Origin of the sequence: Wenyingzhuangia aestuarii, assembly GCF_011927765.1 — a bacterium.
GTDB lineage: Bacteria > Bacteroidota > Bacteroidia > Flavobacteriales > Flavobacteriaceae > Wenyingzhuangia > Wenyingzhuangia aestuarii.
Genome location: NZ_JAATJG010000005.1, coordinates 115,343 through 230,685, shown reverse-complemented (window position 1 = coordinate 230,685; position 115,343 = coordinate 115,343). Strand labels below are relative to the sequence as shown.

The window sequence follows — 115,343 nt, the reverse complement described above, 5'->3', positions numbered from 1 at the left end:
AACCTCTGCAGGGTATATAGATCTTACAATAGCTCCTTGATAGTTAAATGTTTTATTGTTTTTATGTACTGGTTTTTTTAAGGCACTAACCGTAACATTCATGTTTCCTTTTTTTAAGGTTACATTTTCTGCTTTAAATAAACCAGGTGGTCTACCATCCCACATCCAACCATTGCCAATAGGATTGCTTTGCCATTTGTTTTTATTTAATTTTTTAGCATCAAAATCATCAGACATATTTTCTACAGCTACCCAACTCTTAGAGTTTGGCTTAGGATCTTGATCTTTTAAAAAGTAAGGTGATGTTGCTTGTGCATTTGTTGTTTGATTTAATGAGCATATAGCAATGAACATTAAAGAAGAGACTATTTTTACCATATATAAATTGTTAACATATTAGATGTCTAACTTATAGTAATTATAGATGTTTTAGGAATACGGTAGGTTTGTGTACTAATACAAATGTGCAAGAGATTATTTTAATTTTTGCTTTAACATTTTTGCTGCAGAAGTGTAGCCTCCTTCAGTCCCATCAATAAAGTGAGCGTGTTTTGTTTTACGATCTATAACATAACAAGACATAATAGATGAGTGGGTAATATGTATTCCATAAATAATTTTTTTCTCTTTTTCTAACTGATTTAAATACTCTATAAATAGGTTTATTTTAGATTCTGTAGCCGTAAAAATGGTATTAATACTACCATCTAACATAAAGGTATGCGATAGTTGACTAATTTGATTTAGGTATTGTTTTCCTTCTTTAGAAAAATTAAAATAATATTTTCCCAAAAGGGTAATTAACCAGTTTTTACAAATAAAAGAAATGTCCTTTTTTACCAAACGAACCTTCATTTCTTTCCAAATTTTATAGACACTGTAATCTAACTTCATTTTAGAAGGAGAAATAGGTTGTCTTTCTGTAAAGTCTCCAAAGAGGGTATTCATTTTGCTAAGAATACTAGCATAAACAGTTTGTTGTTCTTCTGTAACAATACAATCAATTAACAAACAAACTATTTTTTTAGATGTTTTGGGCGGAGTAATTTCTTTCCATCTACATTCCATTCCTTCTAAATTAATAAGCTCTTCTTTTAGTTTTTTAGGAGAGGGTTCTACAAATTTTTGTTTGATAATTTTTTCTGCAATTTTAAGTCCATCACCCAAAATAATTGGAATGGTTAGCTGAGGTGTTAATTTTTGTTTAGCAATATTTATTTTGTGTCCTTTATTGGCTAGTTCATCAATAGAAACACTGCCAACTCTTAATGTTAATGATGTACTTTCTTTAATATGGATTCTATAGTTATTAAGAATAGAAAGTAGTTTGTTTAAAAGGAGGTTTGGAATGATAAACGTAGCTCCGTCTCCTCCAAAAAAATAGGGAATTGTAATGTTTAACTTTTCTTTTCTAATGGTGTTTAATACAGAAATTATAGCTCCAGTAGCTGTTAAGTTTACCTGATGGTGATTTCCGTTAGATACAGCTCCTGTAGAGTTTTGCACATCTACCACTATTACATGCCAAGTATTAGGAGCTTTGCTAAATAGATTAGGGGATTTTAGCAAGCTGACTAAATCAGTATTATTATTAGTAAGGTTTGTGTAATAATTAAGATCCATTATTGTAAATATAACAGATAGACAGTTCAGTTAGTTATATTTTAGGATTAAATTTAGAATAAGAAGTAAATTCCCAGTTGATGTTAAAACTGTTTTCTGTTAAAATCCATTGTTCTACTGTAAATGTCCAGTAAGTTCCTGTGCCTTTTGTTTTTTCAAGATCACTGGCTGTATTTTGATTGAATAATATATTGGTGTTTCCGTTTAATTGTAAAGTTCTGTTATTGTTAAAATCTATAAATAACAAACCTGCATTGGGTTCTTGTACAAAGTTTCCTAATGTATTGTATAGATAGTTCCCGGAATAGTCGGGTATTTTAAGAGTTTTGTTATCTATAACTTCTATAAAACCAGGATTACCACCTCTATGATTTGCATCCATTTTAAGATTTGTACTTGTGCTACCAACAAAAAAAGTGTCTGCTGTTGTAAATATGTTTTTAAGCTCGTCTGTATAAGTTGTTCCTTTTACACTGTTTTTAGTGTAGGCTACATTTGTTAGTTCTTTTAATACTCTTTGCTGAATGTATTTAGGACAATTTGGGTAGGCTTCTATTATAGAAATTAAAATTTTACTAGCTGTGTTTTCTTGAACAATTGCATTTATTCTATACCTTCTTCTGCTTCCTAATTCAATAAATAAAGTACCTATATTTTTATTTAATTCTATGTTTTTAAAGAACACATCAGACCAATTGCCAATTATTTTATGTTTATGAATCTGTATGGTTTGACTATTAACAATGTTTATAAATCCTGGTTGCCCTATAAGGATAGAAGTCCATACTTTTTGATGATGATCGGTACTACTAACAATTAGCATTTGCTGATTTTCTATAAAAGGATAGGCTCCTTTTATAATCTGATTACTCATTATTTTACCAACAGCATTAGATTTATCAATAGAACCCATTAACTCTTGGACTTTTAGCTCACCCTTATGAAAAAATTCTGACATTGTAATAGAATTTAAATAACCTCCTCTTTTAAAAGAGAAGGTTATTTATTTAAAAAATTAAGATGCTATATCCGTCTTGTTGTAATTTTAAAAAACTAGAAGTTCCAACAGTTCCAGGTAAAGGATTGTTGGTAATTAAATCTATTCCTTTAGGATTGGCTCCCCAAACTTGTGAACAGGCTGCAGAAGCACCCTCAACTACATCTTCTAATTCTTTATAAAGTTTATAAGCAGGGTGTTTTTCGTTTTCTAATTCTTCTGGCCATCTTGTTCCTGTTCCCTGAAAAATTATTTTAACATCTTCCTTAGCTTGTTTGTGTTCCCATGCTGCACCTAGTGCATTAAATAATCGTCCTAAAGACTCTTCAGATTTTGCTTTAGGATCTGCTAAAATTATAATTGCTGTTTTACTCATTTTAAATTGATTTAATGTTTATAACCGAACATTCGGTAAAATTAATAGATAAATTTTTTAACTAGTATATAGTGTTCGTATTCTGTTTAAAGCGTTTTTAAAAGGTTGCGTAGTTTGTATTGATTTACACAATATTAAACTTCCTTGTATTTGTACAATTACTTCATAGGCAATATCATTTGCTTCTGCAGTATTTTTCCCAAATTCAATCGCTAATTTTATAAAGCAATTGATCCATATATTTGTTCCTTTATTTATGTTTTCTGAAAATAGATCGCCACTATTTTCCATAGAAAGTGTTTGAGTAATACAAGCACTTTTACCTGAATTGTATAACTCATCAATATTAGTTAAAAGGATTTCTAATTTTTGATGATGACTTATTGCTGTATTTTGAACTACTTGAATTAAATTGTTATGAGTCCATTCTCCCACATGGTTTAGTACAGCTAAAGCAATATCTTTTTTACCTCCTGGAAATCTATGATATAAACTTGCTTTTTGTAAGCCAGAAGCAGCAGCTAAATCGTTTAGACTAGCACCCTCATAACCTTTGGTTCTAAGCACTGTAAATAGTCTTTGGATTAGTTCTGTGTTTTCTACTTTTTGTGGTCTCATATGGCAAATATAGACTTTTATTTTAATTACGGAACAATCGTTCGGTAATTTTTAGAAAAATCAAAAACCCGCTATATACTTTATAGCGGGTTTTAAATTAGTATTTTTTCTTTATTATTTTAAAGAACCAATCATGTCTTCTGGTTTTACCCATTCATCATATTGTTCTGGAGTTACATAACCTAAACGAACAGCTTCTTCTTTTAAAGTAGTTCCGTTAGCATGTGCTGTATTTGCTATTTCAGCAGCTTTGTAGTATCCAATTTTTGTGTTTAATGCAGTTACCAACATTAAAGAGTTGTTTAATAATTTTTCAATTACAGGATAGTTAGGTTCAATTCCTACAGCACAGTTTACATCAAAAGATACACAAGCATCTCCAATTAAACGAGCTGATTCAATTAAGTTTTTAGCCATTACGGGTTTAAAAACATTTAATTCGTAGTGTCCTTGCATTCCTCCAACTGTAATAGCTACATCATTCCCCATAACTTGTGCAGCTACCATAGTAATAGCTTCTGCTTGAGTTGGGTTTACTTTTCCTGGCATAATAGAAGATCCGGGTTCGTTAGCAGGAATAATTAATTCTCCAATACCAGAACGTGGTCCAGAAGACATTAAACGAATATCGTTAGCAATCTTGTTTAAAGACACAGCAATTTGTTTTAAAGCTCCGTGAGTTTCTACAATTGCATCGTGAGCCGCTAAAGCTTCAAATTTATTTTCAGCAGTTACAAAAGGCAACCCTGTAAATTCAGCAATTTTTTTTGCTACCAATACATCGTAACCAGCAGGTGTATTTAATCCTGTACCTACAGCAGTTCCTCCTAAAGCCAATTCAGCTAAGTGAGGTAAGGTGTTTTTTAATGCTTTTAACCCGTGATCTAATTGAGATACATATCCAGAAAACTCTTGTCCAATGGTTAATGGAGTTGCATCCATTAAGTGTGTACGTCCAATTTTTACAACATCTTTAAAAGCCTCAGCTTTTGCTTTTAAGGTATTTCGTAATTGTTCTACTCCAGGAATGGTAATTTCTACCACTGCTTTGTAAGATGCAATGTGCATTCCTGTAGGAAACGTATCGTTAGAAGATTGAGATTTGTTTACATCATCGTTAGGTTGAATTACTTTTTCACCTTCTCCAATAACACCACCCGCTAATTCTTGAGCTCTGTTAGCAATAACTTCATTAGAGTTCATGTTAGACTGAGTACCCGATCCTGTTTGCCATACTACTAATGGAAATTGATCATCGTGCTTACCCGCTAAAATTTCATCACATACAGCAGAAATTAAGTCTCTTTTACTTTCTTCTAAAACACCTAAGTCACAGTTTGCATGTGCAGCTGCTTTTTTTAAATAAGCAAAACCATAAACTATTTCTAAAGGCATGCTTCCTGCAGGTCCAATTTTAAAATTGTTTCTAGATCTTTCAGTTTGTGCTCCCCAATACTTATCAGCAGGTACTTGTACCTCACCCATAGTATCTTTTTCTATACGATATTTCATTGGATATTATTTAAAATTCATTTTGATGACTCAAAGATAAGCGAAACCCAAAATTAGAAAAATGATTCATCTCATAAAATAAATTTAATTTGTGAGATTATACAGATTGAAGGTTTTTAACTAAGTATTTAACAAAAATCGATGTAGTTGACGATGATCAATTTTATTTAAGGTTCTAGTAGAAGAGTATCAATCACTTAAAGCCTTATAGGGAATACCTTTGAGTAACCAATCTAACGATACTATGTATTACTCTTTTAAAACTTTTTTTCCCCTTTTTCTGTTATTTATTACTGTTGATTCTTTTTCTCAAAAAGTAAAATCACCTTTTATTAAACAAGCTTCTTTTTATCATGAGAACGATGCTTTTTTTGCCCCTAAAAACACAGATGATAATTACACGGCAGGGTTAAGGTTAGATGTGGTAACTAAAGATTTAAAGTTTTGGCAACCTTTTATTATATTAAAATCTGAAGAGTCAAAAATGTACAATCATTTTAATTTTGGCTTTCAATCTTTTACCCCAAGAAAGTTGGCTACTAAAGAAATACAAAAAGATGATAGACCCTATGCTTCTTACACATTTATAAGTTTGGGTAGAACTCAGCTGTTTAAAAATACTGCTTTTTATTCCGAGATATCTATTGGGGCATTAGGATTGTCTTTGGCAGAAAAAGCACAAATATACATTCATAAAAAACACTTTTTAGGAACCGATAGACCTATTCCTTTAGGTTGGGAAAATCAAATTCAGGAAGGAGGAGATTTGGTTTTAAATTATAAGATGAATTACCTATATGCTTTTAATAATACCGTTTATGGAAATAGTATTATTCCCTCTATGCGTGTGGCGGTTAATTTAGGAAATTATACTTCTGATATTTATGTGGGAGGGCAACTTTCTTTTTTTAACATTAACTATTCTAGTTCATCGCTAAATTTTAACGAAATAGTTGCATTTAAAGACTTTAAGAGAAATAAAACAAGGTTTAATATGTTTATAGAACCAGGTATTCGTTGGAATTTATACAATGCAACTTTACAAGGAGCTATGTTTTCTGATCATTCTGTTTATACAGTAGATAGGTCTAAAATAAACAGTTTTATGCTAGATGTAAATTTAGGAATGAATTTAACGATTAAAGATCTAGTGGTATTAAAATATACTTTAACACGAAGAACACAAGAATTTTCTTTTGGAAAAAAATCTCATTGGTGGGGAGGATTCGGGTTAGGAATTAAATTCTAAAAAAAAACAGCCTTGATTCAAAATCAAGGCTGTTAAATTGGCTTATAAAAGTTCTTTTAAAATTTTTGTCAGATTAGGATCTGAAGGTCTTGGTGCATTTGCTGTAACAATGTTTCCTTCCGTATCTAATAAAATAAAACGTGGAATTCCAGTTACTTGATAAGCTTCCATAAAACTATTGTCTCCATTGGCAAACAATTGAATTCCTCCCATGTTTTGATCTTTAATCATGTCTTGCCATTTATTTTTGGCATTTGGATTGTCTACAGAAATACTTACAAACTTGATGTTTTTCTTATGAAATTTTTCTTCCACTTCTTTAAGGAAAGGAATTTCTGCTTTACAAGGAGGACACCATGTAGCCCAAATATCTATATAAACATAACTTCCTTTTAAGTCCGTTAAATTTGTTGTACCACCTTTATAGTTTTCGTAGTTAAATGTTGGAGAAGCATCTCCTTTTTGTAAACTAGCACCAACTCCATTAATGGTATTGTACTGGCTTTTAAGATTTTCTACAAAAACAGTTAAATTTTCTTTTTCAGTCTTAGATACAACAGGATCTATGTTTGGGTTGTCTTTTAATAAAGTTTCAATTTTACCAACCATTGTATCAATATAGCTTGTAAAAGCATCTTTGTCTAAACTGTTAAGACTGTCTATTTTTTCGAATACTTGTTGGGTAATTTGTTCTCTTTGGTGTAAATAGTTATTTACTTTTTTACCCTTACCCTCATAGCTAATACTGTTTTGAAAATCGTTTACATCTACGTTAACAACTAGGTTGGTGTTTTTGTTTAAAAATAAGGTTTTTCCTTGATTTCCAATTTGTAGGTAAGCAAATTCACCATCAATATTAATAGTGTCTTTAAATACACCATTTTCTATTTTAATATTTTTTACATTGTTTTGTGTTCTTAAAACAACCTCTGTAATATCGTTAGGTAAATTTTGTATTTCTCCTTCTATACTTGCATGTTTAGGTGTGTTGTTACATGCTATGGCTAACAAGGTTGTACTTGCTATAAAAATTTTTTTAAGATGATTCATTTTCTTTTATTTCTATTATAAATCTATTGATGTTATTGTATCATATATCGAGCCAAATCTGTTGGAAATTGCTTTTTGAATTTTACAGAATCTAAGATATAAAAAAAACACCTCTGTGTGAACAGAGGTGTTTTAAATATGTTTGTTAAAATTGCTTATGCAATCATAGTAACAGGATTCTCAATATATTGCTTTAATGTATTTAAGAAAGCAGCACCAACAGCACCATCAATAGTTCTGTGATCACAAGATAATGTTAAATTCATTACGTTACCAACAACAATCTCTCCGTTTTTAACAACAGGTTTTTGTTTAATTCCCCCTACTGATAAAATAGCAGAGTTAGGTTGGTTAATAATAGATGTAAAGTTATCTACTCCAAACATTCCTAAGTTAGAAACTGTAAAAGTACTTCCAGACATTTCTGCAGGGGTTAACTTTTTCTTTTTAGCTTTAATAGCTAAATCTTTTACTTCTGCACCAATTTGAGTTAGACTCTTAGTGTCTGTAAATGGAATTACAGGAACTACTAAACCGTCTTCAATAGCTACAGCTACACCAACAGCAATATGTTCGTTATAGATTGTTTTTTCAACAGTCCATTCTGTGTTAATTTGTGGATGCTTTTTTAAAGCCATAGCAGATGCCTTTACTACTAAATCATTAAAAGATACTTTTGTATCTGGTAATTGATTGATAATAGCTCTAGAAGCCATTGCATTGTCCATATCAACATCTAAACTGATTGTAAAGTTTACATTCTCAGTTTGAGATTTATCTAAAGCTCTAGCAATTGCTTTACGCATGTTAGAGTTCTTTTCTTCTCTTTGGCTAATTTCTCCAACAGGAGCAGCAACTACAGTTTTAGCAGCAGCAGGAGCTTCAGGAGCAGGAACGTAGTTCTCAATATCTACTTTCACAATTCTTCCACCTTCACCAGTTCCAACAACTTTAGCTAAGTTAATTCCTTTTTCTTCAGCCAATGCTTTTGCTAAAGGAGATGCAACGATACGTCCGTTCTCAGAATTAATAGCACTTACTTTTTTAGTTGCAGTAGGAGCAGCAGCTGTTTTAGGAGCTTCTGTTTTAGCCGGAGCCGGAGCAGCAGCTTTGGGTGCTTCTGCTTTTGGAGTTTCCGCTTTGGCAGGAGCAGCACTAGTACCAGGATTGGCAACAATTGCAGAAACATCAGTTCCAGCTTCACCAATAATAGCTAATAAACTATCTACAGGAGCAGTTTCTCCTTCTTGCAAACCTACATATAATAAAGTTCCTTCGTTAAAAGACTCAAACTCCATTGTAGCTTTATCTGTTTCAATTTCAGCTAAAATATCACCTTCTTCTACTTTATCACCAACTTTTTTTAACCAAGTTGCAACCGTACCATCTGTCATGGTATCGCTTAAACGAGGCATGTTTATTATTGTTACTCCTTCAGGAATTGCAGCAGCTTCAGCAGCCGGAGCTTCTTCTTGAGCTGGTGCAGCAGGAGTTTCTTCTTTAGTAGTTTCTGCAGGAGCAGCACCACCGTTTAATAAAGCAGAAACATCTTCACCCTCTTCACCAATAATAGCTAATAAGCTATCTACAGGAGCAGAATCACCTTCTTGTAATCCAATATGTAATAAAACACCTTCGTTAAAAGATTCAAATTCCATTGTAGCTTTATCTGTTTCAATTTCTGCTAAAATGTCTCCTTCTTCTATTTTATCACCAACTTTTTTAAGCCATTGAGCAACTGTCCCTTCGGTCATAGTATCACTCAATCGAGGCATATTAATTATAGTAGCCATGTTTTTTTCTTGGATTATTTATGTTTTACAAATGGGTAATTCTCTTGCTCGTACACCATGTCGTATAATTGTTGCTTGTCTGGGTATGGAGAATCTTCAGCATATTTTTCACATTCCAAAACTTTAGCCTTAACGTCTTTGTCAATCGCTTTGATTTCTTCTTCTGTTAAGTAGTTTTCTTTTTTGATGACATCTAATACTTGAGTAATAGGGTCAATCTTTTTATATTCTGCAACCTCGTCTTTTGTACGATAGTGTTGTGCATCCGACATAGAGTGACCTCTATAACGGTAAGTTTTCATTTCTAAGAAAGTTGGTCCGTCACCTCTACGAGCTCTTTCCATTGCTTCGTCCATTGCCTCAGCAACTTTTATAGGATCCATTCCGTCTACAGGTCCACAAGGCATTTCGTACCCTAAACCTAATTTCCAAATTTCTTGGTGGTTGGCAGTACGTTCTACAGAAGTTCCCATTGCGTATCCATTGTTTTCTACAATAAATACTACGGGTAATTTCCAAAGCATTGCCATGTTAAATGTTTCGTGAAGTGACCCTTGACGAGCAGCACCATCACCAAAACAACAAATAGTAACTCCACCTGTATTGTGGTATTTATCACCAAAAGCCATACCAGCACCTAATGGAATTTGACCTCCAACAATACCATGTCCTCCGTAAAAACCGTGTTCTTTAGAAAAAATATGCATAGAACCACCCATACCTTTAGAGGTACCAGTAACTTTTCCATACAATTCAGCCATCACTTTTTTAGGATCTACTCCCATACCAATAGGTTGTACGTGGTTACGGTAAGCTGTAATCATTTTGTCTTTACCTCCTAATTCCATAACGTGTAAACATCCAGCTAAAATAGCTTCTTGACCATTGTAAAGGTGTAAGAATCCTCTAACTTTTTGTTGGATATAAACTGCTGCCAATTTATCCTCAAACTTTCTCCAGAAAAGCATGTCCTTATACCAATTGATATAGGTTTCTTTGGTGATTTCTTTCATGATTTAATTTAAATTATTACAAAAAACATACTAGGTGTAACTACGTAGTTTTAGTTTTTATTTGTCGAATAGGAGCAAAAATAACACATTATGACTAAGTAATAAACATCTGTAAGGACTTTTTTAGTGCCTCTTTTTGAAGAATTTACAAGGTTTGTAAAATGTTGAGGTTGAATTTCGTGGGAAGCGTAATTCAGTTTTTTGTTAAAACCTTTTAAACTAGGTTGTTTGATGTTTTTTTAAGTGTAATTTTTATGTTTGAATATCGGTAAATGATTTTTTAAAAAAAAGAAAAAAATTATCAACAAAAATACATTCTAAATAAAAAATCTCCATCAAATTAATGATGGAGATTTTTAGCGTTTTATTTAAGAATTTTTATGCTTCCATATAACTTTCAATAGGCTCACAAGAACAAACTAAATTTCTATCTCCGTAAGCATCATCTACTCTACGAACTGTAGGCCAAAATTTATTATGAGATATTCCTTCCATAGGGTAGGCAGCTTTTGCTCTAGAATAGTTAAATTCCCACTCATCAGAAGTTAACATTTGCTGTGTATGTGGTGCATTTTTTAGTATAGAGTTTTCATCATGATGCTCTAATTCATCTATTTCTGCTTTAATACTAAGGATGGCATTAATAAAAGTATCTAGTTCTTCTTTGTTTTCACTTTCTGTAGGTTCTATCATTAAAGTTCCTGCTACAGGAAAAGATACTGTTGGTGCATGGAAACCATAATCCATTAGACGTTTAGCTACATCGGTTACTTCAATTCCTTTGGCTTTAAATTGTCTAAAGTCAACAATCATTTCGTGTGCACAGAATCCGTTTTCTCCAGAATATAAAATATTGTATTCTGCTTCTAATTTAGATTTGATGTAGTTGGCATTTAAAATAGCATTTTGTGTTGCTAATTTTAATCCTTTAGCTCCTAACATTTTTATGTACCCATAAGAAATTAAACAAACCAAAGCAGACCCCCAAGGAGCTGCAGAAATTGCTTTAATAGCATGGTTTCCACCTGTTTTTACTACAGGGTTAGAAGGTAAGAAAGGTGCTAGGTGTTCTACTACACAAATTGGTCCTACTCCCGGTCCACCTCCTCCATGAGGAATGGCAAAAGTTTTGTGTAGGTTTAAGTGACAAACATCTGCACCAATTGTAGCAGGATTTGTTAATCCTACTTGGGCATTCATGTTGGCACCGTCCATATATACTTGTCCTCCGTTGTCGTGAATTAATTGTGTAATTTCTTTAATTCCGCTTTCAAAAACTCCGTGAGTAGAAGGGTAAGTAACCATTAAACACGATAAATTATCTTTGTGTAAAATAGCTTTTTCTCTTAAATCTTCAATATCAATGTTTCCATCTTCAGTAGCTTTAGTAACCACTACTTTCATACCTGCCATAACAGCAGATGCAGGATTTGTTCCGTGAGCAGAAGAAGGAATTAAACAAATATTTCTATGGTGATCGTTTCTAGATTCGTGATATGCTTTAATGACTAAAAGTCCTGCATATTCACCTTGTGCACCAGAGTTGGGTTGAAGTGAGGTAGCGTGGAATCCTGTAATCTCATTTAAATCATTTTCTAAACCTCTTAAAACTTCTTGGTATCCTTGTGCTTGTTCTACAGGTACAAATGGGTGGATATTCCCCCAATTTGGCCAACTTAAAGGTAACATTTCAGAAGCTGCATTTAATTTCATAGTACAAGATCCTAAAGAAATCATTGAATGATTTAGCGATAAATCTTTACGTTCTAATTTTTTAATATAACGCATCATTGCAGTTTCAGAATGGTACGTATTAAATACAGGGTTTGTTAAATAGGTTGATGTTCTTTTAAATTCTGGTTTTACATCAACCTCTACAATTTTGTGAATTTCTGTAAAGTTCTTACCTGTTGCTTTTGCTAAAATTCTAGCAATTTCGTTAAGGTCTTTTAAATTGGTTGTTTCGTTAATAGCAATACTAACCGAAGTTTCTGAATTGTATAAAAAGTTAATATGTAACAATTCTGCAATTTCTTTTACTTTACTAGCAGAAGGAACGGTTACATTTAAGGTGTCAAAAAACACTGGGTTTACTTGTTCAAAACCTAATTCTTTTAACGCTAAGTTTAACGTATATGTATGGTTTAATATTTTATTTGCAATGTACTTTAGTCCTTTTGCTCCATGAAAAACACCATACATGCTTGCCATTACAGCTAGTAAAACCTGAGCAGTACAAATGTTAGAGGTTGCTTTTTCTCTTTTTATATGTTGCTCTCTAGTTTGTAATGCCATACGTAAAGCACGGTTTCCATCTAAATCTTTAGTTGCCCCAATAATTCTACCAGGTAAAGATCTTTTGTAGGCTTCTTTAGTTGCAAAATATGCAGCGTGTGGTCCTCCGTATCCCATTGGAATTCCAAAACGTTGAGTAGTTCCTACGACAATATCAGCTCCCCATTCTCCCGGAGGAGTTAACAAAGTAAGACTTAATAAATCTGCAGCTACAGCAATTCTAGCTTCTATATTATTTGCTTTTTTAACAAAATCAGAATAATCTACTACTTTTCCGTTTTTTCCAGGATATTGAACCAAACCACCAAATACATTTTGATCGAACTCAAAAGTTTCGTGATTTCCAATAATTATCTCAATATTTAAAGGAGTTGCTCTAGAGTATAAAATATCTATAGTTTGTGGCAACACGTTGTCTGATACAAAAAAATGTGAAGCGTTACTTTTCTTTTGTGCTCTACTACGAGTTGTAAATAACAAAATCATAGCTTCGGCAGCAGCAGTACCTTCATCTAGCAATGATGAATTGGCAATTTCCATTCCGGTTAAATCTGTAACCATGGTTTGGAAGTTTAACAAAGCTTCTAATCTACCTTGAGCAATTTCTGCCTGGTAAGGTGTATAAGCAGTATACCACCCCGGATTTTCTAATACATTACGCTGAATAACACCAGGAGTAATGGTTGGATGGTATCCTAAACCAATGTAGTTTTTAAATAATTTATTTTTTACAGATAGTTTCTGAATATGATCCATGTATTCATATTCACTCATAGCTGGAGCTAATTGTAAATCTTGTTGCAAACGAATATCGTTAGGAACAGTTAAATTCACTAACTCTTCCATAGAGCTTACATTTACTTGCGCAAGCATTTGTGCTTGTTCATCTAGATCAGAACCTATATGTCTGTTTGCAAAAACATCTGTTTTCATAAGAAATGGATAAATATTTAAAAGCGACAAAAATACGGATAATAAAAGTTTTATTTTTGTTATGGTCTCAAATGTTTTAAGCAATTTTGCTTCACTTTGTTGATAAGTCCATTTGTTAAATGAAAATCTTAAAAGTTTTATTTCAATTTTATGTGTTTAGTAATTTACACGTATCACTTGCTGTTTATTGTTTTGTACAAACAACAGGACTTTTGTTTCATATAAATGTATTGCACGAATCTCTTCTATTAGCTTGTGCCACTTTTGTAGCGTACCATTTAATTAGATATTTAAATAGATTTAAATATGGTAAAGTTCATTTACTTGATCATTTTAGCAATCAGTACAAATGGCTTATTTTGTTGATGAATTTAATCGCTTTTGTAGGTTCTTTTTTTCTTCTTTTAGAGTTTACTGTTTCTCAATTAATAAGATTGTTTCCTTTTGGAATGTTAACACTGTTTTACGCGTTTAGTTTTATGAAAGTTAAGGGAGAAAGATATTCTATTAGATACATTCCTGGACTAAAAATATTTATTATTGCTTTTGTGTGGGCTGGGGTAGTGGTCTTTTTTTCTTTAGATTTTTCTTTACAAACGATTCTTTATTTTTTGGAGTTGATGTTGTTTGTAGTTGTATTAACACTCCCTTTTGATCTTAGAGATTTTTCTTTTGATGTGGGAAAAGTAAAAACACTGCCTATTGTTTTGGGAGTAAAAAAAGCTAAATTTCTAGGAGTATTCTTAATAATAAGTGCTGTAGCTCTCCACGGTTTTAATTTTAAGAGTGTTGGGTTATGGCAGTTTACTTTTTCAAGTTTAATTTTGTTATTAATGTTAGGATTTGCAAGTACAAAACAAACTAAATATTATGCTTCTTTTTGGGTAGAAGGAATTCCAATATTGTATTATTTACTTTTAATTTATGCATAAAAAAAGGCTCTACATTGTAGAGCCTTTTTTTATATGATTGTTAGATGTTCTATTTGATAAAGTTTAAAACCGCATCAATATCTACAGTGTTCCATGTTTTACTAACTCCATCTTCTCCTGTGTGTAATAATTCACAAGCTTTGTGTAAAGAAGCTAAAGCATTTTCTGCATGCCATTCATTAATGTCAATAGTTGCTTTTAAATAAGCAGTGTTGTTTTGTACATTTAATGTAAATGGTAAATCGTGTGTCTCATTATTCATCGTTAAAGAAACTATACCATTAGTACCTGTTACGCTAGTTACTTTTCCAGATAGTAACTCTGTGTTATCCATAATTCCAAAGAATAAAGATTTTAGTTTGGCATCTCTAACTCCGTTATTACTAAAAATACTACTTACCGGAATAGAAAATTCCACTCCAGTTAAAGCCTCATTTAAAGTTGCTCCTTTTTGATTGTTAGTTACGTTTGTAGTTTGAAATTGTCCTTTAACACCAGCTTTATTTGTAAACTTATAACCTACCCAATTAACTACTACAGTTTCAGCATCTAATTGATATGTTGGTGTTGAAGTTGTTTCAGTTCCTTTTTTCTCTTTTTGTTTACAAGCTGTTAACGAAACAACAGCTAATAAAATAAGTACTATTTTTTTCATGTTGATATTATTTATTTAGATGGTTGTATTACTATATTTTTCTACAAGTTTTATGTAGTCTTTTTTAGCTCTTTTAGGAGAGATACCTCTTAGTTGTGTCCAAGCATTAAACTTAAAAGACCTTCTAATATCACTCTCTTCTTCTTCTTGGTTGTTTGCATTAAAGCTAAAAAAATGATCTCCTTTGGTAGCTTGTTTATAATAAGCATAAAATTCTAACATAATATCTGGAGGCAGCGGATCCATTTCTGCAGCTATTCTGACAGCTTTGTCAAAACGTTCTTTTAATAAAGCATCTTTGTCCATATTGTTAAATCTCTATTTTAAAGAAGCAATAATGTCTTCTGCTCCCTTTACTTTTTGATTTAAAGATACATTAATTTTAGCATCTAAAGGAAGGAATAAGTCTACTCTTGATCCAAATTTAATGAATCCAGCATCTGTTCCTTGTAATACTTCTTGACCTACTTCTGCGTAGTTTACAATTCTTTTTGCTAATGCTCCTGCAATTTGTCTGTATAAAACTTCTCCAAAAACTTTGTTTTCTACAACTACTGTAGTTCTTTCGTTTTCTTCTGATGCTTTTGGGTGCCAAGCAACTAAAAATTTACCTGGATGGTATTTGCTAAACTTAACCAATCCACTTAATCCATATCTTGTTACGTGTACGTTTAATGGACTCATAAAAATAGAAACTTGTAATCTTTTGTCTTTAAAGTATTCAGGTTCATAAACTTCTTCTATCACAACTACTTTACCATCTACAGGAGCAACTACATGGCTGTCTGATACTTTGGTATGTCTTTTTGGGTTTCTAAAGAATTGTAAAATAATATAAACAAAAAACAATGCTACTGCATATATAATGTATTGCAACCAAACAAAATCTTTTAATAAAAAGTAAGTTAAATCTGTAGCTATTAACGCTAAGATGATTGTTGCTGTAATAATTATTTTTCCTTCTTTGTGAAACATGTTTTATGAAATTAATTGTAAATAAAAATAAATAAAAGGTGATGCAAATAACAAACTATCAAATCGATCTAACACTCCACCATGACCAGGAATTAAATTCCCACTATCTTTAATGTTTGCAGCTCTTTTAAACATAGACTCTACCAAGTCACCTAATCCACCAAAAATACTAATAACTATACTTAGACCCAACCATTCTGTTAAAGAATATTGTGTAAAATATTTAGAGAGTATGGTTGCTGTTATTAAGGTGAAAATCAAACCTCCAACAGATCCTTCTATTGTTTTGTTGGGTGAAATTTTTTCGTATAATTTATGTTTTCCTATAGCTTTACCTGTTAAATAGGCAAATGTGTCTGTAGACCATATTAAAATAATACAACCTAAAAACGTTGTTCCTTCGTAGGTATTTGTATCGTTACAAAAAGGAATAGCCAAGATTATGGTAAATGGAATTACAGCATATAGGTAGGTTAGAAATATAATCCCTAAATCTGTAAAAGGATTGTTTTGTTTCTTTTTAAACAGCAATATTAGAAACGTAAAAAACAACAGAACATAAATAAAACTAGTGTTTTTTAAATCGTTAGAAAATAAAGCATTAATAGGGAAGTAGCTTCCTAAAACTTTAAGACTTCCTGTAGATAACAAAAAAGTAATTGTTCCTAAAATGTAAAAAAAAGAAGTTTTGTAATTGCTTAGTTTTTGGAATTCAAAAATGGCAACAATCATAAAAAAGAAAAAAAGTAAGTAGAAAGAAATGCTACTGTACAATGTTGCTCCTATAAGAATGGCAACAAATATAATTCCTGAAAAAGCTCTTTGTAGCATATATGTATCTTATAAATCTTCTACTAAAATTAAATATAGGTTCTTGGAATTAGACATTCCATAGTTTAAAAAGTTGTCTTTTGTGTTGTCTAGGGTATAGTTCTTAATGTCACAAATATTGGTAGGAATTTTATTTTTACAGTTAGATTTAATACCTGTTAATCCTTCTCCCATATTTTTAACAATCTGACTGGTGTTTGCCATCACAATAAAATTATTGTTTAGCTCTCCAAGCTTCATTTCTCCAATCTGATTGGATGAAATCATAATATTCCCAGTATCTGCTACTAAATGTTCGCACGTAGAAAAATAAGGATATTGACTGTTAGAAAGAGCGACTTCGGTATCTGTAATCATACAGATTTCTTTTAACTCATTATTGATGCAAGAAACACTTGACCAATTGTTTTCTAATAATATTCTTTTAAACGTTTGTACGGCTTCTTTTTGCGAAATGCAGTATAGGAACTTACCACCTTTGTTGATGAAGTTATTAACAAACAAATCATCTAAAGACAAAACAACGGGTTGTTCGTTGATTTTTTTCTCTTTAGATGATGGTTTGGTATTTGAAGTTTTAAAAAATTTACTAAATAAACTCATCAAATAATTTGCCTGATTTTTAACCTTCTACCTCAGAAGTTTCTTCTTCGGTTTCTTGTTCTTTTAATTTTTGTTCTAACTTTTCACCTTCGCTTAAAAATGCTCTCTTTCCAAAAATTTTGATTAAGTCATCTTTAAAAATAACTTCTTTTTCTAATAAACGATCTGCTAATTCAGTCAGTTTATCTTTGTTTTCGGTTAAGATGGCAATAGCTCTAAGGTATTGAGTCTCTATTAAGTTACTAATTTCTTCGTCAATTAGTTGTGCTGTGTTTTCGCTATAAGGTTTTGTAAAACCATATTCTTGTCCACTAGAATCGTAATAGGTTAAGTTCCCAACTTTATCGCTCAATCCATAAATACTTACCATGGCTCTAGCTTGTTTGGTTACTTTTTCCAAATCACTTAAAGCACCTGTAGAAATTTTGTTGAAAATAATTTTTTCAGCCGCTCTACCCGCTAAGGTAGCACACATTTCATCTAGCATTTGCTCTGTTTGCACAATCATTCTTTCTTCTGGTAAGTACCATGCTGCTCCTAAAGATTGACCTCTAGGTACAATAGTTACTTTAACCAAAGGAGCTGCGTGTTCTAACATCCAACTTGCAGTTGCGTGTCCAGCTTCGTGATAAGCAATAGTTTTCTTTTCTTTTGCAGAAATAATTTTGTTCTTCTTTTCTAATCCTCCAACAATTCTATCAACAGAGTCTAAAAAGTCTTCGTTTTCAATTGCCTTTTTGTTTTTTCTAGCAGCCATTAAAGCAGCTTCATTACAAAGGTTTGCTATATCTGCTCCAGAGAAACCAGGAGTTTGTTGCGCTAAGAAATCTACGTTTACATCATCACCTAACTTTAAAGGTTTTAAATGCACATTAAAAATGGCAGATCTTTCGTTTAAGTCTGGTAAGTCCACATAAATTTGTCTGTCAAATCTACCAGCACGCATTAAGGCTTTGTCTAATACATCTGCACGGTTGGTTGCTGCAATAACAATAACGTTTACATCAGTACCAAAACCATCCATTTCTGTTAACAATTGGTTCAAAGTGTTTTCACGCTCATCATTACCACCTGTCATGTTGTTTTTTCCTCTTGCTCTACCAATAGCATCAATTTCATCAATAAAAATGATAGATGGAGATTTTTGAGCAGCTTGTTTAAACAAGTCTCTAACTCTAGAGGCTCCTACACCTACAAACATTTCTACAAAGTCTGATCCTGATAACGAAAAGAAAGGTACTCCTGCTTCACCAGCAACAGCTTTTGCTAATAAAGTTTTACCTGTTCCAGGAGGTCCCACTAATAAAGCTCCTTTAGGAATTTTACCTCCTAAGTTTGTGTATTTTTCAGGGTTTTTTAAGAAGTCTACAATTTCTTGTACTTCTTCTTTAGCCCCAACAAGTCCGGCAACATCTTTAAAAGATACTTTTACCTTTTGTTTTTCATCAAACAACTTAGCTTTTGATTTTCCTATGTTGAAGATTTGTCCTCCAGCACCACCTCCTCCGGCACCACCAGACATTCTTCTCATAAAAAAGATCCATAGACCAAGTATTACAATAAATGGTAAAAATCCAATTAATGAATCAAATAAATCGGTTCTGTTGTCAAACTTAAGGTCAATAGCTAAATTGTATTCCTCTTTGTTTTCGTTGATTAAATTTTCAAAATTTTCTAAGCTACCAAAGTTGTAGGTTAAAACTGGCTTTGTAGGAGCCCAAGGCATTACATTGTCTTGTTGCTTAGATGCATTTAGTTTTTCTTGAGCCTCTTTGGTTAAATGAATTTCAGCGTAATCATTGTTAACAATAAAAATGTTTTCAATATCATTAGACCTTAACAATTCTTCAAACTTATTTCTAGAAATATCTGTGCTTGTAGCTGTATTTCCAAAAAAGTTAAATGATAGAATAACGGCTATAATAGCTGCGTAAATCCAATACGAATTGAATTTAGGCTTTATCCCATTGGGTTTAGGTTGATTTTTTTCTTTGCTCATTTGCTTGTATGCTTTTTAAGATTCCGAAGAAATTTTAGTGATTTTAGCATCACCCCATAATCCTTCAATATCGTAAAGTTCTCTTACGGGTTTTTGAAAAACATGAACGATTACATGGACATAATCCATTAAAATCCAATTAGCTTGGCTTTCCCCTTCTACGTGAAATGGTTTTTCTTGAGCTTCTTTTCCAACTATTTTTTGAACAGAACCAGAGATGGCACTTACATGAGTGTTTGATGTTCCTGTACAGACTACAAAATAGTCGCATATAGTGTTGTCAATTTCTCTTAAATCAATCAGTTGAATATCTTGACCTTTTACCTCGTCAATTCCTTTTATTACTGTAGAAATTAACTGATCGGTACTTACGTGTTTTTTAGACATTAAAAAATCTTTAGTTTTGTGGCAAAGTTATCGTTTTTTAAGCGATTCTTTATACTATTGTACTTATAATTTATACGTGAATATAATCAAACTTAATGCCATTGATTCTACAAGTCTTTTTTTGAAAGATTTGTCAAAGAAAGGATCTTTAGAAAATTTTACAACAGTTGTTGCTGATGCCCAATTTAAAGGCAAGGGGCAAATGAATACGCAGTGGCATTCTGCCGATGGAAAGAATTTACTTTTTACAGTTTATGTTGTGTTAACAGGCTTGTCCATTGGACTTGCTCCTTGTGTTAGTTTTTTAGCAGCGTTAAAAACAAGAGCTGTTTTAGATGAAATTTTAGGAACTAAAACAAAAATCCAGATAAAATGGCCTAACGACATAATGTCATATAATCAGAAAATTGCTGGAATTTTAGTAGAAAATAAAATTAAAAAAGACACAATTTCGGAAACTTTTATCGGAATTGGTTTAAATGTGAATCAGTTAGAATTTCCGGATTTTTTACCTAACGCAACTTCGATGTCTGCAATAAGTGGTGTAGATTATAATCGTGATACCATTTTAAAACAGATTTTAAATGAGTTTAAAAAAGTACTAACAGTTGATTATATTGTAGATAATAAGGAACTCATCAAAAAAGAATATTTATCGTATTTGTTTAAATTAAATATTCCATCTATGTTTAAAGATAAACAAGGAAATGTGTTTATGGCAAAAGTAATAAACGTTTCTGATGAAGGTTTACTAATTGTAGAAAAAGAAGATGAAGTACAATATTCCTATGCGGTTAAAGAAATAAGTTTTCTTTAAATATTTTTTAGGTTGTCACTAATTGCGTTGATAAAGTTAGTTAATGGTTTTTTTACCATCATAGCCATCATAGGATTAAATTTACCATCAAACAAAAGTTGAGCGGTAGCATTTGCATCATCAACAGAATTTAAAAGAATGGTTAAACTAAAGTCTAGTTTACTAGAAGCAGCTCCTAAGACTATTTTATTACTAGGTGTTTGCTCTTTTAAAACCAATCTAATTTCTGGCATTCCAGATAAAGCAAATAAGAAAGATTCTCCGTCTACTTTAAATTTTTCTATGTTACTAGGCATTAACTGTTCAAAGTTTTTTAAATCAGTTAAAAAAGAAAAAATAGTTTCAGTAGATTTTGCAATGCTAATTGTTGGAGTTTCTAATTTCATAAGAATGGGTTTCTATGGATACAAATATATAGAATAGATCTAAAAAAAGCATCTTAAAAATTAAGATGCTTTTTGGAGGTGTTTAGTCTTCTTCATTAGTCCATTTGTCTGGAGCTTTTCTCCAAGCTTGAACCAATGCTAATTCTTTAGCTGTAATGTAATTATCTTTAACAGCTTGTTCTAATAATATTTTATAGTTGCTTAAGGTTGTTAAGCTAACGTTTGCTTCTTTAAAGTTTTCATCAGCAATAGGAAACCCATATGTAAATATGGCCATCATTCCTTTTACGTTAACATCTGCTTCTTTTAAAGCTTCAACGGCTAATAAACTACTTTTTCCTGTGCTAATTAAATCCTCAACAACAACAACGTTAGAACCTTTTTCTAAATAACCTTCAATTTGGTTTTTTCTACCGTGTTTTTTAGGTTCTGGTCTTACGTATACAAAAGGAATTCCAAGCTCTTGTGCTACTAAAACTCCAATAGCAATAGCTCCAGTGGCTACACCTGCAATTACATCAGGTTTTCCGTAGTTTTCTTCTATGGCTTTGGCCATATTGGTTTTTAGAAAATTTCGAATCATTGGATAAGAAAGTGTAATTCTATTATCACAATAAATTGGAGATTTCCAACCCGAAGCCCACGTGAAAGGATCGTTAGGTTGTAGTTTAATAGCTTTTATTTTCAAAAGCTGTTCTGCGGTATTATTTGCTGTATCTTTGTTAAAAATCATAGTGCAAATGTATAAAGTTTTTATCAATGAAGTTCCAGTTTTTTTTACAGAAATGAATGCTAGTGTAGCTAGTTTTAAATCTGTTTTATATCAGGAACTTGATTGTCAGTTTCTTTTTGATGAGATCTCTAAAAATCCCGAGGTAAAAATAAATGTTATTTGTGACAATTTGGAGAATGATTGGCTCAATTTTCTGTTAAATTTCGAAGTTCGAGAAGCAGCAGGGGGTGTGGTGAAAAATAAGGCTGATGAGCTTCTTTGGATTTACCGATTTGACAAATGGGATTTACCTAAAGGACATATAGAAAAAGGAGAGTCTAAGGAAGTTGCAGCAATAAGAGAAGTTGAGGAGGAATGCAACGTTACGGGGCTTATTATAGATAAAGAGTTAGAAACTACTTATCATGTTTTTGAACATAAAGGTAAAAAAGTAATGAAAGTTACTTATTGGTTTTTAATGCATACTGAAATAGACAATCAAGCGTTAGTACCCCAAGAAGAAGAGGGAATTACCCAAGTTTGTTTTAAAAACAGACAAGATTCTTTACTTTGCTTATCTAATACTTATGGAAACATCAAACTATTAATGAAAGGAAGTATTATAAACTTGTAAAGAACTTATTAGATTATCGTCTTAGTATCAAATTATTTTTTCATGAAATTAACAATTCATTTATTCAGATTATTAACAATTTTTTCACTTGTAACTGCCACTGCTCAAGTTTTTGATCCTGTTTCTTGGACTACCTCGGTAGTGCAAAATAAAGAAGGAGAAATAGTTTTGGTTTCCACCGCAACTATAGAAGACGGTTGGCATTTATATAGTCAGTTTGTAGAAGATGGAGGACCTATACCTACTACGTTTTATTATCCAAAAGAAATTAACACTATTGGAAAAACATCTGAAGGAGAAGGTGAGGTTGTTGAGGATCCTACTTTTGGAATGAAATTAAAATATTTTGGGCATCAAGCAGAGTTCAAACAAGTGGTAGCGTTAAAAGAAGCTACATCTACCTTAAAAGGTTCTGTGGAATTTATGGTTTGTAATGATCAAATGTGTTTGCCTCCTAAAGAAGTAGATTTAATTTATGATGTATCTGCAGTTTATAAAACATCAGATGTAAAGGAAATTTCATCAACAGAAAATACGGAAAAGAAAAGTTACGGAATGTTGTTTTTACTAAGTTTTTTAGCAGGATTAACCGCTTTAATTACTCCATGTCTATTTCCTATGATTCCTATGACAGTGAGTTTTTTTACCAAACAAAGTAAAAGTAGAGCATTAGGAATTAGAAATGCCATTGTATATGGAGTCTGTATTATTTTAATTTATGTATTACTAGGAACAATAGTTGTGGCTACGTTTGGGCCAAGTGCTTTAAATGAGTTGTCTACAAATGTTATTTTTAACGTTGTGTTTTTTGTGATTTTATTATTTTTTGCATTTTCGTTTTTAGGGGCTTATGAATTGGTGTTACCAAGTTCTTGGGGAACTAAATTGGATGAAAAAGCGGATAAGGGTGGCTTTGTAGGGATTTTCTTTATGGCTATGGCTTTGGCTGTAGTTTCGTTTTCTTGTACAGGACCTATTGTTGGAACTGCTTTGGTAGAATCTGCCTCTCAAGGAGGAATTGCTCCTATTGTATCTATGTTAGGCTTTTCATCAGCAATAGCATTGCCATTTACTTTGTTTGCCATTTTTCCGGGTTGGATGAATTCTTTACCAAAATCTGGAGGTTGGCTAAATACGGTAAAAGTAGTTTTAGGATTTTTAGAGTTGGCATTGGCATTTAAATTTTTATCTAATGCAGATTTAGTATTACAGGCACATTGGTTAGAAAGAGAAGTGTTTATTGCAATTTGGATTGTAGTGTTCTTATTACTTGGATTGTATTTATTAGGTAAAATAAGATTGCCACACGATTATCAGGCTGTAGAAAAACTATCGGTAAGTAGATTGGTATTGGCTATGATTAGTTTTGTATTTGTGGCTTATATGATTCCTGGATTGTTTGGAGCACCCGTTAAAATAATAGGAGCATTTGTGCCTCCGTTAGAATATAGCGAATCGCCAAATGGATTAGGTGCTATACAAACTATAAGTAATAGTAATCATGGAGATTTACCAAAAGGTGCTCATATTATGGCTCCTTATAATATTTTAACTTTTAAAGATTACGATTTAGGCTTGGCTTATGCTAAAAAAGTAAACAAACCTGTTTTGTTAGATTTTACAGGGTATGCTTGTGTAAACTGTAGAAAAATGGAGCAAAACGTTTGGACAGATCCAGAGGTATTGGCTATTCTACAGCATAAAGTAGTCTTGATTTCCTTACATGTGGACGATAGGCAAGCTTTTGATGAGCAAGAAATATCTCCATTAACAGGAAAACCATATCGATATAAAGGTCAAAAATGGGCACATTTTCAAGAGCAGCGTTATAAAACCAATGCGCAACCTTATTATGTAGTTTTAGATGCTGATGGAAACGATGTTTCTAAGCCTGTAGGTTATACTCCTAATGTTACCAAATATTTAAATTGGTTGGAAAAAGGTGTTAAGAGTGCTCAGTAATTAAGTATTTCGTAAAACTGACTTAACTATTAGAATTTAGTAGAGCGTTAGCTTTGTATTTATGATAAATAAGTACAGTCAGCATAAATTTAGCGTTTTACTACCTTTTGTAGTTTTTCTAGTTGCTTCTATTTTCTTTTTCACCTATCCAAAAGGAGAAGTAGTTTTGTTGTTAAACAAACTTCATAGCCCTTTTTTAAACATTGTGTTTAAGAAATTAAGTAGTGTAGGAAATACCTTAAGTATCTTTTTATTTTTATTGATTGTATTAAGATTTAAATTAAAATATCTATACTTTTTTGTTTTAGCTTTTGCCATAGAATCTTTTGTGGTTATTCTGTGTAAACATTTAATCTTTGATGGTACTTTTAGACCTTATTTGTTTTTTAAAGAACAAGGACTTTTAAATACTCTTGATTTTGTACAAGGAGTTAAAATCAGAAAAACAGATTCTTTCCCTTCGGGACACACAGCCTATTCTTTTTTTATAGCCACTTTTTTTGCTTTAAAGTTAAATAAGATAAATACTGCAATAGTTATTTTCTTATTCGCTTCCTTAATAGGAATTTCTAGAATGTATTTGGTGCAACATTTTTTTGTGGATGTTTTTACAGGAGCCATTGTAGGAGTGTTAACTACTTGTATTGCCTATGTTCTAGTTTTTAGAACTGAAAAAAGTTGGTACAATTATAGGTTGACTATCAATCCTAAAAAAGAGGAATTTATAGTCTTAATAAACGATTAATAAGATGAATTTATTAGAATCTAAGTACACTTGGGTGTGGGTGTTTTTGTTTGTCTTTTTATTTTGTTTGTTTGGTGATGGCAATTCTATCATATATATATTAGACGAAGCTAAAAATAGCGAGGCAGCAAGGGAAATGTTGGTTAACGGAGATTGGTTTAAACCTACTTTTAACGGAGTCATAAGAACTGATAAACCTCCTTTTCATTATTTTTTTATGATGATAGGCTATAAGTTGTTTGGTGTAAATGCTTTGGGAGCACGTTTTTTCTCCGCTTTTTTTGGAGCATTAACAATTTTAATAACCTATTTGTCTGCTAAAAAGCATTTGGGAAATCAAGTAGCAAAAATAACTTTAGGGGTTTTATTATCTTCTTTTTATTTTATTCAAGAATTCCACTTGGCTGTACCCGATCCTTATTTAATTTTTTGGATGAGTTTAACGTTTTTTAGCTATATAGAATTTTATCTTTCTCAGAATAAAAAAGCATTGTTAGTTCTTTACACTGCTATTGGTTTTGGTGTGTTAACAAAAGGTCCTATAGCTATGGTAATGCCTGGTTTGGTAGCTTTTATTCATCTTATTTTATATAAAAAATTAAATGCCAATATATTTTTAAAGTTTAAGTTTTTTGAAGGAATACTTTGGATAGCTTTATTAAGTATTCCTTGGTTTTATGTTGCACACTTACATACAGATGGAGTTTTTACGGAAGGTTTTTTCTTTAAGCATAATTTAGAACGTTTTAGTGGAGAAATGGAAGGGCATGGTGGTGTGTTTTTAATTACCATTGGCTTTGTTATTTTAGGAATGTTCCCTTTTAGTTTGTGGGTTTTTAGAGCCATAAGCGCTGGTCTTAAACAAGCAAGAAAAAATATTTTTATCTACTACTGTACTTTAGTGGTTCTTGTTTTTGTAGGGTTCTTTTGTGTTTCTGCTACCAGATTACCTAATTATACAATGCCTTGTTATCCGTTTATAGCTATTGTATTGGCTTGGTGGTTAAGTAATGTATACAATAATCAAATAGTTGTAAAAGCAAAACATATGGAATGGATTGTTCTTATTCTAATAGCGCTAGCTTTCCCTATTGGTGGTTATGTGGCTTTGTCTCAAGAACTAGAATTAAGTACCAAAAGTTGGGTAGCTATTGTCTTGTTTTTTGTGCCTTTAGGGGTTGGATTTGCTTATCTGTATTTTTTAAAATCATCACTTAAAAAAAGTTTTTTATGCTTGGTGGCTACTTTTATGATGTTAAGTTTGGTGTTGTTTGGACTTATATTTCCTGAACTAACCAAAGAAACTCCCGTAGAAAAATACAAGCAAACTATAGGTAAAGAAATTCCTGTAGTTGTATATAAAAGAATGGATGCAGCTTTCCCTATCAATTTTAAGCGAACTTATAAAGTGGTTAATTCTATAGAAGAAGTTCGTGTTTTTTTTCAGGAACATCCCAACGGTGTGGTTATGACCAATACTAGAAATAAAAAAGAAATAAATCAATTAAGTATTTTTAAAGAATTATTTTCGCAAAAAAGTTTGTTTGAAAACCATACTACAAGAGTTTTTGGAAAATAAACAAACAAAAGATTCTTAAATAATTATGATTTTATCTAAAAAGGAGATCTACCTATTGTATGTTTTTTTGTTGTTGGTATATGTATGCGGATTGTTTATTCCTGTAATGGAAAACGATTCGGCACAACATGCAACCATGGCAATGAGAATGTATTTAGAAAATGATTTTTTGAATATATATAAAGGAACTAATGATTATTTAGACAAACCTCATATGCATTTTTGGCTAGCGGCTTTGTCTTTTAAAGTCTTTGGAATCCATGCTTGGTCTTACAAATTACCGGCATTAATTTTTACTTTTATAGGAGCGTTTTGCACCAATAAATTAGCCGTTCATTTTTATGGTAAAAAAATAAATCATATTGCCTCTTTGGTGTTTTTATCGGTACAAGCAGTCATCTTAGCTAATCACGATGTTAGAACCGATGCGGTGTTAACAGGAGCTATTGCCTTAGCCATTTATAATTTTGTAAAATATTTAGATACATCTAAAATTCAGAATTTAATTATTGGGTTTTTAGGCTTAGCAATTGGTTTTTCTAGCAAAGGTCAGTTGGCTGTATTTATTTGTGGAGTATTGTTATTTGTACATGTACTCTATACTAATAGATGGAAACAAGTTTTTTCTTGGAAAGTACTGGTAGGGCTAGTGGCTTACGTATTTTTTATAAGCCCCGTTTTATATGCTTATTATGTTCAGTTTGATTTGCATCCGGAAAAAGTCTTTAATGGATACTCAAATATTTCAGGAGTAAAATTTATTTTGTGGGATCAAAGTTTTAATAGATTAACCGCAACAGGTTTTAAAAATAACAGCCCTGATTATTTCTTTTTCTTTCATACCATTTTGTGGGCATTTTTACCCTGGCCAATTTTAATGTATGTGGGGATGTTTAGCAACCTTAAAAAAGCGATTGTTACTAGATTTAAAAAAATAGAAGGTTTTGAATTAATGAGTTCTTTAGGAGTTCTGCTGGTTTTGTTGGTAATTAGTACTTCTAAATTTAAATTACCACATTATTTAAATAGTTTATTCTCTGTAATGGCTGTTTTAGTAGTAGGTTATTTATGGAGTTTACATAAAAATAAAAAGTTTAAGCTATTAAACCGTTGGGCAAATTTTCAAATAGGACTGTTTTTGTTTTTAGGTGTGTTTGTGTTGGGCTTATCGTTTTGGGCATTTCCACTTTCTAGTTGGATGGTTGTGTTGGGAATTATCATCATTCTAGTTTTATTACTGATTTTTTGGTTTCAAGAAAAAGCACTGCCTTTTAGAAAATTAATAGTTTCTTCTGTAGGATTAATGGTGTTAATCAATTTTACGCTAAATACACAGTTTTATCCTAATTTGTTACAATATCAATCTGGAATTGTAGCTAGTAACATCATCAAAGAAAATAATATAGATGCAAATAAGTTGTATTTAAGAGAGGGTATAGAGGCTTGGTCGGTTAGTTTTTGTGCGCATAAAAATTTAAAAAGAGTTGCTGTTACTAATATGTTTACTCAAGTCAAAAAAGGAGAATGGGTGTATTTAGAAGAGGCTTCTTTTTTAGAAACTAAAAAAGCAGGAATACAATGGTCTACTGTGTATCCTCTAGAGCATTATAGAATTACTAGATTAAAGTTAAAGTTCTTAAATCCTAAGTCTAGACCAGAAACGCTAAGAAAAAGATATCTGGTACAACGATAATTTTAAAAAAGCAAAATGATTATTTAGCAAACAACTTATCTCCGTTTTCAAGATTATGAGTAAGTTTGTCGAATCGAAATAAAAGTAAGATGAGTAAAACGAGTTTATTATCTATTGTAGTTCCTGTTTATAACGAAGAGGGAAATGTTACTTTGTTAACAGATAATATAGATAAAGGTTTAGAAGGGTACAATTATGAGATTATTTACATTGATGATTGTTCTACAGATAACACACGTAAAGAAGTAAAAGAACTAAACCATCCGAAAGTTATTTTGGTTGAGCTTAGAAAAAATTACGGACAAAGTTCTGCCATTGCAGCAGGTATAGACATTGCTAAAGGTGAGTATATTATTACTATGGATGGAGATTTGCAAAATGATCCATCGGACTTACCAGCTATGTTAGATAAGTTGATTGATGAAGACTTGGATATGATTACAGGGATTCGTCAAAAAAGAAAAGACAATTTTGTAAGAACGTTGCCTTCTAAAATAGCAAATTACATTATTAGAAAAACAACAGGATTACATATTACAGATCACGGTTGTGCTATTAAAATATTTACAGCAGAAACAGCTAAGGGATTAAAATTATACGGAGAAATGCACCGTTTTATTTCTTTGGTAACGTTTATGAATGGGGCAAGAATATCGGAAATGCCAGTAAAACATCATGCACGTCAATTTGGAGTTTCTAAATACGGATTAGGAAGAACTTTTAAAGTAATTAACGACTTGTTGTTAATTTTGTTTCAAAGAAAATACATGCAAAAACCTATTTACTTATTTGGTAACATAGGGTTGGTATTTGCAGGAGCAGGAATGTTAATTAACTTTTACTTGTTAATTGTAAAATTGATGGGTGAAGATATTTGGGGAAGACCCTTACTAATATTAGGAGTAATGTTGGTAGTGATGGGGATTCAGTTTTTTACTGTTGGAATTATTATAGATTTATTGATGAAAACTTATTATGAATCTCAAGATAAACGACCTTATAACTTAAGAAAAGTAACAACTTTTGAAAAAGCCTAGGTTAAAAAAAATAGCAGGAAGCGTTTTAAAAATAGGAGTGAGTGTGCTCCTATTTTATTTTGTGGTTACCAAAATTTCTTTTGCAGATGTGCTTACTATTATTAAAAATAGTCATCTGTTTTTAATCCTTGCAAGTGGTATCTTTTTGTTGGCTTCTCAGTGGGTTTCTTCTATTCGGTTGAATACTTTTTTTCATTCTTTAGGCTATTATTTATCTGCCAAAAGCAATCATATTTTATATGCTATAGGAATGTTTTATAATTTTTTTATTCCTGGAGGAATAGGAGGTGATGCCTACAAGGTATATAAACTTCATAAAAAATTTGATTGGAGTGTTAAAAAATTATCAGCGGCTATTTTTATTGACCGTTTTTCGGGCTTATCAGCTATAGGAATGTTACTAGTTCTTTTAGCCATTCCTTTTGTGCAATCTTTAGGTTGGTTTTCTTCTAATAGTATTTTATATACTTTAGGTGTTTTGTTGTTTTTGCTAGTTCCATTACTATCTTTATTATTGGTGCAAAAACTATTTCCATCGTTTAAAAACGTGTACTTTAAAACGTTGCTTTATTCTTTATTAGTACAGAGTTTACAATTGGTTTCTGTGTACTGTTTGGTAATTAATTTTGGAGTAAGTTCCGATTTGATTTCTTATTTATTCATCTTTTTAATTTCGGTCATCTTATCCATTGTGTCTTTTGCGGGAATTGGAGTAAGAGAATTTGTGTTTTATCAAGCAGCAGATGTTTTGCATTACAATAAAGATATTTCTGTAGCCATTGGTTTACTCTTTACTTTTTTAACAGCTATTTTATCATTAATAGGGGTGTTTTTTCAAATCAAAAAAATAGATTTAAAAAAGGTGAAGTAAAACTACTCATTTATATATACAACACTTTTGCTAATACTAGAGAAGATAGGAATATTTATGATTACACTGTTAGCTTCATAATTATCATTTGAAACATAACTGCTAGTAGATATATAAAGTGGGTAACGATAATTATCATAAAAACCAGTAGGCTTTTTTAATACCAAACCAATTTTAGATTCATAAATGTTAGTCTCCGTATTTAATACAGCTTTTATATTGTCGTGATTTATATATAAATTTTTATAATATGGAGAGGTTTGTATTTCTTCTTCGGTTAATTCTCCAGAAGTTAATTCAGGATATTTTTCTATAACTTTTAAATTTATGATATCACTATCTATTTCATCACTTCTGTGTAAGGAGTAATAAAAAGAAGTAGCTTTTGTAGATTTAAAAATATTGTAAGAATCAGTAGCGTTTTCTTGATAAATGCTGTTTAAATTTAGAGATAGCTTTAATGTATCTCCAACTTTGTAATAAGCGGTATCATTTACAACTTTAGATTCTAAAATGGAAAGAGCCACGGGAGTTGAAAAATAAAAACTCTGTTTGTTAGAAATGTCTTTAGAAAAGTCAGTTGTTTCATCGTAATAATAGTCGTCATAATAATAATCACAACTAAAAAATACGGCTATCAAAACACTAAATATAAATATCTTTTTCATTTTATCAATTTTTTAAAATCTATAACCAACTCCCATTTTAAAATAACCAAAGACAGTGTCTGGCTTTTTAGAAAATACATGATTCCCAATACCAAAGGAATAATCAAAGCTAAATTTTTTATCAAGTAAATACTTGGTTCCAACTCCAGCAGAAAGCATTACATTGTTTTCATTTGTTTTTTTTCTATCAAGAACGTAATCATTATTGTTATCCAAATATCTATAACTAATCATTCTAGAATTGTATCCATATCCAAGAACACCTTCTGTAAAATGTCTTACTTTAATGTTGTTATCAAAAAACAAATAGAATAGACTATGTGTGATAAAGTATTTAAAATAATATCTACCCTTTAGGTTTAAACCAAATTTGTTTTTTTCTAAGTCATCGTTATAGTAGAAATCATCAGGGAATAAAGAAATAGTTGCTGAAGCGATAAGACTAAAATGATCAGAGGATTGGAATTCATAACCAATTTCAGTCATAGAATTATAACGAGAAATGTTAGATCCTATAAAAATTTCATTTCTATTTTCTAGGTGAGGTTTCTCAATAGAACTACTATTCTGTCCCATAACCATACCACAGGTTAAGAGATAGAAATAGATTAAATATTTCATCACAGTTTTTTTAACAAACATAAATATTTTACCTTTTTATTGTTGATGTTAACCTAAAAATAATTGGAAATTATAAAGTCTAATTTTCTGATTAACTGATGGTTTAGCTTTAAAAATAATTTGTATATTTGCAGTCCTTTTTAGCGAGCTAGGTTTAAGAAAGGATTGAAAAATATTTAAAAATAACATCTTTAGTTGTTGTTACTCGCTTTTTAAAACTGATTATCAGCTAGATACAAATTATTTTAGACACATGTCTGAAGAAAACACAAACGCAGTAGAAGCTCAAGAGCAAGAAACTGTACAAGTAAACCCACAACAATTTTTAGCAGATTTTAACTGGCATAAATACGAAGAAGGTATTGATGAAGTTGATGAGGCTCAATTAAAAGAGTTTGATGCTGCATTAGAAGGAACTGTAGGTTTCGTAAACGAGCGCGATGTAATTGAAGGAACTGTAGTTCGTATTACTGACCGTGACGCGATCATCGATATTAACTCTAAATCAGAAGGAGTTATTTCTTTAAACGAATTCCGTTACAACCCTAACTTAGCTGTTGGAGATAAAGTAGAGGTTTTAGTTGATAGAAGAGAAGATCACTCAGGACAATTAGTATTGTCTCACAAAAAAGCAAGAGTAATCAAAGCTTGGGATAGAGTAATTGCTGCTCAAGAATCTGGTGAAGTAGTTAACGGATACGTTAAGTGTAGAACTAGAGGAGGTATGATTGTTGATGTTTTTGGAATTGAAGCATTCTTACCAGGATCTCAAATTGATGTTAAGCCAATTAGAGATTACGATCAGTACGTAGACAAAACAATGGAATTCAAAGTTGTGAAAATCAACCACGAATTTAAGAACGTTGTTGTATCTCACAAAGCTCTTATCGAGGCTGATATCGAAGTTCAGAAGAGAGAAATCATTTCTGGATTAGAAAAAGGTCAAGTATTAGAAGGTATTGTTAAAAACGTTACTTCTTACGGTGTATTCGTAGATTTAGGAGGAGTAGATGGTTTAATTCACATTACTGACTTATCATGGTCTAGAATCAACCACCCATCTGAGGTTGTTGAATTAGATCAAAAATTAAACGTTGTAATCTTAGACTTTGATGACAAGAAAACTAGAATCCAATTAGGATTAAAGCAATTGTCTCAACACCCTTGGGATGCTTTAAGTGCTGACTTAAATGTTGGAGATAAAGTAAAAGGTAAAGTTGTTGTTTTAGCTGACTACGGTGCATTCATCGAGGTTGCTGAAGGAGTTGAAGGATTAATTCACGTTTCTGAAATGTCTTGGTCTACTCACTTACGTTCTGCTCAAGATTTCGTAAAAGTAGGAGATGAGGTTGATGCGCAAATCTTAACTTTAGATAGAGAAGAGCGTAAAATGTCATTAGGTATCAAGCAATTACACCCAGATCCTTGGGCTGATATTACTGCTAAGTATCCTGTAGGATCAACTCATTCTGGAGTTGTTCGTAACTACACTAACTTTGGAGTATTTGTTGAGTTAGAAGAAGGAATTGATGGATTGGTATACATTTCTGATTTATCTTGGACTAAGAAAATTAAGCACCCATCTGACTTTGTTGCTGTAGGTGATAAATTAGATGTTCAAGTGTTAGAATTAGACGTTGAAAACAGAAAATTAAACTTAGGACACAAACAAACTCAAGATAACCCTTGGGATGCTCACGAAGCTACGTTTGCTTTAAACACTGATCACGAAGGAACAGTTAAGGAGAAAACAGACAAAGGAGCAGTTGTTGATTTCGCAGGTGGAGTTGAAGCTTTCGTACCAGGTCGTTTATTAGAAAAAGAAGACGGTTCTAAAATTAACAAAGGAGATACTGCAATTTTTAAAGTAATTGAGTTCTCTAAAGAATTTAGAAGAATTGTTGCTTCTCACACAGCTACTTTTAAAGAAGCTGAAGCTAAGAACATTAAGGCTCAAGCTAAAAAGGTTGAATCTTCTGAAAAATCAACTTTCGGAGATATCGCTGGTTTAGCAGACTTAAAGAAAAAAATGGAAGGGAAATAATATTTCTTTCTTTTGAAATACTAAAAAGCTGATTTGATGATTCAAATCAGCTTTTTTTATGGAACATATTTGTATATTTACAGCACTTTTTTAACAAACCAAACTAAATAAAAACATATGATATTAATTGCTGACGGGGGTTCTACTAAGGTAGATTGGATTGCTCTTAATAAAGATAAATCAGAAAAGTTTAAAACAAGATCAGAAGGATTAAATCCTGCTATTGTTGATAAAAATCTTTTAGAAAAAAGAGTACTAATAAATCCTGAAATTGGACCTGTTGTAGATGAGGTTACTCAAGTGTTTTTTTATGGGGCGGGTTGTGGTACTGCCAAAGCAATTAAAACACTAACAGAAGTTTTTACAAAGGTGTTTAAAAATGCAGAAGTTGTAGTTGCCGAAGATATGTTGGCGGCTGTATATGCAGCTTCAGAAGCAGAACCTGCAATTGTATGTATTCTAGGTACAGGATCTAATAGTTGTTATTTTGATGGTGAAGTAAATCATAGTTGTTCTGTTTCTTTAGGATGGGCAATTATGGATGAGGCTAGTGGTAATTATTTTGGTAAAAAGTTAATCAGAGATTACTATTATAAAATAATGCCAGAAGAAATAAGATTAAAGTTTGCTGCGGATTATAATTTAGAGGCAGATTATATAAAGCATGAATTGTATAGAGGTGATGCTCCTAATACTTATTTAGCAACACATGCTGCTTTTATGTTTGAGTTTAAAGACCATGATTATATTACTGGTTTAATTGAAAAGGGAGTAGATGAATTTTTCCGTTATAGAGTTTTACCTTACGGTAAGGGAAAAGAAACACCTATTTATTTTATAGGTTCTGTAGCGTACTATTTTTCAAATATTATAGAAAAGGTAGCTACTAAATTTGATTTGAATTTTGCAGGAGCTATCCAAAGACCTATTGATAATATGATTGCTTATCACAAAAAATACTTAATTAACTAAATGTTAATCACCAATACTAAAAAAGGATACTAAATTATTTAGTATCCTTTTTTTTAAGCTTATCGTCTATAGCTGTTACTATTCTTTCTGTAACTACTAGAGCTAGATTCCTTCTTGGTAGTTTCTTTTTTAGTTTTCTGCTTTGTAAACTCTCTTTTTTTAGAAGAGTTATCTATTTTATCTTTACGTTTAGAACTATTGCTTGAGTAATATCTTTCAGGGGATTTTTTAGTTGTATTTCTATTGTATGAATAATGTCTTACAGGAGTTTTTTTAACTACATAAGCGTGGTGATGTCTTGTAGGTTTTTTATAATGTCTGCTTATAGGTTTGTAATGGTAGTTAATTCTGTTTACAGATCCCGTACAAACATAGTTTCTTCCATAATTAGTGTACTGAATGTTTAAATTACCAATAGCCTGTACATATCCAGATCTGTTGTATCTAATAGCTACGCTACCTACTCTATTTACTCTACCGTTGTAATCGTAATAAATAGATGTGTTGTCAATTCTAACAATATCACCATACCTGTTTCTTTGGATATAAGGTGCGTAATTACGACCAGAATTAAAACTCACATTAACAAATGAAGTGTTGATATTTACTCTAGAGGTTCTTGGGTTGATGATGTTAAAATCAAATTCCCCATTTTTAAATATGGCATACTCAACTCCATTTTCTATAAAAACAAAAGGAGTATCATTACTATATGTTGTGGTTGCAGATGCTGTTGCTGTAATCAAAAAACAAGAAGCAAAAAATAAGAATAACTTTTTCATGATCTACTATTTTAAATGGAACAATGTCTCTTTATTTCAAGTGACTTAACATGGGTTAGAATCCAAAGAGCATGCCATAAATCTATTAGCTAGATTGGTGTAGTGTTTATTGTCTTGTTTTTCAGTATGTTGTTTAATAAAAAAGGGCTTAAAGAATAAGTTCTTTAAGCCCTTTTTAGAAGTATATTATTTTATAAAATATCTAAAACTCTTTCCAGAGCCATACCTCTAGATCCTTTAATTAAGAGCGTATGATTGTTAAAATTTAAAGGAAAATTGTCTTTTAATTCATCAAAAGAAGCAAAGAAATGAGCTCCGTTTTGTTTTTGTTGATAAAAGTTTTCACCTATAAAAATAATGGTATCAAATTTACTGTCTAAAGCTTTTTTAACAATGTTTTTGTGTTCGGTGGCACTAGTGCTTCCTAATTCAAACATATCACCTAAAATCACTGATTTATGAACTTCGTCAAGTGAGTTTAAATTATCCAAAGCGGCCTCCATACTTGTAGGATTGGCATTGTAGGCATCTAAAATTATTTGATTGCCATTTTTTTGAATAATTTGAGAACGATTGTTTTCTGGAATATAACTTTCTATGGCTTTTTTAATATTTTCATCAGCAATGTTAAAGTGGTTTCCTATGGTTATGGCAGCAATAATATTATTGTAATTGTATTTACCAATTAGGTTGGATTGAATTACATGATTGTCATAAGCTAACTGAACGTAAGGGGTTAATTCTAGCAAAGGAGTTTCGTGTGGATTTATAAAAATACATTCACAGTATTCTGCTTCATCAACCATTCTTTGCTCTTCCTGATTCACAAAAGCAGTTCCTTCTGAATTGGCGATGTAATTGTACATTTCGGATTTTCCTTGTATAATTCCTTCTTCAGATCCAAAGCCTTCTAAATGGGCTTTTCCAAAATTGGTAATGTATCCGTAGTTTGGTGCAGCAATAAAACATAAATGTTGAATTTCTTTTAAATGATTGGCACCCATTTCTACCACTCCAATTTCAGTTTTGGCAGTCATGCTTAATAAGGTAAGAGGAACTCCAATATGGTTGTTTAAATTACCAACAGTAGCAGTTACATTGTATTGTGTTGCTAACACTTCTCTAATTAATTCCTTAGTAGTTGTTTTACCATTACTACCCGTTAAAGCAATAATAGGAATGGCTAAATATTCTCTGTGATAATGTGCTAATTGCTGAAGTTTGTCTAATACATTAGGGACTAAAATAGTTCTATGGTCTATGTAAAATTCTTCTTCATCAATAACAACATAAGCAGCACCTTGTTCTAAAGCTTGTTTGGCAAAAGTATTGGCATTAAATCGTTCTCCTTTTAAGGCAAAAAAAATAGCCCCTTGGGTTATTTTTCTAGTATCGGTAGTAAAGTTTTGTTTTTGATTTAAAAACAATTCATGTAGTTCTAGTGTTTTCATAGATACTATAATAAGGTCATTAAAGAAGAGATGTAAATTCCTGCAGTTTCGGTTCTTAGTCTATTGTTTCCTAAGGTTACTGGAATAAAATTAGATTGAATTGCTTTGTTTATTTCCTTAGGTGTAAAATCACCCTCGGGTCCTACTAATACTAAAATATCATTTGTAGGTTTGGCAATGTGTTGTAAATATTGTTTGTTGTTTTCGTCTTCGCAATGTGCTATATATTTCTGAGTAGCATTTTGTTTGCTTAAAAACTCATCAAAAGAAATAGCTTGGTTTAAAATAGGAACATGAAATTGTAAAGATTGTTTTACAGCAGAGTGAATAATTTTATTCATTCTGTCTAATTTAATCACTTTTCGTTCTGAATTTTTACAGATAATAGGAGTAATTTCATCAATTCCAATTTCTACTGCTTTTTCTAAAAACCATTCGTACCTATCGTTTAATTTGGTAGGAGCAATGGCAATGTGTAGGTGAAAAGGTCTGTTTTTTTCTTTAAACTCAACAGAGTTAACTGTTACGGTACATTTTTTCTCGTTGGCTAAACTAATTTCTGTTGTAAAAAAAGATCCTTTCCCATTGGTAATATAAACAGGATCTCCTTCTTTTTTTCTAAGCACCTTTATTAAATGTCTACTTTCGTCTTTATCAAAAGTAAAAGTAGTATCCGTAGGTTGTATATGTTCGCTAATAGATAATATCATCAGATTAATAACTTAAGATTACGTCGTCCATTTCTTTCTTTTTTACTTTACGCTTTTTGCTTCGTTTGCGTTCTTTTTCTTTTTTCTTACGCTCTTTTTCTTCACGCTTTAATCTTTCCTCTTCTTCTTTTCTGTCTTTTTCCTCTTGCTTTCTTAAGGCTTCATCTTGTTGTCTAAAGTATTCGTTCAGAATTTCTTCTTTGGTTTTGTTTTTTTCGTCTAACAAAATTTCATCAACAAACTCTTCTTCTTTTTTCTCCACTTTTTTGCGGATAATAGGTTTTGGTTCTTCCTCTTTTTTTACATCAATATATTCCCATCTGTCATAATGATTATCTATCCTGTAAGAAGCATTAATTCCAAATTCAGATCCTCTGGTGTTTTTACCAGTAGCCAGATTATAGTGTACTGCAACAGAAAAATCTCTATTTACTAAAAAAGGGGTTCCTACTCCTATATTAAAATAGTTAAAATCTTTAAGGTTGTGATATCTAGCTTCTAGATAAGGATTAAATCTTTTTGCCATTACATAAGAAGAAGATAGTGTGTAAATAAATTCTGGCATATCTCCTCCAATGTATTTGTAATCAAACTGATTGTTAATTCTAACTTTTTGATTAATGTGGTTTTGGGCAATAATACTGGTAGAAAGTGTAGTACTCCCCCCGTTGCTAAAATTTAAATTGGTTAATGGGGTGTTTATTTGAAGTTTTGCAGCTATACTAGGTATTAGTCCATTGTATTTAAAACCATATCTTCTTTTCCAACTTTTTTTAACTGCTGGACTTTCTTTTTGTATGTGTTGGTAGATTAAATATTTTAACCCCACAGAAAGTATTTCTGTACCTGTAATATTACTATTGGTTGCATTAAAATTTTGAGTGGTGAATATATGATCCAAAGAGGCCTCTAATTTTTCTTTCCAAAATCCATATCTCATATTAAAATTGTTGCTATAAGAATTAGATTCAATATGTTGACTGTCTAAGCTATTGTATAGAACCGTGTTTTCAAACTGCAAAACATTTGTTCCTAAAGCATACGGGGTTTCTGTATGCCCAGGTTTGTTAGAGTTTATAATGTTTGTGTACTGAGCGTAATTTGTAGCAGTATAAAGGAAAAAACAAAAAAAGCTTAAGAGGAATCTGTTCATGTATACAAAAAATTATAGCTGTAAATATAATATTTTATACTGGGGTGGTCGGGTTCGTTTTCAAATTATTATTTTTGGGGAACAAAAGATTTTTTAATGCAAGAAGCAAGTTTTATGGGATTGATTAGAACCCTAGTGATTATAATAGCAGTATACTATGTTCTTAAGTTTTTTATGAAGTATATTGCTCCGATTTTATTGGTGAAGTATGTGCAGAAACAGACAGGACAACAAGTCCAAAAAGAGCCGGTAACAAAAGAAGGTACAACTACTATTGATAAAAAACCACAAGAAAGAAACATTGTGAATGACAATGTTGGAGAGTATGTGGATTATGAAGAGGTAGATTAACTCCAAAAAATTAGATTTTGAAAAACAACAAAATGTTGAAACAGATAGCTGTTTACATAGGAGTACTTGTCACTTTTTGTGTAGTAGCTCTTTTTTATTTTAAGCCAGTTTTAAGTGGAGACAAACTTTTTCAGAGCGATATTGCTCAGTTTAGAGGAATGTCTAAAGAATTAAATGATTTTAGAGAGCAAAAAGGAGAAGAGGCTTTTTGGACAGATGCTGCTTTTGGTGGAATGCCATCGTATCAGTTAAGTACTTATTATCCGCACAATTATTTAAAAACTGTAGATAGTCTTATTCGCTTTTTACCAAGACCTGCAGATTATTTGTTTTTATATTTTGTAGGGTTCTTTGTATTGTTAACCGTTTTAAAATTCGATTGGAAATTGGCCTTAATAGGTTCTCTTGCTTTTGGGTTTTCAACTTATTTTATTATTATTTTAGGAGTAGGGCACAATGCAAAAGCACATGCTATAGGATACATTCCATTGGTGTTGTCTGGAATGTTGTTGCTGTTTCAACGTAAATTCTTAGTTGGATTTGTGTTAACAGCTGTAGCCATGGGACTTGAAATTCAGACAAGTCACCCACAAATGACTTATTACTTGGTGTTTTTATTAATTATTACAGGATTGTTTTATGTGTTAACTCAAATGAAACAAGGAGCTATCAAACAAGTTATTAAGCCTATTTCTTTTGCTGTTGTAGCTATGCTAATTGGGTTGTTAATGAATGCTCAAAGTTTATTAGCAACCAAAGAATATGCAGAACATAGTACACGTAGTAAAAGTGAGTTAACGATTAGTCCTGATGGTAAATCTAAAAAAGCATCTACAGGATTGTCTAAAGATTACATTACTGAATATAGTTATGGAATTTTAGAAACTTTAAATCTAATCATCCCTAGATTAACAGGTGGAGCAAATAGCGAAGATTTAGGAACAGACTCTAACACATACAAATTTTTAGCACCTAAAATAGGAGCTAGTCAAGCAGCAAATTTTTCTAAAAATGTACCTACCTATTGGGGAAGTCAGCCAATAGTAGCTGCCCCTGCTTACATAGGAGTGGTGTTTGTATTGTTGTTTTTTGTTGGAGCTTTTTTGGTAAAAGGTTGGTTAAAGAAAGGATTGATAGCGGCTACTATTTTTTCTATTTTAATGAGTTGGGGTAAAAACTTTGGTTTTTTAACCGATTTATTTATTGATTTTGTTCCGTTGTATAACAAATTTAGAGCCGTATCCTCTATACAAGTTATTGCAGAAGTTTGTATTCCTTTGTTAGGAATGTTAGCATTAAAAGAGTTGTTTTCTGATGAGGTTTCAAAATCAGAAAAAATAGAAGCCCTTAAAAAAGGAGGAGGAATTGTAGGAGGAATTGTCGTTGTTTTTGGATTGTTAGGAGGATTGTTTTATTCTTTTGTAGGAGGAAATGATGCTTATTACAATCAACAAATTCCAGGATTTATAGGAGCTTTGCAAGCGGATAGAAAAGCCATTCTATTAGCAGATAGTATCCGTTCTATAGTTTTAGTAGCTCTTACCCTTGGAATTGTTTGGGTGGTATTAACTGATAAGCTCAAAAAACAATATGGAATTCTTGTTTTAGGATTGGTATTGTTGTTTGATACCATGGGAGTTGCCAAAAGATATGTAAACGATGATGATTTTTTACCGGCTTATAAAGTAGAAAAACCTTTTTCTAAAACATCGATAGACAAACAAATATTACAAGACAAAGGTCATTATAGAGTGGTGAATTTAGTAGGGAACTTTATGAGTGATGGAGCGACCTCTTATTATCATAAATCTATTGGAGGTTATCACGCTGCAAAGTTGAGAAGATATCAAGAATTGGTAGATTTTCAATTGTCTAAAAATAACATGGAAGTGTTTAATATGCTAAACACTAAATATTTTATTACTCCTAACGAAAAAGGAGAAAAGCAAGTACAACGTAATCCCGATGCGAATGGAAATGCTTGGTTTACAAGTAATATTATAGAAGTTAACAATGCTAACGAAGAAATTTTAGCGCTGTCAGATTTTGATGCTAAGAACGATGTGGTTGTGAATACCAATGAGTTTTCCGTAGCTAAAGTAGTTCAAGATACTACCGCAGTTGTAACTTTAAAATCTTACCAAGCCAATCAATTAATTTATGAGTATCAATCTGAAAAACCACAGTTATTGGTGTTTTCAGAAATTTATTACCAACCAGGATGGAATGCTTATATAGATGGAGCGTTTACGCCACATTTTAGAGCCAATTACGTGTTAAGAGCTATGAATGTTCCTGCAGGAAAGCATGTGATTGAATTTAAATTTGAACCACAAGTAATTCAACAAGGAAGCATGATTAGTTTGTTGGGGTATGGTTTGTTGATTGTATTATCAGGATTGTTATTTTATGTGACTTCAAAAAACAAAAAATAACATGCGTATAGGAATGATTTTAGACAAAACGTTTCCACCCGATGTAAGGGTAGAAAACGAAGCATCAACCTTGGTAAAACAAGGGCACGATGTCTTTCTGTTTTGTTTAAAATATGATGAGCATCAATCCCAAAAAGAAGTGATCAACGGAATTCAAGTTTGTCGTTACCCTTCTAATAAATTAGAGTATAAATTATCGGCATTGGCTTACACTATTCCGTTTTATACTTGGATAATGGCTAAAAAAATACAGTCATTCATCAAAACACATCAAATAGAAGTTTTACATATTCACGATATTAGAATTGCAGAAGCGGTTTTTGAAGCCAATCAAAAAAGCAAACTAAAAACCGTGTTAGATTTGCATGACAACCTACCAGAAATCATGCAGTTCTATCCACATTTGCAAAAATTCCCAGGTAAGTACATTATTTCTCCTAAAAAATGGAAAGTAAAAGAAGAGGAGTTTATTCAAAAGGCCGATAAGGTAATTACAGTTTCTCCAGAGTTTGTGAATGAGGTGGTGACTAGAACTAAAATTGCCAAAAACAAAATAGTTTTGGTTCCAAATACCATCAGAAAAAGTTTTTATGATGAGGCTGTTACAGAAGTGTCTATTTTAGAAAAGTACAAAGATTGTTTTGTGATTTTATATTTAGGAGATACACATTTAAGAAGAGGTTTACAAACAGCAATTAGTGCCGTATCAACGTTGTCTAAAAAAATTGCGAATCTAAAATTGGTGATTGTAGGAAGCAATACTACAGATGCTATTTTAAAACAACAAGTATCGGATTTAGGAGTAGAAAAATATGTAGATTTTGAAGGTTGGCAAAACGTAGCTTTATTTCCATCGTATATAAAAGCAAGTACGGTTTGCATTTCTCCGTTGCATAGAAATATTCAGCACGATGTGGCTTATGCAAATAAATTGTTTCAATACATGAGTTTTGAAAAACCTGTTTTAGTAAGCAATGCCATTGCGCAAAAAACATTGATTGAAAAGGTAGATGCTGGTTGGGTACATGCAGATAAAGATGTGGCCGATTTTACAGAAAAAGTATTACAATTGGCAAACAACCCTGAATTAAGAATTCAGAAAGGAAAGAATGGAAGCAAGTTTGTGAAAGAAGAATTTGTATGGGAAAAAACGTCTAAACAATTGGTAGAATTATATAATCAACTATAGATCTTGAAAGTAGTCATTATTACTTATTATTGGCCTCCAGCAGGTGGCTCGGGAGTACAGCGTTGGCTAAAGTTTGTAAAATATTTACAAGACTTTGGTGTTACTCCTGTGGTTTATACGGTAGACAATCCAGATTATCCAATAACCGATGCTACTTTACAAGCCGATATTCCTGAGGGAGTAGAGGTGATAAAACAATCTATTTGGGAGCCTTATCAATTGGCTTCTATATTTTCTAAAAACAAAAATGTAAAAACAAGTGCAGGTTTTTTAGGAGCCAAAAAAGGAGTGGTTTCTAAGATTGCTACTTACATAAGAGCAAATTATTTTATTCCAGATGCTAGAATGTTCTGGATCAAACCATCGATTACTTATTTAGAAAAATATATATCAGAAAATAAGATTGATACTATTATTTCTACAGGTCCACCACACACAACGCATATGATTGCATTGGGTTTGAAAAAGAAATTAGGAATTCGTTGGATTGCAGATTTTAGAGACCCGTGGACAGAAATAGATTATTTTCATCAATTACCATTAACTCAAAAATCAATTCTAAAACATCAAAAATTAGAACAACAAGTTTTAAAAAATGCTGATGAGGTTTTGGTGGTAGGACAAACTATGAAAGCATCCTATGATGAGTTCTCTAAAAATGTACATGTCATCACCAATGGATTTGATGGTGAATTGAGCAATGAAACGAATCTAGATAAAGAATTTACCATTACTCACGTAGGGATGTTAAATGCCGATAGAAATCCATTAATTTTATGGCAAGCTTTATCAGCTTTAAAAGAAACTATTGATTTTAAAATTCAGTTAATCGGAAAAATAGCGATTGAAGTACAACAAAGTATTCAAGATTTTGGTTTGTTAGACAATGTTTCTTTTGTGGATTATTTACCTCATGAAGAAGTAAAAGCTTATCAACAAAAATCGCAAGTATTGTTATTAGCAGTAAACAATGTACCAAGTGCCAAAGGAATTGTAACGGGTAAAATTTTTGAATATTTACAAGCACAAAGACCAGTTGTGGCCATTGCTCCTACTAATGGAGATTTGGCAGTAATTTTAGAAAAAGCAAAAGCAGGTTTTGTGGTAGACTTTAAAGAAACTGAAAAGTTAAAAGAAATACTTGTAGATTTACACAAACAATACCAGCAAGGTGCGTTAAATATAAATGCAGTGGGAGTGGAGCAGTACCATAGAAAGGCATTAACAGCAGAATTAGCAAACATTATTAAATCATAATTTGAAAAAAATAGTTACCATATTAGGAGCAAGACCTCAGTTTGTAAAAGCTGCGGTGTTAAGTAGAGTAATTTCTGAATACAATACTATTGAGGAAGTTATTATACATACAGGTCAGCATTACGATAATAATATGAGTAGGGTGTTTTTTGATGAAATGCAAATTCCCGTTCCTAAGTACAATTTAAATATTAATGGATTGAGTCATGGAGCCATGACGGGACAAATGCTCTCTAAAATAGAAGAAGTTTTAGTGTTTGAAAAACCAGATGCGGTGGTTGTGTATGGAGATACCAATTCAACATTAGCTGGAGCATTAGCTGCTCAAAAATTGGGAATAAAGGTTATTCACATAGAGGCTGGTTTGCGTTCTTATAATATGAGTATGCCAGAAGAAGTAAATAGAATTTTAACAGACAGAATTTCTAATTTATTATTGTGTCCTACACAAACTGCAATTGACAATTTAGAAAAAGAGAGCTTTGCAAATCACAACATAAAAATTGTGAATTCAGGAGACATTATGAAAGATGCAGTGGAGTTTTACGGTGCTTTGTCTGATGAAAAAGCCATAGTATTACAAAATAATAACTTACAGACTAACAAGTTTGTATTGGCAACCATTCACAGGCAAGAAAACACAGATGATTTATCTGCTTTAAAAGGAGTTTTTGAGGGATTGACGAAAATTCACAACACCAAACATGTGGTTATGCCATTGCATCCTAGAACCAAATCAGTTTTAGAAAATCACAACTTAAATTATCCTATTACTTTTATAGATCCTGTTGGGTATTTTGATATGTTGGCTTTACTAAAACATTGTGCTTTGGTAGTTACCGATAGTGGAGGTTTACAAAAAGAAGCTTTTTTTAACAACAAACCTTGTGTAATTGCAAGAGAAGAAACAGAATGGATTGAATTGGTAGATGGTGGTTTTGCCAAATTAGCAGGAAGTAATGCGCAAACTATTTTTAATGCCTCTGAAGAATTACAAAAAACAAAACACAACTTTTCTGTTTCTTTATATGGAACTCAAGTGGGAGAAACAATTTACAGAGAAATTAAAGAGTTAATTGAAAATTAATGCATCTCGACTCAGATCGATGACCAGTTTATGTGAAAAAAATATAAACTTTGTATATCTAATAAATTGAGGAAAAATAAATAATCAATAGGTGTTCGAGCGTAGTCGAGAACAAGAGTATTTCTATCTTTTTTAACCAACAACCAACAACCAACAACCAACAACCAACAACCAACAACCAACAACCAACATATGGGAATTGTTTTAAAAGAGTCGTATAAAAATACCGTTACCTTATTGGTAGCTATTTTGGTGGGAGCTATAAATACCCTGTTTTTATATGTGTACTTTTTAGATGCTTCTTATTATGGTTTAATCACTTTTGTACTATCTACAGCATTTATTCTAAAACCTTTAATAGCGTTAGGAGTAAATTTTAGCATTGTTAAGTTTTTTTCTGCTTACACCGATAAAGAAAATAAAGACAAGTTTTTAAGTTTGGCTTTGTGGCAACCCCTTTTAGTAATTGTTCCTTTAGGCTTTGTAGCGGTTTTGTGTTACGAATATATTTCTACGTTATTGTCTGAAAAGAATCCGTTGGTAAAAGACTATACCTATCTTATTTTTTTGGTAGCCATTGCCAATGCTTATTTTGAAATTTTTTATGCTTGGGCAAGAGTTCATTTAAAATCGGTATTTGGAAATATATTAAAAGAGTTGTTTGTTAGAATAATGGCCACCCTATTGTTGATTGCTGTTTATTTTAAACTTATCAATAGTCATCAGTTTGTGCTTTGTATGGTAGCTGCTTATTTTTTGCAAACCTTATTAATGATGTTGTTTGCATTTCAACAATACCGTCCTAAATTCTCTTTTCAGTTACCTAATAATTTTAAAGAAGTTATAAAATACAGTTTGTATATAATTTTAGCAGGATCTGCTGCTACAATTTTATTAGACATAGACAAGTTTATGATTCCGCAAAAAGAAGTATTAGAACAAGTTGCTTTTTATGCGGTGGCTGTTTATATAGGATCGGTGATAGAAATTCCGGGTAGAGCCATGAGTCAAATTGTACAACCCTTAACGGCAAAAGCTATCAACGAAGGAAAAGACGATGAGGTTTTAGATTTGTATCAAAAAACATCTATCAATTTAATTATAGCTTCAGGATTTATATTTGTATTAGTCAATTCAAACATATCTTCTTTATATCAATTATTGCCAAGAGATTATACAGGAGGAGTATGGGTGGTTTTAATGATTTCCGTAGCCAAATTGTATCATATGTTTTTAGGAAACAATGGTGCTATTATATCCAATTCAAAACATTATAAAATTTTATTGCCTTATGGATTGGCTATGGCTTTTATGGTGGTAGTGTTCAATACTATTTTGATAGATAAAATTGGAATAAATGGAGCGGCTTTGGCTACTTTAATAGTGGTGTTAATTTTTAATACTTTAAAGTTGCTGTATGTAAAGTCTAAATTTAAAATTCAACCTACAACCGTTAAAACATGGTGGGCTTTGGTACTAATAGCTATTTTTACAGCAGTTGGAATTTGGGTAAAATTACCTTTTCATCCTATTGTAAATATGTTAATAGAATCGGTAATATTAACGATAGCTTATGTCTTTGTGGTTGTAAAATTAAATTTATCTACAGATTTATCGGGTCTTTATCAAAAGGGTACGAGTTTACTTAAAAAGTAAACTGTTTATTTTTAGGCTTAGCATTTTGGTAATGGATATATAATCAGTATATTTGCACCCGATTTAAATTTAATTAAAAACAATCATTATGAATCATTACGAAACTGTTTTCATTTTGAATCCCGTTTTATCTGATACTCAGGTAAAGGAAACAGTACAAAAGTTCGAGGACTATTTGGTTTCTAAAGGTGCCGAAATGTTACATAAGGAAGATTGGGGGCTAAAAAAATTAGCTTACACAATTGAAAAGAAAAAAAGTGGATTTTACCACTTGTTCGAATTTAAAGCTGCTGGTGAATTAGTTGCTCCTTTCGAATTAGAGTTTAGACGTGACGATAGCGTTATGCGTTATTTAACTGTAAAGTTAGATAAGCACGCTGCAGCATGGGCTGACAAAAGAAAGTCTAACTTAAAATCTGCGAAGTAATTATGGCAAATATCGATCAACAAGCAAAAGGTGGTGCTAAAGGAGATGTTAGATACTTAACTCCGTTAGACATTGAAACTAAGAAAGAAGCTAAATACTGTAGATTTAAGAAAAAAGGAATCAAATACATCGATTATAAAGATGCAGATTTCTTAATGTACTTAGTAAACGAGCAAGGTAAAATTTTACCAAGACGTTTAACAGGAACTTCTTTAAAATATCAACGTAAAGTGGCACAAGCTATCAAGAGAGCTCGTCACTTGGCATTAATGCCATATGTTGGTGATTTATTAAAATAATAAGTAGACAATCATGCAAGTAATATTAAAACAAGACGTTGAGAACTTAGGGTTCGCAGACGATATCGTAGAGGTGAAGAGTGGTTACGGACGTAACTTTTTAATTCCTACAAGAAAAGCTGTTTTAGCAACTGAGTCTGCTAAAAAAGTATTAGCTGAAACTTTAAAGCAACGTGCTTATAAAGAAGCTAAGATCGTAGAAGAAGCAAATGCTACTGCTGAAGCTATCAAAGGATTAGAGATTAAATTGACTTCTAAAGTAGGTCAAGGAACTAAATTATTTGGTTCTATTTCTAACGTTGATGTTGCTGAAGCTTTAAACAAAGCAGGACATTCTATCGAAAGAAAATTTATCAAAATCGCTGGTGGAGTTATCAAGCGTACAGGTAAATACAACGCTGCAATTCGTTTACACAGAACTGTAACTGTTGATTTAGAATTTGAAATTATTGGAGAGTAATTCTCACTATAATTAAATTATATAAAAAGCTCACTATTACTAGTGAGCTTTTTTTGTGTCTATTTATTTTTAAAGTTCGTTGGGAATAAAATCTACCGAGACTTGTTGTTCTATAGGATGAACAGATAATCCAAATTGATTAAAGACAGCTACATCGGCAGCATCTCTACCATAGCCTAAGGCTACGTAACCACCTGGAGAGTTTGTTTGTGTGGCATCAAAAGTATACCATCTATCTCCTACATAGGCTTCAAACCAAGCATGCATATCCATCGGATTTAAATTATGTAAATATCCCACAACAATTCTTGCAGGAATGCTTAAACTTCTACACAAAGCAATTCCTAAATGTGCCAAATCTCTACAAACACCAAATTGTCTGTTGTTTACTTGTATGGCAGATAAAGGTTCGTTATTACTACCAGGAACGTAGTTAATATTTGTCAACAACCATTCTTTTATAGCGTATACCTGATTGTATCCTAGTAATTGCCCTTGTGTTATTTGGGTAGCCATATCGTTAAAAAAATCAGACTCACAATATCTACTAGGTAGTAAATAACAAAGTACAGTATCGGGTAAGTTTTGAATTTCAACAAAGTGAGCTCCAAAAGCTTCATCAATAGTGTTTGAAATAATAACATCTGCAGATGTGGCAATAGAAAATATTCCAGGTTTGGCAATTAAACGCTGACAAAGATTTCCGTAATTATCCGTAAATTCAAAAACAGGAGTGCTAGGTAATACTTTGTATTCTTCCCTTTCTACCCATTGTTGTGTACCACTACGGGGTCTTAACATTAGAATAAAAGGAGTGGGGTTGATAATTTCAAAACGTAAATAACAACTTATAAGTAAATGCATAGTGACTAATTTAAAATATAAGATTGATGAAATTCTATAGTACTAATGTATTCTATTTGAGGTAATTAATACGTTAAATAATTAGAGGAATCTTTAATTTATAGTAGAATAGTCAATATGATAACAAACAGACTTTTAAAAATAGATATCTTAAAAAAAGAATCAAATTTTGGCAAATGTTTAATACATATTTAGGAAGGACGGTCTAATAGACCAAACTAAGTCGTTCGCTTTGTTCCTATTTTCTTATTTTTGCAATCAAATTCAAGAATTAGAGCTTATTAGCTCTATAGTTTATATAAGATATTTAGCATAAAAATGAAATACATTCAACTTACCAAAGAACAATTAGAAGAATTACACGAAGAGTTTGCTACTTTTTTGGCATCGCAACAAATAGATGTAAAAGAATGGAATGATATAAAGGCAAACAAACCCGAAGTGGCCGATGAGGAGATTAATATTTTTAGTGATTTGGTGTGGGAAGATGTGTTGACAAAAGCAAAATACATAGAGCATTTTTCAAAATCTAGCATTAATTTATTTCATTGTATAGATGGAGTTATTCAACGAATAATGATTAAAACTAATGATGATACTATCGATTTAAGTTCACAAGAAGGAATTCAGTTATTGCTAAATGATCCTAAAAGTAAAAAGTTTGAATTTTTTAAAGGAGCTAAAAAATACGACAAAGAACGAAATTTAGAAATTTTTGATTTGATTTTAAAAGGAGCAAGTATTAATAAAGAAGGAACTTTGTATTTAAACTTTGAAAAGTTTGTAAACTAAGAGTTATGATAGATGAAAAATTAGTTGCTTACTTAGAAGAGTTTGTTACAGAAGAGCGCAAAACTTTGTTTAGAAAAGTTTTAGAGAATAGAACCAGACATTTTACGGTTGTGTTAGAGGATTTGTACCAAAAACACAATTGGAGTGCTGTGGTAAGAAGTTGCGATGTTTTTGGAGTGCAAGATATTTATACCATAGAAAATAAATACAGTGCTTATATTTCTAACGGAGTAGGAAAGGGAGCTCAAAAGTGGGTAGATTTTCATCGATTTAAAGCTAGAGAAAATAACACACAAGATTGTGTAGATGCTTTAAAAGCAAAAGGATATCAAATTATAGTAACCACTCCACATGAAGATTCTTCTTTTGTGTCAGATTTTGATATTACTAAAAAATCTGCTTTTGTATTTGGAGTTGAGGGAGCGGGAGCTTCTGATTTAATTATGAGCAAAGCAGATGGCTATTTAAAAATTCCAATGTATGGTTTTACAGAAAGTTTAAATGTATCTGTAGCAGCAGCCATTACTTTGCAAAACACTACAGATAGATTACATAAATCAGATATAGATTGGCAGTTTTCAGATCAAGAAAAAGAAGAAACCTATGTAAGTTGGTTAGAAAAATCTATAGGTTCTGTAAAACAAATTAAAGAAAGATATTATAAAGATTTAGAAAAATAGGTAGGGTGTTTTTGTTTGTTGTTGTTATAGTATATATAACCAATAAACATTACAATTATGACCCATTTATTTAAGTTTTTATGCATCAGTATATTGGTGTTGTCTGTATCCTGTAGTGAGGATGATGATATGATGTCGTCAACAACGGAGGATGAAGAAACTGATGGTACAAATACCGGCACTTCGTATACAGGAACCTTACATGCAGCTTTTGCAGAATTTGCATCAGATATTAGCATTGTACTGGTTGGCGATAATTTAGTTTCTATTGAAACTGATGGTTTGCCAAATCACACTTCACCTTACTGGTCTCCAACTCACGAATTATATGTAGAGGCTACTGTTGCTACAGAAGCTCAAATGTCTCCAGGATATATTGATGATTTTGAAGATACTTACGAATTACAAGTTTCTACCAATCCTGTAAAAGCAACATCTACTACGGCAACTTCTTTAGGTGCTATTGGTATTGCTACAAGTGGTGGTGTTATTTACAATCAGAATGAAGCAGGAAATGTACAAATTACAGAAAACGTAGCTTCTGGATTGGATTATAACGGAGCACATACAGGTCCTACTAGTTACCATTATCATTTTGAGCCTACCTCTATTTCTAGTGATGATGATCATTTGGTAGGAATAATTGCAGATGGATTTTTTCTTTATGGAAGAAAATGTTCATCAACAGGAACCTACCCAACAGATTTAGACGATTCTAATGGACATACTACTGTTACGGAATATAGTACAGAAGCGGAGTATCACTATCATATAGGGAATAGTACTATTTACAATAAGTATTATGTAAACTTTACAGGAGATTATCAAGGAACACCCAATGCTATTTCTGGAAGTGGTGCTGGAACAGGACCTGGTGAAATGGGACCTCCACCTTTTTAAAATAAAAAGACATGAGAGTTTTTACAATTTTAGGGTTCCTATTTCTGCTTTTTTCTTGTCATAAGAAAAAAGCAGAAGCTCCTAGACTAAAGGTTGATTACGATGTATTAGAAAGAAATTCTAAGAATGGATTAATGACTTATAATGGAGTTTTGTTTACAGGAACTACAGAACAGTATTTGTTGGATGGTACAACTTTAAAAATGACATGTAGTTATGTTGATGGTTTAAAAGACGGAAAAGCTAAGCGTTGGTACAGTAATAGAGTCTTAAATTATGAAACATTTTATGTAAAAGGACGTAAGCAAGGAGCTACTAAGGTTTGGTATAAGAATGGTCAATTACAAAGAGAAACCACTTATTTTAAAGGAGTGGTGCACGGACAAGAAACTGTTTGGTATCCTACAGGAGAAAAACAAAAAGAGAGAAAACTCTATTATGGTCAAGAAAATGGAATGCAAAAAGCTTGGCGAAAAACAGGAAAGCTATATGCAAATTATCAGGCCGTTAATGGTAGAATATTTGGATTAAAAGGTTCTAATATGTGTTATAAAGTAGAAAATGAGAAAGTTAAAAAATAAATTAATCATACTGGTGTTAGTAAGTATTGTTGCGTGCCAACCCAAAAAAGACAATGGAAGTAGAGTTAGTAAGTTGCCTTATTATAATGATGCTTCTTTTACTCCTCATTGGAATTTATCAGACAAGGAATTATCGGAGTTTCATAAAGTATCAGCTTTTAGTTTAATAAATCAAGAAGGAGAAAAGATAACAGATAAGACTTTTGAGAATAAAGTTTATGTGGTCGATTTTTTCTTTACCACTTGTCCGGGAATTTGTCCTAAAATGACAACTAACATGAAATTGGTTCAGCAAGCATTTGCAAAAGATTCTGAAGTTTTATTGCTATCACACTCTGTAACTCCTTCTATAGATTCTGTATCTGTATTAAATCACTATGCAAATGTAAATGAAGTGATTTCTGGAAAATGGCATTTGGCAACAGGAGATAAAAAACAAATTTATAATTTGGGTAGACAATCTTATTTTATAGAAGAAGATTTAGGCTACGAGCAAAGCTTAGATGATTTTTTACATACCGAAAATTTTGTTTTGGTAGATAAAAACAAACATCTCCGAGGAATTTATAACGGATTAAATAAAACAGCGGTAAAACAATTGATAGCAGATATTAAAACATTAAAGGCAGAGGTTAATTAGCTTCTCTTTTAAATTGGATAATTACGTTTTTAGGATTGCCAACCTCATAGGTAACTATAAATTTTTTGTTTGCTATTTTAGAAATTAAGTGTTTTTGAACGAATTGTCTTTTGGAATAGGTAACACCATCAACTTGATAAGAAAATTTACAAAATGGTATTTTTCCTCTATACATAATGTCTGTAACAGTTCCCACAGTTTCAGCACCATTATTTTTTATACTAGATTTATTTTTGTTTTGAACCATCATAATAGTAACGGCAGTTGCAATGCAAAAAATAAAAATGAAGAGTAATTTAGTCATGTACTAAGGAATTGAAATTACATACTCACAATTAAACGTAGCTAAACCACTTAGTTTTAGAATCCCTTCTTTTTGAGTAAGTTCTTGATTGTGGTTTTCATGATCTGCAATACCGTACCAAGGTTCAATACAAACAAAAGGAGCTTCTTTGTTTTTAGACCAAATGCCTAAATAAGGAAAGTCTTTAAAGGTTATACTCATGTATGTAGTTCCTGTAGGATTGTGTATAAACGATGCTTTAGAAAAAGGATTAGGATTAAAAATGATAGCATCTTTATAAAAAACATTTTTGGTAAGTTCTAAACATCCTTTTTCTTTAAAAACAACATAGTTCTCATTTGTTCTTAGTCCATTGTTTAGGGCTTGGGCTTTTGGAGTAGCCTGATTGTCAAACAGAATACTATATTCTTCTCTTTTGTGATGTTCTTTAAAAGGACATTTAAAAGCTGGGTGGCCTCCAATAGAAAAATAAAGATCTTCTGTTGTAGATGGATTTTTTACACTGTAAGCTGTGGTTAGATGCTTGCCTGTTAAAATGTAAGAAAGTTCTAAAATAAAATCAAAAGGATATATTTTTAGGCTAGCTTTATTTGGTTTTAGTTGAAACGTAATTTTGTTTTTACTATGCTCTACAATCGTAAATTTTTGATCTCTAGCAAAACCATGTTGTCCAATTGTATAGGCTGTTTTTTTATAAAAATAAGTATTGTTAATTTCTGAACCCACAAAAGGAAATAATACAGGAGTGTGTCTGTTCCAAAAAGCAGAATCCCCATTCCAAATATATTCAGTAGAATCTTTAACAAGACTGATTAATTCAGCTCCCTCAGCTTTAAACGTAGCTTTTAAAAATTGATTTTCTAATTGATATGTATTAGTCATTAGAAGTTACTTTAACGTCTTTTATAGTAGCAACATATTCACAACGTTCAAAAATAAAAGCAAAATTGTGAGTTACCACCTTGTTGTTTATTTTTTTACCAATGGTAGCATCAATCCAATAATCTGGACATGGTTTTCGGTGTACATGACTTTTATCTCTATTCCAATCTCCTTTTAATAAAACGTATTGTATATCTGTAGAATCTAAGTGATATTGATTTAAAACAAGCTTTGCTTGTTCTGATATTTTTAAAGTGTCTTTTAGGCGAATTTGTTTTAAAACTCTAGCGTTAAAACCATAATCAAAAGTGGTTCCTTTTTGTTTATTTATGTAGGTTAATGCAATAACACCTAAGGCTAATCCTCCTAAGTAATAACCAAATCTTTTTAACAATTCAGCATCAATTTTACTTAATAAGTCTTTTATCATTTCTTGTGAGTTTATAACGTCAAAAGTAAAGAAGTCAAACGGATTGGATAAGGGTTTTTGGAACTAAATAATTAATAAATTAATATCGGTATAAGGAATGTTAAACCAATCTCCTACCGCTTTTTTAGTAACAATACCTTTGTACATATACATTCCACTTCTAATGATTCTATCATATTTTACAGCCGCTTCAAAACCACCTTCATCACCAACTGTTAAAAGGTAAGGAGTGATGATGTTACTAATAGAAATGGTAGCTGTTTTTGCGTATCTAGATGGAATGTTGGGTACACAATAATGTACAACACCATATTTTACAAAAGTAGGTTGACTATGTGTTGTTAGTTCAGAAGTTTCAAAACAACCACCTCTATCAATACTTACATCAATTACCACAGCACCTTCTTTCATAATAGAGACCATGTCTTCGGACACAATAATAGGAGCTCTTGTTTTTCCTTTAATAGCGGCAATAACAACATCTGCTCTCATTAAAGCTTTTTCTAATGCTTTATGATGTATGGTTGAGGTGTATACAGGAATGTTTAAATCTTGTTGTAGTTGTCTTAGCTTGGTAATGGAATTATCAAAAACTTTTACGCTTGCTCCTAAAGCTTTGGCAGATTTGGCAGCAAATAAACCAACGGTACCTGCACCTAAAATAACTACTTCGCAAGGAGGTACACCACTTATGTTTCCTAACAATCTACCAGAACCTCCATTTTCTGCATTCATTAATTCGGATGCAATTAAAATAGAAGCCGTTCCTGCAATTTCGCTTAACGATTTTACAACAGGATAACTATCTTGTTCATCTTGTATATAATCAAAAGCAATAGCTGTAATGCGCTTGTTTGCTAATGCTTTAAAATATTCTTTGGATTGTGTTTTTAATTGAAGAGAAGATACTAAGAAGCTTTGCGGAATCATGTGATCTATTTCTTCTAGAGAAGGGGGAGATACTTTTAAAATTAAGTTACATTTAAAAACTTCTTTGGTACTATAACAAATTTTAGCCCCAGAATCCGCATATTCTTTGTCTGTAAAATTAGAAGCTAATCCGGCACCTGTTTCTAAGATAATTTGATGTCCTTGTAGTGTCATAGCTGCTACAGCATCTGGAGTTAAGCAAACTCTTTTTTCTTCGTGACAAGTTTCTTTAGGAATTCCTATAAATAAATCTCCTTTTTTAGGAGTAATTGCCAAGCGTTCTTCTTGAACATGAAATTCTATTTTACCAAATGCAGACATACGTTTCCCCATAATCAAGTATTGTAAGCAAGTGAGTATTGTTTATTTAAGACAAATGGTTCTGCTGTCGTCAGCATTGGTCTTAATCGTTATCACCTGTGCATCTAAAGGTAGTAAATTTTCTACATTCTCTGGCCATTCTATAAAAGCCCATTGGTTATTATACAGGTACTCTTCAATCCCTATGTCATAGGCTTCATTTTCATCTTCTACACGGTAAAAATCAAAATGATATAAAATTTCATTTTGATCGGTTTCATACTCATTAACCAAAGCAAAAGTAGGTGATGAGCTAATGCTACATCCTAATTGATTGGCCAACTCCTTTATTAACGTGGTTTTACCAGTTCCCATAGTAGCATAAAACAACAAGGTTTTACTTTTAGTGTTTTTTAGTATGGCACTAGCTACTGCAGATAAGTCTTTTAGCGAATAAGTTATTTCCATTTTGTAAATCCTGTAATAAAATTATTTTTTATTAAAAGTATAATTCATATGATATATATATGATTTTTGGTGGGTTAATTGATATCCGCTATTATTCATAAAATTTTTAAAATCTGTATTACTTTTAAATTTTATGTTTTCCCCGTTTTCATCAACAATATAAGCGTAAGCTATATCAAATTTTTTATCAATTGCTGTTTTTGGAAGTTCTTTTCGAGCTATAAATTCTAGCTTTTTTTCTCCTGGATGTAAACTGATGTTAAATGAAGTGTCTTTTAATGTATCTATTCTCTTTTCAATAATGTTGTCTTTAAGGTTAACAACGGTAATTGTTTTAATTAGAATAATAGGAGTGTTGTTTTTTTTAGAACAAGCTACTAGAGTTAATAAGACGATAGATAAAATAATTTTTTTCATAAATAAAAATTTTAGATTTAAAGAAACTATTTCAAAAAATTAATACATACACTTATTTAGTAAGTGCACCTAACTGGATTCGAACCAGCACGTCCATAGGACACTACCCCCTCAAGGTAGCACGTCTACCAATTCCGCCATAGGTGCTTTAAGTAATGGTTGCAAATATCTTTAAATTAATTGAATATTCTATTACTTTTTAAAGCTCATAAAGTTTATGATACTTATGGTTATAGTAAGGGTAGATAAAATGATAGCCTATTCTTATTGATTTAGTATTTGAATATGAAGATTATGAGTTAAGCTTTGGTGGATTAGAGCAAGTTTACGGGTCTTCTATTTTGTTAATTCGTGATAGATTAGTTTGTTCTAACATCAATTTAAATTATGAAGTACTTTCAATTATTGTTTTTCTTTTTATCGATGAGCTTATTTTCTCAAGAGATCACATTTACTAAAGCTCCAGAAGATTATCTATTGTATGCTAGAGATGCTAGCAACACTGCAAAAGTTATTTTATCAGGAAGAGTCAAGGATAAAACAAAGCAGAAAAATTATGTACTAAAGGTTTTTAGAGATGATGAGTTATATGAACAATGATAAAAGAGTAAAAATAATAATATATAAATCAACAATAATGAATCTATTAAAAAATCTATTTACATTATCTATAGTGCTTGTAGCCTTTAGTTCTGTAGGGCAGAAAAATAGTAAAAAATCCCCAAATATTATTTTCATTCTAGCAGATGATTTAGGGTATGGAGATGTTTCTAGTTATAATAAAAATTCAAAAATTAAAACCTTACATATAGACAAGCTAGCATCGGAAGGAGTTTTGTTTACAGATGCCCATACAAGTAGTTCTGTTTGTACTCCAACCCGATATGGTATTTTAACAGGTCGCTACAATTGGCGATCAAAATTAAAATCAGGGGTAATACAAGGATTTAGTAAAGCTTTAATTCCACAAGATAGAGCAACTATTGCTGGTGTATTAAAATCTAACGGTTACAAAACAGCAGCTATTGGTAAATGGCATTTAGGATGGGATTGGGCTAATGTAGATGAAGGGTTCTCTAAAGTAGATTATTCAAAAAAAATAAAGAATGGACCTACAACATTAGGTTTTGATTATTGGTTTGGATTTAATGGCTCTTTAGATATGGCTCCATACGTTTGGGTAGAAAATGACCAACCTACTATGGTTCCAAATAAATTTACACAAAATACAGGACAAGCTATGTGGAGAAAAGGACTTACGTCTGATGATTTTGATCATGAACAAGTATTGCCTAAAGTAACTGCTAAAACTGTAGAATACATCGCTAAAAATGCACATAACAAGAAGCCTTTCTTTTTGTACATGCCTTTACCTGCACCTCATACACCTATATTACCAACACCAGAATTTAAAGGGAAAAGTGGTTTAAACAATCCTTATGGAGATTTTGTGTTAATGGTAGATTCAGTGGTAGGACAGGTAATGAAGGCTTTGGAAGATCAGGGAATAGCAGACAATACATTGGTAGTTTTTACAAGTGATAATGGTTGTTCTCCTAAAGCAGATTTTAAACAATTAGCAACAAAAAATCATAATCCAAGTTATGTGTACAGAGGACATAAAGCCGATATTTTTGAAGGAGGACACAGAGTTCCTTTTATTGTTCGTTGGCCATCTAAAGTAAAAGAAGGAATATCAGATCAATTGTTATGTACTACTGATTTTTTTGCAACGGTTACCGATGCTTTAGGAGTAGATCTTAAGGATAATGAAGCAGAAGATAGTTTTAGTTTTCTGTCGGCATTAAACATAAAAAGTAAAGCTGCTGTTAGAAAAAGTATTGTACATCATTCTATTAACGGATCGTTTGCATATCGTAAAAATGAATGGAAAGCAGCTTTTTGTCCTGGTTCTGGAGGATGGAGTTTTCCTAGATTTAATTCTAAAGAAGCTAAAGAGTTACCTAAGTTTCAATTGTACAACCTAAAGAATGATATTGGTGAAGTAAACAACCTTCAAGACAAAGAACCAGAGTTGTTAGAACAGTATAGAGATGAACTTGCTCAAATTGTTTTGAATGGAAGAAGTACTGTAGGAGCAAAGCAAAAAAATGATGGAGCTAAAAGATGGGCTCAATTAAACTGGATGAGTGATAAATAACTCTGACAGTTTCTTTTTAGAAACTTTATAAAAATCATAAAAAAAAAGAGCCACTAGTATTAGTGGCTCTTTTTTTTATGATTTTTTTAGCAAGTATTAATTTTTGAATATTTTACTAGCTGCATTTAAGCTGGAATTCTGACAAGAAACTACATACATTCCTTTATGTAGATTAGGAATGTTAATTGCTACTTGGTTATTTGCAATTGAATGTGTTTGACTATGTAATAAATGTCCTAATGTAGAGTAAATTTTAACATTTAAAAACTCTTCATTACTTTTAGGTAGTTGTAGGTTAATTTTGTTAGTAAATGGGTTTGGACTAATATTAAATTTAGAAGAGTTACTAACTTCTTTAGGAACCGATAAATTAGGTTCTTCTTTTACTACAATAGTCGCATAATCACTATATCTACTATTAGCACAAGTAGCCCATATTTTTACATTTCCTTTTTTTAATGGAGTAACCAATCCATTTTGATTTACTGTAGCAATAGAAGGATTGTCTGATTTCCATGTAATAGTTTCATTAGAAAATTCATTCTGAATTATTTGAGCAGTAAGTTGTGTAGAGGTTCCAACAGTATATTCAATAACATTAGGAGAAACATCTACGACTTTTATTTTATCACCATTTTCAATTTTACCTTTGTAAAAACCACTACCTAAGGTAGCTAGCCAAACTTCAGTAGGATTTTTTAAATCAAAACGAATGTCTTCTATATGATTTGGAGATGCAATGTTTGTGTTGTCTTTCTCCCAAGTTATTCCTCTGTCTTTACTATAAAATACTCCAGGGTTTAGTGCTAAATGTTCGGTGGTTACTAAAAGTAAATTATGATCGTAAGGAGAAACATCTATATGTTCTGCTCCGGCATATTTAAATACTTGTGTCCAGTTTTCTCCAAAATCATCGGTATACCAAACTCCACTTCCGTTTTGTCTATATCCTGTAGAAATGTACATTCTGTTAGTGTGGTCTATCACAATTCTATTAACTCCATGTATAGCAGAAGGTGTGTTTATTTTAGTCCAATTTTCTCCTCTATCATTAGAGTGATATAAACCTCCATTGGCAAGAGGAAGGTTTTGATTAAAAGCATTTTTTTCGGCAGCTACAAATAAAGACTGTCTTGAATCATCTCTTGGATCAAAAGCAATATCTTCAATTCTTACAGGGGTTGGTAAACCATTATTTCTAGTTGTAAATGTTTTTCCAAAATCATCAGAAAAATAAAACCCACCCATGTCTTGTTTAGATGCTGTTTTAATATCTGTAATTCCAAAATATAAGTATCTATTATCAATAGGATCAATGGTTAATGCGTTGGTGTAAAAATCATCACCCCAAGCATTTGTAGCAGGTGTTGCAACTCCATGGTTAGTCCATGTTAATCCACCATCGGTACTTCTAAAAATGTTTTGTTTTTTAGCTTGTCTGCTAGATGTTCCGTAAATAGTTTTGGCATCATAAGGATCAAAAGCCATAGTAATAACGGTTTCTTGTGCACTTTCTATAAACTTTAAAGCTTGTCTATCGTCAGGGCTATCGTTGGTTGGAATCCAAACTCTATGTTCTCCAGAACCTAAAATAGCAGTTTTGTAACGCTGATCTTGTGCAATGTGCAAGGCCGGTAAATTACTGTTTCCATGTCCAATAATATTTCCATCTGCAGTATAATCTTCGTCAACTTGTTGCCAAGAAACTCCGTGGTCTGTACTTAACATGGTACTGTGGTCAGAAATAATCATCACACTACCATCAACACCTACATCTAAACCACGCATAGATCGTAAGGCATAATTATTTCCAGATTGCATATGAGGAGATTCGTGTCCTACGACCATGTTTTCGTGATATGGGTTTCCTCTAGAAATCCAATAATCTTTATCAGCAGTCCAAACATGTTCGTACAATCTAGCGGTGTTAATCCATTTTTCTCCATCATTATTTGTAGTCCATAAACGACCAGGAACTATAGAGTTTGCTATTTGTGGGTCTGCAAATCCAATATACAAAGCACCTTCTCTACTAGGGTCGGTACTAATCATGTTAAAACATTGCAAAGCCTTTGTGGGTAAGGTTGGGTAAGTTGATTTTGCTTGGGCAACAGAAATTCCAAACCAATTAGCAATATATTTATAATAGCTAGCAGATGTTCCTCCGGTTAGTTGATTGATGTCTAAGCCTAAATCTCCAGTAATATTAGTCCAAGTAGTTCCGTTGTCTGTAGATTTAAAAATACCTCCTGTACATTTTGTAGAAGTTCCATCAGCAATATATTGTACCTGATCTATTACATAAAGCGTAAATTTATTGGTTGTTTTGTTGTAGTAGAAATCCATATCCATTACAATTTCATTATCTAATTGACCTGAAGAAATGTTGGTCCAAGTAGTTCCTCCATTTTCTGAACGATACAAACCATAGTTTGACGAAGCAAATACTTGTTGAGAATTTTTAGGGTTCACTATAATTCTACCTACTTGCGCTTTTGCATTTATTCCAGAGTTAACCAAAGACCAGCTGTTTCCTCCGTTGGTAGTTCTCCATAATTTACCTTCGTTAGCAGCTGTTAATCCGTGTGGTTGTGCTGCTGTAATTTCTTTGTAGCAAGAAAGCCATTCTTGACCTCTAACGTTGGAACCACCACCTACAAACCATGTATTTTTATTGTTTGGATCTATGGCAAGAGAAGCCACTTTTTTTCTCCATCCGTCTTTGTCTAATCCGTTAGCATCTTTTGTATACCAAGGGCAGTTAGGAACGTTAATCCATGTTTTACCTAAATCATTTGTTTTCCATAATCTAGAAGATTCCAAAGCCAATCCAAAATTAGCATCACTAGGAGAGTAGTATAAATCACGTATGTGGTAAAAATCACCATTTCCATCATAATCTTTAATACTTTCCCATTGTTTCCCATTATCGCTAGATTGATAAATATTCCACATATCTGGACATTCTACCACAAGACCAGGAATGGTGGGGTGATAACGAAGTAAATTTGCAAAACCAGCATTACCAGGTCCTACTTGTTTCCAAATAATAGATTTTTCAGAAACTACTCGTTCTGAATTTAATCTATTAAAAAAAGAGGTAGAAGTTTCTTGTGCATTGGCAAGAAAAGGAGTTGCAGCTAATACTGCTAAGAAATGTAATTTTAGAAATCTCATATAGTTGATGAATTTTAATAGCTTCTTAAACAAGAGTTGTTATGCTTAGAAACTCAATTATCAAATATAGAGAGGAATGTGGCTGAGGTAGGGAGTCGTTAATCTTAAATAATAAAACAGATGTTTAATAGAATACTGTTTTTGTCTAGTTTTGTTCAGTTTATCTGTTAAAGTATAAAGATACTTACTAAAGAGAGTGTTTTGTGTATAAAGTCTTTAAAGGCCAAAAGAGTCGCTAACTTAGCGACTCTTTTTTGCAGGTTTTATATTTTCTATTTTTTGTTGATGGTAAAGTTTACCCGTATCTTCTGTATAATCAGTGTCTTGAAAAATACCGCACGATGTAGTTGCTCTTACCAAAGATTTGTTACTTTGTAGTTTAGACAACGCTTCTATATCTTTACTTAAATATTTCATAATTTTTTTTAAATAGGTCCATATTTACAATGCAAACTTACAATAAAAGATGTCTTCTTAGTTTTTATTGATAAGATAAACTACGTGGTCCTTGTCCGGATTCTTTTACTAAAAAAATATTATAAGTAGCTATTTTAAAAATACTATCAGTTTTAGAACGGTTAACTAAAGACGTACTACTTACGCTTTTGGTTAATGCTTCCACATTTTTGTTTAAAAATTTCATAGTTCAAATGTTTTAAATATTGTTAATAATTACTTGTAGTTGTTTTCGTTTTTAGAAAGTGTATTGAATAACTTTTTATGCAAGCAGTAAGCTTACATAAAAAGATGATTCAAAGAGTTTTCTTTTTCATTAGATGTATTAGGTCTGCTGCTTAAAAGAGAGTTTTTAACAGCAGGACTGTTGTAATCATGATTTTGAAATATACCACATGATGTTGAACGATTTACTAATGATTTTTCATTAGCTCTTTTTCCAATTTCTTCGATGTTCTTGTTTAAATACTTCATAATTTTGAATGTTTAAATGTTAGTAATATTTCATGTAGTAAAGCTATAAAACACTGACAGTAACCAAGCTGTGTTTTAACAGGTTAGTTTCATCTTTTTATCACGGGTGTAAATATCTTTTCTATGTTTTTGCAACAGTTTTGTGGTGCTAGCATATAATTAAGTATTTTTAAGTGCGAATTAAAAACAGCCTATGTTAACAGAGTTAGAATTACATTATAGTTACATTTTTGAAAAAGAGTTGTTAGAAGAAATTAGTAGAGTAGGAACTATTAAAGAAGTTCCTGCAGGTACTACTATTATGAATATTGGTCAATACATTAAATCGATGCCATTGTTAATAGATGGAGCTATTAAAATTTTAAGAGAAGATGATGATGGTGATGAATTACTACTGTATTTCTTAGAAAAAGGAGATACTTGTGCAATGACGATGAGTTGTTGTACTGGAAATAAGAAGAGTGAAATTAAAGCGGTTGCCGAGCTAGATACCAAATTGGTCATGATTCCTATTGATAAAATGGACGAATGGATAGGAACTTACAAATCGTGGAGAAATTTTGTGTTAGATAGTTATCACAATAGATTAATGGAGTTGTTAGAAACCGTAGATAACATTGCTTTTAAAAAAATGGATGAGCGATTGTTAAAGTATTTAAAAGACAAAGTTGCGGTAACAGGAACTAAGTTAATTAAAAGCACACATCAAGAAATAGCGTATGAACTGCATACATCAAGAGTGGTGATAAGTAGATTGTTAAAAAAATTAGAAACTAACAAAGTATTAGTTTTAAACAGAAACTCTTTAGAATTATTGTAATAAAAAAGACCGTTTAAAGTAATTTAAACGGTCTTTTTTTAGTTATGTGTTTTTTTATAATAAATCAATATGTCTATCGTGGTATCCTAGTAAGTACAAAACACCATCTAATCCTAAACTAGAAATAGAACTTTCTGCACTTTCTTTTACTTTAGGTTTTGCATGAAAAGCAATTCCTAAACCAGCTAAGTTTAACATTGGTAAATCGTTAGCACCATCACCTACAGCAATCGTTTGGTTTAAGTGAATTCCTTCTTTTTTCGCAATAGCTTTTAAAAATTCTGCTTTTTTGTTTCCATCAACAATATCACCTAAATACCCACCAGTTAAAGCACCGTCTTTTATTTCTAATTGATTTGCGTGTACATAATCAATACCTAATTCTTTTTGTAAATACTCAGCAAAATAAGTAAAACCTCCAGATAAAATAGCTGTTTTAAATCCGTAGTATTTTAAAGCTTTAAACAGTCTGTGCGCTCCTTTAGTAATAGGTAAGTTTACAGCAACTTCGCGTAAAACATCTTCGCTTAATCCTTCTAACATTGCCATACGTTTCTTAAAACTGGTGTTAAAATCAATTTCACCACGCATTGCAGATTCTGTAATAGCAGATACTTCTTTACCCACACCAGCCAATTCAGCCAATTTATCAATTACTTCTGCCTGAATTAAAGTAGAATCCATATCAAAACAAACCAAACGTCTGTTTCTACGATAAATATTATCTTCTTGAAAAGATAAATCTACATTTAAGGTTCTAGAAATTTCCATGAATTTAGCAGTCATGGCTTCTTTATTATTTACTTCTCCTCTAACGGATAGTTGAATACAAGAACGAGGTTGCTCATTTTCTTTAATTAAAGAAGTACGACCTGTTAAACGTTTGATAGAATCAATGTTTAAGTTTTCTTCGGCCATTACTTTTGTAACTGCCGATACTTGTGCTGCAGCTAAAGTTTCTCCTAAAAGAGTAACAATATAACGAGGTTTTCCTTGAGCATCTACCCAGTTTTCGTAATCTTCAATAGAAATAGGAATAAACTTAACTTTAATGTCAAGTTCGTAAGCTTTAAATAGCAAGTCTTTTAAAACAGGAGCAGAATCGTTTCCTGCAGGAACTTCAAACAACATTCCTAAGGATAGCGTATCGTGAATATCGGCTTGACCAATATCTAAAATATTTGCTTTGTATTGAGCTAGAACTCCTGTTAACCCTGAGGTTACACCAGGTTTGTCTTGACCTGAAACTTTTAATAAGATGACTTCTTTTTGTGCCTTTGCCATGTTGAAGTAGTGTTTGTTTTAAAAGTGTAAAAATGCCCAATCTAGCTGATATATACAAAGTAATCTACATAATTTTTTAGTGTAACTTTTGTTACTGTATAAGGGCTATCTTACACTTAGCTTTGTGCTTCTACTTATTTAATTTTATGAAACAATACTTTCCCATTTTAAGCTGGATACCCACCTATAAAAAAGCATTTCTGTATGGAGATGTTATGGCAGGTATTACCGTTGGAATTTTATTAATTCCGCAAGGTATGGCTTATGCCATGATAGCAGGTTTACCTCCAGTTTTTGGACTATATGCTGCATTAATGCCACAAGTAGTGTATGCTGTTATGGGAACTTCCAGACAATTGTCTGTAGGACCTGTAGCTATGGACTCTCTATTGGTAGCAGCCAGTTTAGGAGCTTTAAGCATTACGGGCTTAGATAATTATATTGCCATGGCAATATTCTTGTCTTTATTTATGGGGCTTTTTCAATTGTTATTGGGAATTCTACGATTGGGGTTTTTGGTTAATTTTTTATCAAAACCCGTTATTAGTGGATTTACATCTGCAGCTGCTATTGTTATAGGATTAAGTCAGTTAAAACACTTTTTAGGAATCTCCATTCAAGGAAACTCTAAGTTACACTTCTTAATAGAACAAGTTTTTACACACATTACAGAAACACATTTAGTTACCTTGTTAATTAGCTTTTTAGGAATTGTAACTATTGTGCTTTTAAAGAAATATGTACCCAAAATTCCATCGGCTTTGGTAGTGGTGCTTTTAGGAACACTAGTAGTTTATCTATTTAATTTACAGGATTTGGGAGTAAAAATTGTAGGAGATATCCCTAAAGGATTGCCTTCTTTAAAAGTTCCAGATTTTAATAATATTCCTTTGTCTAAATTAACACCTTTGGCGTTAACCTTAGCTTTGGTGGCTTATATGGAGGCTATTTCTGTATCTAAATCTTTAGAAGAAAATGAAGATAATTATAAAGTAGATGCCAATCAAGAATTGGTGGCTTTGGGAACATCTAACATTGTAGGATCTTTTTTTCAATCTTATCCAACCACAGGAGGATTTTCTAGAACAGCTGTAAACAATCAAGCAGGTGCACATACAGGAATTTCAAGTATAGTAAGTACCATTGTTATTGGCTTAACCTTATTGTTTTTAACGCCGTTGTTTTATTATTTACCTAGTGCAGTATTGGCATCTATGATTATGGTGGCCGTATATAATTTAATCGATTTTAAATTGCCTGTTCAATTATGGAATCAAAATAGAGATGAATTTTTCTTGTTAATTACTACATTCATCATCACTTTATTTATAGGAATTACTCAGGGAATATTGGTAGGAATTATGGCTTCTTTGGTGTTGATGATTTACAGAACATCACAACCTCATATTGCAGTGTTGGCAAGAATAGAAGGAAGCAATTATTTTAAAAATGTAGAGAGATTTCATGAGCAAGTAAAACACAGAGACGATTTGTTAATTATTCGTTTTGATGCCCAGTTATTTTTTGGAAATAAAGATTTTTTTAAGAAAACACTAGAAGGATTGGTTACTCAAAAAAAGGAAACTTTAAAAGCTGTTATTTTAAATGCAGAATCTATTAGTTATATAGATAGTAGTGCAAATGCCATGTTAATTAAATACATACAAAGTCTAAAAGAACAACAGATAAAGTTTTTTATTACGGGTGCCATTGGTCCTACAAGAGATGTATTGTTTAATAATGGAATGATAAAAGAGTTAGGAAAAGAAAACTTGTTTGTAAGAACTTATGAGGCTGTAGATTGTTTTGATGGCATTATTTGTAAAGACGATTTACAGAATAAAATTTGTCAGCAAACGGTTCGTAGAGTGTAACCATTGTTACTGTAGAGAAGTTAAAATAGCTTTAATTTTGAATAGAATAAAAAATAAAGAAATGAAAATAGAACAAATTTATACAGGATGTTTGGCTCAAGGAGCTTATTATATAGAAAGTGAAGGAGAGGTAGCTATTATAGATCCATTAAGAGAGGTGCAACCTTATATAGAAATGGCATCTAAAAATAAGGCTACTATAAAATATATTTTAGAAACACATTTTCATGCAGATTTTGTGAGTGGTCATGTTACCTTGTCTAAAAAAACAGGAGCACCTATTGTATATGGACCTAATGCCAATCCTACTTTTGATGCCATTATTGCAAAAGATAATCAAAAATTTAAATTAGGTAAAATTACCATTGTGGCTATACACACACCAGGGCATACAATGGAATCTACCACATATTTATTAAGAGATGAAAATGGGGCTGATTATGCTTTGTTTACGGGAGATACTTTGTTCTTAGGAGATGTTGGTAGACCCGATTTGGCTCAAAAAGCTGCGGATATGACTCAAGATGATTTAGCCGCTATTTTATACGATAGTTTACGAACTAAAATAATGCCTCTTTCTAACGATTTAATTATTTATCCTGGCCATGGAGCAGGTTCTGCTTGTGGTAAAAATTTAAGTAAAGAAACCAAAGGAACTTTAGGAGATCAAAAAGAGAATAATTATGCTTTAAGAGCAGATATGACCAAAGCTGAATTTGTAAAAGAAGTAACTGATGGTTTGTTGCCACCACCTCAATATTTTCCTTTAAACGTTAAAATGAATAAAGAGGGGTATGAAGATATTGCTGAGGTTATTGCACATGGAACGCATGAGTTAAGTGCAGATGAATTAGAGCATTTAGCAAATGAAGCAGGTGCCTTGGTATTAGATGTTAGATCTCAAGACGATTTTGCCAAAGGACATATTCCTCAATCTATATTTATTGGTATTGATGGTAGTTTTGCACCTTGGGTAGGAGCATTAATTGGTGATGTTAAACAACCTATTGTTTTGGTAATTCCAGAAGGTAGAGAAGAGGAAACTATTACACGTTTGTCTCGTGTAGGTTTTGATAATACTTTAGGATATTTAAAAGGAGGTTTTGATGCTTGGGTAAAATCGGGTAGAGAATACGATGTGGTTAGACAAATTACAGCAGATGCTTTAGAAACTATTATTACAGAAGCTACACCTGTTTTTGATGTAAGAAAAAATAGTGAGTTTTTATCTGAAAGAATGGTTATAGCCAAAAATACTCCTTTGGATGATTTAAATAATCATTTAGATAAATTTCCATCAACAAGTAATTTTTACATCCACTGTGGAGGAGGGTATAGAAGTGTAATTGCAGCTTCTATTCTTAAAAGTAGAGGGATTCATAATTTTGTAGATGTTATAGGAGGATTTGCTAAAATTAAAGAATCTAAGTTAAAAACAACGGACTATGTTTGTCCGTCAACGTTATAAACTATGAAAACAATAGTATATGTAGCAATTACAGTTGTTTTAGTTGGTTGGGTAGTTATGCAAAAAGTAACGGCTCAAAAACTTAAGAACTATAGATTGTCTGTGGCTGAATTTAAACAAGCTATTTCAGAAGGTAAAATTCAGTTAATAGATGTTAGAACAGCTAATGAATACAAATCAGGTCATATTCCAAAAGCTATAAATATGGATGTCTTATCGCAAAGTAATTTTAAACAACAAATAGAGACTTTAGATAAAAATAGGCCAACGTATATTTATTGTCGTTCTGGTAAAAGAAGTTTAAAAGCTTTAAATCAAATGATCAAAAACGGATATACACATATTTACGATTTAAAAGGAGGTTATTTGGAGTGGAATAAATAGACGTTCCAAATAATTATTAAAAAGAAAAAGAGCTACGGTATGTTGCTCTTTTTTTTTTAACTTGTTTTTACATAAAACAACCAAAAATATGCGCGTTTTTAGCCCCATTTATTTTTTTTTACTTTTTATAACTACTGTTTTTTCACAAGAATTACCACCTATTAGTATTTATACTGCCAAAGATTACAATGCAGAAAATCAGAATTGGTCTTTTGCGCAAGGAAAAAATAAACATGTTTATGTAGCAAATAATAAAGGTCTTTTAGAGTTTGATGGAGCTGCATGGAGGTTGTACCCTACTCCTAACGAAACTATTTTAAGATCTGTTAATGTTATTGGAGATAAGATTTATGGTGGTTTTTACAATGGTTTTGGATATTGGGAAAGAGATTTAAAAGGAAGACTAATTTATACTTCTTTATCTGATGAAATTGAATTGTTAGAAGATGAGCAATTTTGGAAAATAGAAGAAGTAGAAGGATGGGTTCTTTTTCAATCATTGCAAAGAATATACTTGTATAACTTACAAACAGGAACGTACAAGTTAATTGAATCTGCCACGGAAATATTACATATGTACTTGGTAGATGGTGTACTGTATTATCAAGAATTAAACAAAGGTGTTTTTAAACTAGAAAAAGGAAAACCTGTATTGGTTTCTAACGATAAAATAATTCTAAAAAACATTATTGTTGGATTACATAAAGTAGAGAATAACTTGGTTTGTATTACAGATCATAATGGAATTTACATTTTAAAAAACAAACAGTTAAAACAATGGGGAGGAAATGTTAATAAGCAAATTAAACCCTATACTATTTATAGTAGTTACAAGTTAAGAAACGGGAATTTAGTTTTAGGAACTATTTCAAACGGAGTAATTGTTGTCAATCAAAAAGAGGGGATTACATTTAGTATGAACCAGAAAAAAGGTTTAGGGAATAATACCGTATTAAGTTTGTTTGAAGATAGTGAGAATAATATTTGGCTAGGTTTAGATGATGGTATTAATGTAATTGATATTAATACTCCTTTTAAAGTATACAAAGACTTAAACGGAATTATAGGAACAGTATACACATCGGTAGTTTATAAGGATAGAATTTATTTAGGAACCAATCAAGGATTGTTTAGTAAACCATATAATTCTAATGATGATTTTAAAATGCTAGCCAATACTGGAGGGCAAGTTTGGGAATTAAAAATAATTGGAAATGAACTTTTTTGTGGTCATAATTCAGGAACTTATGTTGTAGAAGGTACTAAAGCTAACTTAATAAGTGATATTAATGGAACTTGGAAAATAGAGTCATTATCTGCCAATACATTTATACAAGGTAATTATTCAGGATTATATGTATTCCATAAAATAAATAATCAATGGATATTAAAAAATAAAATTAAGGGATTTAATATTTCAAGTAGATCTTTTGAATTTTTAAATGATCATACCATTTTTGTAAACCACGAATACAAGGGGGTATATAAATTAACTGTAGATAAAGCATTAACTCAGGTTTCCAATATCTCTATTATTAGTCATATTTCTAAAGGATTACACTCAGACTTGTTAAAATACAAAAATCATATTTTGTACTCATATAAAAAAGGAGTGTATAAGTACAATACTAATAAAGATGTTTTTGTAAAAGATAGTGTTTTATCAAGTTTGTGGTCTAACAGAAGCTATATTTCTGGAGTTTTGGTAAACACCATTCCTAATGATAAATTGTGGGGCTTTTCTAAAAAAGAAATTATTTGCATAGAACAAGGTGGGTTAAGCACTAAACCTATTATTACAAGGATTTCTATCCCTTTAAAATTAAGAAAAGGAGCTACTGGTTTTGAAAACATTAGTTTTTTGTCTGATAACACCTATTTACTAGGGAATTCAAACGGATATATTATTCTAAACACCAATAAACTAGATAAGAAAAAACAATATAGAGTTCAAATTAATCAAATTAAGAACTCATCGTTTAACCATCAATCTGTTAATGTAAATTTAAATGAGGAACTAAAATTTGAAAACAAAGACAATAATTTTGAGTTTGCTTGTAGTGTTCCCGTTTTTAATAATTATACACAAGTAAAATATCAATACAAGTTAGAAGGTTTAAGTAATTTTTGGAGTCCTTGGTCTGATGATAGTAATATTCTATTAAAAAATATTCCTTTTGGTAACTATAAGCTTTCCATTAGAGCAAGAGTAGATGGAGTATTAACAAGTAATGTAGAAACTTATAGATTTAAAATTAAACAACCGTGGTATATAGCTACTCCTATGCTTTTTCTATACGTTGTTATAATTGTGTTATTTTCTGCTTTTATGCACATTATGTATAAAAGAAGTTATAACAAACAGAAAAAAAGATTATTGGCAAGAAAACAAAGAGAAATAGAACTTCACAAATTAGAAAATGAAAAAAGATTAACACTTTTAGAAAATCAAAAACTAGAAGAAGATGTTGATTTAAAAAGTAAGGAATTGGCCAGTTCTACCATGAATATTATTAAAAAGAACGAATTGTTAAATACTATAAAAGATGAATTGTTAAAAGGAGAACAGAAAAACATTAACAACGTAGTAAATATTATAGATAAGAGTTTAAATAATGTTGATGATTGGAAGTTGTTTGAGGAAGCTTTTAATAATGCCGATAAAGATTTTATCAAGAAAACAAAAACAATGCATCCTGCATTAACATCTAACGATTTAAGATTGTGTGCTTATTTAAGATTAAATCTATCATCTAAAGAAATTGCTCCTTTATTAAATATTTCCCCAAAGAGTATTGAGGTAAAGAGGTATAGATTAAGGAAAAAAATGAATTTGTCTAATGAACAAAATTTAACAGATTATATTTTAAATATATAAGGGTGTTTTAAGTAATAAATTAAAAAATCACTACGTTTTGAAGCTTCAAAACGTGGTGGTTCTTTGTTAAGTAGAATGTAACAAACAATACAAAGCTATTTCTTTTTAGAGTTTTTGGCTCTATAAATCCTTTTAATACGGGGTTTTTGTCTTGTTGTTGTCACTACAAACAGGTGTTTTACCTATACAACACCACTACAAAGTTAAAAATCAGCAGTTTTTTTTAAGCGTGAATCCTATATAAACCCTACTAGTGGGTAAATAAATTACATTGTATGTTTTTTGTAGGGGGTTTGTTTGATGAATTATCAATAGATGGGGCTTATGTTTGTGATATATCAAATTAATATTACTAGACATGAGAAAAATCACAATATTCACGCTTCTCTTATTCATATCTGTATTTGGGTTCGCTCAAAGCAAGAATATATCCGGAGTTGTAACAAGTGTAAAAACTGGAGAGCCTTTACCAGGGGTTAGTGTTCTTATTAAAGGAACTGCTAATGGTTCTTATTCAAACTTTGATGGAGAATATATTCTTACAAAAGTTTCTTCAGGACAAATTATTACGTTCAGTTATTTAGGATACAATTCTGAAGAAATAACTATAGGTAATGAAAATATAATTAATGTAGAATTAAAAGAAGATATAGAATCTTTATCAGAAGTTGTTGTTATTGGTTATGGTACTCAAAAGAAAAAAGAAGTAACCGGTGCTGTTTCTGTTGTAAATTCAGAAGTTATAGAAGCTTTAAATCCTACCAGAGTAGAACAAGCTTTGCAAGGACAGGTTGCTGGGGTTAACATTACCTCTACGTCAGGAGCACCTGGTAGCGGAATGAATATTAGAATTAGAGGGGTTTCTACCAATGGAGATAGTAGACCTTTAATATTGGTAGATGGAAATCCAATTACAGATTTATCTGTAATTAATCCTAACGACATAAAAAGTGTAAACGTATTAAAAGATGCAACAGCAGGTATTTATGGAGTACGTGCAGCAAATGGGGTTATTTTAATAGAAACCAAAACAGGTAGTAAAAAAAGTGACTTAAAGTTTAATGTAACTGCTAACTACAGTTTACAACAAACAAGTAACAGGTTAGATTTATTAGATGCTCAAGGATTGGCAGAATATATTAACGAAGCTACAGGTACAAGTAGATACTTTATTCAACCAACTACGGGTTTAGTATATGATTCTAGCGTAAGTGCTGTAGATCCTTTAGCCAATACAGACTGGCAAAATGAGGTGTTTGAGTTAGCTCCTTCATACGATGTAAATCTTACAGCCAACGGAGGTACAGAAAAATTAGCTTATTCTTTTGGAACATCATTCTTATCACAAGATGGTATTGTAGGAGGAGACAAGTCTAACTATAACAGATTTACTGCTAGAACCAATCTTCAATACGATGTTACAGACAAATTAAAGCTATCTGCAACAGCTATTTATTCTCGTTCACAAAAAAATAAACTACAAGAAGGAGGAATTGGAGCAGTATTATATAATGCAATAAATGCAGATCCCTTTACATTAGCAAAAGATCCTGCCCCTTTAACTGATGTAGGTTTTGAAGAATTAAGAAACGGATATGGTATTGTGCAAACAGGGGCTATAGAGGTGTCTAACCCATTGTCTCAAATGGCAAGCACGTATGACACAGATGTGGTTAACAAAATAAGTCCAACATTTTCTGCAGATTATAGTTTTTCAGATAAACTATCTATAAGATCAAAGTTCTTAATGAACCATGCTACCGTAAATATAGAAACGTTTAGACCTGAGGTTTTTATGGGGGTAGGTAAATCTTTAACAAGAGAATTTAATAATGAGTATGTAGATTATGTAGATACTTATGATGATTATACTTGGAACAACTTAATTACCTATACAGATACTTTTAACGATATTCATAATTTAACAGTGCTTTTAGGGCATGAAATGGTAGAGTTTAGAGGTTTGTATGATGGACAAACAGGAGTGAGTTTAAAAAATGGAGCCAATACATTTGCCGAAGCTAGTATTGCAAATTCAGAAACTGTAAACCCACGTTATCAACCATCAGCTATTGAGTCTGGATCAAATCAATTTAAGAATAGATTGCAGTCCATTTTTACAAGAGTACAATACAATTATAAAGAAAAGTACTTATTGTCTGCAGTTTTTCGTAGAGATGCTTCTTCAAAGTTTAGTGAAGATAATAATGTAGGTTTCTTTCCATCATTGTCTTTAGGATGGAACATTTCTGATGAATCATTTTTAAAAGACAACAATACAATTAGTTCATTAAAATTAAGAGCTAGTTATGGAGTTATTGGTAACGATAGAATTGATGGAGATTTTCCATATGTAGGTTTGTTAGATGGAGAAGGAGCTTATAGCTCTAACGATGAAGTAACAGAAGCTGATTTATTAGTTGGAGTTGCTGAAGGAAAATTGGGAAATCCATCATTAAAATGGGAGACCACTACAACAGGAAACATTGGGTTTGATTTAGCGGTATTAAATAACAGATTAACCTTTACCGCAGATGTATTTAAAAAAGTAACAGATGATTTGTTAATTAGTGCGGAATCATCAGCCTTAACTGGAGTTGCAGGTATTGGGTCAAGTGCACCTTTTATCAATGCAGGTACTGTAGAAAATTCAGGATTAGAATTCTTAGTTTCTTATAGAGATCAATTTTCTAAAGACTTTAAGTTTAACGCTAGTTTTAATTTTTCAACACTTAAAAATGAAGTTACTTATGTAGGAAACTTGGCAGGTTTTGAACAAGGAGGTGCTTTTGGAATAGGTACAGGTATTGTTCCTTCTCGTATGGAAGCAGGTCACGCTTTAGGATATTTCTACGGATACAAAACCAATGGTATTTATCAAAACCAAGCAGAAATTGATGCGTTAAATGTCAATGCTACAGCAAATAATAATGAGTATCATACAGATGCAGGTGTTGGAGATTTAAGATTTGTAGACACCAATGGTGATGGATACATTTCTGAAGATGATAAAACAGATATTGGAGATCCTATAGCAGATTTAACAGCAGGTTTAAACTTAGGGTTTACTTATAAAAATATAGATTTTAGTGCCTCAGCAATTGGATCTTTTGGAAACGAAATGGTAAGAGATTATGAGCGTTTAAATTTATTAGCAAACAAGAGTACAAGAGTTTTAGACCGTTGGACACCTACAAATCCAAGTAATACCGTTCCTAGAGCTACCAATGGAGCATCTATAAATACAGATTTATTTTCAGATTATTTTGTAGAAGATGCTTCTTATATCAGAATTCAAAATGTACAGGTTGGATACAATTTCGATAATAAAATATTAAATAAAATGGGAGTAGACAACTTAAGATTATTCTTGTCAGCAAACAATTTATACACCTTTACAGATTACTCTGGTTACGATCCTTCTGCATCTGGTTCTGGAACCGATGGTAAAGGAGATCCTATTGGAGCAGGAATAGACAGAGGATTTTATCCGGTAGCTACCACATTTATTTTGGGACTTAATTTAACTTTTTAACCAACGACCATGAAAACACATATCATAAAAAAATATAGTAAAATTTTAGCTTTAACTATAGTGTTGGGTTCTACACTAATAGGTTGTGATGATTTTATAAACGATTTAGAACCCGTAGGAGCAGTGTCGGATGAATATTTTAATTCAGAAGAAGAATACGATAAAGCATTAATTGGTGCTTACGATATGTTGCAGTCTACTTATGTAAATATATTAACTATTACAGGAGCTGCAGATGATATTATTGTAGGAGGTGATGCCAATAATTACGATCAACCTACTTTACAAAGAATAGATAAAATGGATCAAACTCCAGCAGACAATAATCAACTTAGAGATGTTTGGAAGTTTATGTATGCAGCTATGGGAAGAGCCAATTATATCTTGGAATTTAAAGACAAAACAGAATTTGAAGGTAAAGATGAGGTAATTGCACAAGCTTATTTTTTAAGAGCCTATTTTACGTTTGAACTAGCAAAGTTTTTTGGAGACATTCCTTTAGCTGTAGAGCAAAGAGATGGAGTTTCAAGAATTCAAGACAAACGTATTAGAATTGGAGAGCAATATGATGTAAATCGTGTTGGGAGTGTTGCAAAAGTATATGCTTTAATAGAAGAAGATTTAAAAGAAGCTATTACAAACTTACCGGTAACACCTAATGAAAAATATCAAATTTCAAAAGGAGCAGCACAGGCTTTATTAGGGAAAGTGTATTTGTATCACGGAACTTATGATGTTACTCAGTTTGACAATGCAGCAACACAATTAAACATCGTAATTAATAGTGGAGAATATAGCTTAGCTGACTTATCAACCTTGTTTGAAAAAAGTGGAGAAAATGGAGTAGAATCTGTTTTTGAAGTTCAGTATACAAGTGTAGAAGGAGCTGGTTGGGATTGTATTCAATGTAGCGAAGGAAATTACTTACCTCAAAACAATGCTCCAAGAGATTTTACAGGAGCTGTATACAAAGCAGGTTGGGGATTTAGTTTACCAACACAACAACTATATGATGCTTTTGAAAATGGAGATCAAAGAAGAGACATTACCATTTTAGCACCAGGAGTAGGAGAGTATACACCAAGTAGAGAAAATACAGGTTATTTTTCTAAAAAATACCTTCCAACTCAAGAAAATGAAAGTACTAGAGCAGGATCAGATCCTTTAAACTACGAAAACAATTACAGAGCTATTCGTTATGCTGATGTTTTGCTAATGGCAGCAGAAGCAGAAGTACAAAGTAGTGGTTCTATAGCTAATGCAACAGCTTACTTAAACTTGGTAAGAGCAAGAGCTTTTGGAAACAATACACACGATTATCCTTACAATGGAGAGTCAGATTTGTTAGAAGCTATTTATAAAGAAAGACGTGTAGAATTAGCAGGAGAAGGACATAGGTTTTTTGACTTGGTAAGAACAGAAAAAGCAAGTCAAGCTTTTGCAAACTACAATGCAACTAAGCCTGCAGACTTTGGAGAAATTACATTCCAAGAAAATAAAAATGAAGTATTCCCTATTCCATTGGTAGAATTGGAGTTAGCAAACGCTGTTACTAGATGGGGACAAAATCCAAATTATTAAGATAAACAGATTAAACAATAAACTTAAAAATCAAATATTATGAATTTATTTAAAAAAAGTATAAGTGCCTTACTTTGTTTAGGACTTATGGTATCGTGTAGTAAAGAAGATGATGCAATGGGAACATCAGGATCTGCAATTACAAACTTAGAATTTACTATTGAAAGTTCTGGGCTAGGAAACACTGTTAGTGTAACACCTTCGGCTTCAGGAGCAACTTCTTATTCAGTAGATTTTGGAAATACAGAAGCTACGGATGATGTTTTAGCAACCGTAGGGCCTAAAGTTACATATGTGTATCCTTCAGCAGCAGCTACTTACAACATTACAGTAACAGCTTCTGCAACAGGAGCAGACAACGTAGTTTTAACTAAAGAACATGCTGTTGTTATTTCTATTCCTCAAACAGATGTAATAGGTAGATGGGTGTTGTTACATCAGGTTGGAGCTTTGGCTGTAGGACCAGAAGTAAACAATTATTCTTGGTGGTCAAACAGTTTGGCAGATGTTAACACAAGAAATTGTTTGTTTGACGATGTTTATGAGTTTAAAAGTGATGGAACCTTTGTAAATGTTTTAGGTAACGAAACTTGGGTAGAGCCAGTTTTTGGTAACGATCCAGAAGGATGTGCTACACCAGTTGCTCCTTTTGATGGAACAGCAACAGCAACATGGTTTCACAATGAAACTGAAAATACAGTAACCATAACAGGTAAAGGTGCATATTTAGGATTGGCAAAAGTAGCTAATACATTGTTTACAAGTCCAACTGCTGCTCCAGAAAGTGTAACATATAGTGCTGTAGGTTTTTCAGAAGATAAAAATATTATGACAGTACAAATTTCATCTGGAACAGATTTTTGGCAATTTAAATTAGCAAAAGAAGGAACTGCAGGTGCAGCAATTGCAGATGTAGATACAGATGGAGATGGAGTTAACGATGCAGATGATGCTTGTCCTAATGTAGCAGGAACAAACAACGGATGTCCGGTAGTTACAGATGTAACAACAGTACCAACAACTCCAAGCGTAGATGCAGCAAATGTAATTTCTATATATAGTGATGCTTATACAAGCGTTGGAAACGTAAATGTAAATCCAGGATGGGGACAAGCAACACAGTTTGCAGAATTGGAGCCAGCTACGGGGAATAAAGTGTTACAATACTCATTCTTAGACTACCAAGGAACTACGTTTGATGCAATTAGTCTTGCAGGTTATACTCATATTCATTTTGATGTTCATTCTTCTGAAATAGATAAGTTAAACATTACGTTGATTAATACTGCAGATTCAAGTGGATCTACTTTTGAAGTGGGGGTAGACAAAACATTAACAAGTGGACAATGGACTTCTATTGATATTCCATTATCAGAATTTATTGGGTTAACAGAAAGTGGAGCTATTGACCAATTAAAGTACGGTGTATCTTTAGATGGTACAGCAACGGGAGCTACTTCTTTCCATGTTGATAATATCTATTTATACAAATAAAAAATAGTTTTTGCACAGATTTAATTTTATAAAAGCGGTTAGAAGTTTTTAACCGCTTTTTATAAAATTTTAAAAACAAAATGGGAGGCAAATCATACTTAACTACATCTACATGTTAAAAATAAATTGTAGTGAATATGAATTTATAAAAGCTAATATCATTTGATTCTATTGACTTAATAAAGAAATAGTTTGTAATAAAATTTAAAGAATAGTGTTTAACTACTTGTTTTAAAAAAAATAACAAGTAAAAAGAACAAAGCTTTGTTTGTACTTGATGACAACAATAAAATCCTGAAAATTTTAAACAATCATTAAAATTAAAGTTTTCAGAATTTTAAAAAGAAAACATCAGTATTAATGAGACTGATAAAGAAAGAATAAGTAAAAAATCTCTTATTCCTGAATAGTAGTATTACAAATCAAGAACAATAATTTTTTATAAAACCTACCCAAATATGAAACAGAAAGAATTGTTAATTACCTGTGTAATTTTTACAGCTTTACTATTCACAAATTGTGATAGTAATAACGAACAGGAAAATACGGATATAGTAGAAGAAGAGGTAATTGCCTATACAAATCAATCTCCATTTTATCCCATAGATTTTGAGGAAAATGGTTTTGGAGGCGATTGGACTTGGACTGTTTTTGAAAATGGATCTAATCCAAGTGTAGAAATAGTTGCTAATCCAAATAACTCAGGAATTAACAAATCTAATGCTGTTGCAAAATTTACAGCAACAAACACAGGTGCTCAATGGGCAGGTTTTGAATCTTTACACGGTTCAGATATTGGGTCTTTTACTTTTGACACTACAAATACAATTGTAAAAATGTTAGTGTACAAATCGGTTATTAGTAATGTGGGCTTAAAGTTTTCAGAAGCTAATGGAGAGGCACAACCAGAAATAAAAGTTGCTAACACAAAAATTAATGAATGGGAAGAATTAACGTTTGATGTATCTAGTAATATTGGAAAAGGTATTACAGGTATAATAGATCAAATAATCATCTTTCCAGATTATAGAAATAGAGCTAGTAATCAAATAGTTTATATAGATAGAATCACTTTTGAAAATAAAAATAATCAGTAAAAAAAGAATTATGAAATACACAAAAATATGGATAAAAAGCATGGTTTTAGCTTGTTTGTTTTCTTGTGCATGTAGTAAAGACAAAGTAGCAGTAAATGATACTACAGAACCTACAGTAGCTTGTCCTGGAAAAATAACCAATGCAGTTCCAAACGGAAATAATAATGTATTGGTTTGGTCTGATGAGTTTAATACAGCAGGATCTCCTTGTACAGAAAACTGGACTTACGACATAGGAAACAGTGGTTGGGGAAATAATGAACTTCAATATTACACAAGAGATAATGCAGTGGTTGAGAACGGAATTTTAAAAATTACGGCAAAAAAAGAAACCTATAGAGGAGCTCCATATACATCTGCAAGAATGAAAACTCAAGACAGATTTAGTTTTACTTACGGTAAAGTAGAAGTACGTGCAAAATTACCTTATGGTTTAGGTACTTGGCCTGCTATATGGATGTTGGGAGATAATATTAGTACAGTAGGGTGGCCAACCTGTGGAGAAATAGATATTATGGAACGTGCCGGAACTAGTTCAGCTAATTTAAAAATTACCACAAGTGCTATTCATAATTCTTCTGGATATGGAAACACACCTTACGTAGGAGAAAATGAACCTAAAGAAGATTTGTCTACAGAATTTCATTTGTATTCCATTAATTGGACAGCAGATAAGATTGAATTTATGGTAGATAATGTAGTGCATTATACCTATCAGCCTGCTACAAAAGATGCTGCTAATTGGCCTTTTGATAAGAATCAATTTGTCATTTTAAATGTAGCTATGGGAGGAACTTTAGGAGGTAATGTTGATCCTGATTTTACAGAATCGGCAATGGAAATAGATTATGTAAGAGTATATCAATAGAGGTTTTCTAAGTTGATGAGCAGAGTTTTATGTTAAAACAATAGAAGCATGAAGAAATTAAAAAAAATAATAAGTTTACTTACACTGGCAGGAATGGTATTTTCTTGTAGTCAGACTAGTAAACTAACTTATAAAGATATGGGATTGCCTATTAATGATAGAGTTAATGACTTATTGTCTAAAATGACTTTAGAGGAAAAAATAGGACAAATGAATCAATACAATGGTTTTTGGAACGTTACGGGTCCTACTCCAATTCAGGGTGATGCAGCCAAAAAATACAAAGACTTACGCAAAGGCTATGTAGGTTCTATGCTAAACGTAAGAGGGGTTAAAGAGGTAAGAGCTGTTCAGAAAATTGCGGTTGAAGAAACTAGATTGGGAATTCCTTTAGTGATTGGTTTTGATGTTATTCATGGTTATGAAACGTTGAGTCCAATTCCTTTGGCAGAATCTGCAAGTTGGGATTTAGAAGCTATTCAAAAATCATCAGAAATGGCAGCTTTAGAAGCATCTGCAGCAGGAATCAACTGGACTTTTGCACCTATGGTAGATGTATCTAGAGATGCTCGTTGGGGACGTGTAATGGAAGGGGCAGGAGAAGATCCTTATTTAGGAAGTAAAATTGCCAAAGCTAGAATTCTTGGTTTTCAAGGAACAGATTTATCAAAAGAAAATACCATTTTGGCTTGTGCTAAACATTTTGCAGGTTATGGTTTTGCAGAATCTGGAAGAGATTACAATACGGTAGATATAGGAACATCAACTTTACACAATATTGTATTACCACCATTTAAAGCTTCTGTAGATGCTGGTGTTAGAACATTTATGAATTCTTTTAATGAGTTAAATGGAATTCCTGCAACAGGAAATTCTTATTTACAAAGAGATCTTTTAAAACAAGAATGGAAGTTTGATGGTTTTGTAATATCCGATTGGGGTTCTATGGTAGAAATGATTGCGCATGGACATGCCAAAGATTTAAAGCATGCAGCAGAAATTGCAGCTAATGCAGGATCGGATATGGATATGGAATCTAATGCTTATGTACATCATTTAGCAGATTTGGTTAAAGAAGGAAAAGTAAAAGAAAGCGTAATTGATGATGCTGTAAAACGAATTTTAAAAGTAAAATTTGAACTTGGTTTGTTTGAAGATCCATATCGTTATTGTGATGAAAAAAGAGAGCAAAATGTAATCGGAAGTAAAGAGGTTTTAGATGCATCTTTAGATTTGGCTAAAAAATCTATTGTTTTGCTAAAGAATCAAAACAATTTATTACCCTTAAAAAAACAAGGTCAAAAAATTGCTATAATCGGTGCTTTGGCAAACGATAAAACAAGTCCTTTGGGAAGTTGGAGAATTGCAGCTAAAGACAGTACAGCAGTATCTGTTTTAGAAGGATTAAACGCTTACAAAGGAAACAGTATTGTATATGCAAAAGGAGCAGATGTAGCTTTAGGTACTCCAGATTTTATTACCGAAGTTAAAATTAACAACACAGACAAAAGTGAATTTGAAGAAGCTAAAAAAGTAGCTAAAAATGCAGATGTTGTAGTTATGGTTCTAGGTGAACACGGTTTTCAAAGTGGAGAAGGTAGAAGTAGAGTAGATATTGGTTTGCCTGGAGTGCAACAAGAATTGTTAGAAGAAATTTATAAAGTAAATAAAAACATTGTATTAGTGTTAAATAACGGAAGGCCGTTAACATTAGGTTGGGCAGATGCAAATATTCCTTCTATTTTAGAATGTTGGCAGTTAGGAACTCAAAGTGGTCATGCTATTGCACAAGTGTTGTATGGAGATTACAATCCTAGCGGAAAGTTACCTATGAGTTTTCCAAGACATGTTGGTCAGTTACCACTGTATTACAATTATAAAAATACAGGTAGACCTATTTTACCAGGAAAAGATGTGGTTTTTTGGTCGCATTTTCAAGATGAAAAAAATAGTGCATTGTATCCTTTTGGGCATGGATTAAGTTATACTCAGTTTGAATATGAAAATTTAAAAGTGCATCAAAAAGAAGATGAAGTACATGTTAAAATTGGGGTAAAAAACATAGGAAAGTTAAAAGGGAAAGAAGTAGTGCAATTGTATTTAAGAGATTTGGTAGCAAGTGTAACTAGACCTGTAAAAGAGTTAAAAGGTTTTGAGTTGATTGAATTAGAAGCTGGTGAAGAAAAAATAGTTGAATTTGTACTAACTAACAAAGAACTTGGATTTTATGATAATAAGGGAAAGTTTATAGTTGAACCAGGAGAATTTAAGTTGTTTTTAGGAGGTAGTTCTAAAACAGTAATTGAAACTAGTTTTGAAATTAAATAAGGTTTATTTTTTATAGTTTTTTGGCATCTTGTAAAAAGTATAGGATGTTTTAACAAGATAGATTCCACTAAATAGGTAGAATCTATCTTGTTTTTTTGTAAAGTAAATAAAGAATTTTTTGATGAATATAAGTTAATGAATGATAGATTAGAGAAACTATTTTGCCAAGTGTTTGTATAGTTTTGGACTATAATAAATTAATTTAAATATGAAGATAAAAACAAAATGTAGATCGATATTAATTCTTATAGGGTTATTATTTTGGAGTCAACACGGTATTTCTCAAACTCCAGATACAACTTGGGTTTATAAAAGCATAAATGATAAAGATTTAGAATTATCGGTTTTTTTACCGAGTAATTATAAAAATTCTGAAAAAGAATTTCCAACCATAGCCATATTTCATGGAGGAGCCTGGAATAAAGGAGATGTTAGTATGCATTTTCCAGATTGTACTTATTGGAGTAAAAGAGGGATGATAGCTATATCTGTGGATTATAGACTAAAAACAAGAGATAATGTTGAGGTACCTTTGGAATGTGTAAAAGATGCAAAGTCCGTAATTCGTTTTTTAAGAAAAAATGCAAAAAACTTAAAAGTGAATCCAAATAAAATAGTGACTGCAGGTGGCTCTGCTGAAGGTCAGTTGGCAGCTGCTACCGCAATGATTACTGATGAGAAGATTAATGATGATTTTTATAATTTATCTATTTCTTGCGTTCCCAATGCTGTTATTTTATACAACCCTTGGTTTAAGTGTTCAGAGAGTTTATCCCCTCCTTTTCATATAACAAAGAATTTGCCATCAATTATTACTTTTTCTGGAGGTCAGGATCCTGGAATTCCTGTACAACAAATGATAGATTTTCACAATGCTCTTAAAAAAGTAGGTAATCCATCAGAATTGTATATTGGTAAAAAAGGAAAACATGGTTTTTGTAATGGAAGAAATAAAAATAATAGATTCTTTTATTGGTCTTTAGAATATGCTGATGAATTTCTAGTAAAAAACAATATTCTTTCAGGTGAAAATTTAGTGGTAAGACCTAACAATGTTCAAAAATTAACAGCAGATGAATATCAAGTTTATCGCTAAATAAATTTTAAGAAGACACTATCCTAATAAAGTGTGTAACTAAAACTCAGGGTTAAATTATTTATAGTTTAATCCTGTTTTCAAATATAGCTAAAAATTGATTTAGTATCACTCCCCAGTTCCTGATGGGCATTGTCCATTTTTTAGTACTTTCTCTGAGCGCAAGAAATACTGATTTCATAACTGCATCATCTGTTGGGAATGAGAGTTTGTTTTTGGTGTATTTTCTTATTTTACCATTTAGATTTTCTATAAGGTTTGTGGTGTAAATAATGGTTCTTATTTCAATAGGAAAATCAAAGAATACAGTAAGCTCATCCCAATTATTTTCCCAACTTTTAATGGCATAAGAATATTTGGGCTCCCATTTAATTTTGAAGTCTTTTAAGGCAGCTTTAGCGGCTTCTTTTGTAGGAGCCGTATAAATTTGCTTCATGTCACGAGTAAATTCTTTTTTATCCTTCCAGACTACGTAGCGACAGGAGTTTCTTATTTGATGTACCACGCAGATTTGTGTCGTAGAGTTAGGGAAAATGGTTTTAATAGTATCTGTAAATCCATTTAAATTATCAGTGATTAAGATATCTTGAGTTCCTCTGGCTTTTATATCTGTTAAAACGCTCATCCAAAAGGCAGAAGATTCATTTTTACCTAACCATAATCCTAATACTTCCTTTTTTCCATCAGTTCTCAATCCCACTGCAATATAAACGGTCTTATTTATTACTTTAGAGTTCTCTCTGACTTTAAATACAATGCCATCCATCCAAACGATTAGGTAAGTGGCTTCTAAAGGTCTGTTTCTCCAGGCAATAACATTTTCTGTGATTTTATCTGTAATTCTTGAGATAGTTGATGTAGAAATATCAAAATTGTAGAGTTCACGTATTTGTTCTTCTATATCACTATTGCTCATCCCTTTGGCATAAAGAGATATAATAATGTTTTCGAGGCCTTCTGTTGTACTTTCTCGTTTCTTAACAATCATAGGATTAAAAGAACTATCACGATCTCTAGGAACTTGAATCTCTGTTTCTCCTAAAGTTGTTTTTAACTTCTTTTTAGAATAACCATTACGTAGATTCTGCTCTTTTCTTTTTTGATGCTTATCATAATCTAAATGAGCATCTAACTCTCCCTCTAAAATCTTCTCGATGCCTCGTTTGTGAAGTTGTTCTAAAAAATTGGTTAACTCTGCTCCGTTTTTAAATTGCTTTAAAAAATCGTCGTTTAGTAAATCTTCTGGTTTCATAAATGTGTAAAATTTAAAATTAATAAATAAAAAAACTCAGGATTGAATTCAATCCTGAGTTTTTAAAACTTACACACTTTATGGCTTAGTGCCTAGTAAAATATACTTACAAGCTCTTACACATTAGTAAACTAACTCAAATATGTCTTATTCAATAGGAGTGTAGTATCTTACGTAATCTACTTTCATACTTGTGCCGTCAATAACATCTGTTACAGGTCCAGCTATTCCTCCCTTAAGAACTGCTAAACTTAAAAGAATGTTGGTGTTTGCATGGTTGTTTTCGTTAGGGATACTTCTTATAAGTTCTCCGTCATAATAAAATTCATGAACATCTTTATTCCACATTACTCCATAGGTGTGGTAGTCTTTAGAGAAGTCTTCATCTCCATAAATACTGTAGTTTATTAAATCTATCCACTCAGTTCCGTTATGATATTGAATTGTATATCCATCTATCATTCCATTCCATTGACTTCCGTTTTTCCATCCATTTACAAATTGAATAGCTCCAATTTTTTTAGAATCAGTCCAGTTGAATTCAATCCATTTTTCTCCATCAATTTGAGAAATCCAGCTAGTACTAGTTTTATTATCTGCAATATTTCTACTATTTGTTGTAGCATTGTAGTTTCCGCTTACTGTTATAGATACGTCGTTAGATTTTGCATGGTTGGTTAAACCAGTTATGGTATTGTCTGTAGATTCTGCTAAAATATTAGTTGGGTATCCAAGACTGTTGGGAGCATAAATTTTAAATTCTCTCATATGAAAATGTGAACCATTGTTAGAAGAAAATCTAAGTTTTTTAGCAGTAATACTATTGTCTAATATAGTGGAGTAATCAGGTTTTTTTTGGCTTCCACCAATAGCAAAAGGCATAGGGTTTACAGAGTGTTTCTCAAGACCATCTTCTATCCATTTATCAGTCCAGTTATGAATATTAGTGTTAATTTCGTTGGGAAAGTGTCCTTCGTTTATGTCTAATTCAATTGCTTTTTCTCCAGATTTAACTCCTTTCATAGGCCATAACCAGAACGAATTATTTGTTCCTGTTGCTCCAGCATATTTATATCTACATTCGTAATAACCATAGTTAAACGTTTCTTTGGTCCAAATGTTACCAGTTGTCCACTCTTGTCCACCTTTTGTTTCTTTTTTCGCTAATAGTTCTAAAATACCATTTTTGACTACTGCATTCTCTCTCCATCTACTGCTCAATACAAATCCACCCGATTTTGAATTTTGAGAAATCCATTTTTCTTCCAATTTAGAGTTGTCGTAATCAAATTCATCATTCCATGTAAGTGTCCATTTACTTAAATCTATCGTAATTTTAGGATTTGGGTCAGGATCAGGTTTTACATCAGGATCAGGGTTTTCTGTAGGTTCTTTTATTTTTTCTTTTATAGGACTATCGTTGCTACAGGCACCAAGAAGAATTATTAGTGAGAAAATTGAAATTTTACTAAACATAGTTTTCTGTTTTTCTGTTAAAAATATTAATAGACCTCTTTATGGTATAAAGAGGTCTATTGTGGTTAAGGTTAGTGTTGTTAAGGCCTTACTTCTTTTTCTTGAAGTTTAAATTCATCAAAATACAATGTACAATTGTTATCATTAGGAGAGTTTACGTGTAATTTCATATATAAATTCACAAAATCAAAATTACTACTAGGGATGTAATCTCTTTCAATTAGAATCCATTTTCCAGTAGCAAATCCAGCAGTTGGATAATATACTCTAGTATCTTGAACCCAGTTGTTAAGGAGTATCATTTGATCTAATCTAGGTAATACGGTAGATGATGGGTCTATATATACTTTGTAGCTAAGAACATAAGTTTTATCTTTAATCATAGCTATTTTTTCATCAGCTTCAAATGGACAATCAGCATCTGCAATACCACTACCAGGTGTTAATACAACTTTTAAGCTTGTGTCTCCATCAGAGGCTTGATCACTAGATATTGTAATGTCATCTTCTCCAGGATTTCTTCCTCTCCACGGTCCTGATGCATTTACTGTAGACATATCAGCAGGTAGTAAATTTATATTATACATGTTTACTAATGCATCAGTAAAGCCTTGTAAACTTCTTGAATCAGAAGATTTTAAAGTACCACCTGAATAAGAAATTTTAATAACATCAGGTCTGTATATCTCATCTTGAAGTTTTATATTTAATTTTGTTTTGTCTTCGCTGTCTAACGAAATAGATGCTATGTTAAAAGATATTTCATTCACTTTAACATTAAAAGAAGTAAGAGGATTGGTTGCAATTGTAGTTTCATCAAATTCTCCATTAAAACTAATTTGTATTGTTTGATCTTCTAATTCAATAACATCTCCGTGTAAGTTAAATGGGTTAGAGGAAGGATTTACTTTTATAGGTACAGGGATTTTATATACTTCTGAATCACCAGGGACTTGTTCTTGATCTCTAAAGACACGTACCGTTGCGTTAAAAACACCTAGTTTTACAAAGGTATGTTCGTAAGGAATGTTTCCTGTGTCTTCATTAACCAATGTTTTAGACACTCCAGAAATAGACCAAGTTCTACCGTTAGGTCTACCAATTGTACTTAAATCTTCAAATGTAAGTGTATTACCTACTTCTACAAAAACAGTATCTGTTTTACTTGTGTGGTCTATTTGTGTACCATTTTGAGAAATTTTAATGCTTGGAACAATGGTATCGTATACATCCACCACAAAAGTAGTATCAATAACCCACAAATTGTTAACTTTTTTAGCTCCTGTAAAATAAAAATCACCATTATGACCTCTAAAAGTTACAGAATCGTTAAACGTATTGTATAGATTAACGGTATGTAAACCACTGTTTGGAAAGTATACATGTACTGTTTTTTGGGTAGAAATAGTATCGTTTCCTTCAATAATTAAGGCTTCTAGCTTTTCTTTAGTAAGATTATTGTCTCTAGGTATTTCACCTTCTAAGTATTTTGTTTTACCTGTAATTGTCCATTTATGATTTACAGTACCTTGTGATAAATCTGCAAAACTAACGTATCCGTTAATTTTAGTATTTAGCGTGTTTGCGGTTCCTTTACTGGTGTAAAAACCTATATCAGAAAAAGTGTTTGGAATCTCGTATGAGTCGTCTTTACAACTAATCAACAGTGTGAAGACTGCAATTAGGGTTAAAAATATTTTTTTCATTTTAAATGGTTTTAATTTTTAATTATTCATTTTCTGTAGGTAGCTGTTCACTTTCAGAATACAGGTTAATTAACGGGTTTGTGACTAACTCTGTATTAGGTATAGGCCAATATGCGTGATTTTCTTCATTGTAATTAACTGCAGCTTCTTGAAATTCACTATAATTGGGATCTATGATTGCGTTAGGATCATTAGGATCAGATTCCCACAACAAAGCATTCCATCTCGTTTTTGAGTTCCCACTTTTATCAGTAACGTTGTATAAGTGAGTTGCATCATATCTTCTTGTTGCAAGTTCAATAAAACGGTCTTTTTTTATTCCCCACCTAATCAAGTCTACATTTCTTTCTCCCATATTTTCTCCAGATAATTCCAAAGGTTTTTCTACATGTCTAATGTGTTCTCTTAAAGATGCTTGATTATAGGTGATATTATCATGGTCGTTTGTAGGAAATTCACCACTTCCGTTTGGTCCAATAAGTCTTACTCCTGATCTTCTTCTTATTTTGTTGATATAAAGCATTGCTGTCTCAGTATCTCCTATCTCATTTAAAGCCTCTGCGTAGTTAAGGTATACTGCTGCTAAACGGATATAACGCTCGTTAACACCTGATCTTGGTGTAGATGGATAAATATCTTTTTCGCTTTCTGAGATGTCCCAGTTTGTATGTTTTCTCCAAAAAGAAGTGTTTCCTTGATTAAAAGTGTAGGCTGCTGCAGGTTCATAACCGTAGTAAATACTTTCAAAATCATCAGCCAAAGCAATAGATGCAGAAGTTCTTAAGCTGTATGTTCTAAGTGTTCCATTTTCAAGTAAATTTCTAGGATCTGTAGAGTCAATAACTTCATTTTTGTAGAGGATTGTTAACCAGTTTGATGGAATTGTTGTTAGCCATCCTGAGGGTGAAAACCTCCAAGACAAGCCACTTGAAAGTAGTTTCCAAGAATAACCAATTTCTTCCATTTTATAATCAACAGTATGAGATGCTTCTAAAATAGATTCCTCGTTAAATTCATTTCTTGTAGTAAAGTTACTTCCAATATCGGCTGTAAGAGAATAAACATTACTATCAATAAGTTTTTTATACTCTTCGGTAGCTTTTGTGTATTGTTTGTTGTGTAAATAGGTGTTACCTAACAAAGCCAAAGCAGCACCAGATGTAACTCTTCCTTTGTTTTTATTTTCCCAATTTTCTGGTAAGGTTTCAGATGCAAATTCTAAATCTGTTATGATAAAGTCTTTGATTACTTCTGCTGATTCTGGAGTTTTATAAAAATCAGATTGATCTTCAGGAATGTCAGAAAATAAAGGAATAGAGCCTTTGTTAAATGAGTTGTATAAGTGATAGTAAAAGAAGCCTCTTAAGAGTCTAGCTTGGGCTATAATAATGGTTGCCTCTTCTTTTTCAGACTCAGTTAAACTTGGCATTAAATCATTAGATGCTTTGATAACTTGATTTGCTCTAAAAATACCTTTGTATCCTTCTTGCCATTTGTTAACAGAGGCAGTAAAAGCGTTGTTAAAAGTCTGTAAATAGGTAGGTTGTGTTACAGAAGGTCTTGCTCTCCAAGATCCTGCATAGGCAATATCACTTCTGTTAAGTTCATTAACAAGATTGATAATATTATCATTTCTAAAAGTATTATAAACAGCCACTAACCCCCAGTTAAGATCGTCGATTGTTTTCCAGTAAATTCCGGTAGATATTTGGTTTGGGTTGGTTCTAGTTAAAAATTCATCATCATTACAACTAGGTAGTAATGATATTAGCGTTAATGAAAGGAACAAAATACTCCATTTCTTTTTGAATGAAGATTTGGTTGTGATTTTTTTATCTATGTTTTTCATGATTGTTTTGTTTAGTGGATTAAAAGTTTAATTGTAATCCGGCTCTTAACTGAGAACTTACAGGGTAAGTACCTTTATCGATACCTCTTGTGCTTAGACCGTTGTTTCCAACTTCGGGGTCGTATCCAGTATATTTAGTAAATGTTAGAGGGTTTTGAGCGGCAACATACATTCTAAGTTTACTAATATTTAGCTTTTCAATAGATTTCTTAGGAAAGGTATAGCCAAGAGTAATATTTCTAAGTCTAATAAAGCTTCCGTCTTCTAACCAAAAGTCTGTTTGACCTCTGTAGTTTTCATGACTATCTCCTCTGTTTACAGGAATGGTAGATGTAGGGTTTTGTGGAGACCACTGATATACTAAATCTTGGTGGTTTGCTTTTTTGTAAGTATATGCTTTACTACCGTTTAATATTTCTGCTCCAAAAGATCCATACCATTGCATAGAAAAATCAAAGTTTTTGTAGCCTGCATTAAAGTTCCATCCCATTTCAAAAGTAGGAATTCCACTTCCTGAATATTGTCTGTCGTCTTCATTAATGGTTCCGTCACCTGCATCAGCTATTCCGTCACCATTAGTGTCAACAGTAATGGCATCTATATATCTTAAGTCACCAAGTTTTGCTGTAGGCATTATTTTTTGATATTCTAAAAGTTCTTCATCAGTAGTTACAAGGCCGTCTGTTTTAATTAGAAAGAAAGAACCAGCTTCGTAACCTTCAGCTACAAAAGAAACTAAATCTTCTCCTGCACCTATATCAGAAACTTTACTGTTAGGTAATGCTAACATTGTGTTTTCACCACCCATTTTAGTTATTTTATTGTTGTTTTTTGTGTAGGTAAGTCCTGTTCTTATGTTAAGTTTTCCAAATCTTTGTTTGTAATTTAAGGCTAGTTCTAGACCACTATTTTCCATGTCTCCTACGTTTAAAACTACCTGAGAATTAGAGCCTCCTCCAGAAGATGGAGGAGTTAATACTGGTAGTAGCATATCGCGTTTGTTAGATTTATAAATGTCTGCAGTAAATTGAAATTTATTGCGAAACAAAGACATGTCTAAACCAAAGTTATTAGATACAGAGGTTTCCCATTTTACATTTGGGTTTGCGTAAGTAGTTTGAATGGCACCAAGCTGTAAATTTTGATTATCCCCTGCACCAAATAAATAATCGTTTTCTAACACAATAACAGAATCAAAACTGTAGTCTTGTATTCCTTGATTTCCTGTTGTTCCTCTACTTGCTCTAAGTTTAAAATTTCCAACAACGTCTTTAATAGGAGTCCAAAAGTTTTCATCAGATACGTTCCATCCTAAAGAAACTGAAGGGAAGAGTCCCCAAGGTTGTTTTACAAATCTAGAAGATCCATCTCTTCTTAAACTTGCGCTTAAAAGATATTTACCTGCATAGTTGTATTGCAATCTACCTAACATACCTACTAAAGTGTTGGTTCTATCCATGTCGTACCTAGTGGTTCCAGATGCAACAACTGGGTCTGCGGTAGCTCCATTTATTACGGTAATGTCATTGTTGGCTACATCGTGCTTTTGAGCGTAAAATTGACTGTATTCATAATATTCTCTAGAGTACACCCCTAAAAGTTTTAATTCGTGATTTCCAATTTTTTGAGTGTAGTTAAGAATGTTTTCAAAAGATAATTTTTTTCTACTCATGCTAGTGTTTCTAATACTAGATCTTTCTGTAGGAACCAATTCTCCAAGAGAATTGTATACTTTAAAATCAGGGTTTATAGTTATTCTGTTAGAATTTCCATAAAGAGCACCTACTCTCATCATATAGTTCAATTTTTTTGAAAAATTGTATTTTATTTTAATATTGGTGTCAAAAGTTCTGGCTTCGGTATCATCTTCTCTAATAAATTTACGTCCTATTCTACCTAGGTTTGCAGCTTCACTACTATCTGCATCTCCTGCATTGTTAAATATATCTGTACCTAAATTTAATTGTGGTTGATATGCAAAGTAGCTATTGGCATCTAATAATAAACCGTATGGTGAGTGTTGTGTTTCTTCGAGTCTAAAACCAGTAATGGTTGAGACTTTCCAATTTCCTTTTTTAAACTCTACATTAGATCTTAAGTTGATTCTATCATATCCTGATTTAATTACAACTCCTTCTTGATTAAAGTAAGTACCTGTAAAACTATACAAAAGACCACTTTTACCTCCAGAAACTCTTAAACTGTGACTTTGTATTGGGGCGTAATTGTTTTCTACAACATCAACAATGTTAGAGTTTAAGCTTAATCTGTGTGGTCCTTGTTCTGCGCTAGTCCAAGTGTTTCCATATGTAGTATTGTTTTGAGCTTGAGCTCTTAAAAACCGAACATAGTATAGGTTTTGTGAATTTAGCAAAGGAACACCAGATGTAATACTTTGAATACCATAAAAACTATTAAGAGACATTTTCATAGTTCCCTTTTGTCCTTTTTTGGTTGTAATTAATATTACTCCGGCAGCTCCTCTAGTTCCGTATATGGCAGCTGAGGCATCATCTTTTAAAATGTCAAAGCTCTCAATTTCTTCCATACTTAATTTTGGGTCGTCCTCATAAGGAATCCCATCAACAACATAAAGGGGGGAGTTAGACCCATTGACAGAGGTTAAACCTCTAATTGTAATGTTTGCCGTAGCTCCTGGGTCACCAGAACTAGCTACAACATTTACTCCAGCTACTTGTCCTTGCAATGCAGATGCAACATCGGGTGTAGCTGTTTTACTTAAGTCTTCTTGTTGTATTTTGGTAACGGCACCAGTAACTTCCTTTTTTTTCTGAGATCCATACCCTACAACAACAACTTCATCTAAAGAAGAAATATCAGAAACCAAGGTTACTTGCAAATCTGTTTTGTTGCCAATTTTTATTTCTTTTGTTTTAAATCCTAAGTAAGAAAATTGAAGTATTTTTTCAGATTCTACAGCAATTTTAAACTTTCCATCAAAATCTGTGGTACTACCAAGATTTGTCCCTTTTATAACAATATTAACTCCTGGTAAAGTCATGCCATCACCAGAAACAATTCCTGTTATTGTTTTTTTTTGAGCCATACTTAGTGTTGTACTAAGTAGCATTAAACTCGAGATAAGGAATCTTATTTTCCTTTTCGAACGTGGTTTTAATCTCATAATAATTTAGCGTTAATTTAAGTTTATACTTAACAAATATTATTAATGATAGTCGCTTTATGTATGAGATACCTCTGTATAATTGATGAACTAAATGAGTTTTCTATCTGAAAATTTAATGAACAAGGTGTTTTTTTACTGTTGGTAATGAGTGGTTTATGTGTTTATTTGTTGTTTTTTTACGAAATGACATTTAATCTTGTGTTTTTTTGATAAATACTCTATTCTGTGTCGTTTTTATTGCCGATTTTAATATTATCAATGTATTCTGTTAAACTAACTTCTTTTTTTAGATTAAGTTTTTTTCGAAGTCTATATCTAAAGGTGTGAACACTTTCGTTAGATACTCCCATTAGAGATGCAATTTCTTTACTAGTTAGTTTTAGTTTAATGAAAGCACATAACTTTTTTTCTGACAAGCTTAAGTTTGGATGTTTTTGATTTAGTCCTACATAAAACTTTTTATTTACTTTGGTAAACCTAGTTTCAAACTCTGACCAGTTTGTTGTATTGTTCTTTTTTTCGGACTTTATCATTCGTTTTATTTCTGAAACATTTACTCTTTCATTTCTAGTAGAAAGTTTGTTACTAATTTTATTAATAAATTGATCCTTTTCAATTAATCTAAGAGCTGATGAGGTTAATTCTTTGTTTTTTAATTCTAGAATGTCTTTTTGTTTTTGGAGTTCATTAATCCTTATTAATTTATTTTTTTCTTTTTCTTTTTTATGTCTTATCATAAGATTTCTTATATATGTAAAAGCAAACACTATTAATAGAATTGATATTATACTTATGTAGATCAGTTTTAGGTTTAATATTTTTTCTTTTTGTACTAGCTTGTCTAGCTCTTGTTTTTTTAATAACTGATCTTGTTTTTCAATTTTTTCTCGATATTTATCGTTTAAGTTGAATAATTTTTGATTGTTAAAAGAGGTAATATTAAAGGTTTTATCTTCAATTTTTTTAGCCTTTTTTAGATATTCATAAGCTTTATGAATATGATTACTTTCATAATGTAATTTAGAAAGGGCTATTAAACATTTTAGTTTATGTTCTTTATGTGATTTGTGTTTGTTGCTAGCATTAATACCCTCTTCAAAATAAAATTTAGCTTTTTTAATATTATTTGTTTTAGCGTAAATATTCCCTGCTATCCAACCTAATATTGGAAGGTAAGATTGGTTGTTTTTTTTAGTGAATTTATAGGAGGTTTCAATTTTTTCAATAGCTTTTTTAAGTTTGCCTTCTTCTCCTAAAAAAAAAGCTTTTTCAATTTCAAAATGATAGTTAGTTTTGTTTGGATTGTGTTTTTTATACAAAAATATAGCACTGTCTAAATATATTTTAGATTTTTCTATTAAACCAGAAGTGCTGTAAAACTTAGAGATAATAGCATAGTCACTAACAACGTAGTTGTTGTTAATTTTTTTTTCGTAATACAGCTTTTTACTTAGCTCTAGAGATTTTTTTAAATATTTAATAGCTTCTTTGTTTCTTTTATAGAGTCCATGTAAACCTCCTAATTCTCTATATACTCTACCTGTTGCAATTTTGTTAGGAAAATTTTTGGCTAATAAAAGAGCTTTCCAGTATCCATCATATGCCATGGTATAATCCATATTACTTTTATAAATGTCAGAAATTTCTGTATTGTTTCTAATAATACCAATTGTATCGTTGTTTTCTGTACATAGTTTTAAAGATCTATAATAATAGACCATTGCTTCATCTGGAGAGATTAATTTTAGCTTTTGTCCTTTTATAAAAAGACTATCTTTTTTCCAATATACTTGCGCACTTGTAGTAAAACATAAAAAAAATAATAGATAAAATAAATTATAATTTTTCATACTAGTTTAGTTGTAGAGTGTGGATTAATTTTATTTAAAACTATTGAATTTATATAGTATTACTAGTTTAGTATATAAATAGTATAAATCGGTAACGTTTTCGGTTAAAGGAAACGTTTTCGGTAAAACTTCAGTTTAAAGTTATGTAAAGTTTTAACTATTAATTAAATAGAACTAAACTGTTTTATAGTAAATCTAAACTAAAAAAAAAGAATTTTAAATAACGAATTAATAGTCTTTGTTACTCCTTTAAACTAGTATTCATAATGAATCAGGTTCTTTAGATTTATAGTAGGTTTAAAGGTATATGTTTTTAAAACACATACAATCGTATTTATATAAAAGGATTATATTTCTATTTTATTCTGTGATATTGAGATTTAAAACTCAGCCTCAACTTGAACCTTTACTTCTTCCTTAGTAATAGGATGTTGAAATACAATAGACTCTGCATGTAAGTGGAGTCTATTTTGTTTGGTACCATATAAATCATCACCTACAATAGGAGTGTTTAACCCTAGTTGATGGGATGCATGAACTCTTAATTGATGCGTTCTACCTGTAACAGGGTAAAAGTACACTTTAGTTTTTCCGTTCTTTTGTTCTATAATTTCCCATTGAGTTCTGGCAGATTTTCCATGTTTAAAACAAACCAATTGTCTAGGTCGGTCATCAATATCTAAACGCAGAGGTAAATCTATAAACCCTTCTTCTTTTTCTGGAATTCCGTCTAACAAAGCTACATAACGTTTACTTACTTGTCTTTTGATGAATTGACGTTGTATGTGTTCGTGAATTTCTTTGGTTTTGGCAATGACCATCAATCCAGATGTAGACATGTCTAATCTATGTACAATTAAAGGTCCGGTTGCATTAGGAAATTGTTGTTTCATTCGTAAATAGACAGAATCATCTATGGTTTTTCCGGGGACGGATAAAAACTCTTCGGGTTTGTTAATCACTAATAAATAATCATCTTCAAAAACCGTGGTAATTTCTTTTCCTATGGCAGGATTTGTTAACAAAGGATTGTCGTCTAATTCCATTCCTTCTAACATATGCCCTAAAATAGGTTTGCATTTTCCTTGGCAAGCAGGGTAGTAATTTCCATGTTTTCTAATTTCAGATTTAGGGCTGTCTCCCCACCAAAATTCGGCCATACAAATAGGAGTTAACTTATTGGCAAATGCATATTGCAACAACTTGGGAGCAGCACATTCTCCGGCTCCTGCAGGAGGAATGTCAAAAGGAGTGTTTTTAAAAATAGCCAATAAATCTTTTCTGTCTCCAGCTTTATTTAAAAACTGGTATTGATGAAATAGATAGTTTTGTAAAGCATTAGATTTTGATTTTCTTTCTGCTTTTAAATGCTGTATCTGATTTTTAAAAACAGCTACTTGTTTCTGTAATTCTTCTATTTGTTGGTCAAAAGATTGTGTTAGGTTTCTTAAGTTAGATTTGGCTTCTACACTTTTTTTAGCCAACTCTTTTAATAGTAAATGGTATTCAGGTTCTGATAAAGTTTGCTGTCCTTGTATACGTTCTTGCTTTCTTTGTTTTTTAGCTTCAATCATAAAAGCTCTTAAATTACCTATTTCTTCCGAAGCTGTTTTAAGTGTTTGAGCTAGTTTAATTTTATAACGTTGATAATCTGGATTGTTTTCTAAAGCTTCTACCTGAGCATTAAGGTTGTTTAAAAGAATTTCTTCTTGTAAAAAGTAACTATCCTGTGTTAACATATCAAAAACAGGAGGTACAAAATAAGTATGATTGTTGGTTCCTGCTAACTTTCCAGAAAAAGCACTAATAAATCCAATATTGCCTTGTTGATTTTTAACCACCAAAACTCCAAACATTTTACCAATAGGTTTTTCGTTTAGTTCATTTTCTTCTGTAAAAGGATGCACCCATTCTTTTTGATTTTGAATATAGGCTTGTACTTCTTTAGCAGCTAATTCACACAAAGGATGGGTTTCGTAATAAAACGGATAAGTAAACTTTGTAGGTAAAGCTATATCAGAAATAGTACTGCTAAAAGAATGAAAATAGTTGGGTGTAGACATCCAGAAGTTAATTTAACTACAAAGATACTCATTGTATTTAGTTCTTAAAACCTACCCAAAGTTGTTTCCAAAAAGAATTTGGAATTTTTTCATCACCCTGAAAACCAATTTCTAAATCTTTATTAGGTTTAGGTAAGTAATTGGTTCTAAATATATAATCCCAAAGGCTTAAACTAATTCCAAAATTTACCCCAAGTTGTTTGTTTTTAGGCAATGTATATGCGTGATGATACAAATGCATAACAGGATTGTTAAATACATATTTTAAAGGCCCCCAAGTAATATTTAGGTTGGCATGGTTTAAATGGCCAATGCAAATAGCAATAAAATGAACCACGTAAGCTTGCTCAGGTTCAAAACCACCAATTAGCATAATAGCTAATGTTTTTAAGGGTTTGTATAAAATATTTTCCATCCAGTGATAACGTAAATGTGCTGCAAAACCCATTTCTTTTACACTGTGATGTATTTGATGAAACTTCCATAAAAAATGAAACCTGTGTAGTAACAAGTGTGTAAACCATTGAAAAAAATCACTCAACACAAAAAAGATAAAAAGTTGTGTTATAGGCGATAAATCATTAACATGAATAAGAGTTAAAGAGTTTTTGTTAAGTCCTATAGATTGTAAAAATTGTCCCAAAAGAGCGTAAAATCCACTGATAAAAATACTGAATAGAAAGAAGTTAAAAAACATATAAAATCCATCTAACCAAAAGTCTTTTCTAAAAATGCTTTGTTCTTTTCTCCAAGGAAATACAATTTCTAAGCTCCATATTATTAGAGAGATAAGGATTAATCCCCAGAAATAATTTTGATACCAAAGTGTTTGAAAAGTGATCATTTGGTAAACCCAAGAAATGCTGTTTGTAAAACTAGTAATAAGAGTGTTCATTAAGAATGTAATTTTGCTTGTAACAATTGTTACACGTGCATTTGTTGTGGTTAACTACCTTTGCTTAAAATTAATAATTAAAAACTAGAAAATGAGTTTAATTTTAGAACCGTGGCCATGGTATGTTTCAGGATTTTTAATTTCCGTGGTAATGTTTGTTTTGTTGATGATGGGAGATCAATTTGGAGTTTCTTCTAATTTAAGAACTTTATGCACTATGTGTGGAATTGGGAAAAAAACAACATTTTTTCAATTTGATTGGAGAGCTGAAAAGTGGAATTTACTAGTAGCTTTAGGAATGGTGATAGGTGGTTTTATTGGAGCTAATTTTTTATCATCTAACGTTGGAGTTTCTATTAGTCCTACTACAGTAGAACAATTACAAGAAATTGGAATTACAAGCTCTGATAGTCATTTTTTACCTACCGAATTATTTGAAACTTTTACGTTAAAAAGTATTGTTATTTTAATTGTTGGAGGATTTTTAGTTGGTTTTGGAGCAAGATATGCAGGAGGTTGTACCTCTGGACATGCCATTTCAGGACTAAGTAATTTACAACTTCCTTCTCTAATAGCCGTTATCGGTTTCTTTATAGGTGGTTTGGTAATGATTCACCTTTTGTTTCCTTTAATTTTTTAAAAGCACAGACATGAAAAACAGTATATATTTAAGTATTGGAATCTTTTTTGGAATTACCATGTACAAATCAGAAGCGGCTTCTTGGTTTAGAATTTATGAAATGTTTAATTTTCAAGCATTCCATATGTATGGAATTATTGGAGTAGCTGTAGTAGTTGGTATTATTATGGTACAACTTATAAAAAAGTTTCAACTAAAAAGTTTTTATGGAGTTCCTATTACGTTTAATGATAAAGAAAAATCTGTAAAAAGATATTTGTTCGGAGGAATTATTTTTGGATTAGGTTGGGCTTTGGCAGGAGCTTGCCCTGGACCTATGTTTACTTTGGTAGGAGCAGGTTTTTATAGTTTGCTAATCGTTATTGCATCGGCCACCTTTGGAACCTATGTTTATGGAAAAATAAAAAATAAATTACCCCACTAATACAAACAAAAAGAGACCTTAATTAAGGTCTCTTTTTTATTATTCTATAGGAGTTATGAATTGTTCGCTTACAGCCCAATCGTAAAAACGTTCTATCCATGTGTCCGAAGGTAAGTTTTGGGTTTTCATTCCAAAACCGTGTTTCCCTTTGGCATACAAATGCAGTTCAGCATTTTTATTTTGTTCTTTGTAAGAAGTGTATAAGTTAATACTACCCATTGCTAGTTTTAACGGATCGTTACTGGCACATACAATAAATAAAGGAGGAGCATCTTGTTTTGGTTCTTGTACCGGATATTCACTAGTCCAAGGATAGATAGGAGCTAAAAAATTAGGTCTGTTATTTTTTGTATAACTATAACCAACTCCCATTGTAACGGCTCCACCCGCAGAAAATCCCATCACTCCAATTTTGTTGGGGTTAATAGAAAGTTGATTTGCATTTTCTCTTAAATAAGTAATAGCATTTAGGGCATCATCAATAGAAGCAGGAAATAATTTTTGATGCAATTCTTGTCTGTCTTGTTTGTTAATTCTGTTTAGTTTTTTAAACTCATCAAAAGTTTTCCCTTTTTGGGTAGGTCTTAATCTGTATTTTAAAATCACAGCGGTTACTCCTTTTTTTACCAACCAATCAGCCACCATAGTTCCTTCGGTTAAAATGCTACTAATTGTCATTCCTCCACCTGGTAGTATTACCACAGTTGTTCCTGTGTTAATTTCAGGTTTAGGTTTAAAAATCTGAATACTTGGCTTTGATATATTGGCAATTCTAGGGATCTCTGTTTGATAATTGATTTCATCACCTACCCAAGTAAGTCCTTCTACTTTATGGTAAGGAATTTTTACAATTTCTTGTGCATTTAAAGAAACTACGGACAGTATTAATATTAGAAATGTTTTAAACATAGTTTTAATTTTTAGGTGTGATTAAGTTTTCGTTTACTCCCCAATCGTAAAAACGTTCTATCCAAGTATCGGTTGGTTTTCCCGTAGTTTTTAAACCAAAACCATGACCTCCTTTTGCGTACATGTGTAGTTCTGCATTTAAATCAAACTCCTTCCACGATTTGTATATGTGTATACTTCCCATAGCCAAATCTAAGGGGTCGTTAGATGAACAAACAATAAAAATAGGAGGAGAGTCTGTTTGTGGTTTTTGTACCGGATATTTAGAAGTCCAAGGATAAACAGGAACTAAAAAGTCAGGTCTGTTTTTTTCGGTATAATTATAAGCCACTCCCATAGTAACGGCACCACCTGCAGAAAATCCCATAAAACCAATTTTATGAGGATTGATACCATAAGTAACTGCGTTTTTTCTTAAGTAAGAAATTGCTGTAAGCCCATCTTTAATAGAATAAGGAATAACTTTACTTACATTTTCTTGAAGTTTTTCAGGGTGATTTTTACTTAGATTTTTATACTCCTGAATAGCCTCTTTCTTTTGAGTAGGAACCAATCTATATTTTAAAATTACAGCTGTAATTCCTTTGTCGTTTAACCATTTGGCTACTTTTTTTCCTTCGTTTACAATACTTAATGCATACAAACCACCTCCTGGAGCAATAACAACAGTAGTTCCGTTTTTATAATTTGTAGGTTGGTAAATGTTGATACTAGGTTCTGAAACATTGGTAATAATATCAGAATTCCAACTTTTGGTAAAAAAAGAATTTTCACCTCCCGTCCATGTAACATCATTAGCTTTGGTAAATGGAAGTTTTATGGTTTCCATTTTTTGAGCAATAAGGGTAGAGGTAAAAAGGGTAACTAAGAATACTTTTTTTAAAAGTGACATGAGTTTATAGTTTAAAGTAAAAACCTTCTTCTTTTAATTGTTGATACATGTTTTCATCAAACTTATAAAGGATTGCGGGTTTATGAGCTACATTTTTTTGTTTTTTACCTGTGTCAATTAACAGTTTCATTTGGTTCAACTTAGTTCTAAAATTACGTTTGTTTAGTTCTACTTGTAATATAGCCTCGTAAACTTGTTGTAAATTTGTTAAACTAAATTCTTCGGGTAATAAGTTAAAACCAATAGGTTCGTACCTTACTTTTCTTTTTAATTTTTGATGAGCAGATTCTATAATTCTTTTATGATCAAAAGCAAGTTCTGGCAATTTATCAATATCACACCATTCTAACTTTTCAGCAGTATAACCAGCAGTAGGAGAATAGTTTTCTATATTAATAAGAGCATAATAACTAATGGTAATAACTCTTTTTCCAGGGTATCTATCTACTCTACCAAAAGCCTGAATTTGTTCCAAGAAAATATTATCTAAATCTGTGATTTTCTTTAGTGTATTTTCTGCACTTCCGTATATGCTAATATTTTCATCTAAAAAATCTCCAGGCAAAGCCATTAAGCCTTTAGAGGGTTCGCTGTTTCTTTTAATTAGTAACACTTTTAGCGTTTCGTTCTGAAAACCAAAAATTACACAGTCTACTGAAGTTTCTACCATATGAATGTCAATGTTTACGCGAATTTATTGATAGTTTCATAAATAAACTAACTTTTTGTTTGAAATACAACGACAACTAATTATATTTGCTTAGTTTGTATTTAAAACTAAGTGTGTTTTTAAAAGAAAAACTGTTTATAAAAAATATTTTTTATGCTATCAATTGGATATGATTTAGGAAGTTCATCAGTAAAAGCTGTTTTATTTGATAATGAAACCAAAGAGGTAAAAGCATCTGCTAGTTATCCAGAAAGGGAAATGACTATAGATGCACCTCAAGAAAATTGGGCAGAGCAAAACCCAGAAGATTGGTGGAACAATATTAAAAAAGTAACAGATAAACTTTTTGAAAGAACTAATAAAAATAGAGCAAATGTAGTTGCTATAGGTGTTGCTTATCAAATGCACGGTTTGGTTACTTTGACAGATAAGGGTGAAGTAGTAAGACCTGCCATTATTTGGTGCGATAGTAGAGCTGTTGAGGTTGGAAATAAGGCTTTTAAAGAAATAGGAGAACAAGTTTGTTTGGAGACCATGTTAAATTCTCCAGGAAATTTCACAGCTTCAAAATTGGCATGGGTTAAACAAAATGAACCTGACTTGTACAACACTATTGATAAAATAATGTTACCAGGGGATTATATAGCTTATAAATTTACAGATAGTATTACAACCACAAACACGGGACTGTCCGAAGGAATTTTATGGGATTTTAAAAAAGAAGCATTAAACAGTACATTGGTAGATTATTATGGTTTTGATACGTCTTTATTTCCAGAAGTAAAACCAGTATTTGCAGAACAAGGAAAAATAAGCGAGAAAATGGCAAAAGCATTTGGATTTAGTTCTAATGCTGTTGTTTCTTACAGAGCTGGAGATCAGCCAAACAATGCATTTTCTTTAAATGTATTAAATCCAGGAGAGATTGCCGCTACAGGTGGAACTTCTGGTGTTGTTTATGGAGTGGTAGATCAATTAAAGTACGATGCAAAACAAAGAGTAAACACTTTTGCTCACGTAAATCATACAGATCAAGAAAGAAAGTTAGGAGTTTTATTATGTATCAATGGAACGGGTAGTGCCTATGCTTGGTTGCGTAATAATTTAGCAGCAGATAAAAATTATTTTGAGTTAGAAGAATTGGCACAAAGTGTAGCTGTGGGAGCTAACGGATTGACCTTTTTACCTTTCGGAAATGGATCGGAACGTATGTTGGCAAATAAAATAATAGGAGCTCAGTTTGATGGTTTGCAGTTTAACAAACACAAATTAGCAGATATGGTGAGGGCTTGTTTAGAGGGAATTGCTTTTTCTTTTGTGTATGGAATTGCAGGAATGAAAGAATTAGGACTGGAGCCAAGTATTATAAAAGTTGGTAATGATAATATGTTTCAGTCAAATGTATTTGCTACAACCATTGCTACTCTAACAGGTGCCGAAATTCAAGTAAAAGAAACTTCTGGAGCCGTAGGAGCTGCTATTGGAGCTGGTTATGGAGCTGGAGAAATAGAGAATTTACAAGATGCCTTTGCTAAAGAGAATATTCTTAAAATATACAAGGCAGATGCCTTAAAAAAAGAAGCTTATCAGATAGCTTATGATAAGTGGGTAACAGCATTAGAATCAAAATTAAAATCATAATATTATGTCTAAATTAACAGTTGGAAGTAAAGAATATTTCCAAGGAATTGGAGAAATTAAGTTTGAAGGAAAAGATTCAAAAAATCCATTAGCCTTTAAATACTACAATCCAGATCAGATAGTTGCAGGTAAAACAATGAGAGAGCATTTTAAGTTTTCTATTGCTTACTGGCATACGTTCTGCGGACAAGGTTCTGATCCTTTTGGACCAGGAACTCAAAATTTTGAATGGGATCAAAACCCAGATCCTTTGCAAGCTGCAAAAAACAAAGCAGATGCTGCCTTTGAATTTATTACTAAAATGGGCTTTGATTATTATTGTTTCCACGATTTTGATTTAATTCAAGAAGGAGCAACGTTTGAAGAGTCTGAAGCACGTTTAAAAGAAATTGTAGCGTACTTAAAAGAAAAGCAAGCAGCTAGTGGAGTAAAATTATTATGGGGAACAGCCAACTGTTTTTCTAATCCACGTTACATGAATGGAGCTGCAACAAATCCAAATTTTGATGTAGTTGCAAGAGCTGGAGCGCAAATTAAATTGGCTTTAGATGCAACTATGGAATTAGGTGGTGAAAACTACGTGTTCTGGGGAGGTCGTGAAGGGTACATGTCTTTATTAAACACAGATATGGGACGTGAATTAAACCACATGGGACAATTCTTAGGATTGGCTAAAGATTACGCAAGAGGAAAAGGGTTTAAAGGAAATTTCTTTATTGAGCCTAAACCAATGGAACCAACCAAACATCAGTACGATTTTGATGCGGCAACCGTAGTTGGTTTCTTAAACAAGCACGGTTTACAAGATGATTTTAAAATCAACTTAGAAGTAAATCACGCAACGTTGGCAAGTCACACTATGCAACACGAAATGGATGTGGCTGCACAAGCAGGTATGTTAGGTAGTATTGATGCTAACCGTGGAGATTACCAAAACGGATGGGATACAGATCAATTTCCAAACAACATTCAAGAAACTGCAGAAGCAATGTTAGTGTTTTTACAAGCTGGAGGTTTACAAGGTGGAGGTGTTAATTTTGATGCTAAAATTCGTAGAAATTCTACAGATTTAGAAGATATTTTCTTAGCACATATTGGTGGTGCCGATACGTTTGCAAGAGGACTATTGGTTGCTGATAAAATTATGAGAGAATCTAACTATACTTCTTTAAGAGAAAAACGTTACGCTTCTTTTGATAGTGGAAATGGAAAAGCTTTTGAAGAAGGAAAATTAAGTTTTGAAGATTTATATAGTATTGCAAAAAACAATGGAGAATTGCCAAGTATTAGTGGTAAACAAGAATTGTTCGAGAATATTATAAATGAAAATATTTAAAAATTAAGAATCAATCACAGTCTGTAATTATTGTCTGTGATTGATTTTGTTTTAACCTAATACCTAAATATATGGCATCATCAAATTCAACTTATTTATTAAAATTAACACTAGTAGCTACCTTAGGAGGTTTGTTATTTGGTTATGATACAGGAGTAATTTCTGGAACTGTGGGTTCTTTAGATTCTTTTTTTGTAATGCCCAAAGGATTGTCAGAAACGGCCGCAAGTGCTTTTAAAGGTTTTTTGGTTTCTAGTGCTTTAATAGGGTGTATTATTGGAGGTATATTTGGTGGAATTGTTAGTAAAAAGTTAGGTAGAAAGAATGGATTAATTTTAGCTGCTATTTTATTTTTAATTTCGGCATTAGGTTCTGCAATGCCAGAAATGTTTATTTCTCCTATTGGAAAAGGAGACCATACTTTATCTACCGTTTTTATTGTTTATAGAATTTTAGGAGGTATAGGTGTAGGTTTGGCTTCTATGTTATCACCTTTGTATATTGCAGAAATAGCACCTGCCGATAGTAGAGGTAAATTAGTGTCATTTAATCAGCTAGCAATTGTAGGTGGTTTTATGGTGGTCTATTTTGTAAACTATTTTATTTCTAAAACAGGAGGTTCTGATGAATGGTTAAATGCAGTAGGTTGGAGATGGATGTTTGCCTCGGAAGTAATTCCTGCAGGATTGTTTTTAGGATTGTTGTTTTTTGTGCCCGATACTCCACGTTCTTTAGTGCTTAGAAATAAACCAGAAGAAGCTTTAAGTGTTTTGGTAAAGGTTAACGGAGCAGAAAGAGGTGCTGTAATTCTAGAAGAAATCAATACTTCTATGAATGAAAAAACATCAGGACATCTTTTATCTTTTGGATGGCTAGTTATTATTATAGGAGTGTTAATCTCTGTTTTTCAACAATTTGTTGGTATTAATGTGGTTTTGTATTATGCTCCTGAAATTTTTAAAACGATTTCATCAGGAACAGATAGTGCTTTGTTAATGACCATTATTGTAGGTGTAGTAAATTTCTTATTTACCATTATTGCTGTAAAAACAGTAGACAAGTACGGAAGAAAACCTTTAATGGTTATTGGTGCTTTAGGAATGGCAATAGCTATGCTTAGTTTAGGGTTTGTGTTTTTTGCTGGAGCTACAGGGTATTTAGCTTTGTTTTGCATGATGTTGTATGTAGCAAGTTTTGCAATGAGTTGGGGGCCTGTTGCCTGGGTATTGTTGGCTGAAATTTTTCCAAATAAAATTAGAGGAAGAGCTTTAGCAATTGCTGTAGCAGCACAATGGATTTCTAACTACTTGGTATCTTTAACTTTTCCAATGATGAATGACAATTCGGCTTTAACAGAAAAATTTAATCATGGTTTTGCTTATTGGGTTTACGGAATTATGAGTTTAATAGCCATGTTTTTTATTATTAAATATGTTCCAGAAACAAAAGGGAAAACATTAGAAGAGATGGAAAAACTTTGGAAAAAATAAATAAAATCAAAATAGATGCATTTAAAAATGTATCACTTTACATAAATTAAAATCAATCAATATGAAGTTTTTTATAGACACTGCTAATCTTGATCAAATTAAAGAAGCGCAAGCATTAGGAGTATTAGATGGAGTTACTACCAATCCATCATTAATGGCAAAAGAAGGAATCTCTGGAGCTGAGAACATTTTACAACACTACCGTGATATTTGCGATGCTGTAGATGGAGATGTAAGTGCTGAGGTACTTTCTGTAGATTTTGATACTATGGTAAAAGAAGGAGAAGCTTTAGCGGCTTTAAACCCTCAAATTGTAGTAAAATTACCTATGATTAAAGATGGAATTAAAGCATGTAAATACTTTTCTAGCAAAGGAATTAAAACCAACGTAACTTTAGTGTTTTCTGTAGGACAAGCTTTGTTAGCGGCTAAAGCTGGAGCAACTTATGTATCTCCATTTATTGGACGTTTAGATGATATTTCTACGGATGGTTTACATTTAGTTCAAGAGATTAGAGAAGTATATGACAATTACGGTTTTGAAACTGAAATTTTAGCAGCATCGGTGAGACATACAATGCATATTGTAGATTGTGCTAAAATTGGTGCCGATGTTATGACTGGTCCTTTATCTGCTATTGAAGGATTAATGAGACATCCTTTAACAGATAGCGGATTGGCTACTTTTTTAGAAGCTGCAAAAAGTATGTAATTAGTACTTTGTAATTTATACAAAAGCTCACTTTTTTTTAAGTGAGCTTTTTTGTGTCATTTAGTTTGTTAAGATGTTATTTAAAAATAAATATATTTGTTAGAAGAGCACCATTCATCGTTAACACTATTAGAAATGAATAAGAATTTACTGAAAGAAAATATTTTAAAAAATGTAGAAATTTCTAATTCTGACATGAATAAAATATGTGACCACTTTCAGCCTTACACAATTCAAAAAGGAGAATTTTTATTAACACAAGGGAACATCTGTAAATTTGAAGGTTTTGTGTTAGAAGGATGTTTTAGAGTTTTTACGCTTGATAAAAAGGGGAATGAAAACACTTTGTATTTTGCAGCTAAAGATTGGTGGTTAATGGATTTAGATAGTTTTATGAATCAAACTCCTTCCGATTTAAACATACAGGCATTAGAAGATAGTAAGGTTTTGTTAATAGATAAATCTAACAAACAATCTTTATATGAAGAATTGCCCGTTGTAGAAAAACTCTTTCGTATTATGTCTCAAAAATCTATTGCAGCTTGGCAAAGGAGGTTGGTTAGAAATCATAGTTTAACGGCAAAAGAACGATATCAATATTTTATAGATACTTATTCAGAAATAGCATCAAAATTAACGGACAGACAAATTTCAAGTTACCTAGGAATTACCCATGAGTTTTTAAGTAAAATTAAAAAAAAGAAAGAGTAAAAAGTTAGTGTGTTGAACTTGTTCAACACTTTTACGGTTTGTATTTATGATGTTTGCTTTTTTAATACAAAATTTACAATGAGAAAAAAGCAAACACTAACCAAAAGATTTTTATTAGTTCTATTAATAGCTAGTTTTAATTTTTATTCAGGGCACGCTCAAACATCAAATGACATTACAGATAATGAGGCTTTAAAGGCAGTTTTAGCTGCCAAAGCAGCAGCAGAAAAAACGGGAGTTTTGGTAAATATTGCTGTTGTAGATGCGGGAGCTAACTTAAAATCGTTTGTCCGTATGGATGATTCTTTTTTAGGTAGTATTGACGTTTCTATTAAAAAAGCCAAAACAGCTAGGTATTTTAATATTGCTACAGGAGAGTTAGGAAAATTAACTCAACCAGGTGGTATTATATATAATATAGAATTATCTAATGGTGGTTTGATTACCTTTCCTGGAGGAATCCCTATCAAAAATAAGCAAGGAAAAATTATAGGTGCTATTGGAGTGAGTGGAGGTACCATAGAGCAAGATCATGCCATTGCCACAGTAGGTGCTAAATCAATTTTAAATTAAATAAAAATGAAACAAATTATTGTATTCGTATTCTTTTTAACAACGTGTATTGGATTTTCACAAACAAAAGAAAACAGGCAAACATCCTTAGTAGAAATAAATTCCCAAAAAACTAAGAACAATACGGTAACAGCTGTTACCTATCAAATAGACCAAAAACATTATGTGTATTCTGGTGGAGATGGACCTTTTGTAGATGCTTTTAGCATGAACTCTAAAGGAGTATTAAATTCTGTAGGGACTTATGAATTGTCTCATAAAAAAGGACCTGCAAGGGGTATGGTAGCAGACCGTATTCAAGGATCAGATTATTTATTTGTAGGAAATAAAGGGGGAGATGCTGTAGAGGTTTTTAAAATTGAAAAAGATGGAAGTTTGCAAAGAGTTTTTGTGGTAAAAGATACAGCAGAAACACATTTGGGAGTTGTAATAACCTTAAAAGTAATTCACATTAAAAAGAGCTCATATCTTTTTGTAGGTGGTTTGGAACGAGAAACACCTGGACTGAGTTGTTTTAAAATTCATGCAGATGGAAAATTAACGCATGTACAATCTATGAAAGATACCGATGAAATACATACCGATGGTATTATTGGAATGTATGCGCATCAAATTAAAGGAAAAACATTTTTGTTTACAGGAGGATTTCAAGATAATGGAATAAGTAGTTTTAGAGTATATGCTAACGGTCGTTTTAAAGCTATAAATAGTATTTCTGACAATACTGTAGATAGATATTTAACGGGAACATATCCTGTAGATGGAGTAACGCTTGGTAATCATCATTATGTAGTTGTTGGTCATAGACATCACAAATATTACAAGAGAGCAACTGGGTGGATAAAGAATACAAATTTTGTTTACCATGGTGATGGTGTTAGTGTTTTTAAAGTGACCAACAAAGGAGAATTGGTACCACATTCTGTATTGGTAAATAATGAGCAAACAAAATTAGCTGGGCAAACCCGTATTGAAATTTTAAAGGTTAACAATGATGAGGCAGTAGTTGCGATAGCAACTAGAGATGACGAAAGTATACAGTTGTGTACATTAAATAAAGATGGAATATTAATACCTACTGGGTTTTTAGAAACAGGCTATCCTATTTATTATGGAATGGCTTCACAAAAAATAGGTCAAGATCTTTTCTTTTTAGCAGGTTCTGTGGATAATAGTGTGAAAAATCTTTTTTCGTACAAAGTGAATGTTAACGAAAAAGAAAGTAAAACTTTAGAAACAAAAGTTTTAAGACATGTAGTAAATCTTAAATACATAGAAACCGCAACTACAGAGGAAATAGATAATGCTGTAGAAGGTTTTAAAGCTTTACAAAATAAAATTCCCGAAATATTAGATTTTGAATGGGGAATAAATATTAGTAAAGAAGGGCATAGTAAAGGATTTACACATTGTTTTTTTGTAACCTTTAAAGATGAAGCTTCTAGAGATATCTATTTAAATCACAAAGATCATTTAGCTTTGGTAGCAAAAGTAGGACCTTTATTAGCAGATGTATTGGTAATGGATTATTGGACTAAAATTAGTTTAAAAGAATAAAAATACAATCCATAAAAAAAGCTCACTTTTAAAAGTGAGCTTTTTTTATTTATAATAACATCTTATTTTTTTCCTCCGCTTATAATTCTAGAAATAATTCCTTTTTCATCTTTAAACTCAGCAAGTAATACTCCTGCATAATGTAAAACTAAATAAGCTATAAAGTAGTAAATAGACAATACATGAATTTCTTCCATTAAGTGATGAATAGACTTTGGTCCAAAAACAATTAAAAGACCTGTGACTAAAGAAGCTGTAATACAGATGTAAAAAATAATATAAGTCCAAGCTTTAAATTTGTCTTTAGGAGTTGTGTTTTTATCCAAAGGATTTTGAAATTTCATTTCGCCAAATACAGGCAAAGCAAAACGAATGGCAAACAATCCCGTTAATAAATATCCTAAATAGATATGCCAATTCCACATAGGTTTTCTAATACTCTTAGCTAATTTAATTGCTTGTTCGTGGGTAATTACAGTTTCTTCTTTGTTTAGAAAAGATTCAAGAATTTCTGCAACATTGTATTTGTTTAACCAAGTAGACCTTAAAAAGATGGTAATTAATAAAAGAAGCATGGCAATGGCAATAGACCAATGTATAATTCTGTAAGTCTTAGAATATGTTTTCATATTTTATAATTTTGTGTTTTAAAAATAAGGGGTTTTTTAAAATCGCCAAGCAATAAATCTACTTTTTTTGTTTCCTTGTTCCATATCTACAATTTTAACTTCTGTAGGATGGGTTTTGTTAACGGCTCTTTTAATATTTTTTAAATTCTCTTTTTGTGAAACTAAAGAAGTAAACCACGTTACTTGAGATTTATATTTTTCACTTTCCAAAGCCATGTTTTTTACAAAAGCTTCTTCACCACCTTTGTACCACAATTCGTTAGAACGACCACCAAAGTTTAAGGTTTCAGTTTCTTCAAGCTTTAAGTTTTTTACTTTTCGCTTATTCTTCTGGTCAGCATCAAAAGAATTTTTAAAGAATGGAGGGTTGCAAACAACTACATCAAAAAAATCATTAGGTTGAATGATGTTGTCTAATATGGAATTTTTAAACTGTTGATGTCTAATATCAATACTAGTTAAAAGGGGATTTTGTTCTATAATGTTTAGTGCATTATTAACAGAATCTTTATCTACTTCGCTGGCAGTGCATTTCCAATTAAAATGACAAGTTCCTAGAATAGGATAAATTAAATTGGCTCCCGTTCCAATATCTAAAAGAGAAACTTCTTTTTTAGGAGCTAATAAATCATGTACATGCAATAAATAATCTAGTCTTCCTGGTATTGGCGGACATAAATTATTTTCAGGAATATCCCAAAAAGACAATTGATAATGCTGTTTTAGTAAAGCTTTATTTAATTCTTTAACAGCTAATTTATCTGCAAACTTTAGCGTTTTATTTCCGTATTCGTTGGTAAAAACATGAGTCGATAAATTAGGATTTACGGCTATTAATTCTTCAAAATTATAATCTTCTACAAAAGGATTGTTAGAGTGCATTACTTGTTTTATTTGTTGCAAAGGTAGTAGAAACTAGATTACCAAAACGTAATAAAAAATCGTTCAAAAATATCATTTCTTTTTATCCAAATTAACGGGCTGTGTTGTACTGCTATTTGTTCTAATATAAGTGGTTTGGCATCTACAAATGGTATCCAATCTTTATTATGACTAGGATCTATTAACCAATCTTGTTTTACGGGAACGTGATATAAGGCTAGCGGAAATAAAAAATCTATTTCTTTTACACTAATGTAGTAGCCTTTAATGCAATCATTATTAATATGTGAAAATGTATGATTCTTTAAACTTAAAGGAATGTATAGTTGTGCTTTAAAATGCACGTTTTGGATAATGTTATCTGTAGCAATGCCTTTGTTGGCAAACAATGCTTTGCAAATAGGATTGTGAATTAAAGGAAACTGTTTTTCTTTTAATTTGGTTAGTTTTTGAATTAAGGAATCTTTTAAGTTAGGACCTACCCATCTATCTAACTCGTAAGTTTTGTCGGTTTTGTACAAGTAAAATTTGTAGGTAAGTTCTATGTGTGTAGTTCCTTGCGGAGTAGTACAGATATAATCTAACTCTCCAATGGTTTGATGCTTGTCTATTTGAATTTGCACATTATTGGCTAGGGGAGTATAACCTGTTTGTGCTTCTAAATTTTTATGATAAAAGACTTCTACCAATTTTCCCAGTCGATGATGCTTGCTAGTGTCAATATCTGTTAAAAGGATATTTTTAGTAAAAGGAACATCAATTTGTGGATAGTCAAAAAACGAATCCTCTTTCCATAAATTGGGTTGTACTCGTAAACCTTCATATTGATATTCTAATCTTTCTAATGTAGTCATATAAGCAAAAATAAGAATATGATTGGTTCTATAGATGTATATTTTGTGTTGTTTTTAGCTCACAATCATTATTCTAGATTACTTAATTCATCCAATTAAAAATAAACGGATAAATTTGTCCGTTTTAAAAATGTTTCTATACCTTTGGCAAAAGTTTTTACGTAAAAAACAAAATCAAAAAATCATAAGAGTATAAATCAATAAGTATTAGAAGAAATGAAAAAAGTTTGGATTGTATTTAGTAGCGTAATAGTGTTGTCTTTTGTCGCACTAATATGGGTAGGAACGGAGGTTTACCAAAAGCAGCCCCCAATTCCTAAAACGGTTGTTGTAAAAGAAACAGGAGAAGTTGTTTTTACCAAAGCCGATATTCAGATAGGGCAAAACGTATGGGAATCTATTGGAGGAATGGAAGTAGGTTCTATTTGGGGGCACGGTAGTTATGTAGCACCAGATTGGTCTGCAGATTGGATTCACAGAGAAGCTGTCTTTTTGTTAGATTATTGGGCAAAGAAAGATTTTAATAAAAACTATAACTTTTTAAATGTTGAACAACAAGGAGCGTTAAAAGCAAGATTGGTTAAAGATGTAAAAACAAATACGTTTAATCCATCAGATGAGAGCATCCAGATATCACAAGCACGTTATTTGGCTATTCAAGCAAACGCTAAACATTATGCAGATGTTTTTGCTAACGGATACGAAAAGTACGCAATTCCCAAAGGAGCTTTAACAGATGTTGCAAAATTGGCACAGTTAAATTCTTTTTTATTTTGGACATCTTGGGCAGCGAGTACCAACAGACCCGAGAAAGACTATACATATACTTCTAACTGGCCACACGAACCCTTAATAGAGAATACCATTACTGTAGATTCACAAATTTGGTCTGGATTTTCTATTGTTTTATTGATTTTATTTGTGGGGATTTTAACGTACTATTATTTATCAAACCATGAAAAAGGAGAAGCTGTAAACAATCCAAAAACAGATCCTTTAGAAAAGTTAAAGTTTACAAAATCTCAAAAATCAGTATTAAAATATTTTATAGTAATATCTCTATTAATAGCTTTACAGGTGGTATTAGGAGCGGTTACAGTTCATTATACCGTAGAAGGACAATCGTTCTTTGGTTTTGATTTGTCTAGCTTCTTACCATATTCAGTAACAAGAACATGGCACACACAATTGGCTGTATTTTGGATTGCTGCTACATGGCTAGCCACAGGATTGTTTTTAGCACCTATGATTAGTGGTAAAGAAATGAAATACCAAGTATTTGGAATTAACTTTTTGTTTGGAGCCTTATTGGTTATTGTGTTAGGTTCTATGATGGGAGAGTGGTTAGGTGTTCACCAGTTTTTAGATTTAACAACCAATTTTTTCTTTGGCCACCAAGGATATGAGTACATGGATTTAGGTAGATTCTGGCAAATTTTCTTAGGAATAGGTTTGGTATTATGGGTAGTAATGGTGGGACGACATATTATTTATGCCATTAAAAAGAACGATGATTCTAAACATCTATTAATCATTTTATTGATTTCTGTAATGGCTATCGGGATGTTCTTTTTCTCTGGATTGGTGTATGGAGAAAACAGTAGTTTACCGGTAATTAATTACTGGAGATGGTGGCTAGTACACTTGTGGGTGGAAGGTTTCTTTGAAGTATTTGCAACGGTGGTGATTGCGTTTATATTTTCTAGAATGAAAATTATATCCGCTAAAACAGCTGGAAAAGCTTCTATAGCTTCGGCAACTATTTTCTTAGCAGGTGGAATTATAGGGACTTTACATCACTTGTATTTTTCTGGAACACCAGTACAAGCCATTGCTTTGGGAGCTACTTTTAGTGCTTTAGAAGTAGTGCCGTTAACCTTAATGGGATTTGAAATTAGAGAAAATTGGAATTTGCTAAAAAGCAATCCATGGATTCAGAAATTTAAATGGCCTATCTATTTCTTTATAGGAGTTTCCTTTTGGAATTTGGTAGGAGCTGGAGTGTTTGGATTTTTAATTAACCCGCCAATTGCATTGTATTACATTCAAGGATTAAACACTACAGCTGTTCATGCGCATACCGCTTTGTTTGGAGTGTACGGATTGTTAGGAATGGGATTCATTATTATTTGTCTTCGTTTTTATTCTGATAGAGTTTGGGATAGCAACTATTTAAAAAGAGCCTTTTGGTTGTTAAACATTGGATTGGTTGCTATGGTAATGTTGAGTTTGTTACCTATTGGAATTATTCAAGCTTATACCTCTATAACTAAAGGATATAGTTTTGCTAGAGATTCAGAATTGTTATACTCACCAACAGTACAAGTATTAAAATGGATGCGAATTGTAGGAGATGTTATTTTCTCTTTTGGAATTTATTACTTCTGTTTGTTTACTATAAAAGAAACTATTTACTGTTTTAAGAAAAAATAAATAGTAATAGTAAAAAAAGCGAACATCTAGGTGTTCGCTTTTTTGTTATAAATAGGTGTGTAAAAAAGGCAGACTAGCTACTGCGGATTCTTTAATACATATGTAGTGTTTCGGAATATTTATTTCATCTACCTTTGGGTCTATTATATATACAGGACAATCTTTAGGAATATAGTCAACTAAGCTAGCAGCTGGGTAAACTTGTAAACTGGTTCCGATAATTACAAATATATTGGCAGTTTCGCAAATACTAGCAGCTTTGTCCAACATAGGAACTTCTTCTCCAAACCAAACAATATTAGGTCTTAGTTGATGTCCTTGTGGGCAAACGTCTCCTAATTTGATTTGTTTACCTGTAATGTCAATTATATAATTGGAGTTTTTACTGCTTTTAGCTTCTGATAATTTTCCGTGTAAATGCAATACTTGTTTGCTACCAGCACGTTCGTGCAAATCATCTACATTTTGGGTTATAATTTGAACGTTGTATTTTTTTTGTAATTCAGCTAAAAACAAATGTGCTTTGTTAGGAAATACTGTTTCTGCTTGTGTCCTACGCTGATTGTAAAAATCTAGCATCAATGCAGGATTTTTAGACCATCCATCAATAGAAGCCACTTCCATCACATCGTGGTTTTCCCACAAACCGTTGCTATCTCTAAAAGTTTTAATGCCACTTTCGGCACTAATACCTGCTCCTGTAAGAATCACTAAGTTTTTCATGTGATGTTAATTCCAAATCTCGTTAGATTCAGTTAAAATTACAGGCTCTTTATCAGTAACCAATATAGTTTGTTCATGTTGTGTAACATACCCTCCTTTATCACCAACCAACGTCCAACCATCATTTAACTCTAAAGCAATGGTAGATTTTGTTGATATAAAAGTTTCTATAGCTACTGTTGTATTCTTTTTAAATCTTTCACGGTTTGATTTGACTCTGTAATTTAAAATATTTTCAGGTTCTTCGTGCAAACTTCTTCCCACTCCGTGCCCTGCTAAATTTTTAATAACTTTAAATCCCTGTTTTTTAGCTTCCGTTTCAATGATTTGTCCAATATCAGCTATTTTAACGCCTCCTTTAATATTGTGAACTGCTTTTTTTAGAATGTTTTTAGAAGCGTTAACAAGTGGTTGATGATGATGTATATCTTTTCCAAGCACAAAAGAAGCTCCATTGTCTGACCAAAATCCATTTAACTCAGCCGAAACATCAATATTTATCAGATCACCTTCTTTTAGAATTTTATTTTCAGATGGAATTCCGTGTGCTGCTTCTTTGTTTACACTAATGCAAGTGTAACCAGGAAAGTCGTAAGTTTCATAAGGTGCAGACTTTGCTCCGTAACTTCTTAAAATTTCACCTCCATATTCATCTAATTCTTTGGTAGACATACCTACAGTTGCATGTGCTATCATTAATTTTAGTGTAGTTCCAACCACTTCACTAATTTTTTTCATTCCAATAAGTTCAGACTCTTTTGTGATAGACATTTTGTATATTTTTTAATTAAAACTAAAATTACTTTTTTTTGTTTAAAATTTCATAGTCAAACCAATTCTTTTCTGATCTAGGTCTAATTGAATTACTTTAACGTTTACTATCTGGTTTAGTTGTAGCACATCATTAGGTGATGAAATAAACTTATCGGTAATTTGAGAAATATGAACCAAGCCATTTTCTTTAATTCCCAAATCTATAAAAGCACCAAAGTTGGTAATATTACTTACTTGTCCTTTTAAAATCAT

Annotated in this window: 104 protein-coding genes and 1 tRNA gene (2 of these 105 running past the window's edge); 50 read left to right on the top strand and 55 right to left on the bottom strand. The window is 31.8% G+C overall.

Annotation, left to right across the window (positions count from 1 at the left end; all coding sequences use genetic code 11):
• The 6 genes from GGR97_RS06955 to fumC all read right to left on the bottom strand — a co-directional run.
• Nucleotides 1–378, bottom strand: partial view of a LamG domain-containing protein gene (locus GGR97_RS06955; protein ID WP_245229468.1) — the beginning only. Its footprint begins 501 nt before the window's first position; 378 of the gene's 879 nt are visible here — the first part of the coding sequence; its start codon is at nt 376–378; its stop codon lies beyond the left edge, outside the window.
• Between the two features lie 96 nt (nt 379–474).
• The gene (locus tag GGR97_RS06950; protein WP_167897796.1) at nt 475–1,623 is read right to left on the bottom strand and encodes a DUF3095 family protein; all 1,149 of its coding nucleotides are present in this window, start codon (nt 1,621–1,623) and stop codon (nt 475–477) included.
• A 34-nt stretch (nt 1,624–1,657) separates the two neighbouring features.
• A complete protein-coding gene (locus tag GGR97_RS06945; protein WP_167897795.1) occupies nt 1,658–2,581 on the bottom strand; it encodes a PNPOx family protein in 924 nt (307 codons plus the stop codon).
• Between the two features lie 49 nt (nt 2,582–2,630).
• A complete protein-coding gene (locus GGR97_RS06940) occupies nt 2,631–2,996 on the bottom strand; it encodes a DsrE family protein (RefSeq protein ID WP_167897794.1) in 366 nt (121 codons plus the stop codon).
• 57 nt (nt 2,997–3,053) lie between these two features.
• Entirely contained in the window at nt 3,054–3,614 is a 561-nt protein-coding gene (locus GGR97_RS06935) for a TetR/AcrR family transcriptional regulator (RefSeq protein ID WP_167897793.1), read from the bottom strand.
• A gap of 114 nt (nt 3,615–3,728) precedes the next feature.
• Nucleotides 3,729–5,126 (bottom strand): class II fumarate hydratase, encoded by a 1,398-nt coding sequence (gene fumC, locus GGR97_RS06930; RefSeq protein WP_167897792.1) that lies wholly within the window; start codon nt 5,124–5,126, stop codon nt 3,729–3,731.
• 220 nt (nt 5,127–5,346) lie between these two features.
• Between fumC and GGR97_RS06925 the strand changes: the two genes are divergently transcribed.
• Nucleotides 5,347–6,375: a lipid A-modifier LpxR family protein gene (locus GGR97_RS06925; RefSeq protein ID WP_167897791.1), complete on the top strand. Its 1,029-nt coding sequence runs from the start codon at nt 5,347–5,349 to the stop codon at nt 6,373–6,375.
• Between the two features lie 42 nt (nt 6,376–6,417).
• On the opposite strand, the gene GGR97_RS15315 is transcribed toward GGR97_RS06925, so the two are convergent.
• From GGR97_RS15315 to gcvP, 4 genes are all read right to left on the bottom strand, one after another.
• The gene (locus tag GGR97_RS15315; protein WP_245229467.1) at nt 6,418–7,425 is read right to left on the bottom strand and encodes a TlpA family protein disulfide reductase; all 1,008 of its coding nucleotides are present in this window, start codon (nt 7,423–7,425) and stop codon (nt 6,418–6,420) included.
• 155 nt (nt 7,426–7,580) lie between these two features.
• Nucleotides 7,581–9,218, bottom strand: a complete 1,638-nt coding sequence (locus GGR97_RS06915; RefSeq protein ID WP_167897790.1) for a pyruvate dehydrogenase complex dihydrolipoamide acetyltransferase — start codon at nt 9,216–9,218, stop codon at nt 7,581–7,583.
• A gap of 14 nt (nt 9,219–9,232) precedes the next feature.
• The gene (gene pdhA, locus GGR97_RS06910; protein ID WP_167897789.1) at nt 9,233–10,231 is read right to left on the bottom strand and encodes a pyruvate dehydrogenase (acetyl-transferring) E1 component subunit alpha; all 999 of its coding nucleotides are present in this window, start codon (nt 10,229–10,231) and stop codon (nt 9,233–9,235) included.
• 378 nt (nt 10,232–10,609) lie between these two features.
• Nucleotides 10,610–13,459: an aminomethyl-transferring glycine dehydrogenase gene (gene gcvP / locus GGR97_RS06905; protein WP_167897788.1), complete on the bottom strand. Its 2,850-nt coding sequence runs from the start codon at nt 13,457–13,459 to the stop codon at nt 10,610–10,612.
• Between the two features lie 119 nt (nt 13,460–13,578).
• Here gcvP and GGR97_RS06900 point away from each other — a divergent pair, with 119 nt between their 5' ends.
• Nucleotides 13,579–14,391, top strand: a complete 813-nt coding sequence (locus tag GGR97_RS06900) for a UbiA prenyltransferase family protein (protein WP_167897787.1) — start codon at nt 13,579–13,581, stop codon at nt 14,389–14,391.
• A 49-nt stretch (nt 14,392–14,440) separates the two neighbouring features.
• On the opposite strand, the gene GGR97_RS06895 is transcribed toward GGR97_RS06900, so the two are convergent.
• The 7 genes from GGR97_RS06895 to rsfS are packed head-to-tail and all read right to left on the bottom strand — an operon-like array spanning nt 14,441 to nt 19,841.
• Nucleotides 14,441–15,046, bottom strand: a complete 606-nt coding sequence (locus GGR97_RS06895) for a YceI family protein (RefSeq protein ID WP_167897786.1) — start codon at nt 15,044–15,046, stop codon at nt 14,441–14,443.
• Between the two features lie 15 nt (nt 15,047–15,061).
• A complete protein-coding gene (locus tag GGR97_RS06890; protein WP_167897785.1) occupies nt 15,062–15,352 on the bottom strand; it encodes an acyl-CoA-binding protein in 291 nt (96 codons plus the stop codon).
• A gap of 12 nt (nt 15,353–15,364) precedes the next feature.
• The gene (locus GGR97_RS06885; protein ID WP_167897784.1) at nt 15,365–16,021 is read right to left on the bottom strand and encodes a phosphatidylserine decarboxylase family protein; all 657 of its coding nucleotides are present in this window, start codon (nt 16,019–16,021) and stop codon (nt 15,365–15,367) included.
• Nucleotides 16,022–16,024: 3 nt separating this feature from the next.
• A complete protein-coding gene (locus tag GGR97_RS06880; protein WP_167897783.1) occupies nt 16,025–16,852 on the bottom strand; it encodes a phosphatidate cytidylyltransferase in 828 nt (275 codons plus the stop codon).
• Between the two features lie 9 nt (nt 16,853–16,861).
• Nucleotides 16,862–17,455 (bottom strand): LUD domain-containing protein, encoded by a 594-nt coding sequence (locus GGR97_RS06875; RefSeq protein WP_167897782.1) that lies wholly within the window; start codon nt 17,453–17,455, stop codon nt 16,862–16,864.
• Nucleotides 17,456–17,474: 19 nt separating this feature from the next.
• Nucleotides 17,475–19,454, bottom strand: a complete 1,980-nt coding sequence (gene ftsH / locus GGR97_RS06870) for an ATP-dependent zinc metalloprotease FtsH (protein WP_167897781.1) — start codon at nt 19,452–19,454, stop codon at nt 17,475–17,477.
• A gap of 15 nt (nt 19,455–19,469) precedes the next feature.
• On the bottom strand, nt 19,470–19,841 hold the full coding sequence (gene rsfS / locus GGR97_RS06865) for a ribosome silencing factor (RefSeq protein WP_167897780.1): 372 nt from the start codon (nt 19,839–19,841) through the stop codon (nt 19,470–19,472).
• 76 nt (nt 19,842–19,917) lie between these two features.
• Here rsfS and GGR97_RS06860 point away from each other — a divergent pair, with 76 nt between their 5' ends.
• Nucleotides 19,918–20,658 (top strand): biotin--[acetyl-CoA-carboxylase] ligase, encoded by a 741-nt coding sequence (locus GGR97_RS06860; protein ID WP_317165743.1) that lies wholly within the window; start codon nt 19,918–19,920, stop codon nt 20,656–20,658.
• On the opposite strand, the gene GGR97_RS06855 is transcribed toward GGR97_RS06860, so the two are convergent.
• Nucleotides 20,655–21,044, bottom strand: coding sequence for an SRPBCC family protein (locus GGR97_RS06855; RefSeq protein WP_167897778.1), 390 nt, complete (start codon nt 21,042–21,044; stop codon nt 20,655–20,657). The genes GGR97_RS06860 and GGR97_RS06855 overlap by 4 nt on opposite strands.
• An 82-nt stretch (nt 21,045–21,126) precedes the next feature.
• Complete coding sequence (gene pyrE / locus GGR97_RS06850; protein WP_167897777.1) at nt 21,127–21,777, bottom strand: orotate phosphoribosyltransferase; 651 nt, start codon at nt 21,775–21,777, stop codon at nt 21,127–21,129.
• Between the two features lie 7 nt (nt 21,778–21,784).
• On the opposite strand from pyrE, the gene GGR97_RS06845 reads away from it, so the two are divergent.
• The 7 genes from GGR97_RS06845 to GGR97_RS06815 all read left to right on the top strand — a co-directional run bounded on the left by GGR97_RS06845 (nt 21,785) and on the right by GGR97_RS06815 (nt 30,277).
• Nucleotides 21,785–22,390 carry an NUDIX hydrolase gene (locus GGR97_RS06845; RefSeq protein ID WP_245229466.1) on the top strand — a complete coding sequence of 202 codons (606 nt, stop codon included), beginning with the start codon at nt 21,785–21,787 and terminating at the stop codon, nt 22,388–22,390.
• 42 nt (nt 22,391–22,432) lie between these two features.
• Nucleotides 22,433–24,352: a protein-disulfide reductase DsbD family protein gene (locus tag GGR97_RS06840; RefSeq protein ID WP_167897775.1), complete on the top strand. Its 1,920-nt coding sequence runs from the start codon at nt 22,433–22,435 to the stop codon at nt 24,350–24,352.
• 61 nt (nt 24,353–24,413) lie between these two features.
• Complete coding sequence (locus tag GGR97_RS06835; RefSeq protein WP_167897774.1) at nt 24,414–25,097, top strand: phosphatase PAP2 family protein; 684 nt, start codon at nt 24,414–24,416, stop codon at nt 25,095–25,097.
• A gap of 4 nt (nt 25,098–25,101) precedes the next feature.
• Nucleotides 25,102–26,676 carry an ArnT family glycosyltransferase gene (locus tag GGR97_RS06830; RefSeq protein WP_167897773.1) on the top strand — a complete coding sequence of 525 codons (1,575 nt, stop codon included), beginning with the start codon at nt 25,102–25,104 and terminating at the stop codon, nt 26,674–26,676.
• Between the two features lie 25 nt (nt 26,677–26,701).
• On the top strand, nt 26,702–28,369 hold the full coding sequence (locus GGR97_RS06825) for an ArnT family glycosyltransferase (protein WP_167897772.1): 1,668 nt from the start codon (nt 26,702–26,704) through the stop codon (nt 28,367–28,369).
• 89 nt (nt 28,370–28,458) lie between these two features.
• Complete coding sequence (locus tag GGR97_RS06820) at nt 28,459–29,406, top strand: glycosyltransferase family 2 protein (RefSeq protein WP_167897771.1); 948 nt, start codon at nt 28,459–28,461, stop codon at nt 29,404–29,406.
• Entirely contained in the window at nt 29,393–30,277 is an 885-nt protein-coding gene (locus GGR97_RS06815; RefSeq protein ID WP_167897770.1) for a lysylphosphatidylglycerol synthase transmembrane domain-containing protein, read from the top strand. The genes GGR97_RS06820 and GGR97_RS06815 overlap by 14 nt, the downstream gene beginning before the upstream one ends.
• Nucleotides 30,278–30,279: 2 nt before the next feature.
• Here GGR97_RS06815 and GGR97_RS06810 read toward each other — a convergent pair whose 3' ends face one another.
• On the bottom strand, nt 30,280–30,945 hold the full coding sequence (locus GGR97_RS06810; protein ID WP_167897769.1) for a hypothetical protein: 666 nt from the start codon (nt 30,943–30,945) through the stop codon (nt 30,280–30,282).
• A 12-nt stretch (nt 30,946–30,957) separates the two neighbouring features.
• Nucleotides 30,958–31,566, bottom strand: coding sequence for a hypothetical protein (locus tag GGR97_RS06805; protein ID WP_167897768.1), 609 nt, complete (start codon nt 31,564–31,566; stop codon nt 30,958–30,960).
• A gap of 253 nt (nt 31,567–31,819) precedes the next feature.
• On the opposite strand from GGR97_RS06805, the gene rpsA reads away from it, so the two are divergent.
• Both rpsA and GGR97_RS06795 read left to right on the top strand, forming a co-directional pair.
• Nucleotides 31,820–33,610, top strand: coding sequence for a 30S ribosomal protein S1 (rpsA, locus tag GGR97_RS06800; protein ID WP_167897767.1), 1,791 nt, complete (start codon nt 31,820–31,822; stop codon nt 33,608–33,610).
• A 117-nt stretch (nt 33,611–33,727) separates the two neighbouring features.
• Complete coding sequence (locus GGR97_RS06795) at nt 33,728–34,582, top strand: N-acetylglucosamine kinase (protein ID WP_167897766.1); 855 nt, start codon at nt 33,728–33,730, stop codon at nt 34,580–34,582.
• A 59-nt stretch (nt 34,583–34,641) separates the two neighbouring features.
• Here the strand turns inward: GGR97_RS06795 and GGR97_RS06790 are convergent, their stop codons facing one another.
• The 4 genes from GGR97_RS06790 to GGR97_RS06775 all read right to left on the bottom strand — a co-directional run bounded on the left by GGR97_RS06790 (nt 34,642) and on the right by GGR97_RS06775 (nt 38,678).
• Nucleotides 34,642–35,364: a hypothetical protein gene (locus GGR97_RS06790; protein ID WP_167897765.1), complete on the bottom strand. Its 723-nt coding sequence runs from the start codon at nt 35,362–35,364 to the stop codon at nt 34,642–34,644.
• A 191-nt stretch (nt 35,365–35,555) separates the two neighbouring features.
• Nucleotides 35,556–36,815 carry a UDP-N-acetylmuramoyl-tripeptide--D-alanyl-D-alanine ligase gene (locus GGR97_RS06785; RefSeq protein WP_167897764.1) on the bottom strand — a complete coding sequence of 420 codons (1,260 nt, stop codon included), beginning with the start codon at nt 36,813–36,815 and terminating at the stop codon, nt 35,556–35,558.
• Nucleotides 36,816–36,820: 5 nt separating this feature from the next.
• Complete coding sequence (locus GGR97_RS06780) at nt 36,821–37,525, bottom strand: 16S rRNA (uracil(1498)-N(3))-methyltransferase (RefSeq protein WP_167897763.1); 705 nt, start codon at nt 37,523–37,525, stop codon at nt 36,821–36,823.
• Between the two features lie 4 nt (nt 37,526–37,529).
• A complete protein-coding gene (locus tag GGR97_RS06775) occupies nt 37,530–38,678 on the bottom strand; it encodes a transporter (RefSeq protein WP_167897762.1) in 1,149 nt (382 codons plus the stop codon).
• Nucleotides 38,679–38,774: 96 nt separating this feature from the next.
• Between GGR97_RS06775 and GGR97_RS06770 the strand changes: the two genes are divergently transcribed.
• The 9 genes from GGR97_RS06770 to rplI all read left to right on the top strand — a co-directional run bounded on the left by GGR97_RS06770 (nt 38,775) and on the right by rplI (nt 47,839).
• Complete coding sequence (locus GGR97_RS06770) at nt 38,775–39,029, top strand: DUF4834 family protein (RefSeq protein WP_245229465.1); 255 nt, start codon at nt 38,775–38,777, stop codon at nt 39,027–39,029.
• Nucleotides 39,030–39,061: 32 nt separating this feature from the next.
• Entirely contained in the window at nt 39,062–41,464 is a 2,403-nt protein-coding gene (locus GGR97_RS06765) for a YfhO family protein (protein ID WP_167897761.1), read from the top strand.
• 1 nt (nt 41,465) lies between these two features.
• Nucleotides 41,466–42,653 (top strand): glycosyltransferase family 4 protein, encoded by a 1,188-nt coding sequence (locus tag GGR97_RS06760; protein WP_167897760.1) that lies wholly within the window; start codon nt 41,466–41,468, stop codon nt 42,651–42,653.
• Between the two features lie 3 nt (nt 42,654–42,656).
• A complete protein-coding gene (locus tag GGR97_RS06755) occupies nt 42,657–43,910 on the top strand; it encodes a glycosyltransferase family 4 protein (RefSeq protein WP_167897759.1) in 1,254 nt (417 codons plus the stop codon).
• Between the two features lies 1 nt (nt 43,911).
• Nucleotides 43,912–44,997: a non-hydrolyzing UDP-N-acetylglucosamine 2-epimerase gene (gene wecB, locus GGR97_RS06750; RefSeq protein ID WP_167897758.1), complete on the top strand. Its 1,086-nt coding sequence runs from the start codon at nt 43,912–43,914 to the stop codon at nt 44,995–44,997.
• A gap of 192 nt (nt 44,998–45,189) precedes the next feature.
• Nucleotides 45,190–46,653, top strand: coding sequence for an oligosaccharide flippase family protein (locus GGR97_RS06745; RefSeq protein ID WP_167897757.1), 1,464 nt, complete (start codon nt 45,190–45,192; stop codon nt 46,651–46,653).
• A gap of 88 nt (nt 46,654–46,741) precedes the next feature.
• Nucleotides 46,742–47,080 carry a 30S ribosomal protein S6 gene (gene rpsF, locus GGR97_RS06740; RefSeq protein WP_167897756.1) on the top strand — a complete coding sequence of 113 codons (339 nt, stop codon included), beginning with the start codon at nt 46,742–46,744 and terminating at the stop codon, nt 47,078–47,080.
• A gap of 2 nt (nt 47,081–47,082) precedes the next feature.
• Complete coding sequence (gene rpsR / locus GGR97_RS06735; protein ID WP_167897755.1) at nt 47,083–47,379, top strand: 30S ribosomal protein S18; 297 nt, start codon at nt 47,083–47,085, stop codon at nt 47,377–47,379.
• A 13-nt stretch (nt 47,380–47,392) separates the two neighbouring features.
• Complete coding sequence (gene rplI, locus GGR97_RS06730) at nt 47,393–47,839, top strand: 50S ribosomal protein L9 (protein ID WP_167897754.1); 447 nt, start codon at nt 47,393–47,395, stop codon at nt 47,837–47,839.
• 69 nt (nt 47,840–47,908) lie between these two features.
• Here the strand turns inward: rplI and GGR97_RS06725 are convergent, their stop codons facing one another.
• Entirely contained in the window at nt 47,909–48,703 is a 795-nt protein-coding gene (locus GGR97_RS06725) for a transglutaminase-like domain-containing protein (protein ID WP_167897753.1), read from the bottom strand.
• Nucleotides 48,704–49,021: 318 nt separating this feature from the next.
• Here GGR97_RS06725 and GGR97_RS06720 point away from each other — a divergent pair, with 318 nt between their 5' ends.
• The 5 genes from GGR97_RS06720 to GGR97_RS06700 are packed head-to-tail and all read left to right on the top strand — an operon-like array spanning nt 49,022 to nt 52,296.
• Nucleotides 49,022–49,495, top strand: a complete 474-nt coding sequence (locus GGR97_RS06720; protein WP_167897752.1) for a DUF6495 family protein — start codon at nt 49,022–49,024, stop codon at nt 49,493–49,495.
• A 5-nt stretch (nt 49,496–49,500) separates the two neighbouring features.
• Entirely contained in the window at nt 49,501–50,175 is a 675-nt protein-coding gene (locus GGR97_RS06715) for a TrmH family RNA methyltransferase (protein WP_167897751.1), read from the top strand.
• Between the two features lie 57 nt (nt 50,176–50,232).
• Nucleotides 50,233–51,075: a YHYH protein gene (locus tag GGR97_RS06710; protein WP_245229464.1), complete on the top strand. Its 843-nt coding sequence runs from the start codon at nt 50,233–50,235 to the stop codon at nt 51,073–51,075.
• An 11-nt stretch (nt 51,076–51,086) separates the two neighbouring features.
• Nucleotides 51,087–51,656, top strand: a complete 570-nt coding sequence (locus tag GGR97_RS06705; RefSeq protein ID WP_167897750.1) for a toxin-antitoxin system YwqK family antitoxin — start codon at nt 51,087–51,089, stop codon at nt 51,654–51,656.
• Complete coding sequence (locus GGR97_RS06700) at nt 51,637–52,296, top strand: SCO family protein (RefSeq protein WP_167897749.1); 660 nt, start codon at nt 51,637–51,639, stop codon at nt 52,294–52,296. Before GGR97_RS06705 ends, GGR97_RS06700 begins: the two co-directional genes overlap by 20 nt.
• On the opposite strand, the gene GGR97_RS06695 is transcribed toward GGR97_RS06700, so the two are convergent.
• The 7 genes from GGR97_RS06695 to GGR97_RS06665 all read right to left on the bottom strand — a co-directional run bounded on the left by GGR97_RS06695 (nt 52,289) and on the right by GGR97_RS06665 (nt 56,174).
• Nucleotides 52,289–52,600: a hypothetical protein gene (locus GGR97_RS06695; protein WP_167897748.1), complete on the bottom strand. Its 312-nt coding sequence runs from the start codon at nt 52,598–52,600 to the stop codon at nt 52,289–52,291. The genes GGR97_RS06700 and GGR97_RS06695 overlap by 8 nt on opposite strands.
• 3 nt (nt 52,601–52,603) lie before the next feature.
• Nucleotides 52,604–53,482, bottom strand: a complete 879-nt coding sequence (locus tag GGR97_RS06690; protein WP_167897747.1) for an aldose 1-epimerase family protein — start codon at nt 53,480–53,482, stop codon at nt 52,604–52,606.
• The gene (locus GGR97_RS06685; RefSeq protein WP_167897746.1) at nt 53,475–53,912 is read right to left on the bottom strand and encodes a hypothetical protein; all 438 of its coding nucleotides are present in this window, start codon (nt 53,910–53,912) and stop codon (nt 53,475–53,477) included. The genes GGR97_RS06690 and GGR97_RS06685 overlap by 8 nt, the downstream gene beginning before the upstream one ends.
• A gap of 63 nt (nt 53,913–53,975) precedes the next feature.
• Nucleotides 53,976–55,175 carry an alanine dehydrogenase gene (locus tag GGR97_RS06680; protein WP_167897745.1) on the bottom strand — a complete coding sequence of 400 codons (1,200 nt, stop codon included), beginning with the start codon at nt 55,173–55,175 and terminating at the stop codon, nt 53,976–53,978.
• A gap of 30 nt (nt 55,176–55,205) precedes the next feature.
• Entirely contained in the window at nt 55,206–55,610 is a 405-nt protein-coding gene (tsaE, locus tag GGR97_RS06675) for a tRNA (adenosine(37)-N6)-threonylcarbamoyltransferase complex ATPase subunit type 1 TsaE (RefSeq protein ID WP_167897744.1), read from the bottom strand.
• Between the two features lie 21 nt (nt 55,611–55,631).
• Nucleotides 55,632–56,027, bottom strand: coding sequence for a hypothetical protein (locus tag GGR97_RS06670; RefSeq protein ID WP_167897743.1), 396 nt, complete (start codon nt 56,025–56,027; stop codon nt 55,632–55,634).
• A gap of 64 nt (nt 56,028–56,091) precedes the next feature.
• A tRNA-Leu gene (locus tag GGR97_RS06665) sits at nt 56,092–56,174 on the bottom strand.
• A gap of 240 nt (nt 56,175–56,414) precedes the next feature.
• Here GGR97_RS06665 and GGR97_RS06660 point away from each other — a divergent pair.
• A complete protein-coding gene (locus GGR97_RS06660) occupies nt 56,415–56,627 on the top strand; it encodes a hypothetical protein (RefSeq protein WP_167897742.1) in 213 nt (70 codons plus the stop codon).
• 37 nt (nt 56,628–56,664) lie between these two features.
• Nucleotides 56,665–58,188, top strand: a complete 1,524-nt coding sequence (locus GGR97_RS06655) for a sulfatase family protein (RefSeq protein WP_167897741.1) — start codon at nt 56,665–56,667, stop codon at nt 58,186–58,188.
• 96 nt (nt 58,189–58,284) lie between these two features.
• Here GGR97_RS06655 and GGR97_RS06650 read toward each other — a convergent pair whose 3' ends face one another.
• From GGR97_RS06650 to GGR97_RS06635, 4 genes are all read right to left on the bottom strand, one after another.
• Entirely contained in the window at nt 58,285–61,365 is a 3,081-nt protein-coding gene (locus GGR97_RS06650) for a VPS10 domain-containing protein (protein ID WP_167897740.1), read from the bottom strand.
• Between the two features lie 240 nt (nt 61,366–61,605).
• On the bottom strand, nt 61,606–61,782 hold the full coding sequence (locus tag GGR97_RS06645) for a hypothetical protein (RefSeq protein ID WP_167897739.1): 177 nt from the start codon (nt 61,780–61,782) through the stop codon (nt 61,606–61,608).
• Between the two features lie 64 nt (nt 61,783–61,846).
• Nucleotides 61,847–62,008 carry a hypothetical protein gene (locus tag GGR97_RS06640; RefSeq protein ID WP_167897738.1) on the bottom strand — a complete coding sequence of 54 codons (162 nt, stop codon included), beginning with the start codon at nt 62,006–62,008 and terminating at the stop codon, nt 61,847–61,849.
• A 92-nt stretch (nt 62,009–62,100) separates the two neighbouring features.
• Complete coding sequence (locus GGR97_RS06635; RefSeq protein WP_167897615.1) at nt 62,101–62,295, bottom strand: hypothetical protein; 195 nt, start codon at nt 62,293–62,295, stop codon at nt 62,101–62,103.
• Between the two features lie 193 nt (nt 62,296–62,488).
• Here GGR97_RS06635 and GGR97_RS06630 point away from each other — a divergent pair, with 193 nt between their 5' ends.
• Nucleotides 62,489–63,115 carry a Crp/Fnr family transcriptional regulator gene (locus GGR97_RS06630; protein ID WP_167897737.1) on the top strand — a complete coding sequence of 209 codons (627 nt, stop codon included), beginning with the start codon at nt 62,489–62,491 and terminating at the stop codon, nt 63,113–63,115.
• A gap of 54 nt (nt 63,116–63,169) precedes the next feature.
• Here the strand turns inward: GGR97_RS06630 and serB are convergent, their stop codons facing one another.
• A complete protein-coding gene (serB, locus tag GGR97_RS06625) occupies nt 63,170–64,399 on the bottom strand; it encodes a phosphoserine phosphatase SerB (RefSeq protein WP_167897736.1) in 1,230 nt (409 codons plus the stop codon).
• Between the two features lie 146 nt (nt 64,400–64,545).
• Between serB and GGR97_RS06620 the strand changes: the two genes are divergently transcribed.
• The 11 genes from GGR97_RS06620 to GGR97_RS06570 all read left to right on the top strand — a co-directional run bounded on the left by GGR97_RS06620 (nt 64,546) and on the right by GGR97_RS06570 (nt 83,002).
• The gene (locus GGR97_RS06620; RefSeq protein WP_167897735.1) at nt 64,546–66,273 is read left to right on the top strand and encodes a SulP family inorganic anion transporter; all 1,728 of its coding nucleotides are present in this window, start codon (nt 64,546–64,548) and stop codon (nt 66,271–66,273) included.
• Nucleotides 66,274–66,334: 61 nt separating this feature from the next.
• Entirely contained in the window at nt 66,335–67,741 is a 1,407-nt protein-coding gene (locus tag GGR97_RS06615) for an MBL fold metallo-hydrolase (RefSeq protein WP_167897734.1), read from the top strand.
• A 3-nt stretch (nt 67,742–67,744) separates the two neighbouring features.
• Entirely contained in the window at nt 67,745–68,125 is a 381-nt protein-coding gene (locus GGR97_RS06610) for a rhodanese-like domain-containing protein (RefSeq protein ID WP_245229463.1), read from the top strand.
• A gap of 88 nt (nt 68,126–68,213) precedes the next feature.
• Nucleotides 68,214–71,003: a helix-turn-helix and ligand-binding sensor domain-containing protein gene (locus GGR97_RS06605; protein ID WP_167897733.1), complete on the top strand. Its 2,790-nt coding sequence runs from the start codon at nt 68,214–68,216 to the stop codon at nt 71,001–71,003.
• Nucleotides 71,004–71,361: 358 nt separating this feature from the next.
• Nucleotides 71,362–74,538, top strand: a complete 3,177-nt coding sequence (locus GGR97_RS06600; RefSeq protein ID WP_167897732.1) for a SusC/RagA family TonB-linked outer membrane protein — start codon at nt 71,362–71,364, stop codon at nt 74,536–74,538.
• A gap of 9 nt (nt 74,539–74,547) precedes the next feature.
• Nucleotides 74,548–76,119 (top strand): RagB/SusD family nutrient uptake outer membrane protein, encoded by a 1,572-nt coding sequence (locus GGR97_RS06595; protein ID WP_209272331.1) that lies wholly within the window; start codon nt 74,548–74,550, stop codon nt 76,117–76,119.
• A 39-nt stretch (nt 76,120–76,158) separates the two neighbouring features.
• Complete coding sequence (locus tag GGR97_RS06590; RefSeq protein ID WP_167897614.1) at nt 76,159–77,613, top strand: hypothetical protein; 1,455 nt, start codon at nt 76,159–76,161, stop codon at nt 77,611–77,613.
• Between the two features lie 458 nt (nt 77,614–78,071).
• Nucleotides 78,072–78,710 (top strand): glycosyl hydrolase family 16, encoded by a 639-nt coding sequence (locus GGR97_RS06585; protein ID WP_167897731.1) that lies wholly within the window; start codon nt 78,072–78,074, stop codon nt 78,708–78,710.
• A gap of 10 nt (nt 78,711–78,720) precedes the next feature.
• Entirely contained in the window at nt 78,721–79,578 is an 858-nt protein-coding gene (locus tag GGR97_RS06580) for a glycoside hydrolase family 16 protein (protein WP_167897730.1), read from the top strand.
• A 48-nt stretch (nt 79,579–79,626) separates the two neighbouring features.
• Nucleotides 79,627–81,906, top strand: coding sequence for a beta-glucosidase BglX (gene bglX, locus GGR97_RS06575; RefSeq protein ID WP_167897729.1), 2,280 nt, complete (start codon nt 79,627–79,629; stop codon nt 81,904–81,906).
• 208 nt (nt 81,907–82,114) lie between these two features.
• Complete coding sequence (locus GGR97_RS06570; protein WP_167897728.1) at nt 82,115–83,002, top strand: alpha/beta hydrolase; 888 nt, start codon at nt 82,115–82,117, stop codon at nt 83,000–83,002.
• Nucleotides 83,003–83,063: 61 nt separating this feature from the next.
• Here the strand turns inward: GGR97_RS06570 and GGR97_RS06565 are convergent, their stop codons facing one another.
• From GGR97_RS06565 to GGR97_RS06530, 8 genes are all read right to left on the bottom strand, one after another.
• Nucleotides 83,064–84,254 (bottom strand): IS256 family transposase, encoded by a 1,191-nt coding sequence (locus tag GGR97_RS06565; RefSeq protein ID WP_167897727.1) that lies wholly within the window; start codon nt 84,252–84,254, stop codon nt 83,064–83,066.
• Nucleotides 84,255–84,401: 147 nt separating this feature from the next.
• The gene (locus GGR97_RS06560) at nt 84,402–85,730 is read right to left on the bottom strand and encodes a family 16 glycosylhydrolase (protein WP_167897726.1); all 1,329 of its coding nucleotides are present in this window, start codon (nt 85,728–85,730) and stop codon (nt 84,402–84,404) included.
• 80 nt (nt 85,731–85,810) lie between these two features.
• Nucleotides 85,811–87,436, bottom strand: a complete 1,626-nt coding sequence (locus tag GGR97_RS06555; RefSeq protein WP_167897725.1) for a hypothetical protein — start codon at nt 87,434–87,436, stop codon at nt 85,811–85,813.
• Nucleotides 87,437–87,458: 22 nt separating this feature from the next.
• Entirely contained in the window at nt 87,459–89,285 is a 1,827-nt protein-coding gene (locus GGR97_RS06550) for a RagB/SusD family nutrient uptake outer membrane protein (protein ID WP_167897724.1), read from the bottom strand.
• Nucleotides 89,286–89,304: 19 nt separating this feature from the next.
• Nucleotides 89,305–92,352, bottom strand: coding sequence for a SusC/RagA family TonB-linked outer membrane protein (locus tag GGR97_RS06545; RefSeq protein WP_245229462.1), 3,048 nt, complete (start codon nt 92,350–92,352; stop codon nt 89,305–89,307).
• Between the two features lie 299 nt (nt 92,353–92,651).
• Nucleotides 92,652–94,283 (bottom strand): LuxR C-terminal-related transcriptional regulator, encoded by a 1,632-nt coding sequence (locus GGR97_RS06540; RefSeq protein ID WP_167897722.1) that lies wholly within the window; start codon nt 94,281–94,283, stop codon nt 92,652–92,654.
• 380 nt (nt 94,284–94,663) lie between these two features.
• Nucleotides 94,664–96,346, bottom strand: coding sequence for an RluA family pseudouridine synthase (locus GGR97_RS06535; protein WP_167897721.1), 1,683 nt, complete (start codon nt 96,344–96,346; stop codon nt 94,664–94,666).
• Between the two features lie 37 nt (nt 96,347–96,383).
• Nucleotides 96,384–97,241: a sterol desaturase family protein gene (locus tag GGR97_RS06530; RefSeq protein WP_167897720.1), complete on the bottom strand. Its 858-nt coding sequence runs from the start codon at nt 97,239–97,241 to the stop codon at nt 96,384–96,386.
• A 91-nt stretch (nt 97,242–97,332) separates the two neighbouring features.
• Between GGR97_RS06530 and GGR97_RS06525 the strand changes: the two genes are divergently transcribed.
• Nucleotides 97,333–97,881, top strand: coding sequence for a YeeE/YedE family protein (locus tag GGR97_RS06525; RefSeq protein ID WP_167897719.1), 549 nt, complete (start codon nt 97,333–97,335; stop codon nt 97,879–97,881).
• Nucleotides 97,882–97,891: 10 nt separating this feature from the next.
• Nucleotides 97,892–98,305, top strand: a complete 414-nt coding sequence (locus tag GGR97_RS06520; protein ID WP_167897718.1) for a DUF6691 family protein — start codon at nt 97,892–97,894, stop codon at nt 98,303–98,305.
• A 39-nt stretch (nt 98,306–98,344) separates the two neighbouring features.
• Here the strand turns inward: GGR97_RS06520 and GGR97_RS06515 are convergent, their stop codons facing one another.
• The 3 genes from GGR97_RS06515 to GGR97_RS06505 are packed head-to-tail and all read right to left on the bottom strand — an operon-like array spanning nt 98,345 to nt 100,776.
• Nucleotides 98,345–99,214, bottom strand: a complete 870-nt coding sequence (locus GGR97_RS06515; RefSeq protein WP_167897717.1) for an alpha/beta hydrolase — start codon at nt 99,212–99,214, stop codon at nt 98,345–98,347.
• Between the two features lie 4 nt (nt 99,215–99,218).
• Complete coding sequence (locus GGR97_RS06510) at nt 99,219–100,106, bottom strand: alpha/beta hydrolase (protein ID WP_167897716.1); 888 nt, start codon at nt 100,104–100,106, stop codon at nt 99,219–99,221.
• 4 nt (nt 100,107–100,110) lie between these two features.
• Nucleotides 100,111–100,776, bottom strand: a complete 666-nt coding sequence (locus GGR97_RS06505; RefSeq protein WP_167897715.1) for an NUDIX hydrolase — start codon at nt 100,774–100,776, stop codon at nt 100,111–100,113.
• 153 nt (nt 100,777–100,929) lie between these two features.
• Between GGR97_RS06505 and GGR97_RS06500 the strand changes: the two genes are divergently transcribed.
• The 7 genes from GGR97_RS06500 to GGR97_RS06470 all read left to right on the top strand — a co-directional run bounded on the left by GGR97_RS06500 (nt 100,930) and on the right by GGR97_RS06470 (nt 108,796).
• On the top strand, nt 100,930–102,417 hold the full coding sequence (locus GGR97_RS06500) for a xylulokinase (RefSeq protein ID WP_167897714.1): 1,488 nt from the start codon (nt 100,930–100,932) through the stop codon (nt 102,415–102,417).
• A 4-nt stretch (nt 102,418–102,421) separates the two neighbouring features.
• On the top strand, nt 102,422–103,753 hold the full coding sequence (gene xylA, locus GGR97_RS06495; protein WP_167897713.1) for a xylose isomerase: 1,332 nt from the start codon (nt 102,422–102,424) through the stop codon (nt 103,751–103,753).
• Nucleotides 103,754–103,824: 71 nt separating this feature from the next.
• Nucleotides 103,825–105,243 (top strand): D-xylose transporter XylE, encoded by a 1,419-nt coding sequence (xylE, locus tag GGR97_RS06490; protein ID WP_167897712.1) that lies wholly within the window; start codon nt 103,825–103,827, stop codon nt 105,241–105,243.
• A gap of 61 nt (nt 105,244–105,304) precedes the next feature.
• Nucleotides 105,305–105,955 (top strand): fructose-6-phosphate aldolase, encoded by a 651-nt coding sequence (fsa, locus tag GGR97_RS06485; RefSeq protein WP_167897711.1) that lies wholly within the window; start codon nt 105,305–105,307, stop codon nt 105,953–105,955.
• A 135-nt stretch (nt 105,956–106,090) separates the two neighbouring features.
• Nucleotides 106,091–106,666, top strand: a complete 576-nt coding sequence (locus GGR97_RS06480; protein WP_167897710.1) for a Crp/Fnr family transcriptional regulator — start codon at nt 106,091–106,093, stop codon at nt 106,664–106,666.
• A 78-nt stretch (nt 106,667–106,744) separates the two neighbouring features.
• On the top strand, nt 106,745–107,239 hold the full coding sequence (locus GGR97_RS06475; RefSeq protein WP_167897709.1) for a GlcG/HbpS family heme-binding protein: 495 nt from the start codon (nt 106,745–106,747) through the stop codon (nt 107,237–107,239).
• Between the two features lie 6 nt (nt 107,240–107,245).
• Nucleotides 107,246–108,796, top strand: coding sequence for a Dabb family protein (locus GGR97_RS06470; RefSeq protein WP_167897708.1), 1,551 nt, complete (start codon nt 107,246–107,248; stop codon nt 108,794–108,796).
• 62 nt (nt 108,797–108,858) lie between these two features.
• Here GGR97_RS06470 and GGR97_RS06465 read toward each other — a convergent pair whose 3' ends face one another.
• From GGR97_RS06465 to GGR97_RS06455, 3 genes are read right to left on the bottom strand one after another with little or no spacing between them, the layout of a single operon-like run.
• A complete protein-coding gene (locus GGR97_RS06465) occupies nt 108,859–109,425 on the bottom strand; it encodes a cytochrome b/b6 domain-containing protein (RefSeq protein ID WP_167897707.1) in 567 nt (188 codons plus the stop codon).
• Between the two features lie 36 nt (nt 109,426–109,461).
• A complete protein-coding gene (rlmF, locus tag GGR97_RS06460) occupies nt 109,462–110,328 on the bottom strand; it encodes a 23S rRNA (adenine(1618)-N(6))-methyltransferase RlmF (RefSeq protein ID WP_245229461.1) in 867 nt (288 codons plus the stop codon).
• Between the two features lie 17 nt (nt 110,329–110,345).
• On the bottom strand, nt 110,346–111,161 hold the full coding sequence (locus GGR97_RS06455; RefSeq protein ID WP_167897705.1) for a DUF1853 family protein: 816 nt from the start codon (nt 111,159–111,161) through the stop codon (nt 110,346–110,348).
• 216 nt (nt 111,162–111,377) lie between these two features.
• On the opposite strand from GGR97_RS06455, the gene GGR97_RS06450 reads away from it, so the two are divergent.
• A complete protein-coding gene (locus GGR97_RS06450) occupies nt 111,378–113,594 on the top strand; it encodes a nitric-oxide reductase large subunit (protein ID WP_167897704.1) in 2,217 nt (738 codons plus the stop codon).
• Between the two features lie 45 nt (nt 113,595–113,639).
• On the opposite strand, the gene GGR97_RS06445 is transcribed toward GGR97_RS06450, so the two are convergent.
• The 3 genes in view from GGR97_RS06445 to GGR97_RS06435 are tightly spaced (at most 42 nt apart) and all read right to left on the bottom strand, a layout consistent with a single transcriptional unit that may run on beyond the window.
• Nucleotides 113,640–114,317, bottom strand: a complete 678-nt coding sequence (locus GGR97_RS06445) for an SIR2 family NAD-dependent protein deacylase (protein WP_167897703.1) — start codon at nt 114,315–114,317, stop codon at nt 113,640–113,642.
• Nucleotides 114,318–114,323: 6 nt separating this feature from the next.
• The gene (gene map / locus GGR97_RS06440) at nt 114,324–115,088 is read right to left on the bottom strand and encodes a type I methionyl aminopeptidase (RefSeq protein WP_167897702.1); all 765 of its coding nucleotides are present in this window, start codon (nt 115,086–115,088) and stop codon (nt 114,324–114,326) included.
• 42 nt (nt 115,089–115,130) lie between these two features.
• Nucleotides 115,131–115,343: the final stretch of a Tex family protein gene (locus tag GGR97_RS06435; RefSeq protein WP_167897701.1), read on the bottom strand. The gene runs 1,902 nt beyond the window's last position; only the last 213 of its 2,115 coding nucleotides appear in the window; its start codon lies off the right edge, out of view; the stop codon is at nt 115,131–115,133.

What these genes read in the sequence shown, in the direction of transcription:
- GGR97_RS06700 (WP_167897749.1), top strand. Translation starts at nt 51,637, where the DNA reads ATGAGAAAGTTAAAAAATAAATTAATCATACTGGTGTTAGTAAGTATT.
- rpsF (WP_167897756.1), top strand. Translation starts at nt 46,742, where the DNA reads ATGAATCATTACGAAACTGTTTTCATTTTGAATCCCGTTTTATCTGAT.
- GGR97_RS06650 (WP_167897740.1), bottom strand. Translation starts at nt 61,365, where the DNA reads ATGAGATTTCTAAAATTACATTTCTTAGCAGTATTAGCTGCAACTCCT.
- GGR97_RS06845 (WP_245229466.1), top strand. Translation starts at nt 21,785, where the DNA reads ATGTATAAAGTTTTTATCAATGAAGTTCCAGTTTTTTTTACAGAAATG.
- GGR97_RS06775 (WP_167897762.1), bottom strand. Translation starts at nt 38,678, where the DNA reads ATGAACAGATTCCTCTTAAGCTTTTTTTGTTTTTTCCTTTATACTGCT.
- GGR97_RS06610 (WP_245229463.1), top strand. Translation starts at nt 67,745, where the DNA reads ATGAAAACAATAGTATATGTAGCAATTACAGTTGTTTTAGTTGGTTGG.
- GGR97_RS15315 (WP_245229467.1), bottom strand. Translation starts at nt 7,425, where the DNA reads ATGAATCATCTTAAAAAAATTTTTATAGCAAGTACAACCTTGTTAGCC.
- GGR97_RS06670 (WP_167897743.1), bottom strand. Translation starts at nt 56,027, where the DNA reads ATGAAAAAAATTATTTTATCTATCGTCTTATTAACTCTAGTAGCTTGT.
- GGR97_RS06680 (WP_167897745.1), bottom strand. Translation starts at nt 55,175, where the DNA reads ATGGGGAAACGTATGTCTGCATTTGGTAAAATAGAATTTCATGTTCAA.
- GGR97_RS06805 (WP_167897768.1), bottom strand. Translation starts at nt 31,566, where the DNA reads ATGAAATATTTAATCTATTTCTATCTCTTAACCTGTGGTATGGTTATG.
- GGR97_RS06550 (WP_167897724.1), bottom strand. Translation starts at nt 89,285, where the DNA reads ATGAAAAACATAGATAAAAAAATCACAACCAAATCTTCATTCAAAAAG.
- GGR97_RS06705 (WP_167897750.1), top strand. Translation starts at nt 51,087, where the DNA reads ATGAGAGTTTTTACAATTTTAGGGTTCCTATTTCTGCTTTTTTCTTGT.
- GGR97_RS06720 (WP_167897752.1), top strand. Translation starts at nt 49,022, where the DNA reads ATGAAATACATTCAACTTACCAAAGAACAATTAGAAGAATTACACGAA.
- GGR97_RS06855 (WP_167897778.1), bottom strand. Translation starts at nt 21,044, where the DNA reads ATGAAATTAGAAACTCCAACAATTAGCATTGCAAAATCTACTGAAACT.
- xylE (WP_167897712.1), top strand. Translation starts at nt 103,825, where the DNA reads ATGGCATCATCAAATTCAACTTATTTATTAAAATTAACACTAGTAGCT.
- GGR97_RS06830 (WP_167897773.1), top strand. Translation starts at nt 25,102, where the DNA reads ATGAATTTATTAGAATCTAAGTACACTTGGGTGTGGGTGTTTTTGTTT.
- pyrE (WP_167897777.1), bottom strand. Translation starts at nt 21,777, where the DNA reads ATGATTTTTAACAAAGATACAGCAAATAATACCGCAGAACAGCTTTTG.
- GGR97_RS06880 (WP_167897783.1), bottom strand. Translation starts at nt 16,852, where the DNA reads ATGCTACAAAGAGCTTTTTCAGGAATTATATTTGTTGCCATTCTTATA.
- GGR97_RS06560 (WP_167897726.1), bottom strand. Translation starts at nt 85,730, where the DNA reads ATGTTTAGTAAAATTTCAATTTTCTCACTAATAATTCTTCTTGGTGCC.
- GGR97_RS06695 (WP_167897748.1), bottom strand. Translation starts at nt 52,600, where the DNA reads ATGACTAAATTACTCTTCATTTTTATTTTTTGCATTGCAACTGCCGTT.
- GGR97_RS06520 (WP_167897718.1), top strand. Translation starts at nt 97,892, where the DNA reads ATGAAAAACAGTATATATTTAAGTATTGGAATCTTTTTTGGAATTACC.
- GGR97_RS06900 (WP_167897787.1), top strand. Translation starts at nt 13,579, where the DNA reads ATGAAAATCTTAAAAGTTTTATTTCAATTTTATGTGTTTAGTAATTTA.
- GGR97_RS06450 (WP_167897704.1), top strand. Translation starts at nt 111,378, where the DNA reads ATGAAAAAAGTTTGGATTGTATTTAGTAGCGTAATAGTGTTGTCTTTT.
- GGR97_RS06895 (WP_167897786.1), bottom strand. Translation starts at nt 15,046, where the DNA reads ATGAAAAAAATAGTACTTATTTTATTAGCTGTTGTTTCGTTAACAGCT.
- GGR97_RS06480 (WP_167897710.1), top strand. Translation starts at nt 106,091, where the DNA reads ATGAATAAGAATTTACTGAAAGAAAATATTTTAAAAAATGTAGAAATT.
- GGR97_RS06555 (WP_167897725.1), bottom strand. Translation starts at nt 87,436, where the DNA reads ATGAAAAAAATATTTTTAACCCTAATTGCAGTCTTCACACTGTTGATT.
- GGR97_RS06950 (WP_167897796.1), bottom strand. Translation starts at nt 1,623, where the DNA reads ATGGATCTTAATTATTACACAAACCTTACTAATAATAATACTGATTTA.
- GGR97_RS06840 (WP_167897775.1), top strand. Translation starts at nt 22,433, where the DNA reads ATGAAATTAACAATTCATTTATTCAGATTATTAACAATTTTTTCACTT.
- GGR97_RS06605 (WP_167897733.1), top strand. Translation starts at nt 68,214, where the DNA reads ATGCGCGTTTTTAGCCCCATTTATTTTTTTTTACTTTTTATAACTACT.
- GGR97_RS06715 (WP_167897751.1), top strand. Translation starts at nt 49,501, where the DNA reads ATGATAGATGAAAAATTAGTTGCTTACTTAGAAGAGTTTGTTACAGAA.
- GGR97_RS06600 (WP_167897732.1), top strand. Translation starts at nt 71,362, where the DNA reads ATGAGAAAAATCACAATATTCACGCTTCTCTTATTCATATCTGTATTT.
- GGR97_RS06640 (WP_167897738.1), bottom strand. Translation starts at nt 62,008, where the DNA reads ATGAAATTTTTAAACAAAAATGTGGAAGCATTAACCAAAAGCGTAAGT.
- GGR97_RS06595 (WP_209272331.1), top strand. Translation starts at nt 74,548, where the DNA reads ATGAAAACACATATCATAAAAAAATATAGTAAAATTTTAGCTTTAACT.
- gcvP (WP_167897788.1), bottom strand. Translation starts at nt 13,459, where the DNA reads ATGAAAACAGATGTTTTTGCAAACAGACATATAGGTTCTGATCTAGAT.
- GGR97_RS06455 (WP_167897705.1), bottom strand. Translation starts at nt 111,161, where the DNA reads ATGACTACATTAGAAAGATTAGAATATCAATATGAAGGTTTACGAGTA.
- GGR97_RS06915 (WP_167897790.1), bottom strand. Translation starts at nt 9,218, where the DNA reads ATGGCTACTATAATTAATATGCCTCGATTGAGTGATACTATGACCGAA.
- GGR97_RS06645 (WP_167897739.1), bottom strand. Translation starts at nt 61,782, where the DNA reads ATGAAATATTTAAGTAAAGATATAGAAGCGTTGTCTAAACTACAAAGT.
- GGR97_RS06445 (WP_167897703.1), bottom strand. Translation starts at nt 114,317, where the DNA reads ATGAAAAACTTAGTGATTCTTACAGGAGCAGGTATTAGTGCCGAAAGT.
- GGR97_RS06710 (WP_245229464.1), top strand. Translation starts at nt 50,233, where the DNA reads ATGACCCATTTATTTAAGTTTTTATGCATCAGTATATTGGTGTTGTCT.
- GGR97_RS06760 (WP_167897760.1), top strand. Translation starts at nt 41,466, where the DNA reads ATGCGTATAGGAATGATTTTAGACAAAACGTTTCCACCCGATGTAAGG.
- GGR97_RS06635 (WP_167897615.1), bottom strand. Translation starts at nt 62,295, where the DNA reads ATGAAGTATTTAAACAAGAACATCGAAGAAATTGGAAAAAGAGCTAAT.
- map (WP_167897702.1), bottom strand. Translation starts at nt 115,088, where the DNA reads ATGTCTATCACAAAAGAGTCTGAACTTATTGGAATGAAAAAAATTAGT.
- GGR97_RS06530 (WP_167897720.1), bottom strand. Translation starts at nt 97,241, where the DNA reads ATGAACACTCTTATTACTAGTTTTACAAACAGCATTTCTTGGGTTTAC.
- GGR97_RS06820 (WP_167897771.1), top strand. Translation starts at nt 28,459, where the DNA reads ATGAGTAAAACGAGTTTATTATCTATTGTAGTTCCTGTTTATAACGAA.
- GGR97_RS06795 (WP_167897766.1), top strand. Translation starts at nt 33,728, where the DNA reads ATGATATTAATTGCTGACGGGGGTTCTACTAAGGTAGATTGGATTGCT.
- rpsA (WP_167897767.1), top strand. Translation starts at nt 31,820, where the DNA reads ATGTCTGAAGAAAACACAAACGCAGTAGAAGCTCAAGAGCAAGAAACT.
- GGR97_RS06945 (WP_167897795.1), bottom strand. Translation starts at nt 2,581, where the DNA reads ATGTCAGAATTTTTTCATAAGGGTGAGCTAAAAGTCCAAGAGTTAATG.
- GGR97_RS06525 (WP_167897719.1), top strand. Translation starts at nt 97,333, where the DNA reads ATGAGTTTAATTTTAGAACCGTGGCCATGGTATGTTTCAGGATTTTTA.
- GGR97_RS06785 (WP_167897764.1), bottom strand. Translation starts at nt 36,815, where the DNA reads ATGAAAACACTAGAACTACATGAATTGTTTTTAAATCAAAAACAAAAC.
- GGR97_RS06545 (WP_245229462.1), bottom strand. Translation starts at nt 92,352, where the DNA reads ATGGCTCAAAAAAAAACAATAACAGGAATTGTTTCTGGTGATGGCATG.
- GGR97_RS06470 (WP_167897708.1), top strand. Translation starts at nt 107,246, where the DNA reads ATGAAACAAATTATTGTATTCGTATTCTTTTTAACAACGTGTATTGGA.
- rsfS (WP_167897780.1), bottom strand. Translation starts at nt 19,841, where the DNA reads ATGTCTAAAAAACACGTAAGTACCGATCAGTTAATTTCTACAGTAATA.
- GGR97_RS06885 (WP_167897784.1), bottom strand. Translation starts at nt 16,021, where the DNA reads ATGTTTCACAAAGAAGGAAAAATAATTATTACAGCAACAATCATCTTA.
- pdhA (WP_167897789.1), bottom strand. Translation starts at nt 10,231, where the DNA reads ATGAAAGAAATCACCAAAGAAACCTATATCAATTGGTATAAGGACATG.
- bglX (WP_167897729.1), top strand. Translation starts at nt 79,627, where the DNA reads ATGAAGAAATTAAAAAAAATAATAAGTTTACTTACACTGGCAGGAATG.
- ftsH (WP_167897781.1), bottom strand. Translation starts at nt 19,454, where the DNA reads ATGAGCAAAGAAAAAAATCAACCTAAACCCAATGGGATAAAGCCTAAA.
- GGR97_RS06615 (WP_167897734.1), top strand. Translation starts at nt 66,335, where the DNA reads ATGAAAATAGAACAAATTTATACAGGATGTTTGGCTCAAGGAGCTTAT.
- GGR97_RS06510 (WP_167897716.1), bottom strand. Translation starts at nt 100,106, where the DNA reads ATGTCACTTTTAAAAAAAGTATTCTTAGTTACCCTTTTTACCTCTACC.
- GGR97_RS06620 (WP_167897735.1), top strand. Translation starts at nt 64,546, where the DNA reads ATGAAACAATACTTTCCCATTTTAAGCTGGATACCCACCTATAAAAAA.
- GGR97_RS06940 (WP_167897794.1), bottom strand. Translation starts at nt 2,996, where the DNA reads ATGAGTAAAACAGCAATTATAATTTTAGCAGATCCTAAAGCAAAATCT.
- GGR97_RS06725 (WP_167897753.1), bottom strand. Translation starts at nt 48,703, where the DNA reads ATGCATTTACTTATAAGTTGTTATTTACGTTTTGAAATTATCAACCCC.
- rplI (WP_167897754.1), top strand. Translation starts at nt 47,393, where the DNA reads ATGCAAGTAATATTAAAACAAGACGTTGAGAACTTAGGGTTCGCAGAC.
- GGR97_RS06585 (WP_167897731.1), top strand. Translation starts at nt 78,072, where the DNA reads ATGAAACAGAAAGAATTGTTAATTACCTGTGTAATTTTTACAGCTTTA.
- GGR97_RS06790 (WP_167897765.1), bottom strand. Translation starts at nt 35,364, where the DNA reads ATGAAAAAGTTATTCTTATTTTTTGCTTCTTGTTTTTTGATTACAGCA.
- GGR97_RS06505 (WP_167897715.1), bottom strand. Translation starts at nt 100,776, where the DNA reads ATGGTAGAAACTTCAGTAGACTGTGTAATTTTTGGTTTTCAGAACGAA.
- GGR97_RS06745 (WP_167897757.1), top strand. Translation starts at nt 45,190, where the DNA reads ATGGGAATTGTTTTAAAAGAGTCGTATAAAAATACCGTTACCTTATTG.
- GGR97_RS06655 (WP_167897741.1), top strand. Translation starts at nt 56,665, where the DNA reads ATGAATCTATTAAAAAATCTATTTACATTATCTATAGTGCTTGTAGCC.
- GGR97_RS06685 (WP_167897746.1), bottom strand. Translation starts at nt 53,912, where the DNA reads ATGATAAAAGACTTATTAAGTAAAATTGATGCTGAATTGTTAAAAAGA.
- GGR97_RS06580 (WP_167897730.1), top strand. Translation starts at nt 78,721, where the DNA reads ATGAAATACACAAAAATATGGATAAAAAGCATGGTTTTAGCTTGTTTG.
- fsa (WP_167897711.1), top strand. Translation starts at nt 105,305, where the DNA reads ATGAAGTTTTTTATAGACACTGCTAATCTTGATCAAATTAAAGAAGCG.
- GGR97_RS06535 (WP_167897721.1), bottom strand. Translation starts at nt 96,346, where the DNA reads ATGTCTACACCCAACTATTTTCATTCTTTTAGCAGTACTATTTCTGAT.
- GGR97_RS06660 (WP_167897742.1), top strand. Translation starts at nt 56,415, where the DNA reads ATGAAGTACTTTCAATTATTGTTTTTCTTTTTATCGATGAGCTTATTT.
- fumC (WP_167897792.1), bottom strand. Translation starts at nt 5,126, where the DNA reads ATGAAATATCGTATAGAAAAAGATACTATGGGTGAGGTACAAGTACCT.
- GGR97_RS06570 (WP_167897728.1), top strand. Translation starts at nt 82,115, where the DNA reads ATGAAGATAAAAACAAAATGTAGATCGATATTAATTCTTATAGGGTTA.
- GGR97_RS06770 (WP_245229465.1), top strand. Translation starts at nt 38,775, where the DNA reads ATGCAAGAAGCAAGTTTTATGGGATTGATTAGAACCCTAGTGATTATA.
- xylA (WP_167897713.1), top strand. Translation starts at nt 102,422, where the DNA reads ATGTCTAAATTAACAGTTGGAAGTAAAGAATATTTCCAAGGAATTGGA.
- GGR97_RS06875 (WP_167897782.1), bottom strand. Translation starts at nt 17,455, where the DNA reads ATGAGTTTATTTAGTAAATTTTTTAAAACTTCAAATACCAAACCATCA.
- GGR97_RS06500 (WP_167897714.1), top strand. Translation starts at nt 100,930, where the DNA reads ATGCTATCAATTGGATATGATTTAGGAAGTTCATCAGTAAAAGCTGTT.
- GGR97_RS06475 (WP_167897709.1), top strand. Translation starts at nt 106,745, where the DNA reads ATGAGAAAAAAGCAAACACTAACCAAAAGATTTTTATTAGTTCTATTA.
- tsaE (WP_167897744.1), bottom strand. Translation starts at nt 55,610, where the DNA reads ATGGAAATAACTTATTCGCTAAAAGACTTATCTGCAGTAGCTAGTGCC.
- serB (WP_167897736.1), bottom strand. Translation starts at nt 64,399, where the DNA reads ATGGCAAAGGCACAAAAAGAAGTCATCTTATTAAAAGTTTCAGGTCAA.
- GGR97_RS06835 (WP_167897774.1), top strand. Translation starts at nt 24,414, where the DNA reads ATGATAAATAAGTACAGTCAGCATAAATTTAGCGTTTTACTACCTTTT.
- GGR97_RS06630 (WP_167897737.1), top strand. Translation starts at nt 62,489, where the DNA reads ATGTTAACAGAGTTAGAATTACATTATAGTTACATTTTTGAAAAAGAG.
- GGR97_RS06590 (WP_167897614.1), top strand. Translation starts at nt 76,159, where the DNA reads ATGAATTTATTTAAAAAAAGTATAAGTGCCTTACTTTGTTTAGGACTT.
- GGR97_RS06540 (WP_167897722.1), bottom strand. Translation starts at nt 94,283, where the DNA reads ATGAAAAATTATAATTTATTTTATCTATTATTTTTTTTATGTTTTACT.
- GGR97_RS06780 (WP_167897763.1), bottom strand. Translation starts at nt 37,525, where the DNA reads ATGATATTATCTATTAGCGAACATATACAACCTACGGATACTACTTTT.
- GGR97_RS06825 (WP_167897772.1), top strand. Translation starts at nt 26,702, where the DNA reads ATGATTTTATCTAAAAAGGAGATCTACCTATTGTATGTTTTTTTGTTG.
- rpsR (WP_167897755.1), top strand. Translation starts at nt 47,083, where the DNA reads ATGGCAAATATCGATCAACAAGCAAAAGGTGGTGCTAAAGGAGATGTT.
- GGR97_RS06690 (WP_167897747.1), bottom strand. Translation starts at nt 53,482, where the DNA reads ATGACTAATACATATCAATTAGAAAATCAATTTTTAAAAGCTACGTTT.
- GGR97_RS06810 (WP_167897769.1), bottom strand. Translation starts at nt 30,945, where the DNA reads ATGAAAAAGATATTTATATTTAGTGTTTTGATAGCCGTATTTTTTAGT.
- GGR97_RS06465 (WP_167897707.1), bottom strand. Translation starts at nt 109,425, where the DNA reads ATGAAAACATATTCTAAGACTTACAGAATTATACATTGGTCTATTGCC.
- GGR97_RS06565 (WP_167897727.1), bottom strand. Translation starts at nt 84,254, where the DNA reads ATGAAACCAGAAGATTTACTAAACGACGATTTTTTAAAGCAATTTAAA.
- GGR97_RS06890 (WP_167897785.1), bottom strand. Translation starts at nt 15,352, where the DNA reads ATGGACAAAGATGCTTTATTAAAAGAACGTTTTGACAAAGCTGTCAGA.
- GGR97_RS06515 (WP_167897717.1), bottom strand. Translation starts at nt 99,214, where the DNA reads ATGTTTAAAACATTTCTAATATTAATACTGTCCGTAGTTTCTTTAAAT.
- GGR97_RS06935 (WP_167897793.1), bottom strand. Translation starts at nt 3,614, where the DNA reads ATGAGACCACAAAAAGTAGAAAACACAGAACTAATCCAAAGACTATTT.
- GGR97_RS06765 (WP_167897761.1), top strand. Translation starts at nt 39,062, where the DNA reads ATGTTGAAACAGATAGCTGTTTACATAGGAGTACTTGTCACTTTTTGT.